At 72.4% G+C, this 108,960-nt stretch carries 111 protein-coding genes and 3 tRNA genes (2 of these 114 running past the window's edge); 35 read left to right on the forward strand and 79 right to left on the reverse strand.

What is annotated here, in order from left to right; all coding sequences use genetic code 11:
* Positions 1–177: the 5' portion of a GMC family oxidoreductase N-terminal domain-containing protein gene (locus AB0G11_RS25200; protein ID WP_219508323.1), read on the reverse strand. The gene continues 1,365 nt to the left of window position 1, outside the view; the window shows 177 of its 1,542 coding nt (coding positions 1–177); the start codon lies at positions 175–177; its stop codon lies beyond the left edge, outside the window.
* A 140-nt stretch (positions 178–317) separates the two neighbouring features.
* On the opposite strand from AB0G11_RS25200, the gene AB0G11_RS25205 reads away from it, so the two are divergent.
* Positions 318–1,853, forward strand: coding sequence for a long-chain fatty acid--CoA ligase (locus AB0G11_RS25205; RefSeq protein WP_219508322.1), 1,536 nt, complete (start codon positions 318–320; stop codon positions 1,851–1,853).
* A gap of 11 nt (positions 1,854–1,864) precedes the next feature.
* Here the strand turns inward: AB0G11_RS25205 and AB0G11_RS25210 are convergent, their stop codons facing one another.
* Positions 1,865–1,987, reverse strand: coding sequence for a hypothetical protein (locus AB0G11_RS25210; RefSeq protein ID WP_357588579.1), 123 nt, complete (start codon positions 1,985–1,987; stop codon positions 1,865–1,867).
* On the opposite strand from AB0G11_RS25210, the gene AB0G11_RS25215 reads away from it, so the two are divergent.
* Positions 1,980–3,281 (forward strand): PHB depolymerase family esterase, encoded by a 1,302-nt coding sequence (locus AB0G11_RS25215; protein WP_357588581.1) that lies wholly within the window; start codon positions 1,980–1,982, stop codon positions 3,279–3,281. The two genes, AB0G11_RS25210 and AB0G11_RS25215, sit on opposite strands and share 8 nt — an antisense overlap.
* A 26-nt stretch (positions 3,282–3,307) precedes the next feature.
* Positions 3,308–3,838 (forward strand): AAA family ATPase, encoded by a 531-nt coding sequence (locus AB0G11_RS25220; protein WP_357588583.1) that lies wholly within the window; start codon positions 3,308–3,310, stop codon positions 3,836–3,838.
* On the opposite strand, the gene AB0G11_RS25225 is transcribed toward AB0G11_RS25220, so the two are convergent.
* Positions 3,835–4,161: a helix-turn-helix domain-containing protein gene (locus AB0G11_RS25225; RefSeq protein WP_219508319.1), complete on the reverse strand. Its 327-nt coding sequence runs from the start codon at positions 4,159–4,161 to the stop codon at positions 3,835–3,837. The two genes, AB0G11_RS25220 and AB0G11_RS25225, sit on opposite strands and share 4 nt — an antisense overlap.
* Before the next feature lie 108 nt (positions 4,162–4,269).
* Between AB0G11_RS25225 and AB0G11_RS25230 the strand changes: the two genes are divergently transcribed.
* Complete coding sequence (locus tag AB0G11_RS25230; protein ID WP_219508318.1) at positions 4,270–5,133, forward strand: NAD(P)-binding domain-containing protein; 864 nt, start codon at positions 4,270–4,272, stop codon at positions 5,131–5,133.
* Between the two features lie 6 nt (positions 5,134–5,139).
* Here the strand turns inward: AB0G11_RS25230 and AB0G11_RS25235 are convergent, their stop codons facing one another.
* The gene (locus tag AB0G11_RS25235) at positions 5,140–6,270 is read right to left on the reverse strand and encodes an FAD-dependent oxidoreductase (RefSeq protein WP_219508317.1); all 1,131 of its coding nucleotides are present in this window, start codon (positions 6,268–6,270) and stop codon (positions 5,140–5,142) included.
* A gap of 157 nt (positions 6,271–6,427) precedes the next feature.
* On the opposite strand from AB0G11_RS25235, the gene AB0G11_RS25240 reads away from it, so the two are divergent.
* Positions 6,428–7,237, forward strand: coding sequence for an alpha/beta hydrolase (locus tag AB0G11_RS25240; protein WP_219508316.1), 810 nt, complete (start codon positions 6,428–6,430; stop codon positions 7,235–7,237).
* On the opposite strand, the gene AB0G11_RS25245 is transcribed toward AB0G11_RS25240, so the two are convergent.
* From AB0G11_RS25245 to AB0G11_RS25260, 4 genes are all read right to left on the reverse strand, one after another.
* The gene (locus AB0G11_RS25245) at positions 7,238–8,497 is read right to left on the reverse strand and encodes a cyclopropane-fatty-acyl-phospholipid synthase family protein (RefSeq protein ID WP_219508315.1); all 1,260 of its coding nucleotides are present in this window, start codon (positions 8,495–8,497) and stop codon (positions 7,238–7,240) included. It abuts the gene before it with no gap.
* A 6-nt stretch (positions 8,498–8,503) separates the two neighbouring features.
* A complete protein-coding gene (locus tag AB0G11_RS25250) occupies positions 8,504–9,862 on the reverse strand; it encodes an FAD-binding oxidoreductase (RefSeq protein WP_219508314.1) in 1,359 nt (452 codons plus the stop codon).
* A 124-nt stretch (positions 9,863–9,986) separates the two neighbouring features.
* On the reverse strand, positions 9,987–10,970 hold the full coding sequence (locus AB0G11_RS25255) for an NAD(P)-dependent oxidoreductase (RefSeq protein WP_357588585.1): 984 nt from the start codon (positions 10,968–10,970) through the stop codon (positions 9,987–9,989).
* Positions 10,967–12,499 carry a serine/threonine-protein kinase gene (locus AB0G11_RS25260; RefSeq protein ID WP_357588587.1) on the reverse strand — a complete coding sequence of 511 codons (1,533 nt, stop codon included), beginning with the start codon at positions 12,497–12,499 and terminating at the stop codon, positions 10,967–10,969. The genes AB0G11_RS25255 and AB0G11_RS25260 overlap by 4 nt, the downstream gene beginning before the upstream one ends.
* 123 nt (positions 12,500–12,622) lie before the next feature.
* Here AB0G11_RS25260 and AB0G11_RS25265 point away from each other — a divergent pair, with 123 nt between their 5' ends.
* On the forward strand, positions 12,623–13,744 hold the full coding sequence (locus AB0G11_RS25265; protein WP_357588589.1) for a CaiB/BaiF CoA-transferase family protein: 1,122 nt from the start codon (positions 12,623–12,625) through the stop codon (positions 13,742–13,744).
* Positions 13,745–13,750: 6 nt separating this feature from the next.
* Here AB0G11_RS25265 and AB0G11_RS25270 read toward each other — a convergent pair whose 3' ends face one another.
* Entirely contained in the window at positions 13,751–14,977 is a 1,227-nt protein-coding gene (locus tag AB0G11_RS25270) for an FAD-dependent monooxygenase (protein WP_357588591.1), read from the reverse strand.
* A 91-nt stretch (positions 14,978–15,068) separates the two neighbouring features.
* Between AB0G11_RS25270 and AB0G11_RS25275 the strand changes: the two genes are divergently transcribed.
* Positions 15,069–15,596 (forward strand): TetR/AcrR family transcriptional regulator, encoded by a 528-nt coding sequence (locus AB0G11_RS25275; protein ID WP_219508309.1) that lies wholly within the window; start codon positions 15,069–15,071, stop codon positions 15,594–15,596.
* Here the strand turns inward: AB0G11_RS25275 and AB0G11_RS25280 are convergent.
* The gene (locus tag AB0G11_RS25280; protein WP_219508308.1) at positions 15,593–16,045 is read right to left on the reverse strand and encodes an effector binding domain-containing protein; all 453 of its coding nucleotides are present in this window, start codon (positions 16,043–16,045) and stop codon (positions 15,593–15,595) included. The genes AB0G11_RS25275 and AB0G11_RS25280 overlap by 4 nt on opposite strands.
* Before the next feature lie 99 nt (positions 16,046–16,144).
* Between AB0G11_RS25280 and AB0G11_RS25285 the strand changes: the two genes are divergently transcribed.
* Positions 16,145–17,584 carry a GuaB1 family IMP dehydrogenase-related protein gene (locus AB0G11_RS25285; RefSeq protein WP_357588593.1) on the forward strand — a complete coding sequence of 480 codons (1,440 nt, stop codon included), beginning with the start codon at positions 16,145–16,147 and terminating at the stop codon, positions 17,582–17,584.
* A gap of 2 nt (positions 17,585–17,586) precedes the next feature.
* Here AB0G11_RS25285 and AB0G11_RS25290 read toward each other — a convergent pair whose 3' ends face one another.
* On the reverse strand, positions 17,587–18,279 hold the full coding sequence (locus AB0G11_RS25290) for an SDR family oxidoreductase (protein WP_357588595.1): 693 nt from the start codon (positions 18,277–18,279) through the stop codon (positions 17,587–17,589).
* Positions 18,280–18,346: 67 nt separating this feature from the next.
* On the opposite strand from AB0G11_RS25290, the gene AB0G11_RS25295 reads away from it, so the two are divergent.
* From AB0G11_RS25295 to AB0G11_RS25320, 6 genes are all read left to right on the forward strand, one after another.
* Positions 18,347–18,721, forward strand: a complete 375-nt coding sequence (locus AB0G11_RS25295; RefSeq protein ID WP_219508305.1) for an FKBP-type peptidyl-prolyl cis-trans isomerase — start codon at positions 18,347–18,349, stop codon at positions 18,719–18,721.
* 171 nt (positions 18,722–18,892) lie between these two features.
* A complete protein-coding gene (locus AB0G11_RS25300) occupies positions 18,893–20,419 on the forward strand; it encodes an ATP-dependent DNA ligase (RefSeq protein ID WP_357588596.1) in 1,527 nt (508 codons plus the stop codon).
* 268 nt (positions 20,420–20,687) lie between these two features.
* A complete protein-coding gene (locus AB0G11_RS25305) occupies positions 20,688–21,275 on the forward strand; it encodes a septal ring lytic transglycosylase RlpA family protein (protein ID WP_357588598.1) in 588 nt (195 codons plus the stop codon).
* 45 nt (positions 21,276–21,320) lie between these two features.
* Positions 21,321–21,884: a helix-turn-helix domain-containing protein gene (locus tag AB0G11_RS25310; RefSeq protein WP_357588600.1), complete on the forward strand. Its 564-nt coding sequence runs from the start codon at positions 21,321–21,323 to the stop codon at positions 21,882–21,884.
* Complete coding sequence (locus AB0G11_RS25315) at positions 21,881–23,098, forward strand: aminopeptidase (RefSeq protein ID WP_357588602.1); 1,218 nt, start codon at positions 21,881–21,883, stop codon at positions 23,096–23,098. Before AB0G11_RS25310 ends, AB0G11_RS25315 begins: the two co-directional genes overlap by 4 nt.
* A gap of 106 nt (positions 23,099–23,204) precedes the next feature.
* Positions 23,205–24,041 (forward strand): NAD(P)H-binding protein, encoded by an 837-nt coding sequence (locus AB0G11_RS25320; RefSeq protein ID WP_357588604.1) that lies wholly within the window; start codon positions 23,205–23,207, stop codon positions 24,039–24,041.
* A gap of 1,291 nt (positions 24,042–25,332) precedes the next feature.
* On the opposite strand, the gene AB0G11_RS25325 is transcribed toward AB0G11_RS25320, so the two are convergent.
* A complete protein-coding gene (locus AB0G11_RS25325; RefSeq protein WP_357588606.1) occupies positions 25,333–25,917 on the reverse strand; it encodes a DUF1707 and DUF4870 domain-containing protein in 585 nt (194 codons plus the stop codon).
* A 415-nt stretch (positions 25,918–26,332) separates the two neighbouring features.
* Between AB0G11_RS25325 and AB0G11_RS25330 the strand changes: the two genes are divergently transcribed.
* Positions 26,333–26,677: a hypothetical protein gene (locus AB0G11_RS25330; RefSeq protein ID WP_138713462.1), complete on the forward strand. Its 345-nt coding sequence runs from the start codon at positions 26,333–26,335 to the stop codon at positions 26,675–26,677.
* Positions 26,678–26,699: 22 nt separating this feature from the next.
* On the opposite strand, the gene AB0G11_RS25335 is transcribed toward AB0G11_RS25330, so the two are convergent.
* The 6 genes from AB0G11_RS25335 to AB0G11_RS25360 all read right to left on the reverse strand — a co-directional run bounded on the left by AB0G11_RS25335 (position 26,700) and on the right by AB0G11_RS25360 (position 32,691).
* Positions 26,700–27,761 carry a DUF4192 domain-containing protein gene (locus tag AB0G11_RS25335; RefSeq protein ID WP_357588607.1) on the reverse strand — a complete coding sequence of 354 codons (1,062 nt, stop codon included), beginning with the start codon at positions 27,759–27,761 and terminating at the stop codon, positions 26,700–26,702.
* Positions 27,762–27,922: 161 nt separating this feature from the next.
* A complete protein-coding gene (locus tag AB0G11_RS25340) occupies positions 27,923–28,684 on the reverse strand; it encodes an EI24 domain-containing protein (protein WP_246645588.1) in 762 nt (253 codons plus the stop codon).
* A gap of 10 nt (positions 28,685–28,694) precedes the next feature.
* A complete protein-coding gene (locus AB0G11_RS25345) occupies positions 28,695–29,276 on the reverse strand; it encodes a nucleoside triphosphate pyrophosphatase (RefSeq protein WP_219508297.1) in 582 nt (193 codons plus the stop codon).
* Between the two features lie 16 nt (positions 29,277–29,292).
* Entirely contained in the window at positions 29,293–29,832 is a 540-nt protein-coding gene (locus tag AB0G11_RS25350) for a DUF937 domain-containing protein (protein WP_219508296.1), read from the reverse strand.
* Positions 29,833–29,901: 69 nt separating this feature from the next.
* A complete protein-coding gene (gene ftsH / locus AB0G11_RS25355; RefSeq protein ID WP_308125898.1) occupies positions 29,902–31,812 on the reverse strand; it encodes an ATP-dependent zinc metalloprotease FtsH in 1,911 nt (636 codons plus the stop codon).
* 36 nt (positions 31,813–31,848) lie between these two features.
* Positions 31,849–32,691, reverse strand: a complete 843-nt coding sequence (locus AB0G11_RS25360; RefSeq protein ID WP_357588609.1) for a hypothetical protein — start codon at positions 32,689–32,691, stop codon at positions 31,849–31,851.
* A gap of 101 nt (positions 32,692–32,792) precedes the next feature.
* Between AB0G11_RS25360 and AB0G11_RS25365 the strand changes: the two genes are divergently transcribed.
* Entirely contained in the window at positions 32,793–33,761 is a 969-nt protein-coding gene (locus AB0G11_RS25365; protein WP_219508294.1) for a DUF3616 domain-containing protein, read from the forward strand.
* Here the strand turns inward: AB0G11_RS25365 and AB0G11_RS25370 are convergent.
* A complete protein-coding gene (locus tag AB0G11_RS25370) occupies positions 33,751–34,410 on the reverse strand; it encodes a peptidyl-tRNA hydrolase (protein WP_246645586.1) in 660 nt (219 codons plus the stop codon). The genes AB0G11_RS25365 and AB0G11_RS25370 overlap by 11 nt on opposite strands.
* On the reverse strand, positions 34,407–35,672 hold the full coding sequence (locus AB0G11_RS25375; RefSeq protein WP_219508293.1) for an MFS transporter: 1,266 nt from the start codon (positions 35,670–35,672) through the stop codon (positions 34,407–34,409). The genes AB0G11_RS25370 and AB0G11_RS25375 overlap by 4 nt, the downstream gene beginning before the upstream one ends.
* Before the next feature lie 71 nt (positions 35,673–35,743).
* On the opposite strand from AB0G11_RS25375, the gene AB0G11_RS25380 reads away from it, so the two are divergent.
* Together AB0G11_RS25380 and AB0G11_RS25385 are read left to right on the forward strand one after the other, a co-directional pair.
* Complete coding sequence (locus AB0G11_RS25380; protein WP_219508292.1) at positions 35,744–36,694, forward strand: helix-turn-helix domain-containing protein; 951 nt, start codon at positions 35,744–35,746, stop codon at positions 36,692–36,694.
* A 51-nt stretch (positions 36,695–36,745) separates the two neighbouring features.
* The gene (locus AB0G11_RS25385; RefSeq protein WP_357588611.1) at positions 36,746–37,564 is read left to right on the forward strand and encodes an SAM-dependent methyltransferase; all 819 of its coding nucleotides are present in this window, start codon (positions 36,746–36,748) and stop codon (positions 37,562–37,564) included.
* A gap of 3 nt (positions 37,565–37,567) precedes the next feature.
* Here the strand turns inward: AB0G11_RS25385 and AB0G11_RS25390 are convergent, their stop codons facing one another.
* On the reverse strand, positions 37,568–38,332 hold the full coding sequence (locus AB0G11_RS25390) for a class II aldolase/adducin family protein (RefSeq protein WP_219508290.1): 765 nt from the start codon (positions 38,330–38,332) through the stop codon (positions 37,568–37,570).
* Positions 38,333–38,471: 139 nt separating this feature from the next.
* Between AB0G11_RS25390 and AB0G11_RS25395 the strand changes: the two genes are divergently transcribed.
* Positions 38,472–39,884 carry a M1 family metallopeptidase gene (locus AB0G11_RS25395; protein WP_219508289.1) on the forward strand — a complete coding sequence of 471 codons (1,413 nt, stop codon included), beginning with the start codon at positions 38,472–38,474 and terminating at the stop codon, positions 39,882–39,884.
* Here AB0G11_RS25395 and AB0G11_RS25400 read toward each other — a convergent pair.
* Together AB0G11_RS25400 and AB0G11_RS25405 are read right to left on the reverse strand one after the other, a co-directional pair.
* The gene (locus tag AB0G11_RS25400; RefSeq protein ID WP_357588613.1) at positions 39,881–40,327 is read right to left on the reverse strand and encodes a hypothetical protein; all 447 of its coding nucleotides are present in this window, start codon (positions 40,325–40,327) and stop codon (positions 39,881–39,883) included. The genes AB0G11_RS25395 and AB0G11_RS25400 overlap by 4 nt on opposite strands.
* Before the next feature lie 70 nt (positions 40,328–40,397).
* Positions 40,398–41,477 (reverse strand): NAD(P)H-binding protein, encoded by a 1,080-nt coding sequence (locus tag AB0G11_RS25405; RefSeq protein ID WP_357588615.1) that lies wholly within the window; start codon positions 41,475–41,477, stop codon positions 40,398–40,400.
* A gap of 87 nt (positions 41,478–41,564) precedes the next feature.
* On the opposite strand from AB0G11_RS25405, the gene AB0G11_RS25410 reads away from it, so the two are divergent.
* Both AB0G11_RS25410 and AB0G11_RS25415 read left to right on the forward strand, forming a co-directional pair.
* Positions 41,565–42,377 carry an NAD(P)H-binding protein gene (locus AB0G11_RS25410; RefSeq protein WP_357588617.1) on the forward strand — a complete coding sequence of 271 codons (813 nt, stop codon included), beginning with the start codon at positions 41,565–41,567 and terminating at the stop codon, positions 42,375–42,377.
* Positions 42,378–42,387: 10 nt separating this feature from the next.
* Entirely contained in the window at positions 42,388–44,994 is a 2,607-nt protein-coding gene (locus AB0G11_RS25415; RefSeq protein WP_357588619.1) for an AAA family ATPase, read from the forward strand.
* 34 nt (positions 44,995–45,028) lie between these two features.
* Here AB0G11_RS25415 and AB0G11_RS25420 read toward each other — a convergent pair.
* Positions 45,029–45,101: transfer RNA gene (locus AB0G11_RS25420), tRNA-Ala, on the reverse strand.
* 94 nt (positions 45,102–45,195) lie between these two features.
* Positions 45,196–46,683: a von Willebrand factor type A domain-containing protein gene (locus AB0G11_RS25425; RefSeq protein ID WP_357588621.1), complete on the reverse strand. Its 1,488-nt coding sequence runs from the start codon at positions 46,681–46,683 to the stop codon at positions 45,196–45,198.
* A gap of 144 nt (positions 46,684–46,827) precedes the next feature.
* On the opposite strand from AB0G11_RS25425, the gene AB0G11_RS25430 reads away from it, so the two are divergent.
* Positions 46,828–48,609 carry an asparagine synthase-related protein gene (locus tag AB0G11_RS25430; RefSeq protein ID WP_357588623.1) on the forward strand — a complete coding sequence of 594 codons (1,782 nt, stop codon included), beginning with the start codon at positions 46,828–46,830 and terminating at the stop codon, positions 48,607–48,609.
* Here AB0G11_RS25430 and AB0G11_RS25435 read toward each other — a convergent pair whose 3' ends face one another.
* Both AB0G11_RS25435 and AB0G11_RS25440 read right to left on the reverse strand, forming a co-directional pair.
* On the reverse strand, positions 48,610–49,110 hold the full coding sequence (locus AB0G11_RS25435) for an isoprenylcysteine carboxylmethyltransferase family protein (protein WP_219506778.1): 501 nt from the start codon (positions 49,108–49,110) through the stop codon (positions 48,610–48,612). It lies immediately after the preceding gene.
* Positions 49,107–50,111, reverse strand: a complete 1,005-nt coding sequence (locus AB0G11_RS25440; RefSeq protein WP_357588625.1) for a 3-oxoacyl-[acyl-carrier-protein] synthase III C-terminal domain-containing protein — start codon at positions 50,109–50,111, stop codon at positions 49,107–49,109. Before AB0G11_RS25440 ends, AB0G11_RS25435 begins: the two co-directional genes overlap by 4 nt.
* A 58-nt stretch (positions 50,112–50,169) precedes the next feature.
* On the opposite strand from AB0G11_RS25440, the gene AB0G11_RS25445 reads away from it, so the two are divergent.
* The gene (locus tag AB0G11_RS25445; protein WP_357588627.1) at positions 50,170–51,174 is read left to right on the forward strand and encodes a helix-turn-helix domain-containing protein; all 1,005 of its coding nucleotides are present in this window, start codon (positions 50,170–50,172) and stop codon (positions 51,172–51,174) included.
* A gap of 36 nt (positions 51,175–51,210) precedes the next feature.
* Here the strand turns inward: AB0G11_RS25445 and AB0G11_RS25450 are convergent, their stop codons facing one another.
* The 5 genes from AB0G11_RS25450 to AB0G11_RS25470 all read right to left on the reverse strand — a co-directional run bounded on the left by AB0G11_RS25450 (position 51,211) and on the right by AB0G11_RS25470 (position 54,025).
* On the reverse strand, positions 51,211–51,534 hold the full coding sequence (locus AB0G11_RS25450; RefSeq protein WP_357588629.1) for a hypothetical protein: 324 nt from the start codon (positions 51,532–51,534) through the stop codon (positions 51,211–51,213).
* Positions 51,527–52,984, reverse strand: coding sequence for an ADP-ribosyltransferase (locus AB0G11_RS25455; RefSeq protein WP_357588631.1), 1,458 nt, complete (start codon positions 52,982–52,984; stop codon positions 51,527–51,529). Before AB0G11_RS25455 ends, AB0G11_RS25450 begins: the two co-directional genes overlap by 8 nt.
* 21 nt (positions 52,985–53,005) lie before the next feature.
* Positions 53,006–53,245, reverse strand: coding sequence for a hypothetical protein (locus tag AB0G11_RS25460; protein WP_357588632.1), 240 nt, complete (start codon positions 53,243–53,245; stop codon positions 53,006–53,008).
* Positions 53,246–53,404: 159 nt separating this feature from the next.
* On the reverse strand, positions 53,405–53,665 hold the full coding sequence (locus AB0G11_RS25465; RefSeq protein ID WP_246645164.1) for a hypothetical protein: 261 nt from the start codon (positions 53,663–53,665) through the stop codon (positions 53,405–53,407).
* 129 nt (positions 53,666–53,794) lie between these two features.
* Positions 53,795–54,025 (reverse strand): hypothetical protein, encoded by a 231-nt coding sequence (locus tag AB0G11_RS25470; RefSeq protein WP_246645165.1) that lies wholly within the window; start codon positions 54,023–54,025, stop codon positions 53,795–53,797.
* 373 nt (positions 54,026–54,398) lie between these two features.
* Here AB0G11_RS25470 and AB0G11_RS25475 point away from each other — a divergent pair, with 373 nt between their 5' ends.
* Positions 54,399–54,809, forward strand: a complete 411-nt coding sequence (locus tag AB0G11_RS25475) for a hemerythrin domain-containing protein (protein WP_357588634.1) — start codon at positions 54,399–54,401, stop codon at positions 54,807–54,809.
* A gap of 13 nt (positions 54,810–54,822) precedes the next feature.
* Here the strand turns inward: AB0G11_RS25475 and AB0G11_RS25480 are convergent, their stop codons facing one another.
* From AB0G11_RS25480 to AB0G11_RS25555, 16 genes are all read right to left on the reverse strand, one after another.
* Entirely contained in the window at positions 54,823–55,221 is a 399-nt protein-coding gene (locus tag AB0G11_RS25480; protein WP_219506791.1) for a DUF3224 domain-containing protein, read from the reverse strand.
* A 35-nt stretch (positions 55,222–55,256) separates the two neighbouring features.
* On the reverse strand, positions 55,257–56,039 hold the full coding sequence (locus AB0G11_RS25485) for an LLM class flavin-dependent oxidoreductase (protein WP_357588635.1): 783 nt from the start codon (positions 56,037–56,039) through the stop codon (positions 55,257–55,259).
* 117 nt (positions 56,040–56,156) lie between these two features.
* The gene (locus AB0G11_RS25490) at positions 56,157–57,356 is read right to left on the reverse strand and encodes an FAD-binding protein (protein WP_219506793.1); all 1,200 of its coding nucleotides are present in this window, start codon (positions 57,354–57,356) and stop codon (positions 56,157–56,159) included.
* 20 nt (positions 57,357–57,376) lie between these two features.
* On the reverse strand, positions 57,377–58,843 hold the full coding sequence (gene araA / locus AB0G11_RS25495; RefSeq protein ID WP_357588636.1) for an L-arabinose isomerase: 1,467 nt from the start codon (positions 58,841–58,843) through the stop codon (positions 57,377–57,379).
* Entirely contained in the window at positions 58,840–59,487 is a 648-nt protein-coding gene (locus AB0G11_RS25500; RefSeq protein ID WP_219506795.1) for an L-ribulose-5-phosphate 4-epimerase, read from the reverse strand. Before AB0G11_RS25500 ends, araA begins: the two co-directional genes overlap by 4 nt.
* A complete protein-coding gene (gene araB, locus AB0G11_RS25505) occupies positions 59,484–61,172 on the reverse strand; it encodes a ribulokinase (RefSeq protein WP_219506797.1) in 1,689 nt (562 codons plus the stop codon). Before araB ends, AB0G11_RS25500 begins: the two co-directional genes overlap by 4 nt.
* A gap of 33 nt (positions 61,173–61,205) precedes the next feature.
* Positions 61,206–62,201, reverse strand: a complete 996-nt coding sequence (locus tag AB0G11_RS25510) for a LacI family DNA-binding transcriptional regulator (RefSeq protein WP_219506894.1) — start codon at positions 62,199–62,201, stop codon at positions 61,206–61,208.
* Positions 62,202–62,276: 75 nt separating this feature from the next.
* On the reverse strand, positions 62,277–63,539 hold the full coding sequence (gene mmsB / locus AB0G11_RS25515; protein WP_357588638.1) for a multiple monosaccharide ABC transporter permease: 1,263 nt from the start codon (positions 63,537–63,539) through the stop codon (positions 62,277–62,279).
* Positions 63,540–63,544: 5 nt separating this feature from the next.
* On the reverse strand, positions 63,545–65,074 hold the full coding sequence (gene mmsA / locus AB0G11_RS25520; protein WP_219506799.1) for a multiple monosaccharide ABC transporter ATP-binding protein: 1,530 nt from the start codon (positions 65,072–65,074) through the stop codon (positions 63,545–63,547).
* Between the two features lie 57 nt (positions 65,075–65,131).
* Positions 65,132–66,250: a multiple monosaccharide ABC transporter substrate-binding protein gene (chvE, locus tag AB0G11_RS25525; RefSeq protein WP_246645166.1), complete on the reverse strand. Its 1,119-nt coding sequence runs from the start codon at positions 66,248–66,250 to the stop codon at positions 65,132–65,134.
* Positions 66,251–66,406: 156 nt separating this feature from the next.
* The gene (yjfF, locus tag AB0G11_RS25530) at positions 66,407–67,393 is read right to left on the reverse strand and encodes a galactofuranose ABC transporter, permease protein YjfF (RefSeq protein WP_357588639.1); all 987 of its coding nucleotides are present in this window, start codon (positions 67,391–67,393) and stop codon (positions 66,407–66,409) included.
* Complete coding sequence (locus AB0G11_RS25535; RefSeq protein ID WP_219506802.1) at positions 67,390–68,400, reverse strand: ABC transporter permease; 1,011 nt, start codon at positions 68,398–68,400, stop codon at positions 67,390–67,392. Before AB0G11_RS25535 ends, yjfF begins: the two co-directional genes overlap by 4 nt.
* 8 nt (positions 68,401–68,408) lie before the next feature.
* Positions 68,409–69,917 carry a sugar ABC transporter ATP-binding protein gene (locus AB0G11_RS25540; protein WP_219506803.1) on the reverse strand — a complete coding sequence of 503 codons (1,509 nt, stop codon included), beginning with the start codon at positions 69,915–69,917 and terminating at the stop codon, positions 68,409–68,411.
* A 50-nt stretch (positions 69,918–69,967) separates the two neighbouring features.
* Positions 69,968–70,948 carry an ABC transporter substrate-binding protein gene (locus tag AB0G11_RS25545; RefSeq protein ID WP_357588640.1) on the reverse strand — a complete coding sequence of 327 codons (981 nt, stop codon included), beginning with the start codon at positions 70,946–70,948 and terminating at the stop codon, positions 69,968–69,970.
* Between the two features lie 74 nt (positions 70,949–71,022).
* Entirely contained in the window at positions 71,023–72,000 is a 978-nt protein-coding gene (locus AB0G11_RS25550) for a LacI family DNA-binding transcriptional regulator (protein WP_219506896.1), read from the reverse strand.
* Positions 72,001–72,129: 129 nt separating this feature from the next.
* Positions 72,130–72,957 (reverse strand): SAM-dependent methyltransferase, encoded by an 828-nt coding sequence (locus AB0G11_RS25555; protein ID WP_357588642.1) that lies wholly within the window; start codon positions 72,955–72,957, stop codon positions 72,130–72,132.
* Between the two features lie 188 nt (positions 72,958–73,145).
* Between AB0G11_RS25555 and AB0G11_RS25560 the strand changes: the two genes are divergently transcribed.
* Entirely contained in the window at positions 73,146–73,355 is a 210-nt protein-coding gene (locus tag AB0G11_RS25560; protein ID WP_219506809.1) for a DUF4236 domain-containing protein, read from the forward strand.
* 55 nt (positions 73,356–73,410) lie between these two features.
* On the opposite strand, the gene AB0G11_RS25565 is transcribed toward AB0G11_RS25560, so the two are convergent.
* Positions 73,411–73,483, reverse strand: a tRNA-Ala gene (locus tag AB0G11_RS25565).
* 78 nt (positions 73,484–73,561) lie between these two features.
* Here AB0G11_RS25565 and sigJ point away from each other — a divergent pair.
* Positions 73,562–74,458 carry an RNA polymerase sigma factor SigJ gene (sigJ, locus tag AB0G11_RS25570; protein ID WP_357588643.1) on the forward strand — a complete coding sequence of 299 codons (897 nt, stop codon included), beginning with the start codon at positions 73,562–73,564 and terminating at the stop codon, positions 74,456–74,458.
* Here sigJ and AB0G11_RS25575 read toward each other — a convergent pair.
* From AB0G11_RS25575 to AB0G11_RS25610, 8 genes are all read right to left on the reverse strand, one after another.
* Positions 74,449–74,979: a Clp protease N-terminal domain-containing protein gene (locus AB0G11_RS25575; protein ID WP_357588644.1), complete on the reverse strand. Its 531-nt coding sequence runs from the start codon at positions 74,977–74,979 to the stop codon at positions 74,449–74,451. The genes sigJ and AB0G11_RS25575 overlap by 10 nt on opposite strands.
* Positions 74,980–74,983: 4 nt before the next feature.
* Entirely contained in the window at positions 74,984–75,199 is a 216-nt protein-coding gene (locus tag AB0G11_RS25580) for a helix-turn-helix domain-containing protein (RefSeq protein ID WP_219506817.1), read from the reverse strand.
* Positions 75,200–75,277: 78 nt separating this feature from the next.
* Positions 75,278–76,105 carry a metal-dependent hydrolase gene (locus AB0G11_RS25585; protein ID WP_357588646.1) on the reverse strand — a complete coding sequence of 276 codons (828 nt, stop codon included), beginning with the start codon at positions 76,103–76,105 and terminating at the stop codon, positions 75,278–75,280.
* Entirely contained in the window at positions 76,102–77,325 is a 1,224-nt protein-coding gene (locus AB0G11_RS25590; RefSeq protein ID WP_357588647.1) for an MFS transporter, read from the reverse strand. Before AB0G11_RS25590 ends, AB0G11_RS25585 begins: the two co-directional genes overlap by 4 nt.
* Before the next feature lie 175 nt (positions 77,326–77,500).
* Positions 77,501–78,112, reverse strand: a complete 612-nt coding sequence (locus tag AB0G11_RS25595; RefSeq protein WP_219506823.1) for an SRPBCC family protein — start codon at positions 78,110–78,112, stop codon at positions 77,501–77,503.
* Positions 78,113–78,143: 31 nt separating this feature from the next.
* Complete coding sequence (locus tag AB0G11_RS25600) at positions 78,144–78,524, reverse strand: hypothetical protein (RefSeq protein ID WP_219506825.1); 381 nt, start codon at positions 78,522–78,524, stop codon at positions 78,144–78,146.
* Entirely contained in the window at positions 78,521–78,883 is a 363-nt protein-coding gene (locus AB0G11_RS25605) for a hypothetical protein (RefSeq protein WP_357588649.1), read from the reverse strand. Before AB0G11_RS25605 ends, AB0G11_RS25600 begins: the two co-directional genes overlap by 4 nt.
* 11 nt (positions 78,884–78,894) lie before the next feature.
* The gene (locus AB0G11_RS25610) at positions 78,895–79,584 is read right to left on the reverse strand and encodes a TetR/AcrR family transcriptional regulator C-terminal domain-containing protein (protein ID WP_357588651.1); all 690 of its coding nucleotides are present in this window, start codon (positions 79,582–79,584) and stop codon (positions 78,895–78,897) included.
* A gap of 53 nt (positions 79,585–79,637) precedes the next feature.
* Here AB0G11_RS25610 and AB0G11_RS25615 point away from each other — a divergent pair, with 53 nt between their 5' ends.
* Both AB0G11_RS25615 and AB0G11_RS25620 read left to right on the forward strand, forming a co-directional pair.
* Positions 79,638–81,014, forward strand: a complete 1,377-nt coding sequence (locus tag AB0G11_RS25615; RefSeq protein ID WP_357588652.1) for a DHA2 family efflux MFS transporter permease subunit — start codon at positions 79,638–79,640, stop codon at positions 81,012–81,014.
* The gene (locus tag AB0G11_RS25620) at positions 80,984–81,478 is read left to right on the forward strand and encodes a DUF523 domain-containing protein (RefSeq protein WP_357588654.1); all 495 of its coding nucleotides are present in this window, start codon (positions 80,984–80,986) and stop codon (positions 81,476–81,478) included. Before AB0G11_RS25615 ends, AB0G11_RS25620 begins: the two co-directional genes overlap by 31 nt.
* On the opposite strand, the gene AB0G11_RS25625 is transcribed toward AB0G11_RS25620, so the two are convergent.
* Positions 81,454–81,834, reverse strand: a complete 381-nt coding sequence (locus AB0G11_RS25625) for a hypothetical protein (RefSeq protein ID WP_219506836.1) — start codon at positions 81,832–81,834, stop codon at positions 81,454–81,456. The two genes, AB0G11_RS25620 and AB0G11_RS25625, sit on opposite strands and share 25 nt — an antisense overlap.
* 193 nt (positions 81,835–82,027) lie before the next feature.
* Here AB0G11_RS25625 and AB0G11_RS25630 point away from each other — a divergent pair, with 193 nt between their 5' ends.
* Entirely contained in the window at positions 82,028–83,401 is a 1,374-nt protein-coding gene (locus tag AB0G11_RS25630; protein ID WP_219506838.1) for a hypothetical protein, read from the forward strand.
* A 38-nt stretch (positions 83,402–83,439) separates the two neighbouring features.
* On the opposite strand, the gene AB0G11_RS25635 is transcribed toward AB0G11_RS25630, so the two are convergent.
* On the reverse strand, positions 83,440–84,987 hold the full coding sequence (locus AB0G11_RS25635; protein ID WP_357588656.1) for a M28 family metallopeptidase: 1,548 nt from the start codon (positions 84,985–84,987) through the stop codon (positions 83,440–83,442).
* A gap of 211 nt (positions 84,988–85,198) precedes the next feature.
* On the opposite strand from AB0G11_RS25635, the gene nhaA reads away from it, so the two are divergent.
* The 3 genes from nhaA (at position 85,199) to AB0G11_RS25650 (ending at position 88,029) form a co-directional block, all read left to right on the forward strand.
* The gene (gene nhaA, locus AB0G11_RS25640; protein ID WP_357588658.1) at positions 85,199–86,995 is read left to right on the forward strand and encodes a Na+/H+ antiporter NhaA; all 1,797 of its coding nucleotides are present in this window, start codon (positions 85,199–85,201) and stop codon (positions 86,993–86,995) included.
* A 46-nt stretch (positions 86,996–87,041) separates the two neighbouring features.
* A complete protein-coding gene (locus AB0G11_RS25645; RefSeq protein WP_357588660.1) occupies positions 87,042–87,569 on the forward strand; it encodes a hypothetical protein in 528 nt (175 codons plus the stop codon).
* Positions 87,570–87,642: 73 nt separating this feature from the next.
* On the forward strand, positions 87,643–88,029 hold the full coding sequence (locus AB0G11_RS25650; protein WP_357588662.1) for a hypothetical protein: 387 nt from the start codon (positions 87,643–87,645) through the stop codon (positions 88,027–88,029).
* 7 nt (positions 88,030–88,036) lie between these two features.
* Here the strand turns inward: AB0G11_RS25650 and AB0G11_RS25655 are convergent, their stop codons facing one another.
* Positions 88,037–88,489: a hypothetical protein gene (locus AB0G11_RS25655; protein WP_219506846.1), complete on the reverse strand. Its 453-nt coding sequence runs from the start codon at positions 88,487–88,489 to the stop codon at positions 88,037–88,039.
* 45 nt (positions 88,490–88,534) lie between these two features.
* On the opposite strand from AB0G11_RS25655, the gene AB0G11_RS25660 reads away from it, so the two are divergent.
* On the forward strand, positions 88,535–89,509 hold the full coding sequence (locus AB0G11_RS25660; protein ID WP_357588664.1) for a YafY family protein: 975 nt from the start codon (positions 88,535–88,537) through the stop codon (positions 89,507–89,509).
* 70 nt (positions 89,510–89,579) lie between these two features.
* On the forward strand, positions 89,580–90,581 hold the full coding sequence (locus tag AB0G11_RS25665) for a DUF2207 domain-containing protein (protein WP_219506848.1): 1,002 nt from the start codon (positions 89,580–89,582) through the stop codon (positions 90,579–90,581).
* Here the strand turns inward: AB0G11_RS25665 and AB0G11_RS25670 are convergent, their stop codons facing one another.
* The 12 genes from AB0G11_RS25670 to nadD all read right to left on the reverse strand — a co-directional run bounded on the left by AB0G11_RS25670 (position 90,582) and on the right by nadD (position 100,887).
* Positions 90,582–91,553, reverse strand: a complete 972-nt coding sequence (locus tag AB0G11_RS25670; protein WP_308125819.1) for an ABC transporter ATP-binding protein — start codon at positions 91,551–91,553, stop codon at positions 90,582–90,584.
* Positions 91,550–92,554: an ABC transporter ATP-binding protein gene (locus AB0G11_RS25675; protein WP_357588666.1), complete on the reverse strand. Its 1,005-nt coding sequence runs from the start codon at positions 92,552–92,554 to the stop codon at positions 91,550–91,552. The genes AB0G11_RS25670 and AB0G11_RS25675 overlap by 4 nt, the downstream gene beginning before the upstream one ends.
* On the reverse strand, positions 92,551–93,402 hold the full coding sequence (locus tag AB0G11_RS25680; RefSeq protein WP_357588668.1) for an ABC transporter permease: 852 nt from the start codon (positions 93,400–93,402) through the stop codon (positions 92,551–92,553). The genes AB0G11_RS25675 and AB0G11_RS25680 overlap by 4 nt, the downstream gene beginning before the upstream one ends.
* On the reverse strand, positions 93,399–94,370 hold the full coding sequence (locus AB0G11_RS25685) for an ABC transporter permease (RefSeq protein ID WP_308125820.1): 972 nt from the start codon (positions 94,368–94,370) through the stop codon (positions 93,399–93,401). The genes AB0G11_RS25680 and AB0G11_RS25685 overlap by 4 nt, the downstream gene beginning before the upstream one ends.
* Positions 94,367–95,977, reverse strand: coding sequence for an ABC transporter substrate-binding protein (locus AB0G11_RS25690; RefSeq protein ID WP_357588670.1), 1,611 nt, complete (start codon positions 95,975–95,977; stop codon positions 94,367–94,369). Before AB0G11_RS25690 ends, AB0G11_RS25685 begins: the two co-directional genes overlap by 4 nt.
* Positions 95,974–96,681 (reverse strand): PIG-L family deacetylase, encoded by a 708-nt coding sequence (locus tag AB0G11_RS25695; RefSeq protein ID WP_219506852.1) that lies wholly within the window; start codon positions 96,679–96,681, stop codon positions 95,974–95,976. The genes AB0G11_RS25690 and AB0G11_RS25695 overlap by 4 nt, the downstream gene beginning before the upstream one ends.
* Entirely contained in the window at positions 96,678–97,604 is a 927-nt protein-coding gene (locus AB0G11_RS25700; RefSeq protein WP_357588671.1) for a GNAT family N-acetyltransferase, read from the reverse strand. The genes AB0G11_RS25695 and AB0G11_RS25700 overlap by 4 nt, the downstream gene beginning before the upstream one ends.
* 217 nt (positions 97,605–97,821) lie before the next feature.
* The gene (locus AB0G11_RS25705; RefSeq protein ID WP_357588673.1) at positions 97,822–98,733 is read right to left on the reverse strand and encodes an MBL fold metallo-hydrolase; all 912 of its coding nucleotides are present in this window, start codon (positions 98,731–98,733) and stop codon (positions 97,822–97,824) included.
* Positions 98,734–98,832: 99 nt separating this feature from the next.
* Positions 98,833–98,905: transfer RNA gene (locus AB0G11_RS25710), tRNA-Ala, on the reverse strand.
* A gap of 257 nt (positions 98,906–99,162) precedes the next feature.
* Positions 99,163–99,798, reverse strand: a complete 636-nt coding sequence (locus AB0G11_RS25715) for a histidine phosphatase family protein (protein ID WP_219506858.1) — start codon at positions 99,796–99,798, stop codon at positions 99,163–99,165.
* On the reverse strand, positions 99,795–100,190 hold the full coding sequence (gene rsfS, locus AB0G11_RS25720) for a ribosome silencing factor (RefSeq protein ID WP_219506860.1): 396 nt from the start codon (positions 100,188–100,190) through the stop codon (positions 99,795–99,797). The genes AB0G11_RS25715 and rsfS overlap by 4 nt, the downstream gene beginning before the upstream one ends.
* Positions 100,191–100,269: 79 nt before the next feature.
* Positions 100,270–100,887, reverse strand: a complete 618-nt coding sequence (gene nadD / locus AB0G11_RS25725; protein WP_357588675.1) for a nicotinate-nucleotide adenylyltransferase — start codon at positions 100,885–100,887, stop codon at positions 100,270–100,272.
* 95 nt (positions 100,888–100,982) lie between these two features.
* Between nadD and AB0G11_RS25730 the strand changes: the two genes are divergently transcribed.
* The gene (locus AB0G11_RS25730) at positions 100,983–102,005 is read left to right on the forward strand and encodes a M48 family metallopeptidase (protein WP_219506865.1); all 1,023 of its coding nucleotides are present in this window, start codon (positions 100,983–100,985) and stop codon (positions 102,003–102,005) included.
* A gap of 72 nt (positions 102,006–102,077) precedes the next feature.
* Here AB0G11_RS25730 and AB0G11_RS25735 read toward each other — a convergent pair whose 3' ends face one another.
* The 7 genes from AB0G11_RS25735 to rplU all read right to left on the reverse strand — a co-directional run.
* Positions 102,078–104,093 (reverse strand): protein kinase, encoded by a 2,016-nt coding sequence (locus AB0G11_RS25735; RefSeq protein WP_357588677.1) that lies wholly within the window; start codon positions 104,091–104,093, stop codon positions 102,078–102,080.
* Between the two features lie 91 nt (positions 104,094–104,184).
* On the reverse strand, positions 104,185–104,361 hold the full coding sequence (locus tag AB0G11_RS25740; RefSeq protein WP_357588679.1) for a hypothetical protein: 177 nt from the start codon (positions 104,359–104,361) through the stop codon (positions 104,185–104,187).
* A gap of 66 nt (positions 104,362–104,427) precedes the next feature.
* Positions 104,428–105,708, reverse strand: a complete 1,281-nt coding sequence (locus AB0G11_RS25745) for a glutamate-5-semialdehyde dehydrogenase (RefSeq protein ID WP_357588681.1) — start codon at positions 105,706–105,708, stop codon at positions 104,428–104,430.
* A gap of 21 nt (positions 105,709–105,729) precedes the next feature.
* A complete protein-coding gene (proB, locus tag AB0G11_RS25750) occupies positions 105,730–106,845 on the reverse strand; it encodes a glutamate 5-kinase (RefSeq protein ID WP_357588683.1) in 1,116 nt (371 codons plus the stop codon).
* Positions 106,846–107,053: 208 nt separating this feature from the next.
* Positions 107,054–108,406, reverse strand: coding sequence for a GTPase ObgE (gene obgE / locus AB0G11_RS25755; protein ID WP_357588685.1), 1,353 nt, complete (start codon positions 108,404–108,406; stop codon positions 107,054–107,056).
* A 101-nt stretch (positions 108,407–108,507) separates the two neighbouring features.
* Complete coding sequence (gene rpmA, locus AB0G11_RS25760) at positions 108,508–108,765, reverse strand: 50S ribosomal protein L27 (RefSeq protein ID WP_049575729.1); 258 nt, start codon at positions 108,763–108,765, stop codon at positions 108,508–108,510.
* A 15-nt stretch (positions 108,766–108,780) separates the two neighbouring features.
* Positions 108,781–108,960 carry the 3' portion of a 50S ribosomal protein L21 gene (gene rplU / locus AB0G11_RS25765; protein WP_049575732.1) on the reverse strand. 123 nt of this gene lie beyond the right edge of the window, so the window shows 180 of its 303 coding nt (coding positions 124–303); the start codon falls outside the window, past its right edge; the stop codon is at positions 108,781–108,783.

Consider the following 108,960-nt stretch of genomic DNA (forward strand, 5'->3'; position numbering starts at 1 on the left):
CCAGTCGTAGCCGGTCTTGAACAGCTTGGCGAAGCCCGCGGGCATGCGGATCTCCAGCTTGTCGTCGCGGCCTCCGGCCTCGATGAGGGCGACGGTCACCGCCGGGTCCGCCGACAGCCTGTTGGCCAGCACGCACCCTGCCGAACCGGCTCCGACGATCACGTAGTCGTACTCCATGGCCACTCCTCAGTGATGTGCTACTTGCTTACTCCAGGCGACGGGGCGCGTCCATACATACTTGTGACCTCTGTTACCTACCAGTCGGTATGGTCAGGCTGACAGGATGTGCCCAAGCACCTGGATGAGGGAGGAAAGGCATGCTCAACCTGTCGAGCGTCCTGGAGGACAGCGCGCGCAACACCCCGGATGCCACCGCGATCGTCTTCGGGGACATGCGACTGCCCTACTCCATGATCGACACGGTGGCCTGCCAGGTCGCGAACCTGCTCGTGTCGCGCGGCATCGGCAAGGGCGACAAGGTGGCGATCGCCTGTCCCAACCTGCCCTACTTCCCGTTCGTCTACTTCGGCATCCTCAAGGCCGGGGCGACGGTGGTGCCGCTCAACGTGCTGCTGCAGTCGCGGGAGATCGCCTACCACCTCGACGACAGCGACGCCAAGGCGCTGTTCTGCTTCGAGGGCACGCCGGAGCTGCCGCTGGGCGAGCGCGGCAAGGCGGGGTTCGAGGCGGCCGAGGGGTGCGAGCACTTCTTCGTGCTGCCCGCCACGGCGCTGGCCACGGAGTCGGAGTACGGCGAGTCGATCTGGGCGGCGCTGGGCGGGATGTCGGGCGAGTTCGAGACCGTGCAGACCGCGCCCGACGACACCGCGGTCATCCTCTACACCTCGGGCACCACGGGCCGCCCCAAGGGCGCCGAGCTCAGCCACCAGAACATGGTCATGAACGTCATGGTCAACGACAAGATGTTCCCGCGCACCGAGGGCGGCGACACCTATCTGGCGGTGCTGCCGCTGTTCCACTCCTTCGGGCAGACGGTCATCCTCAACACCGGTTTCATGCGCGGCGCGACGCTGGTGCTGATGCCGCGCTTCGAGCCGGGTGAGGCGCTGGCCATCATGCGCGCCGAGGGGGTCACGTTCTTCGCGGGCGTGCCGACCATGTACTGGGCCCTGCTCACCAAGATCCACGCCGACGGCGAGGAGGCCCCGTCCACGCTGCGGATCGCGGTGGCGGGCGGCTCGGCCTCGCCGGTCGAGGTGCTCAAGGACTTCGAGAAGACGTTCGGCATCCCGATCCTGGAGGGCTACGGCCTGTCGGAGACCTCGCCGGTGGCGAGCTTCAACCAGCTCGGCCGGCCCACCAAGCCGGGCACGATCGGCACCCCGATCTGGGGCGTGGAGATGCGGCTGGTCGACCCCGACTGGAAGACCGTCGAGGGCGAGGGCCCGGGCGAGATCGCGGTGCGCGGCCACAACGTCATGAAGGGCTACTACGGCCGCCCCGAGGCCACCGCCGAGGTGATGCGCGACGGCTGGTTCCGCACCGGCGACATCGCCACCCGGGACGCCGACGGCTACTACTCCATCATCGACCGGGCCAAGGACATGATCATCCGCGGCGGGTTCAACGTCTACCCGCGCGAGGTGGAGGAGGTCCTCATGGGCCACGAGGAGGTCTCGCTGGCCGCCGTCGTCGGCGTCCCGCACGACTCCCACGGTGAGGAGATCAAGGCGTACGTGATCCGCACCCCGGGATCGTCGCTGACCGAGGACGACCTGATCGCCTGGAGCCGCGAGGCCATGGCGGCCTACAAGTACCCGCGGGTGGTCGAGTTCCGTGACGCGCTCCCGATGACGGCGACGGGCAAGATCCTCAAGCGCGAGCTGCGCTGACGCCGAAACTTTCAGCCGCCGACGCCCTCCCAGCTGCGTGCCGGGAGGGCGTCGTCGTCAGGGCATTGCTCGATCGAAATTTTCTGTCCACACTCGAAATGTTTCAGTTCGAGGGAGAGGAACTCGATGAGCATCAGATCCCGGATCGCGGGAGCCGTGGCGGCGGCCGTGGCAATCGCCGCGGCGGCGCTGGCCCTGGCGCCGCCTGCCGCCTCGGCCCAGCTGACGGAGGTCACCGGCTTCGGCACGAACCCCACCGGCCTGCGCATGCACCTGTACGTGCCCGACGGCGTCGGCGCGCGCCCGGCGGTGCTGGTGGCCGTGCACTACTGCACCGGGTCGGGACCGGCGTTCTACTCCGGCACGGAGTTCGCCTCGCTGGCCGACCGGCACAAGTTCATCGTCATCTACCCGTCGGCCACCAGAAGCGGCTCCTGCTACGACGTCTCCTCGCCGCAGGCGCTGCGGCACGACGGCGGCAGCGACCCGGTCGGCATCGTGTCCATGGTCCGCTGGGTCGAGCAGCGCTACGGCGCCGACCCCGGCCGCACCTACGCGGTGGGCGCCTCGTCCGGCGGCATGATGACGAACGTGCTTCTCGGCGCCTACCCTGACGTGTTCGAGGCGGGCGCGTCGTACATGGGCGTGCCGTTCGGCTGCTTCGCCACCACCGACGGGTCGAGCTGGAACAGCGCGTGCGCCAACGGCCAGATCAGCCGGACGCCGCAGCAGTGGGGCGACCTGGTCCGCGCCGCCTACCCGGGCTACGGCGGCGCCCGGCCGCGCATGCAGATCTGGCACGGCACCGAGGACAGCACGCTGCGCTACCCGAACTTCCAGGAGCAGATCAAGCAGTGGACGAACGTCCACGGCCTGAGCCAGACGCCCGCCCGCACCGACCAGCCGCAGCCGTCCTGGACCAGGACCCGCTACGGCGGCACCGGCACGAACGTGGCCGTCGAGGCCGTCAGCCTCCAGGGCGTGGGCCACAGCCTGCCGGTCGGCGGGATGGCCGGGGCCACGATCGACTTCCTCGGCCTGTCGGAGCCCGGCCCGACGACCTCCCCGAGCATCACGCCCACGGCCACGACCACGGCGACGCCGCCGCCGGGCGGGTGCCGCGTCACGTACACGATGAGCACCTGGAACACCGGGTTCACGACCGCGGTCACCATCACGAACACCGGCTCCACCCCGGTGTCGGCCTGGTCGCTGGCCTTCACGCTGCCGCAGGGGCAGAGCGTCACGGGCGCGTGGAACGCCACGCTGTCGCCGTCGAGCGGCCAGGTGACGGCCAGGAACGTCGCCTACAACGGGGCGATCGCGCCGGGCGCGTCGGCGTCGTTCGGCTTCCAGGCGACCCACTCGGGCGACACCGCCGAGCCGGCCGCCTTCACCCTCAACGGCTCCCCCTGCGCGACGGCCTGACCACCGGGCGGTGGGATGGTTGTCCCATGTACGTCGTCTTCACCGGCGGGCCCGGGTCCGGCAAGAGCACGCTCGTCGAGGCTCTGCGCGGACGCGGGCTCGCCGCCATGCCGGAGGCGGGCCGGGCGATCATCCGGGAGCAGGCGGCCATCGGCGGCACCGCGCTGCCGTGGGCCGATCCCGGGCTGTTCGCCGAGCTGATGCTCTCCTTCGACCTGCGCTCCTACCGGGAGGCCCCGGAGGACGGCACGGTGCTGTTCGACCGGGGGGTGGTGGACGTGGCCGCCTACCTCACGCTGTCGGGCCTGCCGGTCCCGCCGCACGTGCGCGCCGCCGCCCGGGCCGTGCGCTACGGGCGGGTGTTCGCGGCGCCGCCGTGGCCGGAGATCTACGAGCGGGACGCCGAGCGCAAGCAGGATCTCGCCGAGGCCGAGCGCACCTACGAGGCCTGCGTGGCGGCGTACCAGGAGTACGGCTACGAGCTGGTCGTGCTGCCCCGGGCGAGCGTCGAGGAGCGGGCCGGGTTCGTGGCGCGCGAGCTCGGGACGGGCGGCTAGAAGAGGGCTTCGATGCGGTCGAGGTGCTCTTCTCCCCAGGTGCCGAGCGGGGCGAGGGCGGTGTTGAGCGACTGGCCGAACTCCGTCAGCGAGTACTCGACCTTCGGCGGCACCTGGTGGTAGACCTCGCGATGCACCAGGCCGTTCGCCTCCATCTCGCGCAGTTGCTGGATCAGCACGCGCTCGCTGATGCCGGGCACCGCGCGCCGCAGCTCGCCGAACCGCACCGGGCCCTCGCCCAGCGCGAACAGGATCAGGCCCTTCCACTTGCCGCCCATGACGGCGATGGCGGCGTCGAGCCCGCAGGTGAAGGTCCGTGTCATCAGCGCCTCACTTACCTCGATGTCAGTACCCGACAAATTAGTAGGTACTTGAGCAAATGTCAGCGGAGGGGCCAGCATGTGACCTGATCAACCGATGGGAGAACACCTATGACCGACGTGACCGTTCTCGGCCTGGGCTCGATGGGCGCGGCGCTGGCCGGGGCCTTCGTCGACGCCGGGCTCCGGACGACCGTGTGGAACCGCACCCCGGAGAAGGCCGCGCCCCTGGTCTCCCGGGGAGCCGAGCGGGCGGCGGACGTCGCCGGCGCGGTCGCGGCGAGCCCGCTCGTCGTCGCCTGCCTGACCACCTACGCCGCCACCCGGGAGGCGCTGGAGCCGGCCGCCGGAGCGCTGGCCGGGCGCACCCTGGTCACCCTGAACAGCGGGACGCCCGCCGCGGCCCGCGACCTGGCCGCCTGGGCCGCCGGGCACGGCGCCCGCTTCCTCGACGGCGCGGTGAAGAACGTGCCCTCCGCCGTGGGCGCGCCGGACACGCTGCTCTACTACAGCGGCGACCGGGCGGTGTTCGACGAGCACGAGAAGACGCTGCGCGTCCTCGGCGGCGACACCGTGCACCTGGGCGAGGAGCCGGATCTGGCGGCGCTGTACGAGAGCGCGGTCGGCGGCATCCTGCTGCCGGCGCTGCTGGGGTTCCTTCAGGGCGCGGCGCTGGTGACGGCCCGGGGCCTGGAGGCGCGCACGCTGGTGCCGTACTCCGTCAAATGGCTGGAGATGATCGGGTCCGTGCTGCCGGAGCTGGCCAGGGAGATCGACTCCGGAGACTACGGCGAGCCCGCCTCCGCCATCGGGCTCTTCCACGCGGGCCTGGACGAGGAGCGCTCGCTCGGCGACGAGGCGCGGGTGGACGTCTCCTGGCAGGCGCCGATGCACGACCTGATCGAGCGGGCCGTGGCGCAGGGGCGCGGCGACCAGAGCATCTCGGCGCTGATCGAGCTGCTCAGGGCGGCGTGAGCCCGGTCAGCGGCGGTCGAGGCCGGACAGCTGCCAGGCCAGGCGGCGGCGCACGGCCGGGAGGCGGCCAGCGGCCGTCAGGACGAGGTTGCGCAGCGGACGCCAGGCCGCGCGGGCGGTGGCCAGGCGGGTGAGGCGGCCCGCCAGCGCGACGACCTTCCCGGCGACGGGCCGCCGGGTGGCCGTGTGGGTGTCGAGCAGGGTGTCGGGCTCGCCGTCGAGGACGCGGGCGAGCAGCTCGGCGAGGGTGACGGCGTCCTCGATGCCGAGGTTCATGCCCTGGCCGCCGGCCGGGGAGTGCACGTGCGCGGCGTCCCCGGCGAGCAGGACGCGGCCTCGGCGGAAGGTGCCGGCGACGCGGTGGTGGACGCGGAAGCGCGAGCCCCACACGACCTCGTGCACGACGGCGGGCGACGCCTGCGGGCCCCGGGCGTCGAGCAGCGCCTGGACGAACGCGGTGTCCGGCTCGCGCGGGGCCTCGGCGACGGTGGCGACGACGCGGTGCAGGCCGCCGGGGAGCGGCGCGACCACGACGAGCCCGGCGGGTGAGAAGTAGAGGATGACCTCGTCGTGCGGCACGCCGCCGCTCAGCCGCACGTCGGCGAGGGTGAACGACTCGGCGTACGTGCCTCCGTCGAAGGGGATGCCGGTGGCCTCCCGTACCGTGCTGTGCATGCCGTCGGCGCCGATCAGGTAGGTGGCGCGCAGCCGCCGGCCGTCGTCGAGCGTGGCGGTGACGCCGCCCGCGTCCTGCTCCAGGGCGGTCAGCGTGACCGGGCGCAGGACCTTTCCGCCGAGCTCCTCCAGGCGGGCCAGCAGGAACGCCTCCGTGTCGGCCTGGGAGATCATCAGCGTGTACGGGTAGCGGGTGGGCAGGTCGCCGAACGGGACGGGCACGAGCAGCCGGTCGCGGTCGCGGATGGTGAAGCGGGGCGTGTGGACGCCGCGCCCGGCCAGGGCGGCGGCCACTCCGTACGGCTCCAGCAGTTCCAGGGTGCGGGCGTGGACGACGGCGGCGCGCGAGGTGTTGGCGCCTTCGGCCTGGGCGTCGAGGATGGTCACCGCGTGTCCGCGCTGGGTGAGCACGAGGGCGGCGGTGAGGCCGACGGGACCGGCTCCGACGATGAGGACGTCCATGGGTTCCTCCAATTGCCAACGCTTGTAGGCATCACGCTAGACAGCGCGGCCAACGAAGTCAACAATTGTTGGCCTACACTTGTTGGCATCACGGAGAAACGTCCCGGCTCCCACGGACGATCAGAACGGGAAACAGGTCAATCACGGGGAGACGACGATGGACAGCGGCAGGCTCGCGGTGCCCGGGGCGGAGCTGTACTACGAGGTGCGGGGAGCCGGACCGGTCCTGCTGCTGATCAACGGAGGCGACGGCGACGCCGGCCTGTACGCGCCGCTCGCCCAGCAGCTCGCCGACCTCTACACGGTGATCACCTACGACCCTCGCGGCAACTCCCGCAGCCGCCTGACCGGGCCGGCGGGCGAGCAGCGGCTGCCCGAGCACGCCCGCGACGCCCACCTGCTCGTGCGGGCCCTCACCGCCGAGCCCGCCTACGTTTTCGGCACCAGCTACGGCGGCATGGTCGGCATGCACCTGATCGCCCAGCGGCCCGAGCAGGTGCGGGCACTGGTGGCGCACGAGCCGCTGCTGACCGAACTGCTACCCGACGCCGCGCGCTGGCGGGCGCTCTTCGCGGAGGTGCGCGACACCCTCGACCGCGACGGCGCCGGGCCCGCGGTGCGGCGGCTGTCGGAGGCGCTGGGCGTGCCGGCCCCGCCCGACCCGGACCCGGCGCAGCCCGCGCCGGTCGCCGAGATGCTCGCCCGGGTGGCGGCCAACCTGGAGTTCTGCCTGCGCTACGAGCTGTGCTCGTTCACCGGCTACCTGCCGGACGAGGAGGCCCTGCGCCAGGGCCCGTTCACGCTGGGGAGCGGCGCCGAGACGCATCACACGCCCGGCCGCCGCACCGCCGAGATCCTGGCCGAGCGGCTCGGCATCGACATCGCCGAGTTTCCCGGCGGGCACGTGGGCTTCCTCACGCACCCGGCCGAGTTCGCCAAGACGCTGCACGAAGTGCTGGACCGCTGATCAGGGCCAGTCGCGGGCCGGGCGCAGCGGCATGCCGGAGCGACCGTCCTCGTCCAGCTTGACGCCCAGCACCTGGTGGAGCTGCACCTTGTTGCGCTCGAAGCCGACGATGCAGCCGGCCATGTACAGCGCCCACACGCGGGCGGTGCCCATGCCGACCTCCTCGACCGCGTCGGCCCAGTTGGCGTCGAGGTTGTCGCACCAGACGCGCAGGGTCTTGGCGTAGTGCTCGCGCAGGTTCTCCTCGTGGCGGATCTCGAAGCCGAGGTCCTCCATGTGGCGGATCAGCGTGCCCACCGACTCCAGCTCCCCGTCAGGGAAGACGTAGCGGTTGATGAAGCCGCCCTTGTTGAACGTCTTCTCGGTCCCCGTCGGCCGCGTGATGCAGTGGTTGAGCATCCGGCCGCCCGGCTTGAGCTTGCCGTTGAGGAACGTGAAGTAGGAGCGCAGGTTGGCCGCGCCGATGTGCTCCGTCAGGCCGATCGAGCTCACCGCGTCGAATCCCGACTCGGTGACGTCGCGGTAGTCCATGTAGCGGACCTCCGCCAGGTCCTGCAACCCGGCGTCGGCGATCGCCTTCTGGGCCCACTCGGCCTGCTGCTTGCTCAGCGTCACGCCGAGCGCCTTGACCCCGTAGTGCTCGGCCGCGTGCATGACCATGCCGCCCCAGCCGCACCCGACGTCGAGCAGCCGCATCCCGGGCTTGAGCCCGAGCTTCCTGGCCACCAGGTCGAACTTGGCGAACTGCGCCTCCTCCAGCGTGGAGTCCTCCTCGGGGAAGGCCGCGCACGTGTAGGCCATGCTCGGGCCGAGCACCCAGCGGTAGAAGCGGTTGGACACGTCGTAGTGGTGGTGGATCGCCTCGGCGTCACGCTGCTTGGCGTGCCGCGAGCCGAGCCGGGCCAGCGTGCTCTGCCGCATCTCCTGCGGAGGCGGCGGCACCCGCATGAGCAGCGGCTTGACGCCCAGCGACCGCACCGCGGCGAGCTTCTCCGCGGTCGTCAGGTCGTTGGTCGTGATGTTCCACATGCGGTCGAGCAGGGTGTAGAGGTCGCCGTGCACGTCGATGTGACCGGAGACATACGCCCTGGCCAGACCCAGCTCACCCGGAGCCTGGGCCAGATAGGCGACCGCGATCGGGGACTTGACCTCTATCGCGATGTCGGCGCCGTCAGGCCCCGCCTTGGTGCCGTCATACGCCATGAACGCGATGTTGGCGTCCGAGCCTACGATTTTCTCGAAGATGGACGCGAGAGCCATCTGCCATCACCTTCCCCGTACACACTTGTCGTACAGGTCGAGCAGGCGACCGCCCGGGTCGTATTCCCGCTTGACCGGCCAGTAACCGTCACCGTTGTACAGCTCCCAGAACTGATCACGGGCGTAGAAGGACGTCGAGTAGAGCGACTTGTGCCCGTCGAGCTCGTGCACCGCGTTCTCGATCAACCGGTTGTAGTAGCCGTCGAACTGTCCCCTGGGCAGCGGGACCATGCCCCAGAAGCCGAAGTTCACGTAGAGCTTGCCCGGCTCCAGCGGATAGAGGGGCCAGCGTGAACCGGCGCGCAGCGGGCACATCCACACCGGCGTCATGCCGACCTTGTCGTGGAAGAACTCCAGGAACGCCGCGCCGCGCTCGACCGGGACCTCCACGTCCTGGATGACCGGCTCGTGCACCGGCTGCCCGCGCCACCGGTCGATCCTGGCCGTCACCCCGTACTGGCGGTCGAGGGCGACGAGCTTGCGGTAGACGTCGGAGCGCATCCACCGGCGCGGCATCAGCGAGCGCACCACGGGCTGCTGCACGCCGAACGCGCGCGAGCACCAGAACCAGTCGGTGTCCCAGCGCCACAGGTAGTCGCGCACGGTCAGCCAGTCGCGGTTGCGCTTGCGGATCGACTGGTAGTAGATCCGCATGCCGGTGTAGTCGGAGACGTACGGGGCGCGGTCGGCGAAGCGGCCGACCGTGATGTACAGCTCCTGCGGGTCGAAGAAGACGCCGTCGACGAAGTCGACCCGTTCGCCGTCGTGGACCATGCTCTCGCTGATCTCCTGCATGGCGAGCATGCACTTGGCGGCGTCGGTGAACCTGATGTGCGTCAGGTGCACGTACGGCTCGACCTTGCGGAGCTTGATCCGGATGCGCAGCGCGTAGCCCAGCGTGCCGTAGGAGTTGGGGAACGCGCGGAACAGGTCGCGGTGCTCGTTGTCGTCACGCGCGACGATCACCCGGCCGTCGCCGGTGAGGATCTCCAGCTCCTCGACCGACTCGTGCGGCAGGCCGTCGCGGAAACTGGTGGACTCGATGCCGAGCCCGGTCACGGCGCCGCCGAGCGTGATGGTCTTCAGCTGCGGCACCACGTACGGCATCAGGCCGTGCGGGAGCGTGGCGTCGACCAGGTGCTCGTAGGTGGTCATGCCCTGGACCTCGGCGGTCATCGTCTCAGGGTCGACGCTGATGACCTCGTCGAGGTCGCGTGCCGACAGCTTGGCCGTCTTGCCCGCGTCGCGGAACCTGAACAGGTTGGACGTGGCCTTGGCCAGGCGCGGCGCGGCGTCGCCCGGAATCTCGGCATAGGACCGCCGGATGTCCTCTACTGCCCGCCGGTGTGTGGACATCGTCGTCATCACGCAAGCACCCCCCTTGAGCCCGGCAGAGATCGTCGACAAGACCGTATCTCTCCGGCACATCCCCGGAACAGACCGGGGTCGTTAAACGCACGAAAACTCTTCATCGTGTCAGCTCGAAACCCTACAAGACAGGCGAATCCGCGAATTTCCTCCGGATGATCGGAGAAACGCCGTTCACCACGTGGGCCACCGGCCGCCCGTCGAGCGCCGCGGCGAGGTTGTCCAGGGTGGCCGTGAGCAGCCTTCCGGTGGCCTCGGAGGTGACCCCGGCGACGTGCGGCGACAGCAGCACGCCCGGCAGCTCGCGCAGCGGGTCACCCGCGGGCAGCGGCTCGGTGTCGAAGACGTCGAGCGCCGCGCCGCCGAGCCGGCCCTCGCGCAGCGCGGCGACGAGCCCTTCCTGGTCGACCACCCCGCCCCTGGCCGCGTTGACCAGCAGCGCGCCCGGCCGCAGCCGCCGGGGGTCGACCAGGCCGCGCGTCTCCTCCGACAGCGCGATCACCACGACCACCACGTCGCTGGAGCCGAGCAGCGCGTCCAGGTCGCGGTAGCCGGGCTCGTCGCGGGGCGTGCGCGTCCAGTAGGACACCTCGCAGCCGAGCGCCCGGAACAGCCCGGCGCAGGCCACGCCGATCGGGCCGTAGCCGACGACGCCGACCTCGCGCCCGCGCAGCTCGGCCGGGCGCAGCGCCTGCTGCGGCCACTCGCCGGCGCGGACGGCGGCGTCGGCCTCGGCCAGCTTGCGCGACAGCGCGAGGGCGGCGGCCAGGCACCACTCGGCCACGGCGGTCGCGCTGACGCCCGCCGTGTTGGCCACCGGCACGCCGGCCGCCGCCAGCGCGGCGAGGTCGTGGCCGTCCACGCCCACGGACGGCTGCTGCAGGAACGCCAGCCGGGGCGCCGCCGCCACCGCCCGCGCGTCGAGCGTCAGCTCGCCCGTCCAGTCGCCGAGCACGATCTCCGCGCCTTCGAGCGCGGTCAGCAGCGCGTCACGGTCGCGGGCGGCGGGCGCGCGCACCGACACCCGCTCGCCCAGCGGGGCGAGCATCTTGCGCAGGAGTTCCTCGGGCAGGGGCGGGAGTGCCAGCAGGTTCCACGGCGTCATGCGCCTACGGTAAAGCTCCCGATCACCTGGCGCATCAGGCGGGTGTTGCGCCGCCACTGGGTCTCGTCGAACGTCCACGACAGGATGTAGGCGGTGTCGCCCACGGCCAGCGCGCGGCGCACCTCCCTGTAGCGGGTGCCCGGCGCCGCCCACGGCGCGCCCTCCCCCGCGGTCCAGGTGAACTCCCACTCCACGGCCTTGGTCCCGTGGTGCATGACGGTCCGGCGGCCCAGGTTCCGCACCTCGGCGCCGTTCTGCCGGAAGACCTCCTCGGCGTCGCGCAGGAGCTGGTGCGGGTCGAGCTTGGCGTAGACGGCCTCGACGCCCAGGTGGCCGGCCCGGTCGCGGCGGGTCCACTCGGTGAACGACTCGTTGAGCGCGCCCCGCCAGCCGATGGGCCGCCTGATCGTCCAGCCGTCGCGCGAGACGTAGGCGCGCACCGGCGGCCGCGTCCGGGTGGGCGTGGGCGTCGGGGTGGCGGATACGGTGGGCGTGGGCGCCTGCGTGGTGGCCGGCGGGCTCGGCATCGGGCTCGTCGCGGCCGCGTGCGCCACCTGCTTGCGCGCGACCTCGGGCGGCGCGGAGGCGCGCAGGTAGGTGATCGTGCCCGCCGCCACGACCACGACCGCCGCCGTGACGGCCGCGATGAGCGTACGGCCGGACCGGCCCGGCTTCTTGTCCGGGACGTGCTGGTCGGCGTGGGCGGGCCGGGTCGCGCCGATGGCGGCCAGCAGTTCGTCGGCCTGCTCGGCGGTCAGCCGCTCCTCCGGCTCCTTGCGCAGCAGCCCCTTGAGCACGGGGTGCATGGCGGGCGGGATCCTGCGGTAGTCCGGCTCCTCGTTGAGCAGCGCGTTGAGCGTGGCCATGGGCTCGCCCCGCTCGAACGGCGAGCGGCCGAGCATCGTGGCGTACAGGGTGGCGCCCAGCGACCACAGGTCGGAGGCGGGCCCGGCCTCGGCGGCGCGGACCCGTTCCGGGGCCAGGAAGCTGGGCGAGCCGGTCACCATGCCGGTGCTGGTCAGCGAGGAGTCGCCCTCGGCGGTGGCGATGCCGAAGTCGGTGAGCACCGCCCGGCCCTCGCCGGTCAGCAGGATGTTGGCGGGCTTGACGTCGCGGTGCAGGACGCCCAGCTCGTGCGCGGCGCGCAGCGCGGACAGCACCTGCCGTCCCACGTCGGCGGCCTCGCGCACGGGCAGCGCGCCGGAGGCGGCCACGACCTGCTCGACCGAGGGGGCGGGCACCAGCTCCATGATGATCCAGGGCCGGCCGTCCTCCTCCACCACGTCGTAGATCGCCACGACGGACGGATGGTTGAGCTTGGCCGCCGTGCGCGCCTCCCGCGCGGTGCGCACCAGCATGCGGTCCCGCTCGGCCTTGGGCAGGCCGTCGGGCAGCACGACCTCCTTGATCGCGCAGGGCCGGTTGAGCAGCGTGTCCCGGCCTTCCCAGACCACGCCCATGCCCCCGCGGCCGAGCTCGCGCAGTAACCGGTAGCGCTTGGCGATCAGCTCGCTGCTCTCCGAATCCATGTCCTACCCCTGTAGACCACCCGAATAGTGGGCAAGTTTCCCATACCTCACACGTCTCTGATGGCCTGTCCGGCGAGCGTCTTGCCACGACTCACCGAATGTTGTTCTACTAGGGGGATGCCGATGACCGAGGGACGCCAGGGCCCGCTGGCCGGAGTCCGGGTGCTGGAGCTGGCCGGGCTCGCGCCGGGGCCGTTCGCCGGGATGATGCTCGCCGACCACGGCGCCGAGGTGCTGCGCGTCGACCGGGTCGGCGCGGTCTCCGACCGGCCCAGGACCGACGTGATGGACCGCGGCAAGCGCACGATCGGGCTCGACCTCAAGTCGCCCGACGGCGTGGCCGCGTTCAAGGACCTGGCCCGCGCCGCCGACGTGGTCATCGAGGTGTTCCGGCCCGGCGTGGCCGAACGGCTCGGCATCGGCCCGGACGACCTCCACGCGGTCAACGAGCGCCTGATCTACGGCCGGATGACCGGCTGGGGCCAGGACGGCCCGCTGGCGCCCACCGCCGGGCACGACATCGACTACATCGCGATCTCCGGCGTGCTGTCCATGCTGGGCCGCGAGGGCGACAAGCCCACCCCGCCGATCAACATCCTGGGCGACTTCGCCGGCGGCGGACTCATGCTCGCCTACGGCGTGCTGCTGGCCCTGTTCGAACGCGAGCGCACCGGCCAGGGCAAGGTCATCGACGCCGCCATGGTCGACGGCGCCGCGATCCTGTTCGCGATGTTCTACCAGGGCGTGCGCGGCGGCTTCTGGGGGCCGCGCGGCACCAACCTGCTCGACACCGGCGCCCCCATGTACGACACGTACGAGACCGCCGACGGCCAGTACATGGCGGTGGGGGCGCTGGAGCCGCAGTTCTGGGACACGATGGTGCGGCTGATGGGCCTGACCGGCCTGCCCGACCGCGACGACCGGGCCCAGTGGCCTGCCCTGCGCGAGCGGCTGGCCGCCGAGTTCCGGACCCGGACCAGGGCCGAGTGGGAGGCCGTGTTCGACGGCTCCGACGCGTGCGTCTCGCCGGTGCTGTCGATGGCCGAGGCGCCCGATCACCCGCACAACGTGGCCAGGGGCGCCTTCGTCGAGTCCGGCGGTCTCAGCCAGCCCGCGCCCGCGCCGCGCCTGGTGGGCGCGCCCGCCCCCGACCTGTCGCCCGCGATGCGGCTCGCCGACCTGTCCGCGTGGGGGATCAACGCCGAGGCCGCGGCCAAGCTGCGCGCCCAGGGCGTGCTGGCCTGACCGCGCTCAGGGACGCGCCGCCGTACGGACCTCGTGGGCGGTGTAGTCCTTGAGCGCGATCTCGTCGTGCAGCCTGACCCCCCGGGCGCCCAGCTTCGACACCGCCCGGGTCACCCCGGCGGGCATCAGGCCGATCAGCCCGGCGGCGGCGCGCAGCGCCCACAGGCCCCCCGGGCTGCCCGGCACCAGCTTCCTGGCCGCCGACACGGCGAACGAGCGGCTGCGGCGCACGTACTCGCCGATCTCGGCCTCGTAGGCCGGGAGGGCCCGCGCGGGGTCCCCGCCGGCCGCGGCGAGCTCGCCCGCCAGCACGTACGCGCCCACCACGGCCAGGCTGGTGCTGCCGCCGACGGCCGGGCCCGGACAGTAGCCGGCGTCGCCGACCAGCGTGACGCGCCCGCGCGACCACGAGTCCAGACGGAGCTGGGTGATCGAGTCGAAGTAGAACGCCGGGGTGGTGTCGAGCTCCGCCAGCAGCCGGGGCACGTGCCAGCCGAAACCGGCGAAGTGCTCGCGCAGCAGGTCCTTCTGCCGCTCCACGTCGCGGTAGTGGTAGTCGATCGGCTCGGCGGGGCGGAACATGAACAGCGCCCGCGCGTCGGGCAGGCGGGCCGCGCCGTACAGCGCCGCCATCCTGCCGACGCCGCTCAGCCCCTCCACCGTGGCGTCCAGGCCGAGGAAGTTGGGGACGGAGACGACGGCCAGGTAGGCGCCGATCCAGGTGGAGAAGTCCGATTCGGGGCCGAAGACCAGGCGGCGCACGTTGGAGTGCAGCCCGTCGGCGCCCACCACCAGATCGAACCGCCGCGCCGGGCCGCGTTCGAACGTCACCTCGCCGTCGCCCGAGATCGCGGTGATGGAGTCACCGAAGACGTACTCGGCGTCGTCCCGGGTGGCGTCGAAGAAGATCTCGCTCAGGTCGTCGCGCATGATCTCGGCGTGCCGGTCGGAGACCCCGGCCATCATCCTGCGCAGCTCGACCACCACCGGGCGCTCGTGGCCCTCGGTGTACATGGTCAGCCGCTCCGTGCCGGTCTTCATCTCCTGGATCCGGTCCAGGACGCCCATCCGCCCGGCGATGTCCAGGGCGGGCCTGAACAGGTCGACCGCGTGGCCGCCCGTCTTGCGCAGCGCGGGGGCGCGCTCGACGACCGTGACCTCGAATCCGTATCGGGTGAGCCAGTAGGCCAGTGCGGGTCCGGCGACGCTGGCGCCGGAGATGAGTACGCGCATGGCAGCACCTCCTTACTTAACGGATGGTAAGTGGGTGCGCGGCGAAGGCGCAAGGGCTTACTTAACGGGAGGTAAGGATTACGCTTGGAGCATGGCCAGGCCCAGCGACACCAAGACCCGCATCCAGGCAGTGGCGCGCGAGCTGTTCGCGCTCCAGGGCATCCAGCAGACGAGCCTGCGCCAGATCTCCGACCGGCTCGGCATCACCAAGCCGGCCCTCTACTACCACTTCGCCTCACGCGACGACCTGGTCCGCAGCATCATCGAGCCGATGATCGACGACATCGACCGGTTCGTCACGGGCCGGGAGCGGGGCGACCCCAGGCGGCTGCTGGAGGACTACTTCGACCTCGTCTGGCGGCACCGCGAGGTCATCTCCATGATGCTGCGCGACCTCAACACGCTCTCCTACCTCGACATGGGCGAGCGCTTCATGGCCTGGCGGCGGCGGCTGGTCTTCCTGCTGCTGGGCGACGAGCTCACCGTGGCCCAGCAGGTCCGCGCCACCGTCGGGCTCGGCGGGATGTCCGACTGCGCCGTGGAGTACGCCCACCTGGCCCTCGACGAGGTCAAGCCCGTCGCCGTCGAGGCCGCCGCCGCCGCGCTCGGGCTGCCCTAGACGGCCACGTAGAGGTCGGCGCCGCCGGGGTGGTGCACCTCCAGGTCCGTGCCGAACGAACGGGCCGGCGTGCCGCCCGACTCGGTGTGCTTCCACACCCGCTGCCACGCCTCCACGATCGCCTGCGGCATCGGGCCGCGCGCCTCCACCAGCAGCGACTGCGCCGCCGGCACCCGCACCGCCACCATGCCCTCCGGCAGCCTCGGCACCGTGCGGACGCCGATGCCGACGATCTGCGTGTAGGCGCCGTGGTGGTCGCTCTCGTAGTCGGTCAGCACCGCGTACAGGTTCTCGTCCACCCGGCCCGGCACGTGCGCGAACGCGCCCGGCGCCCCCGCCCGCTGCCACAGCGCGGGCAGCTTGGCCCGCGCGGGATCCATCTCGTCGGCGTTCGTGGTCCGCACCGCGAACCCCACGACGAGCATCTCGTCCCGATTGGTGACGTCCACACGCCCCTCCATCCCCCAGAAGTGTCCGGGCCGATCATAAGCCCACCACAAAGGGGGAATTCCCTAGGTAGGACCCGTTACCTCATAAGATGGATGAACGTGAAATTTCTCAACGGCATGGAGCCGCAGTACGACCTGACCTACAGCGACGTCTTCATGGTGCCGTCGCGTTCCTCGGTCAACTCCCGTCTCGCGGTCGACCTGTCGACGCACGACGGAACCGGCACCACGATCCCGGTCGTCGTGGCCAACATGACCGCGGTCGCCGGCCGCCGCATGGCCGAGACCATCGCCCGCCGCGGCGGCATCGCCGTGATCCCGCAGGACATCCCCTTCGACGTGGTCGCCGACGTCGTCGACTGGGTCAAGAAGCGCGACCTCGTGCACGACACCCCCCTCACCCTCACCGCCCACGACACCGTCGGCGAGGCGCTGCAGCTGCTGCCCAAGCGGGCGCACAACGCGGTCATCGTCGTCGACTGGGAGAACCGGCCCGTCGGCGTCGTCACCGACGCCGACTGCCAGGGCGTGGACATGTACACGCAGCTCTCCCAGGTGATGTCCAGCGAGCTGCTCACGCTGCCCGCCGGGCTCGACCCGCGCACCGCCTTCGACCGGCTGCACGAGGGACGCCACCGGCTGGCCCCCATCGTCGACGACGAGGGCCGGCTCGTCGGCATCCTCACCCGCACCGGCGCGCTGCGCGCCACCCTCTACCAGCCCGCCGTGGACAGCCAGGGCAGGCTGCGGATCGCCGCCGCCGTCGGCGTCAACGGCGACGTCGCCGCCAAGGCCAAGGAGCTCCTCGACGCCGGGGTCGACTGCCTGGTCGTCGACACCGCCCACGGGCACCAGGAGAAGATGATCGCCGCGCTGCGCGCCGTGCGCGCGCTCGAACCCGGCGTGCCCGTCGCGGCCGGCAACGTGGTGACCGCCTCCGGGGTCCGCGACCTGGCCGACGCGGGCGCCGACATCGTCAAGGTCGGCGTCGGGCCGGGCGCCATGTGCACCACGCGCATGATGACCGGCGTCGGCCGGCCGCAGTTCTCCGCCGTCCTGGAGTGCTCGGCCGAGGCGCGCCGGCTCGGCCGGCACGTGTGGGCCGACGGCGGCGTCCGCCACCCCCGCGACGTGGCGCTCGCCCTGGCCGCCGGGGCCGCGAACGTCATGATCGGCTCCTGGTTCGCCGGGACGTACGAGTCGCCGGGCGACGCCCGCACCGACGCCGACGGCCGCCGCTACAAGGAGAACTTCGGCATGGCCTCCGCCCGCGCCGTCCGGCTGCGCACCGCCGAGGACAGCGCGTTCGACCGGGCCAGGAAGGCGCTGTTCGAGGAGGGCATCTCCACCTCCCGCATGTACCTCGACCCGCGCCGGCCCAGCGTGGAGGACCAGATCGACGCCATCGTGGCCGGGCTGCGCTCCTCGTGCACGTACGCCGGGGCGGGCACCCTGGAGGAGTTCCACGAGCAGGCCGTCGTCGGCATCCAGAGCTCCTCCGGCTACGCGGAGGGGATGCCGCTGCACCAGAGCTGGTGACGTCAGCCTCTGACGCGCAGGGTGACGCCGGAGACCCCGGCCGACAGCGGGCCCGCCAGGAAGATCGCCGGGCCCGCCGGGTCGGCCTCCGGCGTCTCCAGGACGAGCGCGTTCACGCGGACGCCGCGCGGGCGCAGCTCCGCCGCCAGCGACCCGGTCAGGCTCTCCACCAGGGCGCGCACCGGGCCGTCGCCTGACACGACGTTCACGATCGACGCGCCCGCGCCCATCAGCGGCAGCAGGCGCCGCACCATGCCGGTGACGCGGGTGAACCCCTCGTCGACCAGCCGGCGCCCGTCCCGTTCCGGCAGCTCCGCGAGCGGGACGGGCCTCGCCTCCGGCCCGGCGTTGACCAGCACGTCCACCCGGCCCCACCGCTCCTCCACGGCCCGCGCGAACACCCCGGCCGCCACCGGATCCCGTACGTCCACCGTCATCGCCGGCCCGCCCGCCGGCTTGGGCCTCACCCCGTCGTACGAGCCGCCGCGCCGGGAGCCGTCCGGCGGCGCGGGACGGCCGGCGTCCGGCGGGGTGGGGCGGGGGTCGTGCCGGGGGGTGGCGCGGTCGCAGGTCGCCACGTGGGCGCCGAGGGCGCGCAGGGTCTCGGCGATCGCCCGCCCGCTCCCGGAGGCGGCCCCGGTGACCACGGCGACGCGCCCGGACAGCATGATCGCATCGGGTGAAAGGGCGGGCATGGACGATGACGATATCCCGACGGCATAGAGTCGTCAGGTTCATTCACATCGTCAACAGGAGCACTTCGTGGCACTCGAGAAGCCGGAGATCGACTTCCCGGCGGGCAACCCGCCTGCCGACCTGGAGATCGAGGACATCACCGTGGGGGACGGCCCCGAGGCCAAGCCTGGTCAGAACGTCAGCGTCCACTACGTGGGCGTCGCCTTCTCCACCGGCGAGGAGTTCGACGCGTCGTGGAACCGCGGCCAGGCGTTCGAGTTCCCGCTCGGCGCGGGCCGCGTCATCGCGGGCTGGGACCAGGGCGTGGCGGGCATGAAGGTCGGCGGCCGGCGCAAGCTCGTCATCCCGCCGCACCTCGGCTACGGCGCCGCCGGCGCGGGCGCGCGGATCAAGGGCGGGGAGACCCTCATCTTCGTGGTCGACCTGCTCGGCGTTCGCTGACAGCACGCCGCACCGGCGCAGGGGCGGCCCCCGTCCGCTCCTGCGCCGCGGCACCTCCGGCAGCTCGCCGACCGTTCGCCGCGGCACGTCCGGCGGTCGCCGCAGGACATTCGGCGGTTTCGTGGGTGCCCGGCAGCGGAATTTGTCGGCTGGGTGAGGCACGATAGCGGTGTGCTTCTGATCGACGTGGTGCGAGTGTCGGAGGCCGTGACGCGCACGTCCGCGCGGCTCGGCAAGATCGGCCATCTGGCCGAGCTGCTCGGCCGGGTCGGCCCCGGCGAGGCGGAGATCGCCATCGCCTATCTGTCGGGCGAGCTGCCGCAGCGCCAGATCGGCGTGGGCTGGCGCACGCTCCAGGAGCTGCCCGGCCCCAAGCTGGCCGCCACCGCGACCCTCACCACCGTCGACGCCCTGCTCACGAGGATCAAGGCCGTCTCCGGCCAGGGCTCCCAGGCGGCCCGCAAGGCGCTGGTCGCCGAGCTGTTCGCCGGGCTGACGAGCCAGGAGCAGGCGTTCATGCTCAAGCTGCTCGGCGGCGAGCTGCGGCAGGGCGCGCTCGACGGCGTCATGATCGAGGCGGTCGCCAAGGCGTCCGGCGCGCCGTCGGCCGACGTCCGCCGGGCCCTGACGCTGCGCGGCTGGCTGCCCGCGGTCGGCGCGGCGGCGCTGGCGGGCGGCGTGGACAAGCTGCGCGCGTTCCGCCTGGAGGTGGGCCGGCCCGTCTCCCCGATGCTCGCGGGCAGCGCGCCCAACGTGGCCGCCGCCCTGGAGAAGGCCCGCACCCCGGCCGCGCTGGAGTGGAAGCTCGACGGCATCCGCGTGCAGGCGCACCGTTCGGGGGCCGAGGTCCGCGTGTTCACCCGCACCCTCGACGACATCACCGCGCAGGTGCCGGAGCTGGCCGAGGCGGTGCTGGCGCTGCCCGCCGACGACCTGGTGCTCGACGGCGAGGTGATCGCGTTGCGCCCCGACGGCCGGCCGCATCCGTTCCAGGTGACGGCCGCGCGCACCAGCAGCCGGACCAACGTGGCCGAGCTGCGCGAGAAGACGCCGCTGCACGTGTTCTTCTTCGACGCGCTGCGGGTGGACGGCGCCGACCTGCTCGACCTGCCCTATTCCGAGCGGCAGGAGATCCTGGCCCGCACCGTGCCGCCCGGCCTGCTCACGCCCCGCCTGGTCACCTCCGACGTGGGCGAGGCGGAGAAGTTCTTCACCGACGTGGTCAAGGCCGGGCACGAGGGCCTGGTGGTCAAGTCCCTGGCCTCCCCCTACGCCGCCGGCCGCCGGGGCGCGGGCTGGATCAAGGTCAAGCCCCGCCACACGCTCGACCTGGTGGTCCTGGCCGCCGAATGGGGTCACGGCCGCCGTGAGGGCAAGCTGTCCAACCTGCACCTGGGCGCCCGCGACCCGGAGACGGGCGGCTTCGTCATGCTCGGCAAGACGTTCAAGGGCCTGACCGACGAGCTGCTCGCCTGGCAGACCGAGCGCTTCCTGGAGCTGGCCGACGGTCCCGCCGACGGGTGGACGGTCACGCTGCGGCCGGAGCTGGTGGTGGAGATCGCCTTCGACGGCGTGCAGCGGTCGCCGCGCTATCCGGGCGGCATGGCGCTGCGGTTCGCCCGCGTGCTGCGTTACCGGCTCGACAAGCGGGCCGCCGACGCCGACACGGTGGAGACCGTCCGCTCTTTGATGATTTGATCCTTTTTGGGCGATTTATCCCCATTTGAGTGACTTACGTCACTTAACCAGGCATTAGGTTGCCTTTGCCTGTTGTTTGTCGCGTATGTTCGTGCACGTCGCGGGGCATCCCCCTCCCCGCCCGTGGATCGGCCGACGTGCGCCCCCATCTGCCCCGGTTCTGGCCTTTCCGTGCCCCTTCCCCTACCGAGGACCGTGGTTTACCTTGGGCCAGCACAACCTCCCCCAACCCCCTTCCAGCCGTACGTCCCCCGCCAGGCGCCGCTGGGTGGCCGTCGCGGCAGGGGCGGCCGTCATCGCCGTCGCCTCCACCACCGCCTGGGCCGCCGTCTCCCACGACGACTCGCACAAGCAGCCCACCGCCCTCTCCCCCGCCGACGCCCCCACCGGCCCCGCTACCGGCACCCCTTCCGGCACCCCGGCTCCGGCCGACGACGCCCCGGCTCTCGGCGCGGCCCCCGCCCCCACCACCACCTCCCCCTCCCCTTCGGCCTCCGCCTCCGCCTCCGCCAAACCCACCAGATCGGCGACGGCGGCGCGGAAGGCCGCTGCCAGGAAGCCCCGCGTGATCTCCTCGGGCTCCTGCGGCGCGTCGTTCTACCACGAGCCGCAGATGACGGCCAGCGGCGAGCGCTTCGACCCGTCGGCCATGACGGCCGCCCACAAGACCCTGAAGCTCGGCAGCAAGGTCCGCGTCACGAACCCGTCCACCGGCAAGTCGGTCACGGTGCGCATCAACGACCGCGGCCCGTACATCGGCGGGCGCTGCCTGGACCTGTCCCGGGCCGCCTTCGCCCGGATCGGCAACACGAACGCCGGCCACATGCGCGTCACGTACGAGGTCCTGGCCCGCTGACGCGAGATATTCCCAAGACTCATTGGGAAATGCCATAATCCCAACATGTCTTGGGAAACGGACCAGGGTCTCGTCCCGTTGCGGGCCCTGGCCAACCCGCTCCGGATCCGCATCGTGTCCCTGCTGACCGGCGCCTCGCTGTCGGCCGCCGAGGTCGCGGACGAGCTCGGCATCGCGCACGCCTCGGCCAGCTACCACCTGCGCCAGCTCGCCGACGCCGGGTTCCTGGAACGGGTGGACGAGCAGCAGCCCCGCGAGGGCAAGGGGCGCCCGCCCCGCCGCTACCGCTACGACCCCTCCAGCGCCGCCCGGCTCGACCGCGCCGACGGCCGCCGCCTGCTGCACGAGGCGCTGAGCGCCGACCTGTCGCGGCGGCTGGCCGAGGCCACCGAGCAGCGCCTGTCGATGGACGCCGAGGTGTGGCTCGACCGGGAGGTCTGGGAAGAGGTCGTGGGCCTGATCGACCAGGCCGTCGCCCTGGTCCACGGCAAGGCGGGCCCGCCCCGGTCCGGCGACCGGGTCAAGGTCAGCATGACCGCGCTGCTCCTCGAACTCCCGGGCACCCGCCCCGCCGCCGACGCCGGCCGTCCCCCCAGGAGCACGCCATGACCGTTCCCGCCGCCGAGCTGTCCCGTTACGCCGACGTGGTGCTCGACGTCGCCGCGCCGATCACGGCCGGCGACCTGGTGCTGATCAACGCCGAGATCGAGCACGCCCCGCTGGCCCGCGCCCTCACCGAGGCCGCCTACGCCCGGGGCGCCCGCTATGTCGACATCTGGTACTTCGACCCGTACGCCAAGCTCTCCCGCGTCCGTCACGCCGACGGCGGGACGCTGGGCGAGGTCCCGGCCTGGCTCGACGCCCGCAACGAGGAGCTGGCCCGGCAGTGCGGCGTCCTGCTCAACCTGCGCGGCGCCGCCGCCCCCGACCTGCTCGCCGGGCAGGACCAGGTCCGCGCCGGCCTGGACCGCATGCCGCACCTGATCTCCAGGCAGCGGCTGCAACTGGAGAACCTGGTCCGCTGGGTCATCGTGCCCTGCCCGACCGCCGAGTGGGCCCGCGCGATCTTCGGCGAGCCGGACGTGACCCGGCTGTGGGAGTGCCTGCGCCCCATCCTGCGCCTCGACCACCCGGACCCCGTCGCCGCCTGGAAGCAGCGGATCGCCGAACTGCTCGACCGGGCCGCCACGCTCACCTCCCTGCGCCTGGACGCCGTACGCTTCCAGGGCCCCGGCACCGACCTGACCGTCGGCCTGCTGCCCGGCGCGCACTGGACCGCCGCCCGGCTGGAATCGGTCCAGGGCCACGCGTTCCAGGCGAACCTGCCCACCGAGGAGGTGTTCACCACGCCCGACCACCGGCGCGTGGAAGGCACCGTCCGCTCGACCCGCCCGCTCTCGCTCGACGGCAGCGTCATCCGCGACCTGGAGCTGACCTTCGCCGGCGGCGTCGTGACCGAGGTGCGCGCCACCTCCGGCGCCGACGTCGTACGCACCCACCAGGCCACCGACCCGGGCGCCGCCAGGCTCGGCGAACTGGCGCTCGTCGACGGCTCCTCGCCGGTGGGGCAGTCCGGCGTCACGTACCTGGAGACGCTGCTGGACGAGAACGCCACCTGCCACCTGGCCTGGGGCGCTGGGCTGCCGCCCGGCGTGCCCGCCCACCTGCGCGACCTCGCCCCCGCCGAACGCGCGGCAGCCGGGATCAACGTCTCCGCCGTGCACGTCGACTTCATGGTCGGCGGCCCCGACGTCACCGTCACCGGCATCACCCACGACGGCGTCACCGTCGAGCTGCTGCGCGACGACGCCTGGCAGATCTGACCGCTCCGCCATAGCCACCGGCTATGGGAGCAGGTATTGGATCTCCGAGCCGGTCCCGTACCAGGATGTCCCCCGTGTCACGCAGTTCCCGGCAAGAGGAGACGTCATGATCCTGGTAACCGGCGCCACAGGCAACGTCGGCGGCGAGGTGGTGCGCGCGCTCGCCGCCGAAGGCGCCCCCGTACGCGCGGTCACCCGCTCCCACCGGGCCCCCGAGCCCGGCGTCGAATGGGTCACCGGCGACCTCACCGAGCCGGAGTCCCTGCGCCCCGCCCTCGACGGCGCCCACGCGCTCTTCCTGTTGCCCGGCTACCCCGGCGCGCCCGCCCTGCTGGCCGCCGCACGCCAGGCCGGCGTCCAGCGCGTGGTGCTGCTGTCAGGCGGCTCCGCCGCCCTCGGCGACCCGTCCAACGCCATCACCCGCTACATGGCCGAGTCCGAACGCGTCGTACGGGAGTCCGGGCTGGCCTGGACCTTCCTGCGGCCCAGCGCGTTCATGTCCAACGCCTTCCAGTGGCTGCCGCAGCTCGCCGCGGGCGACGTCGTACGGGTGCCGTTCGCGGGCGTCCGCCAGGCGGTCGTCGACCCGGCCGACATCGCCGCCGTGGCGGTGCGCGCCTTGCTGGACGACGGCCACGCCGAACGCGTCTACCAGCCGACCGGGCCAGAACCGCTGCTGCCCGCCGACCGGGTCCGCATCCTCGGCACCGTACTCGGCCGCGACCTCACCGCCCACGCCCTGCCCGACGACGAGGCCCGCGCCGAGATGCTGCGCACCACGCCGGAGGAGTACGTGGACGCCTTCTTCGACTTCTACGTCACCGGCACCCTGGACGAATCGACCGTCCACCCCGACGTCGAAACGGTAACCGGCCGCCCACCCCGCACCTTCCACCAGTGGGCCCAATCCCACGCCACGGCCTTCCTCCCCACCTCCCCCTGACCTCCCACCGTCCTTCCCGCCCTGCTGGCCCTTGCCCCCGCTGTCCCTCGCCTCCCCGTCCCTTACCCTCCCGGCCGTCCCCTGCCTCCCCGTCCCCTTGCCTTCCCGCTGTCCCTTGGCCTCCTCACCACCCCGCCCACCCCGGCACCCCCTGACCTCCCCGCCCCTAGACCACGGAGCCCGCTGCACCAGGGCAGCCCGTGCCCGCATTCAGGGGCACACTGCTGGCCCCGGCCGCGCCGGGCTACCCTCGGCCACCCCGCTGGCCCCACCGGCCCCGGTGACCCCGACACCCACCCGCCCCGCTGGCCCGACCATCCTGGTGCCCTGGCCGTCGTGGCCGTTGTGGCCGTCGTGGCCGTCCTGGGGCACGGAAGGCCCCAGCGCGGGCGCACCGCCCTCGCAAACGGGCGCACCACTGCCTCCGGACTTGCCCGCACCGCCCGTGGACCGCGCGTTCCGGGCGCGACCCACGGGACGAGGTCACGGCGGGACGCGAACGCAGCGCAGGAGGCGGAGGCGCGGAACGCCGCAGGGCGGGGAGCGCCGTGCTAGTGCAGCCGCGAGGACGAGGCAGCCGACGCGCGGGTGCGGGTGCGGGTGCGGGTGCGGGTGCGGGTGCGGGTGCGGGGAGTGTGCCGCGCGGCATGCGGGGTTCTGGCGCAGGCGCACGGGGTGCGGGCGCGAGCCCAGGCGGGCCCAGTACGGGGTGCGGGCGCAGGCGCGCGGAGCGTGGGGCGGGAACTTGGTACGCCAGTGCGGGCGCGCACGCACCTAAGGGCGCATGTGCGCGGCCGTGCTGCGCACCTAGCGCGGGTGCGCGTGCGCGGAGCGAGCCACAGGGGTGCGGGGTGGGAAGCGCGGGCGGGCGCTCGGCGGGCGGCGCTCGGGACAGGGGCGCGCGGGTGTGTAGGGCAGGTGCAGGTGCGCGCAGCGTGGGACGCCGGGCCCGCGCGGTGCCGCGGGCCCGGAAGCCGAGACGTCGTGAGCGGTGGTGCCGCGAAGGCGAGGCAGCGTGAGCCGTGGTGTGGCACGCCCGATGCTGGGACCGGGTACGGCTACGAGGTGCCAGAGGGAGGCGCTGCGGGCTGCGATATCGCGGACTGACCGGCGATCGCAGGGCCCAACCGCGAGCAGGCAGGCGACCGTAGTTCCCCAACCGCGAACTGCTCGCCCAGGATGCCACCAGCCGGGGCCGCTGTGGGCAGCGGGGGCGCGGGCTGGCAGCCGGGTGGCGGCGGTTGGGGGGTCGGTGGTGGGGCCAGGGGCCTCGGGGTGTCGGAGTGGCGGGCTACTTGATCAGGCGGAGGGTCAGGGGGTAGCGGAAGGTGCCTTCGGAGAGGGCGGAGACGCCGCCGACGATGGAGAGGATGACGGCGCCCACCCAGATGAAGGGCAGGAGCACGACGCCGATGACGGTGAAGGGCAGCAGGAACGTGGCGCCCGTGACCGTCAGGTGGAAGTTGAGCGCCTCCATGGCGTGGCGCCGGATGTACGGGGACGTCTTGCCGCCGGTGAGGAGCAGGACGAGCGGGCCCAGGATGGGGAAGCCGATGAGGGCGAGCAGGTGGGCGGCGGAGGCGCCGAGGCGCTCGTTGCTCTCCGGCGGGGCCTCCGGGCGGGCGGCGGGCATGCGCGGGGGCGCGGCCAGGCGGGGCACGGCGTTGGCGCCGTAGAGCTCCGTCATGATGGGCATCAGGTCGCCGTGCGTGCGTGCCGTCATCGCGCGCTCCAGCCGCTCGTCGAACTCGAGCTTGTCGAAGCGGCCCTCGCTGTAGGCGGCCTTGACGTGCTCGACGACGTGTTCGCGGTCCTCGTTGGTGACGCGCAGATGAGCCGGCGGCAGCTGCCCCGGGGGTGTCGGTACCCCAGCCATAACGCCCATGCCTCTCCTTCGGTAGCGCCGCCCCCTCGCCGGAACCTGCCGGCCGCAGCGCTGACGGTCTCCTCACATACTGCGTCACGGCGGCCGGTCGTGGCATCGGGTGATACCCCGAGGCATCCCCGAGATCGCAGCCCCGGGATTCAGGGTGATGGGTGACCGGATTCGTCCTGTGTGGGCGAATGGTCTTGGGGGTGGCGGTGTTCGGGGGTGATATTCGGGGTGGGCGCAAGAATCGGGGCTTCGGAAATCGTCATCCGGTGAGGGGATCGTGGCAGGCAATTTGGTTAATGCGGAAGGGCTGGATCGGGGCTTGAGCTGGGCGGATGGTGGGAATGGGCGCTTTTCGCGGGGGTGGGGCAACGCTTGGCATGCGCACTAGTACCACTTGACGGTATAAAAAGGATGCATGAGATGGCGAGACCGCTACGGCCTCCGGCGGCGGCGCGGCCCGAAGATCGCTAAGTTCGATCGTGAGGCGACCGACGCCGACATCGAAGCGCTGATCGCCTTCGCCCGGTCGCGGCGCGGCGTGGAGTTCTACGTCGAGCCCGAGACGTTCGCGACCGACACCACCGCCGTGGCCGTCGCCGACGACGGGGAGTGGACGCGGCGCCGGGTCGGCTCGCCCGCCGTGATCCACAAGGTGGCGCGTGACCTCGCTCTCCCGGTCTACGACGTGCAGCTGACCGGGTATCCGCCCCGGATGCGGGCCTACAACGAGCGGCGGCGGCGCGAGGAGGGCGGGCTCTGACCCGCAGCCACGCCGGAACGGCTCAGGCGCAGGCCTGGTCGCCGTCGTCGAGGGTGGCGAGCAGGGGGACGAGCCAGCCGATGTGCGGCTCGCCCATCGCCGTGTCGAGCTCCGTCGGCGTCGGGAGGCGGGCGTCGACCATGCCGGGTGAGAGCAGGTTCTGCAGGGCGTGCATGAGCAGGTTGGCCATCGAGTAGTGCGGGTCGGCCTTCAGGGCGCGTTCGAGGGCGATGGTGGCGGTGACGCTGTCGCCCGCCCGCCAGGCCGCCATCGCCAGCAGCGTGGCCGCCGGCGGCACGTAGCGGGGCTCCAGGCGGCGGGTGAGGTCCTTCCAGAGGGCGGCATGGGAGCCGTCCATCAGCGTCCACGCCTCGTCGCGCACCCGGATGACGGCCAGGTCGAGGCCGAGCCGGGAGGCGTCGGCGTCGCTGAGCCGGTCGCCGCGTGCGAGGGTGGCGTGGAGCCGGGCCAGGCCGCCGGTCACGAAGCGGCGGGCGTACGCGTCGGGGTCGGGATCTGCCGCGAGCCCGCTGGTCAGCTCGGCGACGGCGGCTGAGGTCGCCCGGCGCATCGCCAACCGGACGGGGCCCGTGACCGGGGCGAGGGTGCGTTCGAGGGTCTGGCGGTCGGGGAGGGCGACCAGGCCGCGCACGGTCGCCTCGGCGGCGACGCGGCTCGACGTCGGGTCGTAGGGGGTGCCTTCGGGCGGGCAGCAGCGGGTGCTGTCGCAGACGTAGGACCAGTAGCGACCGCCGTCGGCGCGCATGGCCTCGGCGACCTCCACGCCCGCCCTCGCCGCCACGGCCCTGGCCTCGTCGACGGCCGGAGTGACGCGCTCACCCGGGCCGTAGCCGACCACGACGACCTGGGCCAGCTTCTCGCGGGCGATCAGCGCCGCCAGGGGGTCGAGGGTGCCGGGCGGGAACGGCAGCCCCCAGCGGGCGGCGACCTTGGCCTGGCCCTGGGCGATGCCGAGCACGATGAGGCTGTCGGCAGGGTGGAAGCCGACCAGGTAGGGCACGGCGGCCAGGATGTCGGCGGGGCTGGTCAGGGTGAGGCAGGGCTCGGAGGTGTTCGTCGTCATGGCATGGAGGATGCCGGGGACGAGGGGTGCGGGAGGCGGGTGGAACGGGTTCTGTGGACGGGCGGCGCAGCGGGGGTGCGGCCTGTGGACAAGCGGCGTGGCGAGGGCACCCCGGTGAACAAACGGCAAGGGCGCCCTGCGGACAAGGTGCTACAGCTCGCTCACGGGTGGGCCGGGGGCGGGGTGGTAGGCGTGCCGGGGGCGAGGCGGTGCCTGACCAGCAGGGCCGCGCCCGCCACCGCCGCCGGCATCGCGATCACCGCCACGAACGGCACCAGGAACAGCACGAACACCACCACCCCGAACCCGAGCGACGCCGCCTTGCTGCCCCGCAGCAGCGCGAACCGCTGCTTCCTGACGAGCCCGCGCCGCTCCAGCGCCAGCGTGGTCAGCTCGACGGTGAGGAAGAACCCGGACACCGCCGCCCCCACCACCGGCACCACGGTCTGCCCGATCACCGGCACGAACCCGAGGAAGAACAGCGGGATCGTGAACAGCAGCACGTATCCCAGCGTGACGAGGCTGTCGCGGATGGAGCGCGGCAGCGTGCGCCACCAGGGCTGCTCCTCGGCGTCGGGCAGCGGGTCGGCGGCGGCCGACAGCTTCTCGTAGAACGGCTCCCCGATGGCCAGCGTCAGCGCGGTGAACGTGAGCACGGCCAGGGCGAGCCCGCCGAGGAAGAGCGCGACGGCGATCGCGGTGCGGAACGCCTCACGCCACGACCAGGTGTCGGCGAACGGCGTCAGGAACTCCGCCAGCGTGCCGGCGTTGGTGCCGAGAAGGTACAGCGCCGCCACGTAGACGGCGAACGCGATGAGCGCCGGGATGAGCCCGAACAGCCACCACCGCCCGTTTCTGGCGACCCAGCCCACGCCTTGCAGGAAGAAGCCGACGCCGGCGGCGAAGTCGCGCATTGATCGCATGTCGCAAACGCTAGCGCCAGAGCGGCGTGACCGCGTAGCCGAGCTCGTCGAGCAGGCGGCGCAGCAGCGGCAGCGACAGGCCGAGCACGTTGCCGTGGTCGCCTTCGATGCCGTCGACGAACCAGCCGCCGCGTCCTTCGATGCTGAACGCGCCGGCGAGGTTGAGCGGCTCGCCGGTCTCGGCGTAGGCGGCGATCTCCTCTTCGGTGGGCTGGCCGAAGTGGACGACGGTGGTGGCGGTCTCGGCGGCCTGGCGGCCGGCGGCGACGTCGATGACGCAGTGGCCGGTGACGAGCCTGCCGGTGCGCCCGCGCATGATCCGCCAGCGCTCGGCGACCTCCTCGGCGGAGGCGGGCTTGCCGTAGGGGCGGCCGTCGAGCTCCAGGATGGAGTCGCAGCCGATGACCAGCCCTTCGTCCAGCCGTTCGGCGACGGCGGTGGCCTTGGCCTTGGCCAGCACGAGGGCGAGGGCGGCGGGGGTGTGGGCGGTGAACGCCTCTTCGTCGACCCCGCTCACGATCACCTTGGGGTCGAGTCCGGCGCTGCGCAGCAGGGCCAGGCGGGCGGCAGAAGCTGAGGCCAGAACGATCACCGGGTCAGCCTACCGGTCACCATTCGGCGTGCGGCGACCGCGTGGGCGAGGACGGGGCGCCGAGGAGGTCGGCGAGCAGGGGTTCGAGGGCGGCGGGGACGGCGGCGCGCTCGCGGCGGAGTTCGGCGGTCATGTCCTGGGTGCTCATGCCGGCGCGTTCGGCGCGGTCGGCGAGCAGTGACATGACCATGGGGGCGAGCAGGAGCAGCACTTTGACCAGGGCGGCGGAGTCGAGGCCGGTCAGGTCGGCGAGCGCGTCGGCGGCGTGGTCGGCGCCCTGGCCGCCGAGGACGTGGGCGAGGATGTTCTGCCCGTCGCGGGCCAGGGTGGCGACGTCGCCGTTGAAGGGGTCGGCGTCGACGTGGTCGTCGAGCGCGCCGCGCAGCGCCTCGGCGCCGTCGGGGTGCTCGGAGCTGCGGACCATGCCGGCGACGACGACGCCGGTCGCCGCCCTGAGGACCTCGCGGACCGTGGCCGGGTCGGTGCCGAGCATCCCGGCGAGCTGCTCCAGGCCGGGATCGCCGAGCTCGGCGACGAGCTGGTCCGTCAGAGTCACGCCAAGTCCTCCCGATCGTCGTTCCGATGGTCGTTCCCCGGCGCGGGCCGAGCCTACGTCGGCCCCTCGCTAACTTTTGGCCAAACCGGCGGCTCCGTAGGCGGTGGCCTCGTCGAGGGTCTCGTGCTCCAGCAGGGCGGCGACGATGCCTTCGAGCTTGTCGCGGTTCTCGCGCAGGATGCGCACGGCGTCGGCGTAGCACTCGTCCACGATCCGCCGCGCCTCCTCGTCAACGATGGCGAGGGTGGCGGGCGAGGCCTGCGGCTGGCCGTCGCTGGGCAGGATGGTGAGCGGGCCGACCTTGGCCGACATGCCCCAGCGGCCGACCATGCCGCGGGCGATCATGGTGACCTGCTCCAGGTCGTTCTCGGCGCCGGTGGTGATGACGCCGTAGATGACGTCCTCGGCCGCCATGCCGCCGAGCGCGCCGGTGATGCGGCCGCGCAGGTACTTCTCGTCGTAGGCGTAGCGGTCGGTGTCGGGGGTGGACAGCGTGACGCCGAGCGCCCGGCCGCGCGGGATGATGGAGATCTTCCTGACCGGGTCGGCGCCGGGCTGGAGCATGCCGAGCAGGGCGTGTCCGGCCTCGTGGTAGGCGGTGCGGGTGCGCTCGTCCTCGGGCATGACGATGCTGCGGGCGGCGCCGAGCTGGAGCTTCTCCAGCGCGTCGGCGAAGTCGGCCATGCCGACCTTCTCCTTGCCGCGCTTGGCGGCCAGCAGGGCCGCCTCGTTGACGAGGTTGGCCAGGTCGGCGCCGGTCATGCCGGGCGTGGTCTTGGCGAGCTGGTCGAGGCTGACGGCGCCGTCGAGCGGCACTCCCCTGCTGTGGACGCCGAGGATGGCGGTGCGGCCGGCCTGGTCGGGCAGGCCGACCTGGACGGTGCGGTCGAAGCGGCCGGGCCGCAGCAGGGCCGGGTCGAGGACCTCGGGCCGGTTGGTGGCGCCGATGACGATGACGCCTTCGGCGCCGGAGAAGCCGTCCATCTCGGTGAGGATCTGGTTGAGCGTCTGCTCGCGCTCGTCGTGGCCGCCGATGCCGCCCGCGCCGCCGCGTGCCCGGCCGATGGCGTCGATCTCGTCGATGAACACGATCGACGGGGCGACCTTGCGCGCCTCCTCGAACAGGTCGCGGACCCGGGACGCGCCGACGCCGACGATCATCTCGATGAACTCGGACGCGCTGGCCGAGAAGTAGGGCACCTTGGCCTCGCCGGCGACGGCCCGCGCGAGCAGCGTCTTGCCGGTGCCGGGCGGGCCGGCGAGCAACACGCCCTTGGGCAGCTTGGCGCCGAGCCTGCGGTACTTGTCGGGGTCCTTGAGGTAGTCGACGATCTCGACGAGTTCGTTCTCCACCTCGTCGATGCCCGCCACGTCCTCGAACGTGACCCGCACCTGCCCCGCTTCGAGGGGTTTGGCCGCCTTCGACTTGCCGAGGCCGCCGAGTCCGCCGCCGCCCATCATGCTGGCGCCGCGGCGCATGATCCAGATCCACAGCCCGGCCAGCAGCAGCACGGGCAGCAGCGACAGCAGGAGGTTGAGGAAGAAGCCGCGGCCCGAGGTGAGCGGCTCGGCCTTGATCTCCACACCTGCCGCGTTGAGCTGCTGCGAGAGCTGGTCGGTGTTGGCGAAGGTGGGGATCTCGGTGCGGAAGTCCGTATAGGACTGGTTGCCGCTGCCGGGGTCCTTGGCCGCGCTCTTGAGATGGCCTTCGACCGACAGGCCGGTGGCGTAGATCTCCTTGACGTTCCCGCCGTTCACCTGCTTGGTGAACTCGGTGTAGGAGACGGTCTCGACCTGGTTGCTGTCGAAGAAGGACGAGACGAAGAAGAACGCCGCGTAGACGACCAGCAGGGTGACGGCGAACCGCCACCAGTTGATCTTCGGGCGGCCGCCTGGGGTGCCGGGCAGCCCTTCGGCCCGCCAGGGCGGCTTGACCTTGCCCTTCTTCGGCACCTGCGGCGATCCAGTCCGTTCTTCCACGGCGCCACTCCCCCAAATCGCCGCAATGATGATCAATTAGCCTAGGACACGCACCCCGGAGACCACGCGCGTGATGTCGCGCCACCTCTTGCGCTGCGAGTCAGGCACTGTCACAAACGCCAAACCCGGCTTGGCCATTCCGCTGTCGGCCACCACGACCGCCGCCCGCGAGCTGCGCTTGCCGTACGAGACCTGGTAGACGAGCATCCAGCCGCGCTTGACCGGCTGGGAGGCCAGCCAGCGGACCTTGGCGCCCTCGGGGTGGTGGTTGAGCGTCCAGCGGGCGGCCAGCAGCGCGGTGTCGCGGGGGGACTTCTGCGGCTTGATCGGCACCGGGCAGCTCACGAGCATGCCGCGCCTGCTGTCGCCGCGCAGCTTGGGCAGCACCTGCTTGCTGGTGAACGGCGCGGCTCCGTACGTCTTCCAGGGGCGGCCGAGGTCCGGCAGGGCGAGGCCGGCGCGCTTGTCCTTCAGCAGGCGCTTGGCGGGGGCGGGCAGCTTCAGCCGCCGGATCTTGGCAGGCAGTCTCGGCAGGCGGTCGTCGGCGTACAGGGCCTCCATCGCCGTGTAGCCGGGCGCGAGCGACGAGCCCGGCTTGGGGGTGGGGGTGGAGTCGACGGCGACGGGCGTCGGGGCCGGGTCGAGCGAGGCCGGCGGGGTGGACGCGGGTGGCGCGGACGAGGCGGGCACGGCCGATGGCGCGGCGATCGGCCGCTGCCCTGCCTCGTCCGGGTCGGAGGGGCGGACGAGCACCACGGTGACGGCGGCGACGGCCACGACCGCCACGACGGCGAGCCCGCGGTAGACCACCCCCATGCGCAGGTCCCCGATGCGGGAGCGCTTGGGCGGAGGGCTGCCAGGCCGGATCTTGGTCTTCACTCGGGCACCCTCTGTCCCGTCTTCCCCATCGAGCACGACGGGAGCGTACGGCATAACAGCCCTTTAAGTGGCGGAAGCTATCGAAGTGTCATCATGACTGCGTGGAACAGGTAGAGCTCCGCTTCGACCTCGCGTCCCGGACCGCCCGGACGCACACGAACCTGTCGGCGATCCGGCAGAGCCCGCACGGGCTGTGGGTGGCCGGCGACGAGACCGCCACGTTCGAGCACCTGTCGTGGACGGGCGAGCACTACGGCGACCAGCGCGGTCACCGGCTGGCCGACTACGTGGACCTGCCCGCCGGGCCGGACGACGAGGCCGACATCGAGGGCCTGGCCAGGTCCGACGGCTTCCTGTGGCTGACCGGCTCGCACGCGCTCAAGCGCAAGAAGGTCAAGTCCAAGGACCCCGGACGCGCCTCCGCCCGGCTGGCCACGGTGGTGCGGGAGGAGAACCGGTTCATCCTCGTCCGGCTGCCGCTGGACCCGCGGACCGGCGCGCCGCAGCCCGGCGCGATCATGTCGGGGCCGCGCGAGCTGACCGGACACCTGCGCGACGACCCGCACCTGGGGCCGTTCCTGGCGCTGCCGGGCAAGGACAACGGCTTCGACGTGGAGGGCATCGCGGTCACCGCCGGCCGCGTCTACCTGGGACTGCGCGGGCCGGTGCTGCGCGGCTGGGCGGTGGTGCTGGAGCTGCGGCCGCAGGAGGCGGGCCTGGGCCGGCTGAGCCTGGCCGAGCCGTGCCGCAAGCACTTCCTGGACCTGGGCGGGCTCGGCGTGCGCGACATGTGCCCGGACCGGGGCTCGCTCCTGCTGCTGGCCGGGCCGACGATGGACCTGGACGGGCCGGTGCGGGTGGTGCGCTGGCGGATCGGCGCCCGGCGCGAGCTCCTGGTCCCGGCGGACGAGCTGGAGACGGTCCTGGAGCTTCCGTACGGGGTCGGCTGCGACCATCCGGAGGGCCTGGCGCTGCTCGACGACGGGCGGCTGATGGTCGTCTACGACAGCCCGTCACCGGCGCGGATCACGCCCGCGGGCGGGGTGCTGGCGGACGTCTTCACGCTCTAGCCGAGTCGGCCCGCAGCCACGGGACGTCGGCGACGAACGTGCTGGAGCCGGGCTCGATCTCGGTGAACCCGGCGTCGCGCACCACGGGCAGCCCGGCGGCGGCCAGGGCGTCGAACGGCTCGCGGGCGGCGGCGCGCACCGACACGGTCAGGCCGCGCTCCCGCCAGGCCGCCCGCCCGGCGTCGTCGCTGGCCCACCAGGCGAGCTGGGCGGCGTGCCCGGCCTGCGCCATCGCCTTGCCCGCGGACATGGCCAGGCGCGCGTTCTCCCACAGGACCGGCGGCTCGGCCGGGCCGGGCTCGCGCGTGTCGGCGAGCTCGGTGCCGGACACCTGCAGCCGGGCCAGGTCGCGCGGCCAGTCGTCGAGCGGCACCGGCGGGTGCACGCGCACCTCGGCGCTGCGGTGCTCGATCGTGCGGCCGGGCAGCGCGAGCGCCCGGCGCCACTCGGCGCCCCTGGCCCGCCGCACCACCTTGCGGATCTTGCCGGTGGACTGCCAAGCATGCAGCTCGGCGGCCCACTCGCCGGGGTCGTCGAGCAGGCTCAGCACGGCCGTCGCCGCGGCCTCCAGGGCGTCGGTGCGCTCGGGGGGCGTGGCCCGTTCGATCCTGACCACGAGGGGCAGGACCATCAGCTCTGCGTCGTTCATCGCCCCTTACTATGCCTGATCGCCAGGGACATGCCGGTGGCCAGGAGGCAGAGGGCGCCGGAGGCGTACCAGGCGACGTCGTACGCGCCGAGCTGGTCGCGGGCGAGCCCGGCGCCGACGGCGGCGATGGCGGCGCCGACCTGGTGCGCGCCGAACACCCAGCCGAACACCACGGCCCCGTCGGACCCGTAGACGCTGCGGCACAGCGCGACCGTGGGCGGCACGGTCGCCACCCAGTCCAGCCCGTAGAACACGATGAAGATCAGCATGCTGGGCTCGGCGGTGGCGGCGAACAGGCTCGGCAGCACCATGAGCGACAGCCCGCGCAGCGCGTAGTAGACGCCGAGCAGGATGCGCGGGTCCACCTTGTCGCTGAGCCAGCCGGAGGCGACGGTGCCGACGATGTCGAAGATCCCGATCACGGCCAGCAGCCCGGCGGCCATCGGCTCGGGCATGCCGTGGTCGTGCGCCGCCGGGATGAAGTGGGTGCTGACGAGCCCGTTCGTGCTGGCGCCGCAGATCGCGAACCCGCCCGCGAGATACCAGAACGGACGCGTACGGGCCGCCGACCGCAGCACGGTGAGCGCGCGGACGGCGGCGTTCACGGTGGGGGCCGGGGTACGGGGCGCGTCCGGGTCGGCGCCGAGCGCGGTGGTGCCCACGTCCTCGGGCCGGTCGCGGAGCAGCCACCACACGAACGGCACCACGGCCAGGGCCGACCCGGCGACGGCCAGCGAGGCGGCCCGCCAGCCGGGCCCCTGGGCCAGGTGGGCGAGCACGGGCAGGAAGACGAGCTGCCCGGTGGCGCCCGCCGCGGTGAGCACGCCGGTGACGAGCCCGCGGTGCCGGACGAACCACCGGTCGGTCACCGTGGCCGCGAACACCAGCGCCATGGACCCGGTGCCGAGCCCGACGAGCACGCCCCACAGCAGCATCAGGTGCCAGGTCGCGGTCATCAGCACCGTGAGCCCGCTGCCCACGGCGACGAGCAGCAGCGCCAGCGAGACGACGCGGCGCATGCCGAAGCGGTCCATCAGCGCGGCGGCGAACGGCGCGGTCAGGCCGTAGAGCACCAGGTTGATCGAGACGGCCAGCGAGATCACGCCCCTGCCCCAGCCGAACTCCTCCTGGAGGGGCGTGATCAGGACGCCGGGGGTGGCGCGGAAGCCGGCGGCGCCGAGGATGGCGACGAACGCGACGGCCGCGACGAACCAGGCCCGGTGCACCCGGACGCGCCTGGTGGGGGTGGTGCTCACAGTCATGCGTCCATCCTTGGACAACTGCCGATATGGCCGCGAGTGGCCGGTTGGCCATGATGTGAAAGAATCCGGCCATGGCGCATCGGATCGCGGTCGTCGTGCTCGACCAGTTCGCCCCGCTCGACCTGGGCGTGCCGGGCCAGGTGTTCTGGACCGCGGAGTCGCCGGCCGGGGAGAAGCTGTACGAGGTGGTGACGTGCTCGCCGGGCCGGGCGCCGGTGCGCTGCTCGGCCGGCTACAGCGTGCTGCCCGATCACGACCTGGACGTGCTCGACACCGCCGGCACGGTCGTGGTCACGGGCGTGCACGGCGGCCAGGTGATGCGCGACGGCACGATCCCCGGCGAGCTTCGCGAGGCGCTGCGCGGGCGGCCCCGGGTGATGTCGATCTGCACCGGCGCGTATGTGCTGGCGGCGGCGGGGCTGCTCGACGGCCGCCGGGCCACCACCCACTGGCGCGACGCCGCCCGTTTCGCCGCCCTGTTCCCGAAGGTCAGGCTCGATCCCGACGTGCTGTTCATCGACGACGGCGACGTGCTCACCTCGGCCGGGGTCGCCGCCGGGCTCGACCTGTGCCTGCACGTGGTCAGGCGCGACCACGGCAGCGAGGTGGCCAACCGCGCGGCCAGGCGGTGCGTCATGCCGCCGTGGCGGGAGGGCGGCCAGGCCCAGTACATCGAGCGCCACCTGCCGCCCGCCTCCGGCAACGGCACCGCCGCCACCCGCGCGTGGATGCTGTCGCGGCTCGACGCGCCGCTCGACCTGGAGGCGCTGGCCGGGCACGCCGGGATGAGCGTGCGGACGTTCACCAGGCGCTTTCGCGAGGAGACGGCAATGAGCCCGGCCCGCTGGCTGACCAGGCAGCGCGTCGAGCACGCCCGCCACCTGCTGGAGACGACCGATCTGGGCGTGGAGGAGGTGGCGCGGCGGGCCGGGTTCGGCTCGGCGGTGTCGCTGCGCCAGCACCTGCACGCCGCCGTGGGGGTTTCGCCGCTGGCCTATCGGCACACGTTCCGGCGTGCCTAGAATCGCCTCCGGGAAGATCGTCTACGTGTCGTCCACGAGAGGGGTGGTCGCGTGAGCGGCCCCGAGCAGGCGCCCGCCGGGATCGACGTGCGGGTGCCGAGCGTCGCGCGCATGTACGACTACTACCTCGGCGGCAAGGACAACTTCGCCTCGGACCGGGAGGCGGCCGAGCGGATGATCGAGATCGGCCGCCAGATGGGCAATGACGCCCGCGAGATCGCCCGCGCCAACCGCGCCTTCCTGGGCCGGGCCGTCCGCGAGCTGACCGACGCCGGCGTCCGCCAGTTCGTCGACATCGGCGCGGGCCTGCCCACCCAGGACAACGTGCACCAGGTGGCCCGCCGGCACGCCGCCGGCTCGCGCGTCGTCTACGTCGACAACGATCCGATCGTCCAGGTCCACGCGCGGGCGCTGCTGGCCGGCGACGCGGGCGCCATCGCCGTGGAGGGCGATCTCAGGGACCCCGACGCGATCTTCGACGACCCGCGCGTCACCGGCCACCTCGACCTGACGCGCCCGTACGCGGTGCTGCTGGTGGCGGTGCTGCACTTCGTCACCGACGACGCCGAGGCGGCGCGCGTCACCGCGCGGATCCGCGAGCGGCTGCGGCCGGGCTGCCACCTGGTGCTGTCGCACATCTACGCGGGCGACGCCGACGACGGGGTGGCGCGCTCCGGCCAGCAGGTCTACGCGGCGACGGCGGCGGGCGGCATCGCGCGACGCGACCGCGACCAGATCGCCGGCTTCTTCGGCGACCTCGACCTGCTGGAGCCGGGCCTCGTCCCGGTCGCCGACTGGGACCCGCAGGCGCCGCCGGCCGCGCCCGACCTGAAGCGGCCGGGCATCCTGGCCGGCGTGGCCCGCGCCTAGCCGTCAGTCGAACAGGTCGGGCTGCTCGCGGACGATCTGGTCGTGCAGCGGCTGGAAGCTCACCCAGCCGGCCAGCTCGGTGCCGACCTGCGAATGGGTGAGCGCGGCGTTGGCCGGTTCGATGGGCACGACCTGCCCGGCGGCCTTGGCGACGAGCTGCACCTGGGCCGAGCGTTCCATCGTGACGAACCACCAGACGGCCGAGTCGACCGTCTCCCCGACCGTGAGCAGGCCGTGGTTGCGCAGCACGACGGCCTTGTTGCCGCCCAGCGCGGCGGCGATGCGCTTGCCCTCCTCCACCTCGGTCACCACGCCCGTGTAGTCGTCGAACAGCGCGTTGTCCCGGTAGAAGGCGCAGGCGTCCTGGGTGATCGGCTCGATGGTCTGGCCGAGCGCCGACAGGGCCCGCCCGTAGACCGAGTGGCTGTGCGCCGCCGCGACCACGTCGGGCCTGGCCTGGTGCACCTGGGAGTGGATGGCGAACGCCGCCCGGTTGACCGGCCGGTCACCCTCGACCACGTTGCCGTCGTGGTCGACGAGCAGCAGGTCGCTGACCGTGATGTGCTTGAACGACATGCCGAACGGGTTGACCCAGAAGTGGTCGGTCAGCTCCGGGTCGCGGGCGGTGATGTGCCCGGCGATCCCCTCCTCGAAGCCGAACTTGCCGAAGATGCGCAGCGCCGCCGCGAGCCGCTGCTTGCGATGCAGTCGCTCCTCCTCCAGGCTGTCGAAGGTCGGGGGCTGGCGGAAGACGAGGTTGTCCGGCATGGCTCTCCCTATGGCTCAGAACCCGATTCTGAGCGCAGGGTAACGCGGCTCCACCGTCCCACCCCATACCAAAAGGGTCTTGTACGTCATGTCCTGACGCGTCTCGACACGCGCTCCCAAGATCCCTAGGCTGACGCGGATGCGGAGATTATCCATATTCGTCCTGGCTGCGGCGCTGACCGCCACCAGCGGCGGCACCGCCTCGGCGGTCACCGCCTCCCCACCGGTGGACCTGACCCCCTACGCCAAGGGACGCTCGCAGCCGGTCGAGGATCCCGTCTACCCGGCCTACGGCAACCCGTCGATCGACGTGCTCCACTACGACCTCAAGCTGGGCTGGAAGCCGTCCGCCCACACCCTGACGGGCACCGCCACGCTCACCCTGCGGGCCGTGGAGCCGATCAGCGAGATCAGGCTCGACTTCGGCCACGCCCTCAAGATCGACAAGGTGACCGTGGACGGCAGGGCCGTCAAGCCGCAGCGGCGCAAGGACGACCTGACGATCCCGCTGCCCGCCCAGCTCGCCGCCGACCAGGGCGCCCGGGTCGTCGTCCGCTATCACGGCATGCCCGAGCCGCACGCCTCCGGGCAGCGGCGCTACGACCTCCGATACCTCGGCGCCCAGCCGCAGTTCGACGGGTCCATCTGGGCGCTGCAGGAGCCCTACGGCGCCTTCACCTGGTTCCCGGTGAACGACCACCCGTCGGACGAGGCGCTCTACGACGTCGCCATCACCGTACCCAAGGGCTGGGCGGGCGTCGCGCACGGCACGTACCGGGGCAGGAGCGAGAAGGGCGGCAAGGCCACCTACCTGTGGAGGTCGACCGACCCGGTCGCCAGCTACCTGACGCTCTTCACCGCCGACCGGTACCGGCTGCACCGGGACAAGGGGCCGCGCGGCCTCCCGATCACCTACTGGATCCGCCCCGGCGACGCCAGGACCGCCCTGCCGGTGGCCCGCCGGACGCCGGAGCTGATCCGCTGGATGGAGAAGAGGGTGGGCCCGTACCCCTTCCCCAGCGCCGGTCTGGTCTCCACCAGCGAGACCGGCATGGAGACCCAGCAGATGATCACCCTCGGCGGCGAGTACCTGAAGCCCTCCGTGGTGCTGCACGAGCTCGCCCACCAGTGGTTCGGCGACAGCGTCGGCCCGCGCACCTGGAAGGACGTGTGGCTGAACGAGGGCTTCGCCATGTACTTCGAGCTCCAGTGGCACGCCGACCACGAGCCGGGCACGATGGACGAGCTCATGGCCGACATGCGCGTGCACGAGAGGGACCTGCGCAAGAGGCAGGGTCCGCCCGGCGACTACCGGCGCGACTGGTTCGCGGGGAGCAACATCTACTACGGCCCCGCGCTGATGCTGCACGAGATCCGCGAGCGGATCGGCGACGAGCGGTTCTTCGCCATGACCCGCGCCTGGGCCCAGGAGCACCGCAACACCGGCCAGGACCGGGCGTCGTTCACCGCCTGGGTCAACCACCACACGGGCGAGGACTTCACCGCGCTGATCGACGACTGGCTCGACTCGAAGACCAGCCCCAAGGACTAGCCCCGCTCCCCCGCGAGCGCCGCCCGGCGACGCCGGGCCACCAGCGCCACCGTGGCCGCCACCGCCACCGTAACCGATCCCGCGATCAGCGGATTGACGAAGCCGGGCACCAGGTCGGGGCCGCACGTGGTGTCGCCCAGCGGCCACATGCTCAGCGCCCCGGACTCCGGGCCGCGATGGCCGTAGGCGTACAGGTCGGGCCTGGCCAGCCCGCACCGGTCGTCCGGGTCCGTCCACGCCCCGAACGTCGTCGTGCTCAGCCCGTAGCCGTAGGCGGCGAGGGCCGTGGCCGCCGCCACGGCGGGCGGCGCCCACGCCGGCCGCCGCCCGTGGCGCCACCAGGACAGGGCGGCGAGCGCGAGAACGGCGAGCACCGCCACCGGCCAGGCCAGCGCCAGCAGCAACAGGCCGATCAGCAGCACGAAGGTCAAGGTCTCCAGCAAGACGCCCCTTTTCTCCCGGCCTGCCTTCATAGCAGTCCTCGCGCCGGCCGGGCGAGCCGGGCCCCGGGGTTCACGGCGTGGAGAAGCGCTCCTCGGCGACGATCCGCCCGTCGCGCACGGTGTAGAGGCCGACGGCGGACTCGGCGGTGAACCGCACGGCGAACCGGTCGTCGCCCGCCCGCAGGTAGGGCCCCTCGACGGGCCCGCTCACCTGGCCGGACGTCATCAGGTGGCGGGTCACGGCGGCGCTCTCGCCCCGGTTGACCAGGCTGACGAAGGCCAGGCCGACACCCTCGGCCGTCGGCTCCACGAACGCCGGCAGGTGGTCGAGCACCCACTCCCGGTAGGGCGTAGCCGGCCGGCCGAGGATCTCCCGGACGGCCAGGACGACCGGCTCGGGCCGCGAGGCGACCTCCTTCATGGTCGCCATGACGGCGTCCACGTCCTCCGGCGGCACCCACGCCAGGAACCACTCCCTGGCCTCCTCGGGCGCGAGCTCCTCCACGCTCTTCACCGGCCTGCCGACCAGCTCGGCCACGACCTGGATCCGCTCGGCGCCGGTCATCAGCTCCTCGCCGGTCAGCATCGGCGTCGCCGTGTTGAGCAGGTCGTCGGTGAGCAGCGCCCGCACGCCCACCGCGGCGAGGTCACGGGGGTGGATCTGCGAGCGCGCCCAGCTCAGGAACGGCCCGCGCACCACGCCGTCGGCGGGCACCGGGGAGCCGAGGTCGTTGCTCATGTGGCCGCCGGACCTCAGGAACGTCCACTCCTCGGCGTGCTGCCTGATCAGTTGCTCGATCCGGCCGTGCGAGGCGTTGTCCGGGTCGTCGTTGGTCTCGGCGCCGCCCGCCGACAGGTAGACGATCCGGCGTGCCCGGGCCGCCAGCTTCGGGATCACCACACCGGGCGACCGCTCGGCGAACATCGTCGGCCACACCAGGAAGACCTTGCTCACGCCCTCCAGCGCCTCGTCGAGGGAGGCGGGATCGCTCAGGTCGCCCTTGACCGCCAGCACCCCTTCGGGGAACTCCGCCTTGGCGGGGTCCCTGGTCAACGCCTTGATCGTCACGCCGCCGCGCTCGTGCAACTGCCGCACCACGTGCCCGCCGGTGTGGCCGGTGGCGCCTGTCACCAGAATCGTCTCGTTCATGACGCCGACGCTACGGTCGCGCCGGGACCGTCAGCATCAGTCGATCGACTGATGCTGACCGGGCAGGGCCGCTCCTACCGTCGAGGGATGATTCTGGTGACAGGGGCGACAGGCCGCGTGGGCGGCGAGGTCGTCAGGCAGCTGACGGCGGCCGGGGTGCCGGGGGTGCGGGCGCTGGCCCGTGACGGAGGCCGGGCGCGGCTGCCCGTGCCGGTGGCCGAGGGCGATCTGGCCGTGCCGGGCTCGCTCGACGCGGTGCTGGAGGGCGTGAGCAAGGTCTTCCTCGTCTGGCCGACGCTCCGGGCCGACCACGCCGCGCCCGAGACGATCAAGACGCTGGCGGGCAGGCACGTCGTCTACTTCTCCTCCGCGGCGGCGGGCGCGGCCGACCCGATCAACGCCTCGCACGCCGAGATCGAGCGGCTGATCAGGGAGCATGCCTCGGCGTGGACGTTCCTGCGCATCACCGGGCTGGCGGCCAACGACCTCAAGTGGGCCGACGGCATCCGGCGCGACGGCGTGGTCCGCGAGCCGTCCGCCGGGTGGGCGCGGTCCCACATCCACGAGGCCGACGTGGCGGCCGCGGCCGTGCGCGTCCTCACGGGCGAGGGGCACGACGGGACGGCCCACGTGCTGACCGGGCCGCAGGCGCTGACCGCGCCCGAGCGGGTGGCCGTGCTGTCGGAGGTGCTGGGGCGCGAGCTGCGCTTCGAGCAGCCGTCCCCGGAGGAGGTCAGGGAGCAGTACGCGGCCGTCTTCGGAGCCGAGGTGGCCGAGGGGCTGGTCGCCAGGATGACGGGCCCGGCTCCTGAGCCCGAGCCGGTCACCGCGACCGTCGAGGAGCTCACCGGCCGCCCGGCCAGGACCTACCGCGCCTGGGCGGCCGATCACTGGCGGTAGCCTCTGAGGCATGCTGCGGGGGCGGACGGAGGAGAAGGCGGCGGTCGGCGCCCTGCTCGCCGCCGCCCGCGAGGGCACGAGCGGGGCGCTGGTCGTCCGCGGCGAGGCGGGCATCGGCAAGACGGCGCTGCTCGACCACACCGCCGGCCTGGCCCGAGCCCACGACATGCAGGTGCTCCGCGCGACCGGGATCGAGGCGGAGAGCGAGCTGCCGTACGCCGGGCTCAGCCTGCTCACCGGCGGCCTCCTCGACCGCCTCGACGCCCTCCCGCCCCGCCAGGCCGCCGCGCTCGCGGGCGCGCTCGGGCTGGCCGAGAGTGACGGTGACGGCGACACGTTCATGATCGGGCTGGCGGTGCTCGGCCTGCTGGCCGAGCGGGCGCCGCTGCTGTGCCTGGTCGACGACGCCCAGTGGCTCGACAGCGCCTCCGCCGCCGCCCTGCTGTTCGCCGCGCGCCGGCTGCGGGCCGAGGGCGTGGTGATGATGTTCGCCGTACGCGAGCCGCACGCTCCCGGCTTCCCCACGACGGGGCTGCCGGAGCTGCGCCTGGGCGGCCTGACGGGTGAGGCGGCGCGGGCGCTGGTCGGCGACCTGCCGCCGCACGTGCGCGAGGAGGTGCTGGCCGAGGCGGACGGCAACCCGCTGGCGCTGCGCGTGCTGGCCCGGGCCCGCCGGGGTCGTGACGCGGGCGGGATCACGCCGGGTCCCGGGCCCGTCCCCGTACAGGACAGGATCGTGCGGACGTTCGGCGACCGGATCGGCGAGCTGCCCGCGGCGACGCGGACGGTGCTGCTGGTGGCGGCGGCCGACGACACCGGCGAGCCGGCCGCCGTCCTGCGGGCCGCCGGGCGGCTGGGCGCGGGCCTGCCCGACCTCGACCCGGCGGAGGCGGCCGGGCTGCTGCGGATCGACGGCGACCGGCTCGTCTTCGGCCATCCGCTGATGAGGAGCGCCGCCTACCAGGGGGCGACGGCCAGCCGGCGGGCCGAGGCGCACCGCGCGCTGGCGGAGGTCCTGGACGGCGACCGGCGGGCCTGGCATCTCGCGGCGGCGGCGACGGGCCCCGACGAGCGGGTGGCCGCCGCTCTGGAGAGCACGGCGCTGCGGGCCGGGGAGCGGCGCGGCCACGCGGCCGTCGCCGCCGCCTACGAACGCGCCGCCGCCCTCACCCCCGACCCGGTCACGCGTGAGCGCAGGCTGCTGGCCGCGGCCCGCGCCGCCGCCGACGCGGGCCAGTTCGAGCGGGCCGACCGCCTGACCGGCCAGGTCGGCGCCTCGGCGGAGGCCGCCGCGCTCAAGGCGGTGATCGCCGACGGGCTGGGCCGGACGGAGGAGGCGCACGCCCTGCTGTTCGAGTCGGCCGGGCAGGTCACCCCGGCGGAGCTGCCCGCCCTGCTGCGCGGCGCCGCGCGGGCGGCCTGGCGGGCCAACGACTTCGCGGCGCTCGACCGGATCGCCGCCTGCGTGCCGCCTGACTCCGACGTGCACCGGCTGGCCACGGCGGCGCTGGCCACCAACCGGCTCGACGACGGCGGCATCGAGACGCTGAGGGAGCTGCTGGCCGGGCCGCCGCACGACGACCTCCAGGACCGGCTGCTGTTCGCCCGGCTGCACCTGGTCATCGGCGACATGGAGGGCGCGATGCGCCTGGCTTCCGCGCTGGAGCGGGAGTGCCGGGCGCGGGGGGCGCTCGGCGTGCTGCCCGCCGTGCAGGCCGTGCTGGCGCGGACCCTGCTGTTCACCGGCCGCCACGCCGACGCGCGTGCCACGCTGGCCGACGGGCTGCAGATCGCCGCCGACACCTGCCAGCGCATGCCGCGCATCGAGCTGTCGGTGACCCTGGCGGAGCTGGCCGCCGTCGAGGGCGACGAGGAGCGCTGCCGGGAGCTGGCGGCCGAGGCGATCGAGCGTGACCTCGCGCCGAGCGCGGTGCACGCGGTGGTCGCGCTGAGCCTGCTCGACCTGGGCCTGGGGCGGCACGAGGCGGCGCTGGACCGGATGGAGTCGGTGGTGTCCGGTTCGCGGCCGATGGGGGTGATGGGGCACCTGCCGATCCTGGTCGAGGCGGCGGTGCGGCTCGGGCGCAGGGGGCCCGCCGAGGCCGCGACCCGGCTGTTCGCGTCCTGGGCCGGCCGGGTCGCGCAGCCGTGGGCCGAGGCCGTGGCGCTGCGCTGCCGGGCGCTGATCGCCGACGACGCCGGCCTGTTCGAGCAGGCCGTACGGATGCGGACCTACCCGTTCGAGCAGGCACGGACCGCGCTGCTCTACGGCGAGCGGCTGCGGCGTGACCGGCGCACCGCCGACGCCCGCGCGCACCTGCGGGGCGCGGCCGAGACGTTCGAGCGGCTGGGCGCGCGTCCCTGGGCGGAGCGGGCGCGGGCCGAGCTGCGCGCCACCGGGGAGACCCGTGCGGCGCGCGACCACGCGGCGGGGCTGGCCGACCGGCTCACCCCGCAGGAGCTGCAGAGCGTGCGGCTGGCGGCGACCGGGCTGAGCAACAGGGAGATCGCCGAGCGGCTGTTCGTGAGCCCGCGCACCGTCGGGCACCATCTCTACAAGGCGTATCCCAAGCTGGGCGTCACGACCAGGGCGGAACTCGCCTCTCTGGGCCTGTGACGGACGGCGGCCCCGAGAGGGCCGCGATGAGGGGTGGAGCTATGGGGATTCGAACCCCAGACCTCCTCCATGCCATGGAGGCGCGCTACCAACTGCGCCATAGCCCCTTGCGATGCGTGCATCAGTCTAACGGACTCCAGCCACCCCTCTGTACGCCTTTATCCGGCGGCGCGCCCGGCCCGCGCGCCGCCGGACGGCGTTTCAGGAGGTCACGGCGCCCGCCTTGGCGATGAGATCGGCCAGCTCGCCCACCATCGGGTCCTCGGCCGCGCCCGCCAGCCGCCTGGCGTGCTCGCCGAGCGCGGGCAGGCCGAGCCCGAACGCCTCCCCGTCGCGCATGTGGAGGGCGAACGCGGCGGCCAGCACGTCGACCTGCAGCCGCAGCGGCGCGCCCTGCCACAGGGTCTCCGCCAGGTCGGCGACGGTCACCGCCCCGGTGGCCTCGCTGGGGGCGCGGGTGTCGGGGTCCTGCCAGCGCACGGTGGCGGTGGCGAGCTGGCCTTCGGCTCCGGCCTTGAGGCGTACGGAGTACAGCGCGGTGACCGCGTGGCCAGGGCCGATCTCGCCGCCGTCACGCGAGTCGTCACGGAACTCCTCGGTGGCCAGGGCGCGGTTCTCGTAGCCGAGCAGCCGGTAACTCTCCACCACCGACGGGTTGAAGACGACCTGCGCCTTGGCGTCGCGGGCGCGCAGCTCGATGCTGGCGGGCAGCTGGGCGGCGAAGATCTTGTCGGCCTCCTCCTGGGTGGAGACGTAGACGGCCGCGCCGTCGCCGTTGTCGGCGAGCTGCTCCATCAGCTCGTCGCCGTACTCGCGGCCGACGCCGACGGTCAGGAGCGTGATCCGCCGCCCGGCGTGCTCCTTGACCCGGTCGAGGATGGCCTGCCAGGCGGTGCTGCCCTGGTTGGCCAGGCCGTCGGAGAGCAGGATGACGCGGTTCGTGGCGGCGGGGCGGTGCGCGGCGGCGGCCTCCCGGTAGCCGAGGACGAGGCCCGCCTCCAGGTTGGTGCCGCCTTCGGTGGTGAGCTGGTCGACGGCCCGGTGCAGGTCGTCCCTGGCGGTGAGCGGGGTCATCGTGGCCAGCACCCTGGCCTGGTCGCTGAAGGCCACGACGGAGACCTGGTCACCGGGGGCGAGCTGGTCGAGCAGCGTGTGCAGGGCCTGCTTGACCAGGTCCAGGCGGCCGGTCTCGGCCATGGAGCCGGAGACGTCGATGACGAAGGTGAGGTTGGCGGGGCGCCGGGCCTCGGCGGAGGAGCGGCGGGTCTGCAGGCCGACGCGCAGGACGGCCTGCCCCGGCGTGTCGAGGCGGGCGCCGTCGGTGTGAACGGTGAAGCCGTCGTCCGGGGGTTCGGCGTAGTCCTGCTTGAAGGAGTTGACGAACTCCTCGGGCCGGATCCGGGCGGGCTCGGGCCAGCGGCCCTCCTGGAGGACGCGGCGCGTGTAGGCGTACGAGGCGGTGTCCACGTCCAGGGCGAACGTGGAGATCTGCGCCTGGGCCGTGTCCTGTTCCTCGTTCTTCCGGTCGTCCTGGTCCTGCCCGGTCCGGTCCTGCCCTGTCTGGTCCTCGGCCTGGGCCGTGGCCCGGGGGGCTTCCTGGGGGGCCGCTCGCTCGCCGGCGCTGGGCTGACCTCCGGGGCCGCCGCATGCGGCGAGCGCGAGCAGCCCGGCGATTCCGACAGTTGCCATTAACGGACGAAATTTCATCGCTTTTGCCACCTCCAGGCCGTATGACGGCTCCGATCCCCGGTGTGGCCGGGCCGGTGACGCAAGCGACGGCAAACCGCGATCCACACGTGATCGATTGTGGTGAACCGGTGATATCCGGTAGGCATGGTCGTCGTGCGCGTCTATTTGGGGCTGGCCGCGAAGGGCCACGAGATCCCCGCCCGTGTCCTGGACAAGGTCCGATCCGTTATCGAGACCGCCTTCCCGGTGCCTCCCGAGGTGATCCGGGGCGGCGAGTGGCACGGCCGGGGGGTGTCGCTGTTCGGCTGGTCGAACGAGCCCGACGACTCCCGGCAGCCCCCGCTGCTCACCGAGAGCGGCGGGCGGGTCCTCGGGCTGAACGGCCACCTGGCCGACCCGGCCGACGCCAACCGGCTGCTCGGCGACCCGTCGGCCGGCGACGTGGGCGGCTGCTTCTCCGCCTGGGTGGCGCGCGACGGCGAGCTGTCGGCCGCGACCGCGATCAACCGCGTCTGCCCGGTCTTCTACGCCGAGACGCCCGAGCTGCACGTGGTGGGCAGCCGGGCGCTGCTCGTGCACCTGGCGGCGCAGCAGGCCGACCGGATCGACCATGACGTGCTCGCCCTCCAGACGATGATCCGCCAGGGCTTCTTCCTGTCGGACGAGACGCCGTACCGGGGAGTGACGGCGCTGCGCCCGAGCTCGCGGATCGACGTGCGCGACGGGAAGCGGACGATCACCGAGACGCCGCTGCCGGAGGCGGCGGGCGCGCCGGACACGGCGCGGCGCAAGCGGGCGGCGATCGGCGAGCTGGCCGACGCGCTGCTGGCGACCGTCGCGCCGCTGCGCGACCTGGGCGAGCCGGTCAACCTGGCGCTGACCGGCGGGCGCGACACCCGCATCCTGGCCGCGCTGCTGCACGCCGCGCGGGTGCCGTTCCGGGTGACCACGAACGGGCTCGACACGCATCCGGACGTGATCCTGGCCCGGCAGATCGCCACCCAGCTCAAGGTCGAGCACACGGTGATCGCCCCGCAGCAGACCGCCGAGCGTGACGCCGTGCTGGTGGAGCACCCGCTGAGCCGGGCGTGGGAGACGCTGCGCACCTGCGAGGGCATGACGTCGGCGTACGAGACGATCGTGAGCTACCTCCCCTACTCCGGCAAGCCCACCATGTCCGGGCAGAGCGGTGAGACGCTGCGCGCGGGCAGCCTGAACCTGCTCCAGACCGACCTGAGCGACAAGGCCCTGCTGCGCCGGATCAACAACACGTTCTACAAGGACGAGAAGCTGTTCACCGCCGAGGCGAACGAGCACGCCCGCGCCCTCGCCAAGCCCTGGCAGGCGCGCAAGAACCGGCTGGAGGCGCTGGACCACATCTACATCTGGTACAAGGTCGGCCGCTGGCAGGCCAGCGCCCGCGCGGGGTCGCTGCGGCGGGGTGACCCGGTCCGGCCGTTCCTGGACAACCGGGTGGTACGGGCCGCGCTGGCGCTGGACCAGGGCTGGCGACTCTCGGAAGAGGTGATTTATTCGCTTATTTTGAGATTCGCCCCCGAGCTGAGGGATGTCCCCATCGAAGGGAAGCCGTGGCGGTTCGTCGAAGGGATGAAGCCGCCCCGCTGGTGGGAACGGACCCACGTACCGCCGCCCCACATGCCGACGACCAAGACCGGCGGCGGCTGGAGCTGGCGCACCAGCCCCGGCCCCGACCTCACCGACGTGCTGCGGCAGCAGGTGCTCGGCCACCTCGACGCGCTCACCCCCGTGGTGAACCCGGACGAGGTGCGCGCCCTGTTCGCCGACCCGGTGGTCAAGAAGCCCGCCACCGCCTGGCACCTCTACACGGTCAGCACCCTCCTGACCGGCACGTACCCCGGCAAGGAGCCCGAGGGCCTGGAACGGATCCCCGTCTCCAAGCCCTGATCAGGCCAGCGCCCGCTCCTCCACCCTGATCCGCACCGTGAGCAGGGCCGCGTTCGCCACGGTGAAGGCGAGCGCGGTCAGCCACGCGGTGTGCACCAGCGGCAGCGCGATCCCCTCCACGACCACCGCGACGTAGTTGGGATGGCGCAGCCACCGGTACGGCCCCGACGTGACGAGCGGCACGCCCGGCAGCACGACCACCCGCGTGTTCCAGCGCCTGCCCAGGCTGGCGATGCACCACCAGCGCAACGCCTGGGCGAGCAGCACGAGCGCGAGCATCGGCCAGCCCAGCGCCGGCAGGAACGGCCGCCCCAGCAGCCACACCTCCGCCGGCGCCGCCACCAGCAGGCCCACGTGCGCCGCGACGATCCACGGATAGTGCCGCCCGCCGTGCTCGACCCCGCCCCGCGAGCGCGCCCACGCCAGGTTGCGGCGGGCCACCACCAGCTCGGCCAGCCGTTCCACGACGACCAGCCCGATCAGGACCAGGTACGCGCTCACCAGTGCAGCAGGAGCAGCTCGGCGGAGAACCCCGGCCCCAGGGCGAGCAGCACGGCCGGCTCCCCCGTGCGGCCGCGCGTCTCCTGCAGCACGTGCAGCACCGACACCGACGACAGGTTGCCGTGCTCGCGCAGCGACCGCCAGGTCACCTCCAGCGCCTCCGGCGGCAGCGCCAGGTTCGCCACGATCTTGTCGATCACCTTGGGGCCGCCCGGATGGCAGATCCAGGTGCCCACCTGGTCGGGCGTCAGCCCGTAATCCGCGAGGAACGCCCTGATGTCCCCCGCCAGCACCGACTCCACGAACTCGGGCAGCCCGGCGTCCAGCACGATGCGGAAGCCGTGACCGCCCACCTCCCAGCCCATCAGGTGCTCGGTGTCCGGATAGAGCTTGCTGCGCGTCGCCACGACCTCCCTGCCCTCGCCGTGCCCCGTCGCGACCACCGCCCCCGCCCCGTCCCCGAACAGCCCGCTCGCGACCAGGTTCGCGATCGAGGTGTCGTCCCGCTGGATCGTCAGCGAGCACAGCTCCACGCACACCAGCAACGCCGTCTGCTCCGGCCAGCCACGCAGATAGTCGTGCAACCGCGACAGCCCGGACGCCCCCGCCGCGCAGCCCAGCCCGAACACCGGCACCCGCTTCACATCCGCGCGCAACCCCGCCCGCTTGGCCAGCCGCGCGTCCAGCGACGGCGTCGCCAGCCCCGTCGTGGAGCAGAACACCAGATGGTCGACCTTCTCCGGCGGCAGCCCCGCCCTCTCCAGCGCCCCCGCGATCGCCCGCTCCCCCAGGTCCAGGGCGATCTCGACGTACATCTCGTTGGCCCGCTCGAACGAGTCGAGTTTCGGATAGTCCTCGAGCGGCAGCGCCAGGTTCCTCCCGGTGACGCCGGTGGCGCTGTGGAAGCGCTTGAGCAGCTCCCCGTCCGCCGCCGTGAGCTGGGAGAACGCCTCGGTGATCTCCTCCTGCTCGTAGCGGTGGTCCGGCAGAACGGTCTGCACGCCCTGTATGTACATGACCAGTTCTCTGCCGCTGAGAGGCGCGGGCTAACATCCGGACATGCCCCCGCCCGCTCCGCCTCCCACGGTCGCCGTCCTCGCCTTCGACCGGATGTCGCCGTTCGAGCTCGGCTGCGTGGTGGAGATCTTCGGCCTGCCCCGGCCCGAGCTCGGCGTCCCCTGGTACGACCTCAAGGTCTGCGCCGAGACCGCCGGGCCGCTGCGCGCCGTCGGCGGCTTCACCCTCCACGCCGAACACGGCCTCGACACGCTCGCCTCGGCCGGCACCGTCATCGTGCCCGGCGTCGCCGACGTCCGCGGCCCCGTCTCCGCGCCCCTCGTCGCCGCCCTGCGCCAGGCCCACGAGCGCGGCGCGCGCATGGTGTCGATCTGCTCCGGCGCGTTCGCCCTCGCCGCCGCCGGCCTCCTCGACGGACGCGAGGCCACCACCCACTGGAAGTACGCGCCCCTCCTCCGCGAACGCTTCCCCACCGTCCAGGTCAACCCCTCGGTCCTGTACGTGGACGGCGGCGACGTGCTGACCAGCGCCGGCAGCGCCGCCGGCCTCGACCTGCTCCTCCACCTCATCCGCGCCGACCACGGCCCCGGCGTCGCCAACGCCGTCGCCCGCCGCCTCGTCATCCCCCCACACCGGGAAGGCGGCCAGGCCCAGTACGTGGAGGCGGCGGTGACGCCGGTCGGCGGCGACGACGCCGTGTCCCGCGCCATGTCCTGGGCCCTCGCCCACCTGGCCCACCCCATCACCGTCGCCGACCTGGCCAGAGCGGCAAGCCTCTCGGAACGCTCCTTCATCCGGCACTTCAAGCGTCAGACCGGCACCAGCCCGCTCCGCTGGGTCATCGCCCAGCGCATCGCCGCCAGCCTCCCCCTCCTGGAGTCCACGGCCGCCCCGGTCGAGGAGGTCGGCGCCGCCGTAGGCTTCGAAAGCCCGGTCACCTTCCGCCACCACTTCACCCGGGCCATGCACACCACCCCCTCCGCCTACCGCCGCACCTTCACCACCCCCCGCACCGGCACCCCCGAGGAGGCTCCGCGCTCACGGTGACGAGGGCGGTGACATGGGCCAGAGAGGAACGTCACATCAGGGCTCCACGCGCAGCTCGAAGTCGGGCGCGTACAGGGCAGGATCGAACAGTTCACCGGGATGGACCCCCGCCTTGTAGGCCTCGGCAAGTATCCGGCGAATCCGGCCCCCAGCCCGTGCCATGTCGCGGGTGGCGTCCTCCACGCGGGTGAATCCCGCGGCCTGGCGGCCGTCGGTCCATACGTGCCCGAGCAGGACCCCGCTCCGATCGTGCACCGCCGCCTGCCGAACCGGGCCCGTGGCCTTGAAGTCGTAGGAGTCGTTCTCGGAGGCGAACGCGGGAATGACATCGTGGAAACGAGGATTCGGATTCTCAGTCATCGGGAGGTCCCTTCCATCCGACGTCGGCGTCCATGGACGGCGTGGCCTCCCAGTCGGGCGGCTTGGTCCAGCCGTCCGGCACCACGTCCGCCTCCATGTACCACTGACCGTCCTTACGGTACACAGCGCGCACGACGTACGAGGTGTCGCGGCGGAGGAGGATTTCACGTTCGTTGCGCAGCTTGGTGACGGGGAACAAGTTGATCGCAGCGTGTCCCTTGGGGACCCGGAACATCATGCGGAGATCCCCGTCGAACCCGGCTCGCCGCCCCACGCTCGTGCTCAGATATCCCGCTTCGGTGATCACGCGGCCTTCCAGGGCTTCCATCTCGCGGGGCGACCTGATGTCGACGTTCAACGCCTCCAGGTATTTGGAGCCCACGCCTCTGTGCAGGACCACGTCGGACGGAAGACGGGACACGGCGATCGCCCGGTCGATGGCGGCGATCTCGTCGGCGACGACCGGAGACCAGACGGCGTCGGGATCAGCGGCCCTGGCGCGCAGAGCCTCGTTGATCCTCCGATGGCCGATGCCGCCGTAGAACTCCAGCGCCCGCAGCTGCTCAGGGGTCACATCCGGTAGGGGCATGTTGTCGCGAGCCCAGGCGCGTCCCTCGGCGTTGGTGGCGTGTCGTAGAGCGTGGTCCAGCGGGTTCGCACCCGTGACCGTCGGTGTGCCTTTCGAGGCGTCCGGCGGGGTGTCCTCGCCGGAGAGGCGATCCCCGGTGTGCGGGGTCGAGGGCTTGGGCTTGGTCACACTCTTGGCCGCCTTGCCCAGGAGTCCTACGGCCCGGGTGGTGCCTGAGACCGCGGTGCTGGCGCCGCCCGATCCCAGGGCGGCCAGGATGTCCGGGACAAGACGGCCGAAGGCTCGTTCGGGGTTGGACGCCCAGGTGTCCCAGTCCACCGCCGCCTTGGCGAACCCGATCGGATCCTGGACGCCGGACACCACCGCCTGCGCGACGTCGTTGATGTCGCGTTCCCACCCCATGCGGTCGAAGATCACCCGGTTGGGGGTGAGCTTGAGCACCGTTTCGCCCGCTCCGGCCACACCCTCCACGGCGCCCTTGACCACTTCGATCATCGAGTCGCCGGAGTTCAGCTCGGGGTCGAAGGTGGCCTGAAGCTGCTGACCCAGGCGGTCCCAGAAGCCGCCGGTCACCGGAAGCACCGCGCCGGGGGCGAGCAACGACTCGTCGACCATGACCGGTTTGCCGCCGCCGAACAGATCCGGCCTGTCGAGCTCGATCCGCTCCAGGAGCAGTAATCGCCGGTTGATCTCCGGCCCCTGCTGTCCGGCCCACGCCGCCACCTGGCGGATCGTGTTGGCCGCCATCGGCGAAAGCCAGGCGCCACGCAGCAGTTCCCACAGTTCGTCGCCGATGGACGCGAGTGACGCCTCCGCCGACTGCATGGACGCCTTCAGCGCTCGGACTCCCTCAGGGACCATGCCTTCGAGTTCGCCCATGGCTCAGCCGGTGCGGTCCGCGGGGGTGCGGGCGAGCAGAGCTCGGAGTTCGTCCACCGCCTCGGTGCAGGCCCGGAGCAGGACCTGCCGCCGGGCGGTCAGGTCCTCGCCGAATCGGCGCGCGGCCGGCCCCGTCCATACGTTCTGCGCCATCAGCGTCACCGCCCGGTCGAGGCTGGTCCTGGCCTCGTCGGTCAGCTGCTCCGCTCGGCGTAACGCCTGTTCCACTTGCTCCCGGGTCATGCGCGACTCCCTCGGGCGCGGGTGTTGAGCGCGAGATCAAGGTCTATCGCCATTGGACTTCGCTGCCGTAGCCGGAGCAACCGAATTGCCGGGATTGGTCTGATGACGCCGCAGGCTTGATGACCTCTCCGGAGAGGTGCGGAGCCTTTCCGCTGGAGGTCAGCCGTGGGTGTGGCGCCAGAGGATGATGGTCTCTTGTGAACGGGCGGCCATGAGGGGGTCCGTGGGGTCGGAGGCGCGGGGGTGCACGGGGCGGGTGTCGAGGCGGTCCTTGATGCGCAGCCCCGCCGCCGAGACCGCCGCCCCGAGGTCGCCGGGCTCTCGGAGGCCGAGGCGTTCGGCGAGGTCGGACAGCACCAGCCGGCCTTCGCCGCCCGGCTCCAGGTGGTCGCCGAGGCCGTCGAGGAAGCCGGTGAGCATGCGGCCGCCCGGGTCGTGGACGGCATGGTCGAGCGCCGCGACGGGCCAGGAGGGCCGCCAGCACTCCGGTGCCGGTGCCGATGTCGAAGGCGGCGCGTCCGGACGGCAGGGGCGCCTCGGCGACCAGGTTCACGTACTCGCCGCGTACCGGGGAGAAGACACCGTGGAGGGGTGGATGCGGTCGCCGAGGGCGGGGACGTCGACGCCCTTGCGGAGCCATTCGTGGGCGCCGAGGAGTTCGCGGTGCGGGGTGACGGCGGGGCCGGTCGCGGGTCCGTACACCTGCTCGCAGGCCTCGCGGACGTCGGGGGCGCGGCGCAGCGGGATGGTGTGGCCGGCGTCGAGCGGGACGAGGAGCATGCCGAGGGTGCGCCCGCTGTGACCGGGCTGAGCGGTAGCGGTGGAAGCCGGCTCCGGCGGGGGCGGGTGCGCAGCGGCGGCCGAGCGCGCCGAGGAGCTGGCGGGCGTTGTGGAAGTCGCCCCGCCAGAGCAGGGCGGTGCCTTCGCAGGCCAGCCGGTAGGCGGTGGCGGCGTTCGTCCGGTCGCAGGCCGGCGCCATGCGGGCGGGTGGTCGCGCTCCGGCGGCCGATCGCCAGGCCGCTTCGCATTGTCGTCCTGCTTCTGTCCACCGAATCATCAGGTCTCGGCCGTTTCACGCCGGAGGGGGCGTGGCGAGCGGTTCTCCCGGATGCTATTTTCTATACGCGTATAAAAAATAGACGGAAGGGGCAGCATGACGGAGCGACTGGTCGCGCTGGGTGATGAGCTGGTGAAGCTGCACGACGGGTTCCGGCGGCAGCTCACCGCCCTGCGCCAAGGGACTCAGGGGGCGCCGGAGCTGCGGGAGCACTGCCTGGCGTTCTGCGACGCGCTTCACGCGCACCACGAGGGCGAGGACTCGGTGCTGTTCCCGCACCTGGACGGCGAGCACCCCGAGCTGGCGGAGGTGCTGGCGCGGCTGCGGGCGGAACATCACGTGGTGGCCGGGCTGCTCGCCCGCGTCCGCGCCCTCAGCGGCGCCGGTGACGGCGTCCGGGAGGAGCTGGACCGGCTGGCCACCGAGCTGGAGGCGCACCTCGACTACGAGGAGGAGCAGCTCGTCCCCCTGCTCAATCGCCTGACCACGGTCCCCGAAGGGCTCTGACGGCGGGGGCGGCTCAGCCTGCCAGCGTGTAGTCGAAGGTGTAGGAGTGGGCGCCGTCGGGCGCGATGCCGATCGTCATCTCGCCGCGCAGCCCGGCCAGCTCGCCGGTGCCGGAGTCGGGGACGACGCTGACCCGCAGCGACTGGGCGCCCCGGTCGTCGGCGGCGCTGTGCTGGACGACGAAGGAGCCCTTGCGGCCGTGCAGGACTCCGTCGACGCGTTCGACGGCCACGTACGCCTTCGACTCCGCCACCGGCGTGGACACCACCGTGAGGTGGACGACGCTGGTGGCGGTCAGGTCGCCGTGGAAGGTCTTGCTCATCGAGACGCGCCCGAGCGAGACGCCGTCGCGGTCGTCGAAGGGCGGCTCGGCGTTCCAGCCGGCGGTGTCGAAGGGTCCTTGTGCGATCATGCGCCCAGCATGCCGGTCATACCTGTCAGGTCCGGTCAGGTACCGGCGAGGCGTTCCACGACGGGCGCGAAGGCGTCGATGCGGTCGGCCGGGACGGTCACGTACGACACGCCGAGCTTGTCCCTTCGCCTGGTCAGCGTCTCGACGATCTGGCCGGGGCCGCCGGGCAGCGCGCCGACGGCGTCGTCGCCGGGCGGGCCGAACCGGGCGGTCAGCCAGGCGGGCAGCTCCTCGCCGACGGCGGCGACGTTGACGTTCAGCTCCAGGTCGTCGAAGCGGTCGCCGGCCAGCTCGTACAGCTCGTCGAGGCGGGCGGCGAGCTGCGCCTCGGTGCCGTTGGGCGGCAGCGCGACCGCGACCGTGGCCGCCCGCGCCGCGGCGATGCGCAGCAGCCGGGAGCCGGCGGCGGCGATGAGGACCGGCACGTCCTCGACGGCGTCGGCGGTGGCGGCGACCTGCTCGATCCGCTGCCCGGGGGTGCCGAAGGAGAGGCCGAGCCGGGCGGCGTCGGCCTCGGCGTGCGCCCGGCCGGCGCCCAGGCCGAGCTCGAAGCGGCCGCCGCTGAGCTCGCGCAGCGTGGCCGCCTCCCAGGCGACGGCCTGCGGGTGGCGCAGCGGGGCGCAGAGCACGTACGTGCCGACGCGCAGCGTGGTGGTGGCGGTCGCCGCGGCGGCGCAGGCGGCGAACGGCGCCAGCGTGCCGAGCGTGTCGGGGACCAGCAGCGTCGAGTAGCCGAGGCTTTCGGCGCGCCGGGCGAGGCCGGCCCAGTCGGGCGAGCGGCCGGCGACGACGCCGAACCGGAAGGCATGGGGGATCATGCCCTATACGATCGCCCGCCGGCCGCCCCGGCGCATCGTCCGCCGGACCGGTCCCGCCGTACGCCGCCGGACGCAAGCCCGGCCGCGCACGCTACTCCCCCGGCAGTAGCCGGGACGTTACTCCCCCAGCAGCCGGCGGGTGAAGTCGTTGGCGAAGCGGCCGTGCGGGTCGTAGCGGCGCACCAGCTCGCCGAACCGCTCGGGACACGCCGGCAGGCGGGTGAACAGCTTGCCCCAGTGGGGCCGCGGGTCGAACGGCGCCAGCACGTCCTCCACCAGCTCGATCACGGGCAGCACGGCGGCGGGGTCCTTGACCCAGGTGAAGTGCACGGCGACGCTGTCGCGCCCGTAGGAGGGGCTGAGCCAGAGGTCGTCGGCGGCGACCGTGCGCACCTCGGCGATCTGGAGCACCGGCCGGATCCGCCCGCCCACGGCGCGCAGCTCGCGCAGCGCGTCGGCGGCGTGCTCGCGCGGCATCAGCCATTCCGACTGCAGCTCGTCGCCCGCGCTGCTCGGCGGCGCGTCGGCCCGGAAGTGCGGCAGCCGCTCGTGCCACGGCCCGGGGACGCCGAGCTGCCCGGTGCAGCTCCCGGGCGGCATGCCGGGCACCGGGTGGCGGGGCCCGCCGGCGGCGGTGGTGCCGAACCAGTCGCCGCTGAGTTCGGCGTCACGCTTGACCCACGCGCGGGTGTCGCGCCAGTCGGTGAACAGGCTGACGCTGTAGCCGTCGGCCATGAGCTCGCCGAGCGGCGCGTCGGCGGGCACGCCTTCGCGTACGTACTGCCGCAGCTCGAAGGCGGGCACCAGGTCGAGGGTGAGCGCGGTGACGACGCCGAGCGCGCCGAGGGCCACGACCGCGCCGGGGAAGCCGTCGTCGCCGCGCCGCAGCGTGACGAGCGATCCGTCGGCCGTGACCAGCTCCAGCTCCGACACGGCCGCCGACAGGCTCGCGTTGGCGACGCCGGAGCCGTGGGTGCCGGTGGCGACCGAGCCGGCGACGGAGATGTGCGGCAGCGAGGCCAGGTTGGCCAGCGCCAGCCCGCGCGCGTGCAGCTCGGGCGCGAGCGCGGCGTAGGTGGTGCTCGCCCCGGTCCGCACCCGGCGCGCGGCCTCGTCGATCTCCACCAGGTACGGCATCCGGTCGAGGGACACCAGCTCGCCGGGGGTGTCGGCGACGTCGTTGAACGAGTGGCCGCTGCCCAGCGCCCGCACCCGGGGCGCGCCGGTGACGGCACGCCGGAGCTCGTCGAGGGAGGTGGGACGGTGCAGATGGCTTGCCCGGAACGTGGTGTTTCCAGCCCAGTTCGTCAGCGTCACGGCCCCACCTTCCCACACGGTCAGAACCCCTGGGCCAGGCGGTAGTAGGCCTGGTTCCAGCGCAGTTCCTTGGTGAACCGCTCGGTCGTGGTCTCCGCGTCGATGATCACGAGTTCGACGCCCAGCATCTCGGCCAGGTCGGTCAGCTCCTCGCGGCCGACGGCCGTGGACAGGACCGTGTGGTGCGGCGCCCCGGCGGTGAGCCACGACTCGGTGGAGGTGCGCAGGTTGGGGCGCGGGCGCCACACGGCGCGGGCCACCGGCAGCTTGGGCAGCGGCTGGGGCGGCGTCACCACGTCGATCTCGTTGGCGACCAGGCGGAACCGGTCGCCCATGTCGGCCAGGCCGACGACGATGCCGGGGCCGGGCTCGGCGTCGAACACGAGCCTGACCGGGTCCTCCCGGCCGCCGATGCCGAGCGGGTGGATCTCGCACGACGGGGTGCCGGCCGCGATCGACGGGCACACCTCCAGCATGTGCGCGCCCAGGATGAGCTCGCCGCCGGGCGTCAGGTCGTAGGTGTAGTCCTCCATGAAGGACGTGCCGCCGGGCCGCTCCTTGTCAGACATCGCCTTGAGCGTGCGCAGGAGCACCGAGGTCTTCCAGTCGCCCTCGCCGCCGAAGCCGTAGCCGTCGGCCATGAGCCGCTGCACGGCCAGGCCGGGGAGCTGGCGCAGGCCGCCGAGGTCCTCGAAGTTCGTGGTGAACGCCCGGAACCCGCCGTCCTCCAGGAAGCGGCGCAGGCCCAGCTCGATCCTGGCCGCGTAGCGCAGCGACTCGTTGCGCTCGCCGAGCAGCTCGGGGGCCACGGTGTACAGCTCGGCGTACTCCTTGACCAGCGCCGACACGTCCGCGTCGGAGGCGGAGTCCACGGCTTCGACCAGGTCGTTGACGCCGTAGGTGTTGACGGAGACGCCGAAGCGGAGCTGTGCCTCGACCTTGTCCCCCTCGGTGACGGCCACGTCGCGCATGTTGTCGCCGAACCGGGCCAGCCGCAGCGTGCGCACCTCGGCCACGCCCTTGGCGGCGCGCTCCCAGGCCAGGATGCGCTCGCCCACGGCCGGGTCGCTGACGTGCCCGGCGACGGTCTTGCGGGGCACGCCGAGCCGCGTCTGGATGTGGCCGAACTCGCGGTCGCCGTGCGCGGCCTGGTTGAGGTTCATGAAGTCCATGTCGATGGAGCTCCACGGCAGCTCCACGTTGGCCTGCGTGTGCAGGTGGAGCAGCGGCTTGCGCAGCGCGTCGAGCCCGGCGATCCACATCTTGGCCGGGGAGAAGGTGTGCATCCAGGCGATGACGCCGGCGCAGGAGTCGTCGGCGTTGGCCTCCAGCATGACGCGCCGGATGGCGGCCGCGTCGGTGAGCACGGGCTTCCACTCGACGGCCACCGGCAGGGCCTCGGCGATGCGCCGCGACTGCTCGGCGACCTGCCGCAGCGTGTCCTCGCCGTACAGCCCCTGGCTGCCGGTCAGAAACCAGATGTTCAACGCGGGCTCCTCTGTCCGTAGACGTTCTGATAGCGGTCGTACAGGCGGTCGACGTCGTCGCGGGCGATCGGCAGCGGCTCGCCGAGCTGGCGGGCGACGTGCACGGTACGGGCCACGTCCTCGCACATCACGGCGGCCTTGACGGCGGCCTCGGGCGTCTTGCCGATGGTGAACACGCCGTGGTTGCGCATGAGCACGGCGGGCGAGCGGTGGCCCTTGAGCGTCTCGACGATGCCCTGGCCGATGGAGTCGTCGCCGATCAGCGCGAACGGCCCGACGGGGATCTCGCCGCCGAACTCGTCGGCCATCGCGGTCAGCACGCACGGGATGGCCTCGCCGCGCGCCGCCCACGCCGAGGCGTAGGTGGAGTGGGTGTGCACCACGCCGCCGACCTCGGGCAGGTTGCGGTAGACGTAGGCGTGCGCGGCGGTGTCGCTGGACGGCGCGTGCGCGCCCTCGACGAGGTTGCCGTCGAGGTCGCAGACCACCATGTTCTCCGGCGACAGCTCGTCGTAGGAGACGCCGGAGGGCTTGATGACGAACAGGTCCTCGCCGGGGACGCGGCCGGAGACGTTGCCCGCCGTCCAGGCCACCAGGTTGTAGCGGACCAGCTCGGCGTGCAGGTCGCTGACGGTCTTCCTCATGCTCTGGCCTCGTTCCTGATCGCGCGCAGCCGGTGCAGCGCCTTTCCGTCGCCGAAGTGCTCGTGCAGGTCCCGGTACTCGGCGTAGAGCCGGTCGTAGGCGTCGGCCCTGGCCTCGTCCGGCACGTACGCGGCCTCGGTGCGCTTGCCCATGGCCGCGGCGGCGGCCTGGATGTCGTCGTAGGCGCCCGCCGCGACGGCGGCGTGGATGGCCGAGCCGAGGGCGGGGCCCTGGTCGGAGCCGATCACCGACAGCGGGCGGCGCAGCACGTCGGCGTAGACCTGCATGAGGAAGGGGTTCTTCAGCAGGCCGCCGGCGACGACGAACTCCTCGACGGGGACGCCGGACTTCTCGAACGTCTCCACGATGGTCCGCGCGCCGTAGGCGGTGGCCTCGATGAGGGCCCGGTAGACGTCCTCGGGCCTGGTGGCGAGGGTCTGGCCGAGGACGACGCCGGACAGGTTGTGGTCCACCAGGACGGACCGGTTGCCGCCGAACCAGTCGAGGGCGACCAGGCCGTGCTGGCCGACGGCCTGCTCGGCGGCCAGCGCGGTCAGGTGGGCGTGCACGCTGACGCCCTGCTCGGCGGCCCGCCGGGTGTAGGCGGCGGGCACGAACGCGTCGACGAACCAGGCGAAGATGTCGCCCACGGCCGACTGCCCGGCCTCGTAGCCCCACAGGCCGGGCACGATGCCGTCGCGGACGACGCCGCACATGCCGGGCACCTCGGCGAGCCGGTCGCTGGGCATGATGTGGCAGGTGGAGGTGCCCATGATGGCGACCATCCGGCCTGGGGCGACGGCGTCCGCGGCGGCGGCGGTGACGTGCGCGTCCACGTTGCCGACGGCGACGGCGACGCCTTCGGGCAGCCCGGTCCAGGCGGCGGCGCGCGCGGACAGGGTGCCGGCGGGCGCGCCGAGCGCGGCCAGCCGGACGCCCTTGCCGGCGTCCTCGCCGACCTGGCCGGTGGCGAGCTTGCCGGTGAAGCCGGCGAACGCGGGGTTCAGCTCGGCGAGGAAGTCCTCGGACGGGTAGCCGCCGTCCTGGAAGATCCCCTTGTAGCCGGCGGTGCAGATGTTGCGGCTCTCGACGCCGGTGAGCTGCCAGACGATCCAGTCGGCGGCCTCGATCCACCGCTCGGCGCGCTCGTACGTGCCGGGGTCCTCCTCCAGGACCTGGAGGGCCTTGGCGAACTCCCACTCGGAGGAGATCTTGCCGCCGTAGCGGGGCAGCCAGCTCTCGCCGCGCCGGGCGGCCAGCGCGTTGATGCGGTCGGCGTGCGGCTGGGCGGCGTGGTGCTTCCACAGCTTGGGCCAGGCGTGCGGCAGCTCGGGGGTCTCGAAGCAGAGCGGCGTGCCGTCGGCCGTGGCGGGCAGCACGGTGCAGGCGGTGAAGTCGGTGCCGATGCCGATCACGTCGGCGGGTGACACCCCGGCCGCCGCGACGGCCGAGGGGACGGCGACGCGCAGCACGTCGATCCAGTCCTGCGGCGACTGCAGCGCCCAGTCGGGCCCGAGCCGGACGTCCGAGCCGGGCAGCTCGCGCTCGATGACGCCGTGGGCGTACTCGTGGACGGCGCTGCCCAGCTCGGCGCCGTCGGACACGCGGACCACCACGGCGCGTCCGGAGAGCGTGCCGAAGTCCACGCCGACCACGAACTTGTTAGCGTTCACATGTGACTCCATGGGGGTTCGATGGGGACGGCCGCCACGTGGTTCCTACCCTGCGGCGGCGGCCGGCGGTGCGGTGCTGGACCTGACGACGAAGCCGGGCGGCACGACCAGCCTCTCGTACGGGCCGGGCCCGGCGTCGAGCTGCCGCAGCAGCATCTCGATGCAGTGGCGGCCCACGACGTCGAAGTCCTGCCTGACGGTGGTGAGCGGCGGCGAGAAGAACGCCGACTCGGGGATGTCGTCGAAGCCCACGACGCTGATCCGGCCGGGCACCTTCACTCCTTCCTCGGAGAGCGCGCGCAGCACGCCGAGCGCCATCTGGTCGTTGGCGGCGAAGACGGCCGTGACCCCGGCCGTCGCGGCCAGCCGCCGGCCAGCCTCGTAGCCGGCGCGCGGGCTCCAGTCGCCGGTCAGCGGCTCCGGCACCGGCCGCCCCGCCTCCTCCAGCGCCTCGCGCCAGCCCCGCAGCCGCCCCTCGGTCTCCAGCCAGCCGGCCGGGCCGCTGACGTGCCAGACCGTCTCGTGGCCCAGGTCGAGCAGGTGGCGGGTGGCCATCCCGGCGCCCTCCGCCTGGTCGATGCGGACCACCGGGATGTCGGCCCGGTGGGTGGCCTCGACCGCGACGGCCGGCGTGCCGATCGGCAGGCTCTCCAGCGCCTGGCTGGCCGAGTGCTGCGGCGCGACCACCACGATCCCGTCGACGCCCTGGTCGGTCAGGTAGGCGATGGCGTCGCGCACGCTGTCGGCGTCGATCGACTTCAGGCTGACGATGCTGACGAAGTAGCCCGCCGTCCTGGCCGCCTGCTCGATGCCGTAGATCGTGCTGGCCGGCCCGTACAGGGTGGTGTCGAAGCTGATCACGCCGAGCGTGCGCGAGCGCCGGGTGACCAGCGCGCGGGCGGTCAGGTTGCGCCGGTAGCCGAGCCGGGTGATGGCCGCCTCGACGCGGGCGCGGGTGTCGGCCCTGACGTTCGGATGGTCGTTGAGCACGCGGGAGACCGTCTGGTGCGACACGCCCGCCTCCCTGGCCACGTCGGCCATGACAGGCAGGCGTCGCCTGGGGATCGCTCCCACGCTCTCTCCTTCCGTCGGCTAGCAGATCGTAGTGCGCGGCCGTCAGCCCGCGGCGCCGGCCCTGCGCTTGGTCCACACGTCGAAGGCGACGGCGGCCAGCAGGACGGCGCCCTTGACGAGCATGACCCGCTCGCTCGGGGAGCCGATCAGGGACATGCCGTTGTTGATCACGGCCATGATGAGGCCGCCGGTGATCGCGCCGACGACCTTGCCCACGCCGCCCTGCACGGCCGCGCCGCCGATGAAGGCCGCCGCGATCGCGTCGAGCTCGAAGCTGTTGCCCGCCGTCGGGCCCGCCTGGTTGAGGCGCCCGGCGAAGATGATGCCGGCGATCGCCGAGAGCACGCCCATGTTGACGAAGATCCAGAAGACGACCTTCTTGACCTTGACGCCGGACATGACCGCCGCCTGGAGGTTGCCGCCGATCGCGTAGATCTGCCGGCCGAAGACCGTGCGGTTGGCCATCAACGAGTACGCCAGCACCAGGATCGCCAGCAGCACCAGCACCCAGGGCAGGTTGTGGAAGCGGGCGAGCTGCACGACCAGGAAGAGGATGACGGCGGCGCCCGCGGCCATCTTGAGCGCGAACAGCGCCATCGGCTCGACGCTCTGGCCGTAGCCGGCCCGGGCGGCGCGCGAGCGCCACTGGGCGGTGACCATGCCGGCGATGGCGACGACGCCGATGAGCAGGCTGAACAGGTCGGCGCCGCCGAGCGCGCCGAGGCCCACGTTGCCCAGGTAGCCGCTGGTGAAGCCGTTGGCCAGGGTGCGGACCTGGTCGGGGAACGGGCCGATGCCGCGGTTGCCGAGCACGGTCAGCGTCAGCGCCCTGAACAGCAGCATGCCCGCCAGCGTCACGATGAACGCCGGGATGCCGAAGTAGGCGATCCAGTAGCCCTGCCAGGCGCCGATGAGCCCGCCGGCCAGCACGGTGAGCGCCAGCGCGAGCGGCCACGGCAGGCCCATGTTGACCATGAGCACCGCGGCCAGCGCCCCGGTCACCGCGACCACCGAGCCCACCGACAGGTCGATGTGCCCGGCGATGATGACCAGGATCATGCCGATCGCCAGGATCAGCACGTAGGAGTTCTGGACGATGATGTTGGAGATGTTCTGCGGCGTGAGCAGGGCCCCGTCGGTGAGCACCGAGAACAACACGACGATGAGCGCGAAGGCGATGTAGATGCCGCTGGCCCGCAGGTTGAGCGACAGGCCGCCGAGTGACACCCGGCCGGGCCGCCGCGGCTCCCCTCCCCCGCCGCCCTGAGTGCCGGCCTGGACGCCGGCGGGCGTGATGCTGCTCATTGGAGCTACTCCTGTCCCTTGGTCATGAGATGCATGAGGCGTTCCTGCGTCGCTTCCCGGCGCGGCACCTCACCGGTGATGCGGCCCTCGGAGAGGGTGTAGATGCGGTCGCACAGCCCGAGCAGCTCGGGCAGTTCCGACGAGATCACCAGCACGGCCCGGCCCTCGTCGGCGAGCCTGTTGATGATCGTGTAGATCTCGTACTTGGCGCCGACGTCGATGCCCCGGGTGGGCTCGTCGAGGATGAGCACGTCGGGCTCGGTCAGGATCCACTTGGACAGCACGACCTTCTGCTGGTTGCCGCCGCTCAGCTTGCCGACGACGCTCGACACGCTCGGCGCCTTGATGTTCATGCTCTTGTGGAAGCGCTGGGCGACCGCGTACTCCTCGTGCTCGTCGACCCAGCCCCGGCGCGACAGCCCGGACAGCGCGGCGGCCGAGACGTTGCGCTTGATGTCCTCGATGAGGTTGAGGCCGTAGCGCTTGCGGTCCTCGGTGGCGTACGCGATGCCGTGCCGGATGGCGTCCTGCACGGTGCGGATCTCGATCGGCTTTCCGTCCTTGAAGACCCTGCCGGAGATGTTCACCCCGTATGTCCTGCCGAACAGGCTCATCGCCAGCTCGGTGCGGCCCGCGCCCATGAGCCCGGCCAGGCCGACGATCTCGCCGCGGCGCAGCGTGAGCGCCGCCCCGTCGACGACCTTGCGGCCCGGCTGGCTGGGGCTGTGCACGGTCCAGTCCTCGATGCGCAGCACCTCCGCGCCGATGGTCGGCTCGTGCGGCGGGTAGCGGTTGTCGAGGGCGCGGCCGACCATGCCGGAGATGATCCGGTCCTCGGTCACCGCGTCGGTGGCCATGTCGAGGGTCTCGATCGTGCGGCCGTCGCGGATGATCGTGACGGAGTCGGCGATCGCGGTGACCTCGTTGAGCTTGTGCGAGATGATCACGCAGGTGATGCCCTCGTCACGCAGGCCGCGCAGCAGGTCGAGCAGGTGGGCCGAGTCGTCGTCGTTGAGCGCGGCGGTCGGCTCGTCGAGGATGAGCAGCTTCACCTCCTTCGACAGCGCCTTGGCGATCTCGACGAGCTGCTGCTTGCCGACGCCGATGTCGGAGACGACGGTCGTCGGGTTCTCGCGCAGGCCGACGCGCGCCATGAGCTGGGCGGCCTCGTAGTTGGTGCGGTTCCAGTCGATGAAGCCGCGCCTGGCCCGCTCGTTGCCAAGGAAGATGTTCTCGGCGATCGAGAGCTGCGGGCTGAGCGCGAGCTCCTGGTGGATGATGACGATGCCGGCGCGCTCGCTGTCGCGGATGCCGCCGAACTCGCCCCGCTCGCCGTCGAAGTGGATCTCACCCTCGTACGTGCCGTGCGGATAGACGCCGGACAGCACCTTCATCAGCGTCGACTTCCCGGCGCCGTTCTCGCCGCAGATGGCGTGGATCTCGCCCCGTCGCACCGACAGGGTGACGTCCTGCAGCGCCTTCACGCCGGGGAACGTCTTGGTGATCCCGCTCATCCGCAAGATGTGGTCGGTCATGTCTCAAGCCCCTCGCCCGGGAGGGCCCCGGGGGCGTGCCGCCCCCGGAGCGCGCTCCTACTTGAGCTGGTCCTCGGTGTAGTAGTCGCCGCCGATGATGACGTCCTTGTAGTTGCTCTCGTCCACGATCACCGGGTCGAGCAGGTACGAGGGGACGACCTTGGTGCCGTTGTCGTAGTCCTTGGTGTTGTTCACCTCGGGCTTGCCGCCCTTGAGCACGGCGTCGGCCATCTTGACCGTGACCTCCGCGAGCTTGCGGGTGTCCTTGAAGATGGTGGAGTACTGCTCGCCGGCGACGATCGACTTGACCGAGGCGAGCTCGGCGTCCTGGCCGGTCACGACCGGGTAGGGCTGGCCGCTGGTGCCGTAGCCGCTGCTCTTGAGCGCCGACAGGATGCCGATGGACAGGCCGTCGTAGGGCGACAGGACCCCGTCGACCTCGGCGCCGCCGGTGTAGGTCTTGGTGAGGATGTCCTCCATGCGCTTCTGCGCGGTGGCCGGGTCCCAGCGGAGGATGGCGGCGGTCTTGAAGTCGGTCTGGCCGCTCTTGACCTTCAGCGTGCCGTCGTCGATCTTCGGCTGGAGCACCGACATGGCGCCGTTCCAGAAGAACGTGGCGTTGTTGTCGTCGGGCGAACCGCCGAACAGCTCGACGTTGAACGGGCCCTTCTCGCCCTTGTCGACGCCGAGGCCCTGCAGCAGCGAGGTCGCCTGCTGGACGCCGACCTTGAAGTTGTCGAAGGTGGCGTAGTAGTCGACGTTGGGGCTGTTGCGGATGAGCCGGTCGTAGGCGATGACCGGGATCTTGTTGTCGGCCGCCTGCTGGAGCTGGGAGGTCAGCGCGGTGCCGTCGATCGAGGCGACGATCAGGAGCTTGGCGCCCTTGGTGATCTGGTTCTCGATCTGGTTGGCCTGGGTGGGGATGTCGTTCTCGGCGTACTGCAGGTCGACCTTGTAGCCGAGGGCTTCGAGCTGCTTCTTGACGTTGTCGCCGTCGTGGATCCACCGCTCGGACGACTTGGTCGGCATGGTGACGCCGACGAGGGCGCCGGCGTTGCCGCCCGCGGCGGCCTCGGACGCCTCGGCGTCGATGGTCTTCTGGGCGGAGCCGCAGGCCGTCATGGTCGCGGCGAGCGCGATGGCGGACACCACGCCCCCGATTCGTCCCAACCTCATCCTTGACTCTCCTCGTATGGGGGTTGCGGTGCTAAACCGTGATAAACCGGAACAAAGTTCGCATTACGTCTGGGCTGATTGTTATCGCTAACAACGCTGGTGTCAATGGACGACGGTAACCTCCCGGAAACGGTCCGGTAACCACAGGTGGCCAGGTCAGGGGCGTCTCCGGGCCGAGAACAGCCGCTGCAGCAGGATGAAGGCGAACAGCAGGAGGCCGATGAAGATCTTCGTCCACCACGAGCTGAGCGTCCCCTCGAAGCTGAGGATCGTCTGGATCAGCCCCAGCACGAGCACGCCCAGCACGGTGCCGAACAGGAACCCGGTGCCCCCGGTCAGCAGCGTGCCGCCGATGACGACCGCCGCGATGGCGTCCAGCTCCATGCCCACCGCGTGCAGGCCGTACCCGGAGAGCATGTAGAACGACAGCAGGACCCCGCCGAGCGCCGAGCAGAAGCCGGAGATCGTGTAGACGGCGACCTTCGTCCGGCCCACCGGCAGCCCCATGAGCAGCGCCGACTGCTCGCTGCCCCCGGTGGCGTAGACGGCCCGGCCCAGCCGCGTGTAGTGCAGCACGTACGCCGCCGCCAGCACCACCACGGCCGCGATCACCACGCTCGGCGAGATCCACAGATCGGCGAACAGGTCGATCCTGGTCTGCGCGAACGCCGTGAACGTGGTGTCCTCGATCGGGATCGACTCCGTGCCGATCGTGTAGCACAGCCCCCTGGCCAGGAACATCCCGGCCAGCGTGACGATGAACGGCTGGATGTCGAAGGCGTGCACCAGCCAGCCCATGAGCAGGCCCAGGCCCGACCCCACGAGCAGCACCAGCGGCACCACCACGTACGGCGGCCAGCCCGGCCCGGCCATCAGGCTCGCCGAGATCATCGTCGACAGCGCCACCACCGAGCCCACCGACAGGTCGATGCCGCCCGTCAGGATCACGAACGTCATCCCGACGGCCACGACCAGCAGGAACGCGTTGTCGATGAAGACGTTGAGCACCACCTGCCCGCTGGCGAACCCCTCGTAGCGGATCCCGCCCACCACGAACATGGCCACGAACAGGCACCCCGTCACCAGGACCGGGACATACCTGGCGGGGACGGCCCGCCCGCCGCCCAGGGAGAGCGTCGTCATGCCGTCACCCGCACCTTCTCCTCGGCCGGACGGGCGGAGGACGGCCGCCGCCGGCGGTGGAACACCTTCTCGCGGAACGCCGGCGACTGCACGAGGCAGACCGCCGCCACCACGAGCGCCTTGAACAGCAGCGTGGTCTCGGGCGGCACGCCGACGGAGTAGATCGTCGTGGTCAGCGTCTGGATGATGAGCGCGCCGAGCACGGTCCCGCCGAGTGAGAACCGGCCGCCGGCCAGCGACGTGCCGCCGATGACCACGGCCAGGATGGCGTCCAGCTCGATCCAGAGCCCGGCGTTGTTGCCGTCGGCGCTCGACACGTTCGAGCTGATCATGAGCCCGGCGACACCCGCGCACAGGGCCGCGAACGCGTACACCATGACGATGATCCCGCGCGCGCGGATGCCGGCCAGGCGGCTGGCCTCGGCGTTGCCGCCGACCGACTCGATGAGCAGGCCCAGCGCCAGCCGCCGCGTCAGGAACGCGGTGATCGCCAGCACCGCCAGCACCACGAGGACGCCGAACGGCACGGTCAGCCAGTAGCCGCCGCCGATCAGCTTGTAGGCCGGGTCGTTGACGGTGATGATCTGCCCGTCGGTGATGAGCTGGGCCAGGCCGCGCCCGGCGACCATGAGGATCAGCGTCGCGATGATCGGCTGGATGCCGATCCCGGCCACCAGGAACCCGTTCCAGGCGCCCAGCAGCGTGCTCAGCCCGAGCGCCAGCACGATCGCGGTGAACACGCCCTGGTCCTGGCTGAGCTGCAGGCACGCCAGCGCGCCGGAGATCGCCACCACCGAGCCCACCGACAGGTCGATGCCGCCGGTCGCGATGACGAGCGTCATGCCGAGCGAGACCAGGATGAGCGGCGCGCCGAAGCGCAGGATGTCGATCAGGCTCCCGTACAGGTGCCCCTCACGCACCTCCACCGACAGGAAGCCGGGGATGAAGGCCACGTTGACCAGCAACAGCGCGGCCAGGATCAGGAGCGGCCAGATCAGCCGCCGCATCGCCGCCATCACGTACGGCCTCCGCTCGCGATCGTCTCCATCAGCACGTCCGTGGTGAGCTCGGGCCCGTTGGGCAGCTCGGCGACCAGCCGCCGGTCGCGCAGCACGGCGACCTTGTGGCTGAGCCGCAGCACCTCCTCCAGCTCGGCGGAGATGAACAGCACCGCCATGCCGCCGCCGGACAGCTCGGCGACCAGGCGCTGGATCTCGGTCTTGGCGCCCACGTCGATGCCGCGGGTGGGCTCGTCAAGGATGAGCAGCCGCGGCTCCAGGATCAGCCAGCGGGCCAGCAGCACCTTCTGCTGGTTGCCGCCGCTCAGGTCGCGCACCAGGTGCTCGGGGTTGGGCGGGCTGATGCGCAGCGCCTTGACGTAGCGCTCGACCAGCTCGTCCTGCTGCTCGCGCGGCACCGGCCTGGTCCAGCCCCGCGTCGCCTGGAGCGCGAGGATGATGTTCTCGCGGACGGTCAGGTCCGGGATGAGGCCGTCGGCCTTGCGGTTCTCCGAGCAGAACGCGATCCCGTGGCCCATCGCGGCGCGCGGGGTGCGCAGCGACGCGGGCGCGCCGCCGACCGCCACCCGGCCGCCGCCCGCGTGGTCGGCGCCGAACAGCAGCCGGGCCACCTCCGTGCGGCCCGAGCCGAGCAGCCCGGCGAGCCCGACGACCTCGCCCTCGTGGATCGTGAGCGTGAACGGCTCGATCGCCCCGGCGCGGCCCAGCTCGCGGGCCTCCACCAGGGGCCGGTCGAAGGCCGCGGCCTCGCCGTGCAGCCGGTCGAGCGCGGCCAGCTCCTGGCCGATCATCTTGGCGACGAGGTCGACCTGGCTGAGCTCGCGCGTCGGGTACTCGCCGACGAGCCGGCCGTTGCGCAGGATCGTCATCCGGTCGGAGATCTCGTACACCTGGTCCAGGAAGTGCGACACGAACAGGATCGCGATGCCGTCGTCCTTGAGCCTGCGCATCACCCGGAAGAGCTGGCCCACCTCGTCGGCGTCCAGGCTGGAGGTGGGCTCGTCCAGGATGAGCACCCGGGCCTCGACGTCGAGGGCGCGGGCGATCGCCACCATCTGCTGGATCGCCAGCGAGTAGGCCGACAGCGGCGCCGACACGTCCAGGTCCAGCTCCAGCCTGGCGAGCAGCTCGCGGGCACGGGCCCGCATCCGCTTCCAGTCGATGCGGCCCCACCTGCGGGGCTCGCGGCCGATGAGGATGTTCTCCGCGACCGACAGGTTGGTGCAGAGGTTGACCTCCTGGTAGACGGTGCTGATGCCGGCCTGGCGGGCCTCCAGCGGGCTGCCGAACGCGACAGACCGGCCGGCCAGCTCGATCGCGCCCTCGTCGGCCTGGTGGACGCCGGTCAGCACCTTGATCAGGGTGGACTTCCCGGCGCCGTTCTCGCCCATGAGCGCGTGCACCTCGCCGGGCAGCAGCCTCAGGTCCACGCCGTCCAGCGCGCGCACGCCAGGGAACTGTTTGCCGATCCCGCTCATCCGCAGGACCGGCGCGGGTGTGGCCATCGCCATCCCCTTCCGGTGGCGGGGCCGGGCCGCGGCCCGGCCCCTTGGGATCAGTACTGGCGGCTGGGCAGGGCCTGCTTGGCCTGCTCCTGGGTGAACGTGGTCTCCTCGGTCACCACGCGGGGCGGCACCTGCTCGCCTGCGACGACCTTCTTGGCCAGGTCCATGAGCTGCGGGCCGAGCAGCGGGGAGCACTCGACGATGTAGTTGATCTTCCCGTCGGCCAGGGCCTGCATGCCGTCCTTGACGGCGTCCACCGTGATGATCTTGATGTCGGTGCCGGGCGTCTTGCCCGCGCCCTCGATGGCCTCGATCGCGCCCAGACCCATGTCGTCGTTGTGCGCGTACAGCACGTCGATGTCCGGGTTGGACTTCAGGAACGCCTCCATGACCTCCTTGCCCTTGGCCCGGGTGAAGTCGCCGGTCTGCGAGGCGATGATCTTGAACTTGGGGTCGGCCCCGATGACCTCGGCGAAACCGGCCTTGCGGTCGTTGGCCGGGGCCGAGCCGGTGGTGCCCTGCAGCTCGACGATGTTGACCGGGCCGGACTCGTCCTTGTACTCCTCCACCAGCCACTGGCCGGCCTTCTTGCCCTCCTCGACGAAGTCGGAGCCGAGGAAGGTCTTGTAGAGCGAGGTGTCCTTGGAGTCGACGGCGCGGTCGGTCAGGATGACCGGGATCTTGGCGTTCTGCGCCTCCTTGAGCACGGTGTCCCAGCCCGACTCCACCACCGGCGAGAACGCGATCACGTCCACCTTCTGCTGGATGAACGAGCGGAGCGCCTTGATCTGGTTCTCCTGCTTCTGCTGGGCGTCGGAGAACTTCAGCTCGATGCCGGCGCTCTTGGCCGACTCCTGCACGGACTTGGTGTTCGCGGTGCGCCAGCCGCTCTCGGCGCCGACCTGGGAGAAGCCCATGGTGATCGAGTCGCCCGCGCCGCCCGCCGGGTCACTGCCGGTCGAGCCGCTGTTCGAACCGCATCCGGCCAGGGCGACGACGGCCGCCACCAGCACAGAGATCTTCTTCAACACGTGGGGGGTGTCCTTTCTGAAATTTGTGAGCGTTAACATTTTGGACGGCGTTCACCATCCGGCCGCTCCGCCCGTCAGCGCGGAGCGGTGCTCGCGCGCCGGACGAAGGCCGGGGGCACGACGAGCCGCTCATGCTCGCCGCCGCCCTCGATCTGGCGCAGCAGCATGCCGATGCTGTGCCTGCCGACCGCGCCGAAGTCCTGCCTGACAGTGGTGAGCGGCGGTGAGAAGAACTCCGACTCGGGGATGTCGTCGAAGCCGACGACGCTCACCTGACCGGGCACTCTCACCCCCTGCTCGGTGAAGGCGCGCAGCACGCCGAGCGCCATCTGGTCGTTGGCGACGAAGACCGCGCTCACGTCGCGCATGGCCGCCAGGCGGCGACCGGCCTCGTAACCGGAACGCGGGCTCCAGTCACCGGCCAGCGGCTCCGGCGTCTCCCGGCCGGCCGCCTCCAGCGCGGCCCGCCACCCGGCGACCCGGCCCTCGGCCTCCAGCCAGTCGGACGGCCCGCTGACGTGCCAGACCGTCTCGTGTCCCAGCGAGAGCAGGTGCTCGGTGGCGAGCCTGCCCCCTTCGACCTGGTCCACGCAGACCACCGGCACGTCGCCGGCCTCGCCGCCCTCGACCGCGACGGCCGGGATGTCGAGCGGCAGGTCGGCCAGCGCCTGGGCGGCCGACCGCTGCGGGGCGACCACCACGATCCCGTCGACGCCCTGGTCAGCCAGGTAGTCGAGGGCGTCGCGGACGCCGCTCCTGTCGATGGACTTGAGGCTGACGATGCTGACGAAGTAGCCGGCCGCGCGGGCCGCCTGCTCGATGCCGTAGACCGTGCTGGCGGGGCCGTACAGGGTGGTGTCGAAGCTGACCACGCCGAGCGTGCGCGAGTGCCTGGTGACCAGCGCGCGGGCGACGAGGTTGCGGCGGTAGCCCAGCTTGTCGATCGCCTCCAGAACCCTGGTGCGGGTCTCGCCGCGCACGTTGGGATGCTCGTTCAGCACGCGGGAGACCGTCTGGTGGGACACTCCCGCCTCCCTGGCCACGTCGGCCATGACAGGCGGGCGGCGCCCCTGGATGGATGCCACAGCCGTGCTCCTTTCCGGGCTTGGGAAGACTGTGAACGTTAACAACCAGTCTCGTCAAGCGTCGTTTCGATTACGGCCGCGTCACCGGCGGCGCGGTCAGGGTTTGCGGGCCACACCGCCCGCGATGCAGACGCCGCCCAGCGTGAGGGGAAGCTCGACCGGCTGCTCCGGCCGCCACAGCGGCACGTGCACCACGCCGGGCTCGACCGGCTCCAGCCCGTCGAAGAAGCGCACGATCTCCTTCAGGTCACGGGCCCGCCCGGTGCCCAGCATCGCCAGCAGGACGCCCTCCAGCGCCCGCACCTCCGGCGCGCACGAGCAGAAGTGCGTGAGCTGCATGAAGCTGCCCGGCGCCAGCTTCGCCTTGTACGTGCCGACCAGCTCCTCCGGGCCCTCCTCGTCGCCCAGATGGTGCACGACGGCCACCAGCAGCAGGCCGATCGGCCGGGAGAAGTCCAGGAAGCCGGCCACCTTCGGATGCTCGAAGATCGCCTCCGGCTCGCGCAGGTCGGCGGTGATGACCCGGGTGTTGTCGTTGGTCTGCAGGATCGCGCGGGCATGGGCGAGCACGATCGGGTCGTTGTCGACGTAGACGACCTTGGCGCGCGGGTTGATCCGCTGGGCGACCGAGTGGGTGTTGTCCATCGTCGGCAGCCCGGAGCCGAGGTCGAGGAACTGGTCGATGCCCTGCTCGGTCATGTAGCGCACGCCGCGGAAAAGCATCGCGCGATTCTGCCGCGCGCCTTCGCCGCCGTCGGGGAAATGCTTCATACCCTCCAGCGCTATCGCGCGGTCGACCGCGAAATTGTCCTTGCCGCCCAGGAAAGCGTCATAGACGCGGGCGATGCTGGGTTTGCTCGCGTCGATCTCCGGCGGCAGGTAATCCGGGTCCTGATGCGTCCAGCTGGGGGTTCCCTCGCCCATGAGCCACCTCGTCGATCGGCGTCGAATGCGTTCGGAGCATAGCGAGCGCGACATTCTTCCGCAGATCAGAATGAAACTTTCATTGGGCAATCAGCCCATTCGACGACATTCGTGCAATAGGGCAGGGAACCTCGCGCGGACGCCGATCGTTTCACCAGGAGAACGACGCGTACTCCGGAGGAGGGGCAGTGGGCTGGCACTACAGAAAGTCGATCAAGGTGGGCCCGTTCCGGGTCAACCTCTCACGGCACGGCGTCGGCCACAGCTTCGGCAACCGCCGCTTCCACGTGTCGACGACGCCCGACGGCCGCCGCCACGTCACCGTGCGCCTGCCCGGCGGCTTCCACGTGAGCAAGTCCTTCGGCAAGCGGCGCCACCACCGGCACTACCGCTACTGACGGGCAGCACGGCGAAGGCCCCGGGGACGTCCCCGGGGCCTTCGCCGATCGTGGGTGGAGCTATGGGGATTCGAACCCCAGACCTCCTCCATGCCATGGAGGCGCGCTACCAACTGCGCCATAGCCCCTTGCGATGCGACGCCAGTGTATCGGAATCTCGGCACCCCCGTGTCACGCCCGGATGGCCGTGCTACGTCTATGGGTTCATGTCTACCTTCGAAGAACATCGCCGCCTGCTGATCGGGGTGGCCTACCGGATCGTGGGCAGCATGGCCGACGCCGAGGACGTCGTGCAGGAGGCGTGGCTGCGCTGGTCCGGGGTGGACGAGAACGAGATCGCCGACCCGAAGGCGTTCCTGGTGCGGGTGACGTCGAGGCTGGCGCTGGACCGGCTGCGGTGGGCGCGCTCGCGGCGGGAGTCGTACGTGGGTCCGTGGCTGCCGGAGCCGGTGGGCACGACGCCGGACGTGGCCGAGCACGCCGAGCTGGCCGACAGCGTGGAGCTGGCGCTGCTGGTGGTGCTGGAGACGCTGTCGCCGCTGGAGCGGGCCGTGTTCGTGCTCAGGGAGGCGTTCGACCTGCCGTTCGGGGAGATCGCGGAGGTGATCGGGCGGGGCGAGGCGGCCACCCGGCAGCTCGCCAGGCGGGCGCGCGAGCACGTGCGGGAGAAGCGGCCGCGCTACGAGGCGGACCGGGCGGCCCGGCGGCGCATCACCGAGCGCTTCATCGGCGCCTCGGCGAACGGCGACCTCGGCGCCCTGATCGAGCTGCTGGCCGACGAGGTCACGCTGATCAGCGACAGCGGCGGCAAGGCCAGGGCGCCGCTGCGGGTGATGACGGGCGCGGACCCGATCTCCCGCTGGCTGGTGTCGATCGGCTCGGAGGAGGGGATCGCCCGGTTCCTGGCGTCGGTGGGGACCCCGCCGGACGCGGAGCTGTCGTTCGAGGTCGCGGAGGTGAACGGCGGCCCGGCGGCGGTGATCCGGGCGGCGGGACGCGTGGTGACCGTGGCGTCCCTCGTCGTCGTGGACGGGCGGATCGCGACGATCTACCTGATCGCCAACCCGGACAAGCTGACCCGCCTGGCCGCCGATCAGGCGTGAACGGCCCGCGGGATGCCGGCCTCGTCGACGAGCCGGGGCAGGTCGACGCCGGTCGCGTGGAGGATGCGGCCGGCCCCGTTGGCGCCGTCGGCGAGCAGGCCCCACAGCAGGCGCTCTCCGGTGACGGGGCCGGGCTTCCACTGGGCCACCTCGACGGCCTTGCGGGCGTGCATGGCCAGCGGGATCGCGCCGAGCGGCCCGTACAGCACGACGCGCAGCGGGCGCAGCGGCGTGCGGCGCAGCCGCCACAGGTCGGGCCGGTCGGCCCCGGCACGGGTGCGGCGGTGCACCTCGGCGAGGTCGATGCCGAGCGTGGCCAGCAGCGCGCGGGCGTCGCCGGTGTCGACGTGCTCGCGCACCGCCTCGGGGGTGGCGGTGAAGGCGTCGAGCGTGAAGGGCCGGATCTCGGCCAGCGCGAGCAGGAGCAGGTCGGTGTCGAGGACGGGACGGCCGGCGTCGAGGGCGAGCGTGCCGGCCCTGATCATCGTGCGGCGGGCGCCGTCGGTGAATCTCGTCAGCATCGTGCTACCTCCCGATCCGGCGGGCGTGCTTGCGGTGGGCGGACTGCCGTTTGACGCCGAGCGCGTCGGCCACCTGCTCCCAGGACCAGCCCTGGGCGCGGGCGTTGGAGACGTGCATGGCCTCCAGCTCCTCCAGCAGGACCCGGAGCGCGGCGACGGCGGCCAGGCCGGTGCCCGGATCGCGATCGGCCGCCGCTTCGGCGAGTTCGGTGACGCTCATGCTGTCAGCATGCGCTGACAAGCACCCGCTTGTCAACACGTGCTGACACGCTTACGGCTGTCAGCGCGTGCTGACGGTTCACGGCGTCACGGTCGTGCGCATGGTGAGCGCCTGCTCCTCCAGGGCCAGCTCCACCGTGACCTCGCCCAGCTCGGCGGCCGAGCCGACGTGCGTGCCGCCGCACGGGATCGACGCCTCGCCCTCGGGCAGCGCGCAGGACCAGGTGCGGCGGGCGGTGAGCTCCGGCCCCGGCACGTCCAGCCGCACCGGCGCGCCGGACGCCACCCAGCCCTTGAGCCGCTCGTTCACCTCGGCCGCGACCTGGGCCGGGTCCAGCCCCTCGGCGGTGAACCCCTTCTTGCGCAGCGACTTGCCCAGCCGGTAGACGTCCACGCTCCCGTACGGGACGATCCGCGAGGAGGTGATCGCGCTCTGGTCGAAGTCGGGGTGGCCGAGCCCGTCGGCGGCGGTCTCCTTGCGCCAGCGCCCGGCCAGCGCGGCGTTGAGCGCGAGCGCGGCCAGGTGGCAGGCGGTGTGCCCGGCCGAAAGCGCGGCCCGGTGACCGGCGTCGACCACCAGGTCGACCTCGGCGCCGACCGGCAGCGGCTCGTCGGTCACGTGCACGACCAGCCACCGCCAGCCGTCGGAGCCGCGCCGCACCGGGATGCCGGAGCCGAGCGCGATCTCGCCGCCGGAGCCGGGCAGCGCCCCGGTCACGCAGTCCACGACGGTCAGCCCGCCGATGGTCCCCCGGTCGGCGGGCTGGTCGGGCCAGGTGTGGTCGAGCGGGTGGAAGGGCGTCTCGGCGGTGACGAGGCCGTGCCGCTCCCCCACCGGCACGGCCCCGACGATCGTGGAACGGCCGTTGACATGACCGTGCGGGAAGGTGACGACTGTCGAGTTCACCCCGTCATCCTGGCAGAGCGCTCGTCCTCCAGGTATCGGTTGCGCCCCGCGTACAGGCCGCTCACGAGCTGGACGACGATCACGACCAGCATCATCGTGTACGGCAGCGCCCAGCCGCCGCCGGCCTCGCGCAGCACCCCGACGAGGAGCGGACCGGCGCCGGAGATGAGATAGCCGACGCTCTGCCCGAACGCCGACAGCGCGCCGGTGGCCTCGGGCGTGCGGGTGCGCAGTGCCAGCATGGTCAGCGCGAGCGGGAACGAGCCCATGCCGATCGCCACGAACACCACCCAGACCGGCGCGGTCGAGGCGGGCGCGAACCACAGCCCGAAGAAGCCGATGACGTAGGCGACGACCAGGCCGACCACGATGGGCCGCTGGTCGCGGAAGCGCGAGGCGACGACCGGGATCAGGATGGAGACGGGGATGTTCAGCGCGGTGAACACGCCGAGGACCATCCCGGCCTGCGCAGTGGTGTAGCCGGAGTCGGTGAGGATCGTGGCCAGCCAGCCGAACATGATGTAGGCGATCATCGACTGGGTGCCGAAGTAGACGGCGACCGTCCAGGCCAGCTTGCTCCTGGCCAGGCTGCGCATGCCGGCGCCGGCGCGGGCCTTGGCGCGCTCCGGCTCGCTGCGCAGCAGCGCCAGCCACGGCACGGCGGCGATCGCGGCGAACGCGGCCCACACGCCGAGCGCGACGTGCCAGTCGCCGGAGGCGCGCTCGATCGGCACGGTGGCCGCCGCGGCGAGCATGGTGCCGGTGGCCAGGGCGGTGGTGTAGACGGTCGTCATGACGCCGGTGCGGGCCGGGAAGTGGCGCTTGATCAGCGACGGGATGAGCACGTTGCCGACCGCGCCGCCCGAGAGCGCGACCGCGCTGCTGAGCAGGAAGACCGGCGCGGAGTCGACGAGCGCCCGGACGAGCATGCCGGCGCCGAGCGTGACGAGCGCGAGCAGCAGCAGGCGGTGCTGCCCGACGCGGTGGGCCAGCGTGGGCGTGATCGCGCCGACGGTGGCGAAGGCCAGCACGGGCAGCGTGGTGAGCAGGCCGGTCCCGACGCTGGTCATGCCGAGTCCGGCGGCGAGCTGGTCGAGCAGGGGGCCGACGCTGGTCACGGCGGTGCGCAGGTTGAGGGCCGCGAGGACGATTCCCAGCACGAGGAGCCAGGCGAGGGAGTTGGTTCTTCCTCGGGACTCGGGGGCGGCGAGCACAGTCATGCCGGGTCTGGTCCTCCACTCATCTAATCATGGGATGAATCACCATCTTAACAGGACCAAAACGCGCATCTATTCCGCAACCTGACAAACTCCCCGCTCAACCGGGGCGCGGACATGGCAAAGCCCCCGGCTGAGCCGGGGGCTTTCGGTTGCCTGCGGGACCGTTCCTGAGCGCCTACAGGACCGGGCGCGGTCCCTGCGGGGGGTCGTCGTGGGTGCCGCCCAGCGGGCCGGGCGGGGGCAGCGGAGGACCGTCGGAGTACGGGTCGCCGCCGCCTACGGTGCCGGGCGGCATCGGCCGGTCGCTCCCGCCGAGGCTGGAGCCGGTCTGGTGCGGGCCGGGCACGTCGCCGCGCCAGGCGCCGGTCTCGCCGCCGCGCGACTCGATGAACGTCTTGAACCGCTCCATGTCGCCGCGGACGCGGAGCTTGACGATCTGCAGCCAGTCACCGGCGGTCTCCACGAACCCCTGCGGGTCGTACTCCATCTGGAGCTTGACCCGGGTCGTGTCGGCGTCGAGCCGGTGGAAGGTGACCACGCCGGACTGGCTCGGCTTGTCGATCGACCGCCAGGCGATGCGCTCGTCCGGGTGCTGCTCCGTGATCTCGGCCTCGAACTCGCGCTTGACGCCCGCGATCTCGGTGATCCAGTGCGTGCGCGTGTCGGTGAGCTGTTTGATGGACTCGACGCCCTCCATGAACTCGGGGAAGCTCTCGAACTGGGTCCACTGGTCGTACGCGACCCTGACGGGAACATTGACGTCTACGGAGTGTTCGATCGTACTCATGGGTGACGTTGCTGCCCGCGCAGACGGCTCGCTAACGCCTGCGCAGCAGCCAGTAGAGGCCCACCAGCGGCAACACCAGCGGAATGTACAGATAGCCGCGGCCGTAACCGGACCACACGGTGGCGTCGGGGAAGGCGGCCGGGTCAAGCAGGCTCGCGGTGCCGATGACGAGGACCCCGGCCAGCTCGATGCCGAGCGCGGCCAGCGCGAGCCGCCGGGCGCCGCGCACGAGGGCGACGGTGAGCAGCACGTAGACGAGCGCGGCGAACGCCGACAGCGAGTAGGCCAGCGGCGCCTCGCCGAACCGGGTGGCGATCTGCACGCCGGCCCGCGCGCCGGCGGCCAGCGCGAACAGCCCGTACAGGGCGATCAGCGCACGGCCGGGACCGGCGCCGATGGGGGCGTGGCTCATGCGACGCCCTGCCAGATCTGCAGCACCCGCCCGGTCATCACCGCGATCGCGAACCCGGCCACGACCAGGATCGCCGGGCCCCACCGGCTGCGCTCGGCCAGGGCGAGGAACACCCCGGCGGGCGGGATGAGCACCATGCCGCCGAGGTAGCCGAAGAGCGTGACGGTGTCGTCCGGCCCGGCGCCGCCGGCCACCGCCGCGATCACGATGCCGAGCTGCACGAGCACGGCCACTTCGAGGACGGCGAAGCCGCCCAGCAGGACCATGCCCATGGGCCGGTCGCGGATGGCGGTGATCAGGCTCGCCAGCGCGAGCAGCAGCGAGCCGGCGATGACGATCGTGGCGACGGTGGTGTTCATCGGGGGCAAGGCTATCGCCCGGGCAGGTCGCCCTCGATTCCGTCCAGGACCCAGCGCAGGCCGCGCTCGAAGGTGTCGTCGGCGCCCCGCACGCCCTGCTCGATCATGGGGGCGAGCCGGGGGAACTCGCCCGTGGCGACGAGGTCGCGGATGTAGGGCTCGGCGAGCGCGGCGCGCTCGGCGTCGTTGACGCCGTCGGCGCGGGGCCGGGCGCGCTCGGCGGCCTCGCGGACGACGAAGCCGGTCACGTAGTCGACGACCGCCGCCATCGCGCGCCAGGTCTGGAGCCGGTCCAGGCCGAGCCCGTCGAACGCGGACAGCCTGCGCTCGACGTGGCGCAGCCCGTTGGGGCCGACGGCGACGGGCTGGGAGATCAGCTCGACCCGCCAGGGGTGGCGGCGCACCAGGTCGCGCTCGGCCCTGGCGAGCTGGACCAGCGCCTCGCGCCAGTCGGCGGGCAGCGGCTCGCCGGTGTCGAGCTCGGCGCTGATCTCGTCGAGCATGAGCGCGAGCAGGTCCTCCTTGCGCTCGATGTAGGTGTAGAGGCTCATCGCGCGGGCGCCGAGCTCGGCGGCGACGCGGCGGATGGAGACCGCGGCCAGCCCTTCGGCGTCGGCGACGGCCACGGCTGCGGCGACGATCGCCTCCCGGGTCAGCGCGGGGCGCCGCTGCGGCGCGGGGCGTGACCAGACGGAACTCACACCGCCATCCTAAGCCAGCCGCTACAGTGTACGAGAATGATACGCTGTACGGCATGCGAGACAACGTACGAACCACCGGGCCGGTCGTGCTGCTCGGCGTGGTCATGACGATGCTCGACACGACGATCGTCAACGTGGCGCTCGGCCCCCTGGCGGGCGGGTTCGGCGCGAGCCTGGCCGACACGCAGTGGGTGGCGACCGGCTACCTGCTCGCCCTGGTGATGACCGTGCCCCTCTCGGGCTGGGCGGTCGGCCGGTTCGGCGCCCGGAAGGTGTGGCTGGTCTCCCTGCTGCTGTTCGGCGCCGGGTCGGCCCTGTGCGCCGCCGCCTGGTCGGTGGGCTCGCTGGTGGCCTTCCGCGCAGTCCAGGGGCTCGGCGGCGGGCTGCTGCTCCCCGTCGGGCAGGCGATGCTCGCACGGGCGGCGGGCCCGGAGCGGATGGGCCGGGCGATGGCGCTGATCTCCGTCCCGGCGATGCTGGCGCCCGTGGCGGGGCCGGTCCTCGGCGGCGTGCTCCTCGACGGGCCGGGCTGGCGCTGGCTGTTCCTGGTCAACCTGCCCGTCTGCGCCGCCGCGCTGGTCGCGGCGGCGCTGCTGCTGCCGCGCGACGAGTCCGCCGGGGCGGCCGGGCTGGACGTCGCCGGGCTGGCCCTGCTGTCCCCCGGGCTGGCCGCGCTGGTGTTCGGCCTGTCGGAGGTCGGCGACGGCGCCTCGCCCGCGCATCCGGCACTGTGGATCGGCGCGGCCCTGCTGGCGGCCTTCGTCGCACGCGGCCTGCGGACCCCGGCGGCGTCCGTGGCACGGGGGCCGCGGACGCCGCCGGCGCTCGTGGACCTGCGGCTGTTCGGCGACCGCGCGTTCGCGGCGGCGGTGGCGGCGCTGGCCTGCTACTCGGCGGCGGCGTTCGGCGTGACCGTGCTCATCCCACTGCACAGCCAGCTCGCCCAGGGCGGCAGCGCGCTGGAGGCCGGCCTGCTGCTGGCCCCCCTGGGCGTCGGCGCGGCGCTCACCATGCCCCTCGCGGGCAGGCTCACCGACAGCCGGGGCCCGCGCGGCGTCGCGACCGCCGGGGTGGCGCTGGTGGTGGCGGGCATCGCCGGCTACGCAGCGTGGGGCGGGGTGCTGCCGGTGCTCGTGCTGGGGCTCGGGCACGGGCTGGTGTCGCCGTCGCTGATGGCCGCCGCGTTCCGCACCCTGGACCGGGCCGCGCTCCCGGCCGCGACCATGCTCAGCACCATCGCCGTACGGGTCGCGTCCCCGGTGGGCGTCGCGCTGGCGGCCGTGCTGCTCCAGGTGTTCACCCGGGCGGGCGCGGACCGGCCGTACGCGTGGGTCTTCGGCTGCGTGCTGGCGCTGGCCGCCGTCCCGCTCGCCCCGATCGCGCTCATAGGATCGAAGGCGTGGAAAGCATCCTGGTCAGCGCGTGCCTGATGGGCCGTCGGGTGCGCTACGACGGCGGCGCCAAGACCAGCTCCGACGAGCGGCTGGCCGCCTGGTGGCGGGAGGGCCGGCTGGTGCCGTTCTGCCCGGAGGTCGAGGGCGGGCTGGCGATCCCGCGCCCGGCCGCCGAGATCGAGGGCGGCGCGGGCGGCGCGGCGGTGCTGGCCGGGACGGCCCGGGTGCTGGCGGCCGACGGCTCCGACGTCACCGCCGAGTTCGTGGCCGGCGCGCGGGCCGCGCTGGCCGCCGCCCGTGACGCCGCGGCGCGGCTGGCCGTGCTCAAGGAGGGCAGCCCGTCGTGCGGCGCGCTGGCGATCTACGACGGCACGTTCGCCGGCCGCCGGGTCGCCGGTCAGGGCGTGACGACGGCGCTGCTGGAGGAGCACGGCATCCGGGTCTTCACCGAGGAGCAGGTCGCCGAGGCCGCCGCCTACCTGCGCACTCTGGAGACGTAGAAGGCGCCGCCCAGCCCGATCCCGAGCAGCACGGCGACCGAGCGGTGATACCAGTCGAGCAGCGGGTCGGGGTCGGTCGCGCCGAACGCGACGGCCAGGATGCCCAGCAGCACCCCCGACAGCGCGGCGGCGTGCGCGTAGACGATCCCGTCCCACGCCCACGGCCGCCGGGCCAGCGCGCCGTAGCCTGCCACGGCGAGCGCGCACGCGCAGGCCGTCTCCACGATCGCGGCCGGGACGATCACCGGCTGGCTCAGCGGCACCACCGCGATCCCGGCGTGCAGCAGCGCCGCCACGGCGAAGACCACCCCGTACACCAGGCATGCGGCGCCCAGCGCCGTCCGCAACACGTCCATGCCCCCACGCTGCCACCCGCGCGGGGGCGGCGAATCCTCCCTGAGGGTGGCCGCCGGATACGACCGCCGGGGTAGCCCGGGGATCGGGAAATCAGAAAGTCCCCTTCGCGGAAACCTTCTGCCTCTCCCGGGAGTCCTTAGAGGCAGGGGCCCGGGCACGAACACGATTCGCCAACGGGGAGAGGACTCGGCCATGCCAGTCGACCTGACCAACGAACAGCCCTTGGCCTGGGATTCGGCCACGCTCGACGCCGACACCAGGGCGATGCTGGACAATCTCCAGCCGAACATCCTGCGCGCGCACGTCCGCGAGCACCTGACGGTGCTGTTCGTCCGCTTCAACGACGTCGCGGAGGGCAGGCGTTACCTGAGGAAGATCGCGGTGACCAGCATGAAGTCGGCCCGCGAGCACCTGAAGGAGGTGCGCGACCACGCCCGCGACGGGCGGCACGGCACCCCGTACGTGGGCGTCGGCCTGAGCAAGGCCGGCTACCGCGACCTCGGCCACTCGGTCGAGGACATGCGCAGGTTCGGCGACGTGGTGTTCCGCGACGGGATGAAGCGGCGCGTCGCCGAGGTGAACGACCCGCCGGTGGAGGAGTGGGAGAACTGCTACCAGCGGGAGATCCACGCCGTCATCCTCATCGGCGACGCCGAGCCGGAGCCGGTGGCGGCGCTGCGCGAGCGGTTCCTGCGCGACCTGCCCGAGAGCGCCCGGCTGCTGGGCGAGGAGAGCGGCCAGGGCATGCGCAACCCGGCGGGCGACGGCATCGAGCACTTCGGCTACGTCGACGGCCGCAGCCAGCCGCTGTTCCTCAAGGACGAGGTGGACAAGGAGCCCGGGAAGCACTGGAACCCGGCGTTCCCGCTGAGCGGCGTCCTGGTGCCGGACCCGCTGGCGCCGGACCCGGAGCGCCACTTCGGCAGCTACTTCGTCTTCCGCAAGCTGGAGCAGAACGTCCGCGCGTTCAAGGAGATCGAGCAGGAGCTGGCCGACAGCCTGGGCCTGACGGGCGCCGACCGCGACCGGGCGGGCGCGATGCTCGTCGGCCGGTTCAAGGACGGCACCCCGCTCACGCTCAAGCCGAAGGCGGGCGGCGGCCCGGTGGTCAACGACTTCACCTTCGACACCGACCCGGACGGCACGAAGTGCCCGTTCAGCGGGCACATCAGGAAGACGAACCCGCGCTCGTTCGGCCGTGAGGTGCTCATGGCCAGGCGGGGCCAGACCTACGGGGAGCGCGCCGACGACCCGTGGGACGACGCGCCCCCGCACACGCGCCCGAGCGGCGAGGTGGGCCTGCTGTTCATGGCCTTCAACAGCAGCCTGCTCGACCAGTTCGAGTTCACCCAGCAGAGCTGGGCCGACAACCCGGACTTCGAGCGCCCGGCCACCGGCCACGACCCGGTGATCGGCCAGGGGGCGCGTGACGTCAAGGTCACCTTCCCGAAGGTGTGGGGCGAGCCGGAGCAGTCGCCGCCGCACCGGCAGGTGCCCCAGACGGTCACGATGAAGGGCGGCGAGTACTTCTTCATGCCGTCGCTGGCCTACCTGCGCGGGCTGTGACCTGGAGGGGAGCGGCCCGCGCCGCTCCCCTCACCCGGTCAGCGGGTGGCCTGCACCTGCGCGGTCACGGCGGCGGCACCCGCCTTGGCCGCTGTCGTGCGCGCGCCGCCCGCTCCCGGCAGGCTCCGGTCGTAGGCGTAGGTGACGGCCGAGTGCACGATCGCGCCGGTGTTCACCAGCAGCGCCTTGGTGCTGACGTTGGCGATCGTGTCGCACGCCTTGTGATAGCACGGGTCGTACGGCTCGCCGGCGGTGCCGCCGAACAGCGCCTGCTCCTCCGGCGTCTTGACGCCCTCGGCGCCGGTGAACAGGCCGCCCGCCGGGATGCCCGCCGCGATGAACGGCCCGTAGTCGGAGCGGCCGTCGAAGTCGGTGCCGACGTGGCCCAGGCGCAGCGTGTCGAAGTAGCGCGCGAACGTCTGCTCGATCTCGGCGGATCCGGGCGGCCCGGCCGGCGCGCCCGTCGCGTCGGAGTCGTCACCGTCGTAGATCTTGTACGCGAAGTTCGGCGAGCCGATCATGTCGAAGTTCAGGTACAGCTTGATCCTGGCCAGCTCGTCGGGCGTCAGGTTCGCCACGTAGTGCTCCGAGCCGAGCAGGTTCAGCTCCTCGGCGCCCCACCAGGCGAAACGCATCTTGTTGACCGTCGGCAGCCGCGACATGAGCAGGGCGGTCTCCAGGATGCCCGCGCTGCCGGTGCCGTTGTCGTTGATGCCGGGGCCGGGCACCACGCTGTCGAGGTGGGCGCCGAGCATGACGACGTTGTCCGGGTTGCCGCCGCGCGACTCGGCGATCACGTTGTGGGTGACGCGGATCTCGCTCTCGGTGTCGGTCGCCACGCGCATCACGGTGCCCGCGGTGGCGGCCAGCTCCTGGCCGACGGCGAAGCTCGTACCGACGACCGGGATCGTCACGGGCACGCCCAGCGTGCCCTGGAGGGTGTCGGTGCGGCCGGGCTGGCCCTCGTTGAAGATGATCACGGCGACGGCGCCTGCCGCCTGGGCGTTCTCCGCCTTGACCCGGAAGTCGCAGGAGCCGCGCTGGACGAGCGCGATGTTGCCCGGCGTGAACCCGGCGAAGTCGGCGGCCTCGCAGCCGGAGGTGGAGCCGGGGGTGGGCGGCGGCGGGAGCTGCAGGTCGACGTTCTGGAGGGTGGCGGTGACGTCGCCGGAGCCCGAGTAGGTCATGGTCGCGAACTCGCCGACCGAGCTGCCGTCCGGCGGCGTCGGGGTGAACGTGCGCGGGTTCGGCGAGACGCGCTGCATGGCCGCCGTGGCGTTCTCCTGGAAGAACGGGAACTCGAACGGCTGCAGCGTCACCCGGTAACCGGCACGGCGCAGCTGCCCGGCCACGTAGTCGCGGGAGGCGTCGTAGCCGGGGGTGCCGGAGGCCCGGGTGCCGCCGTTGGCGTCGGCGATCCGCTGGAACGCCTCCAGGTGCCGGGTGACGAGTTGCGCCTTGACGGACCTGGCGAGCGACGAGGGGCTCGGGTCCGCCTGGGCCGGGGTGACCAGCGCGAGCGGAAGGGTGAGGGCCACGGCCAGGGTGCCGGCTCGGGCCACTCCCTTGGGGAGGTGGAAGCGCATATGGCTCCTCCGCGAAGAGGGTGAGTGTTTCGGTGTCCCCCGATTTCTTGCACGCTGTTGGAACGTAACGAGCCCGCCGCCTCCTGAAAAGACCCATAAATGGGGGTCATTTCACTGGTTTGCTGCTCTCCAGGTCTTTACCTTTTCGGCTCGCATCGCCTCACCCAACCCGGAAGGCCCGCCGGGGATCATGGCCTCAGGGGGTCGGGGCATGCTGCGGGCGTTTCTGAAGACCGAGGCGGGCAGCACCAGCGTGCTGCTCGCGGCCACGGTGCTGGCCCTGCTGTGGGCGAACTCGCCCTGGGGCGACACCTACGAGGCGTTCTGGCACACCCCGATGGGCCTGTCCTTCGGCGACGCCACGTTCTCCCTCGACCTGCGCCACTGGGTGAACGACGGGCTCATGACGATCTTCTTCTTCGTCATCGGCCTGGAGATCTCGTACGAGGCGCGGCTGGGCCAGCTCGCCGACCGGCGGCTGATCGCCGTGCCCGCGATCGCCGCGTTCGGCGGCATGATCGTGCCCGCGGCCGTCTACCTCGTCTTCAACGCGGGCGGGCCCGGCGCCGCCGGGTGGGGCGTGCCGATCGCCACCGACACCGCGTTCGTGCTCGGGCTGCTCGCCGTCGTGGGGGCCCGGTGCCCGTACCCGTTGCGGGCCTTCCTGCTCACGCTGGCCATCGTGGACGACATCCTGGCCATCATGATCATCGCGATCTTCTACACCGCGACGCTGGTGGTCCCCGCGCTGGTCACCGCGATCCTGCTGCTGGCCGCGATCGTGACCCTGCGCTGGCTGCGCATCTGGCGGGCGCCCGCCTACATCCTGCTCGGCTTCGCGCTGTGGGTGGCCACGCTGGAGAGCGGCGTGCATCCCACCCTGGTCGGCATCGCGCTCGGCGTCCTCGTGTTCGTGTACGCGCCCAGCGACCACAAGCTGCTGCGCGCCGGGGAGGCCGTGCAGGAGTTCACCACCTCCCCCAGCCCGCGCGCGGCCGAGCGGGCCACCCGGCTGGTGCGCCGGGCGGTCTCGGTCAACGAACGCCTCCAGCTCCGCCTGCACCCGTGGAGCAGCTACGTCATCGTGCCGATCTTCGCCCTGGCCAACGCCGGGGTCCGGCTCGACGGCGACACGCTGCGGGCCGCCGCGACCTCGCCCATCGCGCTCGGCGTCGCGCTCGGCCTGCTCCTCGGCAAGATCACCGGCATCACCCTCGGCACCTGGCTGCCGCTGCGGCTCAACTGGGGCGTGCTGCCGGGCAACCTGGTGTGGGGCCAGATCCTCGGCGGGGCGGCGGTGTCGGGCATCGGGTTCACCGTCGCCCTGTTCATCGTCGACCTGGCCTTCGAGGACCCGCTCGTGCACAGCGAGGCGAAGATCGGCATCCTGGCCGGATCGCTGCTGTCGGCGCTGCTCGGCTGGGTGATCTTCAAGCTGGCCTGGGACCGGGGCGGCGTGTGCGCCCCGCCGCAGACGGAGCCGGAGGAAGAGCTGCCGGTGCTGCTCGGCGAGCCCGTCGGGCCGGACGATCACGTGCTCGGCCCCCCGGACGCGCCGGTGACGATCGTCGAATACGGCGACTTCGAATGCCCCTACTGCGGCCGCCTCCACCCGGTGCTCCAGGAACTGCGCCGCCGCCATCCCGACCTGCGGATCGTCTTCCGGCACTACCCGCTGCGCACCGTGCACCCGCGCGCCGTGGCCGCCGCGCTGGCCTCGGAGGGCGCGGCCCTCGGCGGCCGGTTCTGGGAGATGCACGACCTGCTGTTCCGCAACCAGCGCCACCTCACCGACCAGGACCTCGCCCGCTACGCCGCCGGGCTCGGCGTCGAACCGTGGCCCGACGTGCCCGCCCAGACCGCCCGCGTCGCCCGCGACGAGGCGTCCGGCCACGCCAGCGGCGTCCGCGGCACGCCCACCCTGTTCGTCAACGGCCTGCGCCATCAGGGTGACTTCGACCTGGAGTCCCTGAGTGAGGCGGTGGATCTCGCGCGTCCCACCCCGTAACGTCTCTACGCGGACATCCCCTCAACGGGCTGGAGACCTGAACCGCATGTTCAACATCGGAAACTACGTCGGGATCGGCACCACCGCCCTGATCAGCGTGCTGCTGCTGGCGGGCACCGTGCTGCTGGGCATGAACCGGCGCAACCACGGCCGCGGGGCGACCCTCGGCATGTTCGGCTGCCTCGCGCTGTTCCTCGACTCGCTGGTGCGGCTCGCGCAGTTGCTGATGATCGGCGTCCTGTTGGAGTCGTTCGGCCCGGGCGGCATCGACGTCGTCTTCCTGCTGGTGAACCTGGTCTCCTTCGTGCTCATGGTGACGGGCGTCTCGTTGCTGATCGCCGGCGTGATCGCCCGCCGCACCCCGCCCCAGCAGCCCGGCCCCCAGGCCCCGCAGCAGCCCCAGCCCTGGCAGCAGCAGGGCCCGCAGCAGGGCTGGCAGCAGCAAGGACCGCAGGGCCCGTACGGCCAGCCGCAGGGGCCGCAGCCCGGTTGGCAGCAGCAGCCGCCGAGCGGGCCGCAGGGGCCGCAGGGGCCGCAGCCGGGGTGGCAGCCGCCTGCCGACGGGCCCGCCTGAGCCGTCCTCGGGCAGCCACAGGAGATGTGACAATGGTGGGAAAATCCGGCTCCGCGCGCGCGTCGAGGGAACCATGAATCCAGAGCAGCCCGGCCAGCCCGACCCCGACGTGACGATCCGGCGCCGCTGGCCCCAGCAGCCGACCGGGCCGCACCCCGCGCCCCCCTCCGGCCCGTACCCCGCACCCCTGGCCGGGCCCCCACCGAGGCCGAACCCCGGTCCGCACCCCGGTCCGCAGCCGTACGGGGGCGGGCCCGTGCCCCCGCACCGGCAGGACGACCCGCCGGGCTCGTTCACCCGCCGCCTGCCCTACACCCCGGACATGCTCCCCGACGTGCCCGTGTACGAGGCCAAGGCGGCCAAGTCCGGGTGGTGGTGGATGATCCTGGTGTGCGGGGTCGCCCTGCTGGCGGCGGCGCTCACCGCCGGCTTCCTGTTCTGGGTGAACGGCGGCGCGTAGCCCCGGGTCACGCCCGGACGCTGTCCATCGTCCAGTTCGTCTCCCAGGTCCGCTCCCCGTCGACGGAGAACGCCTGCTCCCACCGGCAGGCGTCCGGCCCCTGGAGCGTCCAGAGGAACCGGCACCGCACCGGCGTCCCCTCGTGCTGGTCGTCGGCGTAGAACAGGCCCTGGTCGCCGTCGAAGCCGCCGACCATGGGCGGCAGGTCGAGCACGCCCCGGGAGCTGTTGGCCCAGTAGATCGACCACTGCCGCGTCTCGGGGTTGTACAGCCGCAGGGTCAGCCCGTTGAAGCCCTTGGTGGGGAAGGTGATCTCGTCGAAGCTGGCGGCGCCGCCGAAGTGCCGGGTGGCGGTGATCCGGCCGGGGAACTCGTCCCAGGTGTCGCTGCCGGTGAGCGGCTTGACCAGGCGCCTGTTGTGGACGTTCCAGGTGCCTTCGAGGAAGTCGAAATCGTTCATGCCCGGCACCGTACGGCCGGGTCACTGACAGGTAGTGTCAGCGATGTGCGTGCTTCCCGCCTGATGTCGATCCTCCTGCTCCTGCAGACGCGCGGCCGGATGACCGCCGGGGAGCTGGCCGACCGGCTGGAGGTGTCGGTGCGCACGATCTACCGCGACGTGGAGTCGCTGCACGCGGCCGGCATCCCGCTCTACGGCGACGCCGGGCCGAGGGGCGGCTACCGGCTGCTCGACGGCTACCGGACCAAGCTGACCGGGCTGACGACGGAGGAGGCCGAGTCGCTGCCGCTGGCCGGGCTGCCCGGTCCGGCCGCCGAGCTGGGGCTGGGCGCGGTGGTGACGGCGGCGCAGCTCAAGCTGATGGCGGCGCTGCCCGTGGAGCTGCGTGACCGGGCCGGGCGCATCAGGGAGCGCTTCCACCTCGACGCCCCGGGCTGGTACCGCGACCGGGAGCCGGTGACCCACCTGCCCGCCGTGGCGGAGGCGGTGTGGAACGAGCGCCCGGTCCGGGTCCGCTACCGCCGCTGGCGCGCCCCGCAGGAGGTGGAGCGGCGGCTGGAGCCGTACGGCCTGGTCGTCAAGGCCGGGAGCTGGTATCTGGTGGCCCGCTGCGACGAGCAGGTGCGCACCTACCGGGTGTCGCAGATCCTCGACCTGCATCCGCTGCCGGGCCGGTTCGCCAGGCCGGCGGGGTTCGACCTGGCGGCGCACTGGCAGGCGTACCTGGTGGAGTTCGAGGCTCGGCTACGGCGCGGCGAGGCGGTGCTGCGGCTGTCGCCGGGCGGGCTCGAACGGCTGCCGGGCCTGATGACGCCCGGCGTGGCGGCGGCGGCGCGGGAGAGCGCCGAGCCGGAGGCGGACGGCTGGACCCGGGTGAGGGTGCCGATCGAGTCGGTCGAGCACGCGACGGGCGAGTTCCTCAGGCTGGGCGCGGACGCCGAGGTGATCAGCCCGCCCGAGCTGCGCGAACGGCTGCTCGCCGTCGCCGAGCGGATGGTCGGCCTCTACCGCGCCGGTTAAGCGAGCTGCAAGCGCCTCCGGACAGAATGCCGCAAAAGGATCAACCAGCGCTTCGGGGGCGACATTGCGCATGCTGCTGATGGTGCTGGCCGCCGGGCTGCTGCCGCAGCCGGTCGCCGGGCCGCACGTCACGCAGCCCAGAGCGGAGATCACGGCCACGGTCCGCGCCGACGGCACGGTGGCCGTGGTCGAGGAGCACACGCTGACGTACCGGAGCCCGGGCAAGGGCGCGTACGTGGACATCCCGCGCGCTCCCGGCGTCGTGGTGGAGGACGTGTCGGTACGCGAGTCCGCGGCCTACGAGCAGGTGGCCCCGGCGGAGCCGGACTCCTCGGGACGCGCCGGGACCTACAGCGAGCGGGCGTGCGGGACCGACGGGCCGCACCGCGTGGTGTGGCACCTGGCCGCCACGCCCGGCAGCACCCGGACGTTCCGGCTCGGCTACACGCTGAAGAACGCGGTCACCGTGTTCGGCGGGCACGCCTTCCTGCACCTGCCGGTGCGCGGCGCCCACTGGCGGGGCGGCGTGGACCTGCTGGAGGTCACGGTCCGCCTGCCCGGACCGCCCGGGAGCGGCGGGCACCAGGCGTTCGGGCAGCCCGCGAGCAGGCTGGCCGCCGGGCCCGCCGGGCAGGTGACCAGGGCGAGCGCGCGGGCCGTGCCCGGCGCCCAGGCGCTCGCGCTCGACCTGGCCTTCCCGCCCGCCCGGCTCGACCTGCCGAGCACCGGCGGCAAGGTGCTGCGCGGCGAGGGCGACGGCTCGGCCACGCTGGCGGAGCTGCGCGCCGGGCGTCAGCCGGTGACCTCGGCGGGCGGCGCCGCCTGCGGCCCGGTCGGCACGGAGACCTACGACGGCACCTGGTGGGTGTTCGCCGGGATGGCGGTGCTGGTGACCGGCGTCCTGGTGATCGTCGAACGCCGCGCCCGCCGCCCGCTCAGCCGCCGGTCCGGTCCCGCGCGCGGCCGTGCCGGCCGTTCCTACAGCGACCACGGCTATCACGCGGGCCAGCCCGGCGGGACGCCGAGCCACAGCCCCGGTGAGGGCGGCGGCGGGGGCGGCGGCTCGTTCTGATCAGTCCCCGGCGGCCTCCCAGCAGTGCGTCCAGCGGCCGTCGCCCAGCTCGGTGCGCCCCGGCACCGTGGTCGAGCAGACTGGCAGCGCCACCGGGCAGCGAGGGTGGAAGCGGCACCCGCCGGGCGGGTCGGCGAGGCTGGGCGGCTCGCCGTGCCGCTGCCGCTCGCGCGGCGTCACCCGGTCCGGGTCCGGCGCCGACTCCAGCAGCAGCCGCGTGTACGGGTGCCGCGCCGCCTGGGTGAGCGCCTCGGCGGGCCCGCTCTCCACCAGCCGGCCCGCGTACATGACCGTGATGTCCTCGGCGAAGTAACGCGCGCTGGCGATGTCGTGCGTGATGTAGAGCAGTGCCAGCCCGCTCTCGTCGGCCAGCTTCTCCAGCAGCCGCAGCACGCCGAGCCGGATCGACACGTCGAGCATGGACACGGGCTCGTCCGCGATCAGCGCCACGGGCCGCACCGCCAGCGCGCGGGCGATCGCGACGCGCTGCCGCTGCCCGCCGGACAGCTCGTGCGGCAGCTTGTCCATGAACTGGTCGACGGGCGTCAGGCTGACGCGTTCGAGCAGCTCGGCGACCAGTTCCCGCTCGTGCGCGTCGGACTTGGCGTGGCCGTGCACGCGCAGCGGCCTGGCCAGGTGGTAGCGGACCCGGTGGAAGGGGTTCAGCGAGGCGAACGGGTCCTGGAAGATGAGCTGCACCTGCCGCCGGTAGGAGCGGAACGCCGCTCCCCGGTGCGCCCGCACGACCTCGCCGCGCAGCAGCACGTCGCCGGAGGTGGCCGGGTAGACCTGGGCGAGCAGCCGGGCGACCGTGCTCTTGCCGCAGCCGCTCTCGCCGACCAGCGCGCTCACCCGCCCGGCCCGCAGCGCCAGTGACACGTCCTCCACGGCCCGCACCGGCGGCCGCCGCCCCCACCGGCCGCGCGCGGCGGTGAAGTGCTTGGTGAGGTTGCGCCCTTCCAGGACGATCACGACGCCTCCCGTGCGGCAGTGTCAGCTCCGGCGCCCTCGTTGAGGCGGCAGGCCACCTCGCCGCCCGGCACCGGCAGCAGCGCCGGGCGCTCGTCGGCGCAGCCGTCGAAGGCGTGGCGGCAGCGCGGGTGGAAGGCGCACCCGGGCGGCGGCGAGCGAAGGTCGGGCGGGGTACCGGGAATGCCGAGCAACTCCTCGCGCGGCCCGCGCAGCCGGGGGAAGGACCGCAGCAGCCCGTCGGTGTACGGATGGCGGGGCTCGGTGCGCAGCGCCCTGGCGGTGCCGACCTCGACGACGCGGCCGGCGTACATGACGGCGATGCGGTCGGAGATCTCCATCAGCAGCGACAGGTCGTGGGTGATGAACACGACGGCGAACCCGTACTCCTCGCGCAGCGCGCCGATCTCGTGCAGGATGTCGCGCTGGACGACCACGTCGAGCGCGGTCGTCGGCTCGTCCATGATGATGATCTCGGGGTTGAGCGCGAGCGCGATGGCGATCGCGGCCCGCTGGCGCATGCCGCCGGACAGCTCGTGCGGGTAGCCGCGCAGCCGGTCGGCGTTGATGCCGACGCGCTGGAGCAGCTCGGCGGCCCGGGCGGCGCGGGCCTTGCGCGACAGGTCCGGCGCGTGGATGCGCAGCACGTCGTCGATCTGGGAGCCGATCGTGGCGACCGGGTTGAGGGAGTTCATGGCGCTCTGGAAGACGACGGCGAGCTCCTTCCAGCGGAAGGCGCGCAACTGTTTCGGCCCGAGCGCGAGCACGTCGGCCTCGGTGCCGTCGCGCCGCCGGTAGAGCACCGAGCCGGAGGTGATCGCGGCGGGCGGGCGCAGCAGCCGGGCGACGGCGTTGGCCAGCGTGGACTTGCCGCTGCCGCTCTCCCCCGCGAGCCCGAGGATCTCGCCGCGCCGCAGGTCGAGCGTCACGTCGGCGACCGCGTGCACGGCGCCCGTGGCCGACTGGTAGTCGACGCCGAGGCCGCGTACTTCCAGGACGTTCACGCCTTCACCTTCCCTTCACGCCCGGGCCTGCGGCGCGCGGGCTTTATGGTGCGCAGGCGCGGGTTGGCGATCTCGTCGATGCCGAAGTTGACCAGCGCCAGCCCGGTGCCGATGAGCGCGATGCACAGCCCCGGCGGGATGAACCACCACCACGCGCCGATGAGCAGCGCCTGGCCGTTCTGCGCGAAGTAGAGCATGCTGCCCCAGCTCACCGTGGACAGGTCGGCCAGGCCGAGGAACGACAGCCCGGCCTCGGCCAGGATCGCCGCGACGACCGTGGCCAGGAAGCTGGTGGCGATCACCGGGAGCAGCACGGGCAGGATCTCGAAGAACACCACCCGGAACGCCCCCTCGCCGCCGGCCCTGGCCGCCTCCACGAAGTCGCGGCGGCGTACCGACAGGGTCTGGGCGCGCAGCACGCGCGCCCCCCACGCCCAGCCGGTGACGGCGATCACCACGGCGACGGAGGCGACGCCGCGCTGCGGCAGGTAGCCCGCCAGCACGATGATCAGCGGCAGCGCGGGCAGCACCAGGAAGATGTTGGTGAGCACGGACAGCACCTCGTCGACCGCGCCGCCGAAGTAGCCGCCGACGAGCCCGACGGCGACGGCGAGCACGGTGGCGATCACCGCCGAGAGCACGCCGACGCCGAGCGACACGCGGGCCCCGTAGACGAGCTGGACGAGCACGTCCTGCCCGGTCTGGGTGGTGCCGAGCCAGTGCGCCGCCGACGGCCCCTGGAGGCCGGCGTCGCTGGTGGCGGCCGGGTCGGCGTCGATGAGCAGCGGCCCGAGGATCGCGGCCAGCGCGAAGAAGGCGAGGATGCCCGCCCCGATCTTGATCTTCATTGCCTGGTCCTGGGGTCGAGGATCACGTACGCCAGATCGGCCAGGAAGTTGGCGACCAGCACGGCCAGCGAGATCACCAGGAAGATGCCCTGCATGAGCGGGAAGTCCTCGTTCTCCACGCCCTTGAGCAGCATCGACCCGATGCCCGGATAGGAGAAGACGATCTCGGTCAGCACCGAGCCGCCCACCACGAAGCCGAGCGACAGCGCGAAGCTGGTGATGTTGGGCAGGATCGCGTTGCGAGCCGCGTACGCCCACATGACCCGGCGCGACGTCAGCCCCTTGGCCTCGGCCATCACCACGTAGTCCTCGCCCAGCGTGGTCACCATGACGTTGCGCATGCCGAGGATGCGGTCGGCCATCGAGGCGAGCACGATCGTGATCGCGGGCAGCGCCGCGTGGTAGACGACGCTGCCGGCGAACTCCCCGGTCAGCCCCGGCACCACGTCCAGCGCGTACGCCCGGCTGACGGGGAACCACTCCAGCGTCACCCCGAAGACGAACACCAGCGCCAGCGCGACCCAGAAGTACGGCACCGCGTGCATGAACGTGGCCGCAGGCAGCACCCCGTCGAGCCAGGTGCCGCGCCGCCACGCCATGAGCACGCCGAGCGCGGTGCCGACCACGTAGCTGATCAGCGTGGCGACGCCGACCACCCCGATCGTCCACGGCAGGCTGTCGGCGATCACCGTGGACACCTCGGTGGGGAAGAACGTGATCGACCGGCCGAGCTCGCCCCGCGACAGGTTGCCCAGGTAGTCCACGTACTGCTGCCACAGGTTGGCGTCGCTGATGCCGAACGCGCGCTTCATCGCGTCGATCGCGGCCGGGTCCACGTTCCCCTTCAGCCGCGCCACGAGCAGGTCGACCGGGTCGCCCGGCATGAGGCGCGGGATGAGGAAGTTGAGCGTGACGGCGGCCCAGGCCGTGAGCAGGTAGAACCCGAGCCGCCTGGCGAGAAACCTCACGTGCCCGCCGGCTTCAGCCGCAGCAGCACCACGGCCGCGTCGGGTGAGGTGTAGGGCGACGGCATCGCGTACGGGTCCTGCTCGGTCGGCCAGCCGACGTACTTGTCGGTGCGGTACTGGGCCCAGCTCGGGCTGTAGAACAGCGGCAGCGTCGGCAGCTTCTCCACCATGATCCGGCCGAGCGCCTGGGTGGCCTTGTGGTGCTCGGCCTCGTCCTCGGTGGCGGCGTAGGCGTCGATCAGCCGGTCGGTCTCGGCGTCCTTCCACCGCTGGTAGTTGCCGGTGGCCGACTTGCCGACGGGCGTGGCCAGCTTGCCGTAGAGCATCGAGCGCATCTGGAAGTACGGCTCGGCCCCGGCCGGGGTGGCGCGGATCGACAGGTCGAAGGTGCCCTTGCCGACCTTCGACACCCAGTCCTGGAAGGCCACGCCCCGGGTCTCGACGGTGATGCCGACCTTGGCCAGGTCCTCGCGGATGAGCTGGGCGGCGTTGACCCAGTCGGTGAACGGTGACGGCACCAGCAGCTCGAACTTCAGCTCGCCCGGGTCGAAGCCCTTCAGCAGCTCCTTGGCCTCGGCCAGGTCGACGGTGAACGCGGCGTCCTTGTGCTCGGGCGGCAGGTACGCCTCGCCGCCGGGCATCGGGATGCCGGTCGGGTGCGCGACCTTGGTGTAGCCGCGCTCGGCCACCCGGACGATCTTCTCCCGGTCGATGGCCAGGCTGATGGCCTTGCGCACCTCGGGCTTGGACAGCACCGGGTGGGTCAGGTTGGGCAGCAGCGCGACGACGCCCTCGGCGGGGAAGAAGTACTTGTTCGTCTCCGGCTTGCCCTGCACGTAGATCTTCTCGATGTCGGGCACGAACGCGCCCGCCCAGTCGACCTCGCCCTGCCGCAGCGCCGTCTGCACGCCGTTGGCCGTGTAGGCGGGGAACTTCAGCACCGGCACCTCGGGCTTGCCGGGCTGCCAGTAGCCCGGGTTCTTCGCCATCTCGTACAGCTGGGCGTTGAACGACGACAGCGTGTACGGGCCGGTCCCGACGGGCTTGGGGTTGGTGAACGTGACCGGGTTCTGCTTCTCGAACACGTGCTTGGGCACGATGGGCGTGTTCCCGGCGATGTTGAACAGCTTGGCGTAGGAGGTGCCGGCGAAGTCGACGCGGACCTTGTCCGGCGCCAGCACCTCGGCGCCCTCCAGCTCCAGCGCGCTCTTGTTCAGCTCGGGGTGCTTCCTGATGATCTCGAACGTGTAGGCGACGTCCTCGGCGGTGAACGGCTTGCCGTCGCTCCACTTGACGCCCTGCCGCAGAGTGAACGTGAGCGACTTGCCGTCCTCGGACCACTCGTGCTTGAGCGCCAGCCAGGGGGTGACCTCGCCGGGTTTGAGCCGGTTGAAGAACTCCAGCGTCTCGTAGATCATCCCGCTGGTGCCGAAGTTGACGCCTTCGAGGTGGAACGGGTTGAAGTTCTCCTGGAACGTCCCCGAGTCGATGGCGTGGATGATCAGCGGGGGCGCGCTCGCCGTCCGCCCGGCCCCGGCGCCACCGCCGCCGGAGCATCCCGCCACCGCCAGGACCAGGGCCGCCACGGCCGCCAGGCTGCGTTTCATTGCGACGCCTTTCCGAAGTAGCTCGTCCGCAGGTTCCGCGACCCCTTCGGCGCGGCGAACGCCTGCGCCCGCCGGAACCCCGCCGGGGCGCCCCGCACGACCGTCAGCGCCCGGTAGTAGTCCACGTACGGGAATCCGTACGTCTCGCCCCTGGCGTAGGCGTAGCCGGTGATGGCCTGCGACCAGATCTCGTACGCCTCGTCGCTCAGCTCGACGAACACGTCCGGGGTGAAGCCGTCGGCGTCCTCCCAGTTGTCGGCGTAGTAGAGCTCGCCGGCCCAGTAGGCGGGCAGGTCGCGCGCCAGGGTCTTCAGGCCGCCGTAGAAGCGGGCGTCCTGGACGATGCGGTGGGTGCGGGCGTGGTCCTTGTGGATGGACTCGCCCCAGTGGGTGAGGATCACGTCCGGGCGCAGCTCCCTGATCAGGTCGCCGACGCGCATCTTGACGTCGTCGTCCTCGGGCAGCAGGCCGTCCTCGTAGTCGAGGAAGCGCACGCCCGCGCCGATCCGCCCGGCGAACGTCTCGGCCTCCTCGCGCTTCTGCTCGGCGTAGTCGGCGACGCTCATGCGCGGGTGGCCGCGCTCGCCGAGCGTCAGGTGCAGCAGCGTGGCGCGGTCGCCGCGCAGGACGTGCTGGGCGAGCACCGCGCCCGCCGTCAGGTCGAGGTCACCCGCGTGGGCGCCGATGGCCAGGACGTGGGTCATGCCGGCCGCCTCATCACGTGGAACCGCCTGGTGATCTCGTAGCCCGCCTTGGTGTAGAGGTGACCGGCCGGGCTGGTCTCGCCGGTCCACAGGAACCACGACGAGTGCAGCCCTTCGGCGCGCATCCTGGTCATGGTGAGATGGAGGAGGATCTTGCCAAGGCCGGTGCCGCGCTGCGCCGGGTCGACCCCGAACGGGCCGAACCTCTCGGGGATGCCCCGGTAGGCCCCGTACAGCGCGAACCCGACGACGCCGCCCTTTCTCGCGATGACCATGCGGTCGGGGTTCGCGTGGCGCCTGATCGCCTCGCCCCAGTCCGGGTTGAACTCCTCGGCCGCGAACCTGATCAGCTCCGGCAGCTCCCCGTCCACCGGGGACCGGAACGCGTACCCCTCGGCCTCACGGGCGGCCCGCAGCTCGCCCGCCTCGTCCGGCGCCACGTAGCCGACGAGCGTCCGGTCCATCGCGACCGGCGAGTACAGCGTCTCGAACCCCAGCGCGCCCAGCAGCCGGAACCCGTCGGGGTAGAGCTCCGGGTCGGCGCCCGGAAGCACGTAGCCGGGCGTGTAGGAGGCGAAGTCCACCGTCCTGCCGTCGAGGAAGCCCAGCGCCTCCTCCATCAGCCTCCGGCCCAGCCCCCGGCCCCGGTGCTCGGGCGCGACGAAGAAGAACGGGATCCATCCCATGCCGGGCTCCAGGTCCGTGCCCGGCGCGAGCGGCGTCCGCCTGCGCACCCCGTACGCGCAGCCGACGACGCGGCCGTCCGCCACGGCCACCCGCAGGCCGCCGGGGTCGAAGTTCGGGTCGAGCAGCACGCAGTCGCGCAGCCACCCGGCGGTCGTGGGGTCGCCTGGCATGCTCCGGTTCCAGGCGTCGACGAGGGAGCCCTCGTCCCCCGCGGCGAACGCTCGGACAGTGACCATCGGCCGGTCCTTTCACCTGGGCTTCGCGGCCAGCTTTCCGAGTGTTAACCCCCGTGGTCAATGATTTTCGGGCAGAAATTTTCCTGCTTTATGACCCTATTGAAACTTTCCTTCGTGTCCGGTAAGTATGGAATGTTGCGCATTCCGGCCCCCGCCGAATCCCCCCGCGCACGGAGTCCGGACCGGCGCGTACGGGCTCCGCGGCCATGATCCCGGGTCAGACCGACGTCGGCAGCGGCCCCCCGTGGTAGGCCACGGCGTCGCCGAGGGCGGCGAGCAGGTCCATCTCCGCGCCCTCGGCGTCCGCGTACGCCCGGTGCAGGTTGAGCACCAGCCGCTCCGCGTCCGCCCACCCCGCGAACTCGCCCAGGTCGGCCTCCCGGGCGGCGGCCAGCGGCGTGAGCCCCCGGGCCCGCCCCGCCCGCGCGACGTCCAGCACGAACCGGTAGTAGCGCTCGTGCGCCGCCAGCACCCCGGGCAGCCCGGCCGCGTCGGTCAGCGGCCCGTGCCCCGGCACGACCCGCTCGGCGCCGAACGCCGCCAGCCAGTCGAGCGACCGGAGCGCCCCCTCCAGCGACCCCATGAACACCAGCGGCGTCAGCCCGTGGAAGAGCAGGTCCCCGCTGAACAGCACCCGCTCCTCCGGCAGCCACGCCACCACGTCCCCGGGCGTGTGCGCGGCGTAACCGGGATGCCGGAACTCCACCCGCCGCGCGCCCGTGTAGACGGCCACCTCGTCGCGGAACACCACGGAGGGCGGCCGGCGCGTCACGTTCCCCCAGTCGGGCACCGGCTCCCACACGGGCGGGCAGCCGTCGATGATCGGATCGACGAGCAGCGCCGCCCGCATCGCCTCATGCCCGAAGATCACGGTCTCGGCGGGCAGCACGCTGTTGCCGTACGCGTGGTCGCCGTGCTGGTGGGTGTTGACCGCGACCCGCACCGGCGCGCCGCCGGTCGCCTCGGCCAGCGCGCCGAGGAAGCGCCGGGTGCGCCGCTCGGTCGCGCAGGTGTCGACGACCACGAGGCCGTCGTCGCCGGCCACGGCCCCGGCGTTGTTGAGCCACCAGGTGCCGTCCGGCTGCACCCACGCGTGGACGCCGGGCCCGATCTCGTGCAGCGACCCCATGTCCGCCTCTCCCTCCGCCTCCGCTTCGGGTCATCCGGGATACGGAAAAGCCCGCCACCGTGATGACCACGATGACGGGCTGGGAAACGTGCTGAGGGGTGGAGCTATGGGGATTCGAACCCCAGACCTCCTCCATGCCATGGAGGCGCGCTACCAACTGCGCCATAGCCCCTGGTCACCGCGCGGAGTGTGCTCTTTGCGGCGCTCGGAGAGCATATAGCCATCCGCGAGATTCGCATAATCGCGGCTGCCCACGCTGCCCGCGCTGCCCGGGGGCACGCACTGCCCGGGGCGCGCGCTGTCAGGAGGCACGCACTGCCCGGGGCGCGCGCTGTCAGGAGGCACGCACTGTCCGGAGGCACGCACTGCCCGATGCGCCGTCTGGGGGCACGCCGAAGACCGCCGGCGCCGTCACGCCGGCGGACCGCGTCAGCGCCGGCCCTCCGCGTCGGGACTGTCGTCGCTGCTGATCGGCTCGGGCAGCGTGCCCGCGTTGTGCTCGAGCAGCCGCCAGCCCCGGCGGCCCTCCTCCAGCACCGACCACGAGCAGTTGCCGAGCCCGCCGATGGCCGACCACAGCTCCTGCGGCAGCCCCAGCAGCTCGCAGATGCCCAGCCGCAGCGCCGCGCCGTGCGAGGCGACGACGAGCAGGCCGTCGTCGTCGAGCTTGGCGGCCCAGCGGCGCATCGCGGCGCCCACCCGGGCGGCGACGTCCGGCACGGCCTCGCCGTCGGGCGCCTCCCAGTTGACGTACTCCTGGGGCCAGCGGGCGGCGATCTCCTCGCGGGTCAGGCCCTCCCACTGACCGCCGCCGCGCTCGCGGAAGTCCTTGTCGACGCCGACCTCCAGGCCGACGATCCGGCCCAGGGCGAGGGCCGTCTCGTTGGCCCGCTGAAGGTCGGAGGAGACGATGAGGGTGGGCCGGAGCGAGGCGAGCAGCGAGGCCGCCCGGGCCGCCTGGGCGATCCCGGTCTCGTCGAGCGGGATGTCGGAGTGGCCCTGGAAGCGGTGCTCGACGTTCCACAGGGTCTGCCCGTGCCTGAGGCAGACGATGCGCTTGCTCAAGTGCGCGCCCTCTGGATGTTGGCCTGCATCACGCTCTCCGGCAGGCCGATGGCCGGGCAGTCCTTCCACAGCCGCTCCAGGGCGTAGAAGGTGCGGTCCTCCTCGTGCTGGACGTGCACGACGATGTCGATGTAGTCGAGGAGCACCCAGCGGCCTTCGCGCTCGCCCTCGCGGCGGACGGGCTTGGCGTCGGCCTCGGTGCGCAGCTTGTCTTCGATCTCGTCGACGATGGCGCGGACCTGGCGATCGTTCGTGGCGGAGCAGAGCAGGAAGGCGTCGGTGATGACGAGCTGCTCGCTGACGTCGTAGGCGAGGATGTCGTCGGCCAGCTTGTCGGCGGCCGCCTCGGCGGCGATCTGCACGAGCTGGACGGCTCTGTCGGATGCTGTCACGATGCGGGTCGGTCCTCCTGTGTCGGCAACATGCCCTTATGTTGAGGGTACCCTTTTCAGCCGCCCCGCCTCACGCGCGTCAGCCGTGGGCGTGATAGAGCCCGCGTTTGTTGATGTACTGCACGATGCCGTCCGGCACGAGATACCAGATGGGCTCGCCCTTCTCGACCCGCTGCCGGCACTCCGACGACGAGATCGCCAGGGCCGGGATCTCCAGCAGCGTCACGCGCCCCTCGGGCAGCCCGGGGTCGTGCAGCGTGTGCCCGGGCCGGGTGCAGCCGACGAAGTGCGCCAGGTCGAACAGCTCCTCGGCGTCCTGCCAGCCGAGGATGGCGCCGAGGGCGTCGGCCCCGGTGATGAAGTACAGCTCCACCCCGGACCCGTAGACCCGGGAGATGTCCCGCAAGGTGTCGATGGTGAACGTCGGTCCCGGCCGGTCCACGTCCACCCGGCTGACGGAGAAGCGCGGGTTCGACGCCGTCGCGATGACCGTCATCAGATAGCGGTCCTCGGGCGCGGACACTTCCCGCTCCGACTTCTGGTACGGCCTGCCCGTGGGCACGAACACGACCTCGTCGAGATTGAAATGGTGAGCGACCTCGCTGGCCGCGACCAGGTGACCGTGGTGAATGGGATCGAACGTACCGCCCATAACACCCACGCGTCGCTTCCCCTGGACACCAGGCGCGTTCATCATGAAACGGACCTTACGCGGACTCTCTCCCCAACATGCGGGCACCCCCCTCGATGATGACCGCGCATCACACCGGTTGCGGACGTAGCATGCCGGGCATGACGACCACCCCGGACCGCAGCCGCGTCCAACTGCCCGGCATCTCTTCCCGTGCCTACGAACACCCCGCAGACCGGTCGGCTCTGGTCGCTCTGCGCAAGTTGAGCGGGTTCGACACGGTGCTCAAGCAGATGTCCGGCCTCGTAAGCGAGCGGCGTCTCCGCCTGATGTATCTCGCCTCCGCCGTGCGCGTGAGCGAGACCCAGTTCCGCTCCCTCTACGACATGGGCCGCGACGCCGCCTACACGCTCGACCTGCACCGCATCCCGGAGATCTACGTCCAGCAGGATCCGCAGGTCCAGGCCAAGGCCATCGGCTTCGACGACCCGTTCATCGTCGTGACCACCGGCCTGCTCAACCTCATGAACGAGGAGGAGCAGCGCTTCGTCATCGGCCACGAGACCTCCCACATCCTGTCGGGCCACGCGGTCTACCGCACCATGCTCGACATCCTCACCCGCCTCGCCGCCCGTGTCGCCTGGATCCCGCTCGGCTACATCGGCCTGCGCGCGATCGTGGCCGGCCTGGAGGAGTGGTACCGCAAGTCCGAGCTCTCCTCCGACCGCGGCGGCCTGCTCACCAGCCAGAACCCCGAGGCCGCCAAGCGCGCGCTGATGAAGCTCGCCGGCGGCGACTACACGCACGAGATGAACATCGAGGCGTTCCTGGAGCAGTACGCCGAGTACGACACCGCCGGCGACCTGCGCGACGGCTTCCTCAAGGTGCTCAACCTGCTCGGCACCACCCACCCGTTCGCCGTGGTGCGCGTGGCCGAGCTCGACAAGTGGCAGCGCAGCGGCGAGTACGACCGCATCATCGGCGGCGACTACCCGCGCCGCGAGGACGACCCCAACGCGCGCGTCACCGAGGAGATGAAGGCCGCCGCCGAGTCCTACCGCCGCTCCTGGTCGGAGTCCCAGGACCCGTTCATCGGCGTCCTGCGCGACGTGGCCGAGGGCGCCGTCAACGCCGGCGAGCGCATCTTCAACCGCTTCGCGCGCCGCGACGGCGGCCAGGGCTGACCCGCCGCCTGGCTCACCGTCCGTCACGCACGAACACCTGCGTTCTCACCGCGCGGTCTTTCAGCGGCGGTCTCACAGCAGCAGGGCGATCGCGCGCACGGCAGCCGCGCACAGGGCGACGAAACCGCCCAGCACGGCCAGTGCGCGCAGCCCTTCCCTCCGCAGCTCAGGCAGCCGGGCGCCGATCCGCTCGATCTCCCGCCCGGTGATGCCACCGCACAACATCCCAAACACCACACCCGCCGCGGTCACCGGCGCGGGCTGCTGCCACCAGGTGGAGTCGATCTCGCCGCCCCCGGTGATCCACAGCGCACCGCCCGCCGCCACGGCCGCGGGCACCCCGGGCCAGACCGCCGCCGTCGTCGCCGCCCCCGTCAGCGCGAACGGGAACAGCAGCACCCGCAGCGTCACCCGCACCCGCCGTGAGGCGCGTTTCCTGACCATCCAGTGGCTCATCCAGCACGTCCTGATCAGCACCACGAACACGGCGGTGATGCCGACGCAGGCGATCGGCCACATCACCGACGCCACCACGCACGGCACGGCCAGCACCGCGAGCAGCAGCAGCGCGGTGTTGCCCGCCGGCAGTGTGGTGGCCGCCGTCTCGGACCTGAGCCGCCCACCGCCCGCCTGCGCCCTGCCGCGCGAGCGCGCCGCCTTCACGCCGTCGCCGGCCCGGCTCCGGACCGCTGCCACCTTCCCGTCGTCGGCCCGGCTCCGCACCACGGCGCTCTTCCCGTCGCCGCCCCGGCTCCGCACCGCCGCCGCAGGCCCCTCCGCACCCCGCCCCCGAGGAACGGCCGCCTCCCCGGCCCGCCCCCGGGGAACCGCCGCGTCACCCGCCCTGTTGCGAGGAACGGCCGCGTCACCCGCCCTGTTGCGGGGAACGGGCGTGTCCCCGGCCCGGCCGCGCGGCGCGGGCACCTCCCCGCCCCTGCGCGTCCCCGTGCCCTCCTGGGCCCGGCTCCGCGGCACCGGCGTGTCACCGGTGCCGCCGCGGGGCGCGGCGGCGTCTCCCGACCGGCCACGAGGGCCGTCCCCGGAGGCGCTGCGGGGGATGGGAGTGTCGCCCGCGCGGTTGCGGGGCGCGGGCGTCTTGCCCTCCAGCCCCGGACGGCCGCGCCCGCCCTTCCCGTCCACGCCCGTACGCCGGGGCGCGGGCACCTTGCCCTCCGTCCGCGCCGCGGCGGCCTCGTCGTTCGTCCGCCCCCGCGACGACCCGTCCTCACCCGTACGGGCGCGGGCGGCGGCCCCCTTGGCCTCGTCCCCGGCGGCCCGGACGTCAGGATCGGCCCCGGTGGCCTTGGCCAGCCGCGCCAGCCGGTCTGCCAGCAGCGCCGCCGTGGGCCGCTTGCCGGGCTCCCGGTTGAGCGCGGCCCGCACCAGCGGCAGCAGCGCCACGGGCACGCCCTTGAGGTCGGCCTGCCCGTTGAGGACCGCGTACATCTGCGCCTCGGCCGTCCCCCGCCCGAACGTCGGCCGCCCGGTCGCCGCGAACGCCACCGTCGCCGCCCAGGCGTGCACGTCGGCGGGCGAGTCGACCTGCTCGTCGGCGAAGATCTCCGGCGCGGTGTAGCCGGGCGTGCCGAGGAACGTGCCGGTCATCGTGAGCCGGGTCGCGTCGAGCACCTGCGCGATGCCGAAGTCGATGAGCACCGGCCCGTCGGCGCCCATGATGATGTTGCCGGGCTTGAGGTCGCGGTGGACCACCCCGGCCGCGTGGATGATGGCCAGCGCCGCCGCGATGCCCTGCGCGAGCTGCATGAGCCGGGGCAGGTCCAGCGGCCCTTCCTGGCGCACCAGGTCGAGCAGCGTCGAGCCGTCGATGTGCTCCATGACCAGGTAGGGCCTGGCACACGCGAGATCGGCGTCGAGGACGGTGGCCACGTACGGGCTCTCGACGCGGCGCAGCGCGCGCACCTCGCGTTCGAGCCTGACACGGGAGGAGTCGTCCTGGTTGAGGTCGTGCAGCACCTTCAGCGCGACGCGCTCGCCGCGGCGTGCGCTGGCGAGGTAGACCTCGCCCATGCCGCCCCGGCCAAGCCGCTCGAGGAGGGTGTATGGCCCGACCTTGCCGAGCTTGCTCACCGTCCCTCCCCGCTCGGCGCGCCCATAAGGGATACAACCCTAGCGCCGAGGCCAGGAGGAAGGGCCGCGGCGCGCCGGAGCACGCGCAGGTTTATCGCGACGATTGCTCGGACAGCAGGCTGTCGAGGCCGGCCGTGGGCTGCTGCGCGGGCGGGACGCGGCGCGTGCGCCGCCAGCGGACGTGCCCGTGCCTCTCCAGCCAGAGCATCAGCCGGTCGGCGCCGAACAGCACGGCCACGGCGGAGCCCAGGGCGATGACGATCTCCATGGGCCCCAGTCAACGCGGCGCGCGCGGAGCGTCAGCGGCCGACACACCGCCCGCTACCGGATCCGGTCAGCATCCTGGCCCGGGGATTACCGTGCCCTCGGCGGTGCGCAGGTGGCCCTCGCCGGTGTAGACCCACTTGGTGGAGGTGAGCTCGGGCAGCCCCATCGGGCCGCGCGCGTGCAGCTTCTGGGTGGAGATGCCGATCTCCGCGCCGAACCCGAACTCGCCGCCGTCGGTGAACCGGGTGGAGGCGTTGACGGCGACGGCGGCCGAGTCGACCAGCGACACGAACCGGCGGGCGGCGCCCTGCGAGCGGGTCACGATGGCGTCGGTGTGGCCGGAGCCGTAGCGCCTGATGTGGGCCACGGCCTCCTCCAGCGAGCCGACGACGGCGGCGGCGATGTCGAGCGAGAGGTATTCGGCGCGGTAGTCGTCCTCGGTCGCGGGCACCACCTCGCCATAACCGGCGATCCGGTCGTCGCCGTGCACGGTCACGCCGGCGTCCGCGAGCGCGGCCAGCGCCTTGGGCACGAACGCGTCGGCCACGTCGGCGTGCACCAGGAACGTCTCGGCGGCGTTGCACACCGAGGGCCGCTGCGCCTTGGCGTTGACCAGGATCTGCACGGCCAGGTCGACGTCGGCCTCGGCGTCGACGTACACGTGGCAGTTGCCGACGCCGGTCTCGATCACCGGCACCGTCGACTCCTCGACCACCGAGTTGATCAGCGACGCGCCGCCGCGCGGGATGAGCACGTCCACCAGCCCGCGGGCGCGCATCAGCTCCTTGACCGAGTCGCGCGTCTGCCCCGGCACGAGCTGGACCGCGCCCGCCGGGACGTCGGTGCCGGCCAGCGCCTCCTGCATGACCTCGACCAGCGCCGTGTTGGAGGAGTAGGCGCTGGAGGACCCGCGCAGCAGCACCGCGTTGCCGCTCTTGAGGCAGAGCGCGGCGGCGTCGACGGTGACGTTGGGGCGGCCCTCGTAGATGATGCCGATGACGCCGAGCGGCACGCGGAGCTGGCGCAGCTCCAGCCCGTTGGGCAGGGTCGAGCCGCGGACGACCTCGCCCACCGGGTCGGGCAGGTCGGCCACCTGGCGCACCGCCTCGGCGATCGCGCCGATGCGGGCCTCGTCGAGCCGCAGCCGGTCGATCATGGCCTCGGAGATGCCCTGCTCCCTGGCCCGCTCGACGTCGGCGGCGTTGGCCTCGACGAGCTCGGCGGCGTGCGCGACCAGGGCGTCGGCGACGGCACGCAGCGCCCGGTCCTTCGGCGCCCGCGGCAGCGGGGCCAGCTCGGCGGCGGCCTCACGTGCCGCGCGGGCGACCTTCAGGAACTCTTCGGACATCGCGTGCTCCTCATCAGGGCGTCAGCTGTGGGTCTCCAGTATGACGATGTCGTCGCGGTGGATCAGCTCGCGTTCATATTCCGGACCGAGCTCGCTGGCCAGGTCACGGGTGGAGCGGCCGAGCAGCCCGGGGATCTCGCCGGCGTCGAAGTTGACCAGCCCGCGCGCCACCACCCGGCCGCGCGGCGCGCACAGGTCGACGGGGTCGCCGGCGGCGAACTCGCCCTCGACCGAGGTGACCCCGGCCGGCAGCAGCGACTTGCGCCGCGACACGACCGCCTCGACGGCGCCGTCGTCGAGGTGCAGCCGCCCGCGCCCGGTGGTGGCGTGCGCCAGCCACAGCAGCCGGGTGCCGGGGTGGCGGCCGCCGGGGTGGAAGTAGGTGCCGACGTCGGCCCCGGCCAGCGCGTGGGCGGCGTGGGCGGCGGCGGTGAGCACCACGGGCACGCCCGCGCCGGTGGCGATCCTGGCCGCCTGCACCTTGGTGACCATGCCGCCGGTGCCGACCGAGCCGCCCTTGCCCAGCTCGACGCCCGCCAGGTCCTCGGGGCCGTGGATCTCCGCCAGCCTCCGCGACCCGCTGCGGCTGGGCGGCCCGTCGTACAGCGCGTCGACGTCGGAGAGCAGGACGAGCGCGTCGGCGCGCGTGAGATGGGTGACGAGCGCAGCCAGCCGGTCGTTGTCGCCGAACCGGATCTCGTCGGTGGCGACGGTGTCGTTCTCGTTGACGATCGGCACGATGCCGAGCTCCAGCAGCCGGTCGAGCGTGCGCCGGGCGTTGGCGTGGTGGGCGCGGCGCATCATGTCGTCGGCGGTCAGCAGCACCTGGCCGACGCGCAGGCCGTAGCGGGCGAAGGAGGAGGTGTAGCGGGCGACCAGCACGCCCTGGCCGACGGAGGCGGCGGCCTGCTGGGTGGCGAGGTCACGCGGTCGCGCGGCCAGCCCGAGGGGGCCGAGCCCGGCGGCGATGGCGCCGGAGGAGACGAGCACGATCTGCGTCCCGGTGCCGCGCCTGGCGGCCAGCACGTCGACGAGCGCGTCGACCCGGTCCACGTCGATCATGCCCTGGGAGGTGGTGAGCGACGACGAGCCGACCTTGACGACGACCCGCGACGCGGAGCTGATCCGTTCCCGCACGCTCAAACCCTATCCGAGCCCGCCCCTCCCCCATCCCGGGCACAGCGCGGGGACAGCGCGGGCACTGGGCGGGGACGGGCGCGCGGGGACGGGCGCACGGCCCGTACGGAGACGCCCCCTCGGAAGGGACAGCACCTCTCCCGAAGGGACCATGCTCCTCACGAGGGGGCGTCCTCTCAGAGGGTAGCGGCTCGCCCCCGGAAGATCCTCACCCCAGCCGGCTGTCGGTGCCGCGCGGCCCCTGCCGGACGGCCTCGGCGTTGAGCGTCGGCTGCCAGTCGAAGACGTAGCCGTTCTCCATCGACCCGATGACGACCTCGGCCCCGGCGGTGGCGCCGGCCTTGACCAGCTCCTCCTCCACGCCGAGCCGCTCCAGCCGGTCGGCGAGGTAGCCGACGGCCTCGTCGTTGGTGAAGTCGGTCTGCCGGATCCACCGCTCGGGCTTCTCGCCGGTGACCTGGAACATGTTCTCGTTGACCCGGCGCACCTTGAACCCGGTGTCGCCGAGCTGCTTGGGCCTGATGACCAGCCGCGTCGGCTCCTCGACCGGCTTGTTCGCCCGGGCCGCGGCCACCCACTCGCCCATCGCGAACGTGAGCTCGCGCAGCCCGTCGTGCGTGGCGGCGGACACGGTGAACACGCGCAGCCCCCGCTCCTCGAAGTCGGGGCGCACCAGCTCGGCCAGCTCGCGGGCGTCGGGCACGTCGGCCTTGTTGAGCACGACCATGCGCGGCCGGCCCTCCAGCTTCCCGTACGCGTGCAGCTCGGCCTCGATGACCTCGTAGTCGGTGACCGGGTCGCGGCCGGGCTCCATCGTGGCGCAGTCGATGACGTGCACGAGCATGTCGCAGCGTTCGACGTGGCGCAGGAACTCGTGGCCGAGGCCCTTGCCCTCGGAGGCGCCGGGGATCAGGCCGGGCACGTCCGCGACGGTGAACACGGTCTCCCCCGCGGTCACCACGCCCAGGTTGGGGATCAGCGTGGTGAACGGGTAGTCGGCGATCTTCGGCTTGGCCGCGCTGAGCGCCGCGATCAGCGACGACTTGCCGGCGCTGGGGAAGCCGACGAGCGCCACGTCGGCGACGCTCTTCAGCTCCAGCATCACGTCGAGCGCGTCGCCCGGCTCGCCGAGCAGCGCGAACCCGGGCGCCTTGCGCTTGGTGCTGGCCAGCGCCGCGTTGCCGAGGCCGCCGTGGCCGCCCTGCGCGATCACGTAGCGGGTGCCGGTGCCGACGAGGTCGATGAGCACCTCGCCGGTCGAGGCGTCCTTGACCACGGTGCCGTTGGGCACGGGCAGGATCACGTCGGCGCCGTTGGCCCCGTCGCGGTTGGAGCCCTGCCCCTGCTTGCCGCTGTCGGCCTTGCGGTGTGGGCGGCGGTGGTAGTCGAGCAGCGTGGCGGTGCTGGGATCCACTTCCAGGATCACGTCGCCGCCGCGCCCGCCGTTGCCCCCGTCGGGGCCGCCCAGCGGCTTGAACTTCTCCCGGTGGATGGAGGCGCAGCCGTTTCCTCCGTCACCGGCCCTGACGTGCAGAACCACCTGGTCCACGAAGTCCGGCATTCAGCTTCTCCTCCATCAGCCCTCACGGGCGTCTCACAACAGCAAGAAGGGGCGGACCGGAAGACGATCCACCCCTTCGTACAACCCGTGGCGCTGGAGATTTACTCCGCGACCGGGACGATGCTCACCGCGCGGCGACCGCGCTTGGTGCCGAACTGCACGTGGCCCGCGGCCAGCGCGAACAGCGTGTCATCGCCACCGCGGCCGACGTTGTCGCCGGGGTGGAAGTGGGTGCCACGCTGACGGACGATGATCTCGCCCGCGTTGACCAGCTGGCCGCCGAAGCGCTTGACGCCCAGGCGCTGAGCGTTGGAGTCGCGGCCGTTCCGGGTGGACGACGCGCCCTTCTTGTGTGCCATCTCTCAAACTCCCGATCAGGCCTGGTCGATACCGGTGATCTTCACCTGGGTGTACCGCTGGCGGTGACCCTGGCGCTTCTTGTAACCGGTCTTGTTCTTGTACTTGAGGATGCGGATCTTGGGGCCCTTGGTCTCACCGAGAATCTCGGCGCTGACCGTGAACTTGCCCGCCTCCGTGGTCACATCGCCGTCGTT

The organism is Nonomuraea sp. NPDC023979 (assembly GCF_040639085.1).
In the GTDB taxonomy this organism is placed as follows: Bacteria; Actinomycetota; Actinomycetes; order Streptosporangiales; family Streptosporangiaceae; genus Nonomuraea; species Nonomuraea ceibae.

What these genes read in the sequence shown, in the direction of transcription:
- AB0G11_RS25665 (WP_219506848.1), top strand. Translation starts at nt 89,580, where the DNA reads ATGCTGCTGATGGTGCTGGCCGCCGGGCTGCTGCCGCAGCCGGTCGCC.
- AB0G11_RS25645 (WP_357588660.1), top strand. Translation starts at nt 87,042, where the DNA reads ATGTTCAACATCGGAAACTACGTCGGGATCGGCACCACCGCCCTGATC.
- AB0G11_RS25595 (WP_219506823.1), bottom strand. Translation starts at nt 78,112, where the DNA reads ATGAGTACGATCGAACACTCCGTAGACGTCAATGTTCCCGTCAGGGTC.
- AB0G11_RS25485 (WP_357588635.1), bottom strand. Translation starts at nt 56,039, where the DNA reads ATGATCCCCCATGCCTTCCGGTTCGGCGTCGTCGCCGGCCGCTCGCCC.
- AB0G11_RS25390 (WP_219508290.1), bottom strand. Translation starts at nt 38,332, where the DNA reads ATGCCGGACAACCTCGTCTTCCGCCAGCCCCCGACCTTCGACAGCCTG.
- AB0G11_RS25600 (WP_219506825.1), bottom strand. Translation starts at nt 78,524, where the DNA reads ATGAGCCACGCCCCCATCGGCGCCGGTCCCGGCCGTGCGCTGATCGCC.
- AB0G11_RS25245 (WP_219508315.1), bottom strand. Translation starts at nt 8,497, where the DNA reads ATGGCTCTCGCGTCCATCTTCGAGAAAATCGTAGGCTCGGACGCCAAC.
- AB0G11_RS25655 (WP_219506846.1), bottom strand. Translation starts at nt 88,489, where the DNA reads ATGAACGATTTCGACTTCCTCGAAGGCACCTGGAACGTCCACAACAGG.
- AB0G11_RS25470 (WP_246645165.1), bottom strand. Translation starts at nt 54,025, where the DNA reads ATGCTCCTCGTCCCGCTCGACGCCGGCCACACCATCCCGCTGCGCCGC.
- AB0G11_RS25480 (WP_219506791.1), bottom strand. Translation starts at nt 55,221, where the DNA reads ATGATCGCACAAGGACCCTTCGACACCGCCGGCTGGAACGCCGAGCCG.
- AB0G11_RS25405 (WP_357588615.1), bottom strand. Translation starts at nt 41,477, where the DNA reads ATGAACGAGACGATTCTGGTGACAGGCGCCACCGGCCACACCGGCGGG.
- AB0G11_RS25380 (WP_219508292.1), top strand. Translation starts at nt 35,744, where the DNA reads ATGGCGCATCGGATCGCGGTCGTCGTGCTCGACCAGTTCGCCCCGCTC.
- AB0G11_RS25315 (WP_357588602.1), top strand. Translation starts at nt 21,881, where the DNA reads ATGACCGTTCCCGCCGCCGAGCTGTCCCGTTACGCCGACGTGGTGCTC.
- sigJ (WP_357588643.1), top strand. Translation starts at nt 73,562, where the DNA reads ATGTCTACCTTCGAAGAACATCGCCGCCTGCTGATCGGGGTGGCCTAC.
- AB0G11_RS25535 (WP_219506802.1), bottom strand. Translation starts at nt 68,400, where the DNA reads ATGCGGCGGCTGATCTGGCCGCTCCTGATCCTGGCCGCGCTGTTGCTG.
- AB0G11_RS25410 (WP_357588617.1), top strand. Translation starts at nt 41,565, where the DNA reads ATGATTCTGGTGACAGGGGCGACAGGCCGCGTGGGCGGCGAGGTCGTC.
- obgE (WP_357588685.1), bottom strand. Translation starts at nt 108,406, where the DNA reads ATGCCGGACTTCGTGGACCAGGTGGTTCTGCACGTCAGGGCCGGTGAC.
- mmsB (WP_357588638.1), bottom strand. Translation starts at nt 63,539, where the DNA reads ATGAGCAGCATCACGCCCGCCGGCGTCCAGGCCGGCACTCAGGGCGGC.
- AB0G11_RS25255 (WP_357588585.1), bottom strand. Translation starts at nt 10,970, where the DNA reads ATGACGCCGTGGAACCTGCTGGCACTCCCGCCCCTGCCCGAGGAACTC.
- AB0G11_RS25625 (WP_219506836.1), bottom strand. Translation starts at nt 81,834, where the DNA reads ATGGACGTGTTGCGGACGGCGCTGGGCGCCGCATGCCTGGTGTACGGG.
- AB0G11_RS25745 (WP_357588681.1), bottom strand. Translation starts at nt 105,708, where the DNA reads ATGTCCGAAGAGTTCCTGAAGGTCGCCCGCGCGGCACGTGAGGCCGCC.
- AB0G11_RS25290 (WP_357588595.1), bottom strand. Translation starts at nt 18,279, where the DNA reads ATGCCCGCCCTTTCACCCGATGCGATCATGCTGTCCGGGCGCGTCGCC.
- AB0G11_RS25700 (WP_357588671.1), bottom strand. Translation starts at nt 97,604, where the DNA reads ATGGTCACTGTCCGAGCGTTCGCCGCGGGGGACGAGGGCTCCCTCGTC.
- mmsA (WP_219506799.1), bottom strand. Translation starts at nt 65,074, where the DNA reads ATGACCGACCACATCTTGCGGATGAGCGGGATCACCAAGACGTTCCCC.
- AB0G11_RS25250 (WP_219508314.1), bottom strand. Translation starts at nt 9,862, where the DNA reads ATGACGACGATGTCCACACACCGGCGGGCAGTAGAGGACATCCGGCGG.
- AB0G11_RS25510 (WP_219506894.1), bottom strand. Translation starts at nt 62,201, where the DNA reads ATGGCCGACGTGGCCAGGGAGGCGGGCGTGTCGCACCAGACGGTCTCC.
- AB0G11_RS25465 (WP_246645164.1), bottom strand. Translation starts at nt 53,665, where the DNA reads ATGCTCACCGGCTTCCTCGACGGCCTCGGCGACCACCTGGAGCCGGGC.
- nadD (WP_357588675.1), bottom strand. Translation starts at nt 100,887, where the DNA reads ATGATGAACGCGCCTGGTGTCCAGGGGAAGCGACGCGTGGGTGTTATG.
- AB0G11_RS25325 (WP_357588606.1), bottom strand. Translation starts at nt 25,917, where the DNA reads ATGGCTGGGGTACCGACACCCCCGGGGCAGCTGCCGCCGGCTCATCTG.
- AB0G11_RS25680 (WP_357588668.1), bottom strand. Translation starts at nt 93,402, where the DNA reads ATGAAGATCAAGATCGGGGCGGGCATCCTCGCCTTCTTCGCGCTGGCC.
- AB0G11_RS25430 (WP_357588623.1), top strand. Translation starts at nt 46,828, where the DNA reads ATGGTCGTCGTGCGCGTCTATTTGGGGCTGGCCGCGAAGGGCCACGAG.
- AB0G11_RS25635 (WP_357588656.1), bottom strand. Translation starts at nt 84,987, where the DNA reads ATGCGCTTCCACCTCCCCAAGGGAGTGGCCCGAGCCGGCACCCTGGCC.
- AB0G11_RS25690 (WP_357588670.1), bottom strand. Translation starts at nt 95,977, where the DNA reads ATGAAACGCAGCCTGGCGGCCGTGGCGGCCCTGGTCCTGGCGGTGGCG.
- AB0G11_RS25225 (WP_219508319.1), bottom strand. Translation starts at nt 4,161, where the DNA reads ATGACACGGACCTTCACCTGCGGGCTCGACGCCGCCATCGCCGTCATG.
- AB0G11_RS25630 (WP_219506838.1), top strand. Translation starts at nt 82,028, where the DNA reads ATGCCAGTCGACCTGACCAACGAACAGCCCTTGGCCTGGGATTCGGCC.
- AB0G11_RS25555 (WP_357588642.1), bottom strand. Translation starts at nt 72,957, where the DNA reads ATGGGCGAGGGAACCCCCAGCTGGACGCATCAGGACCCGGATTACCTG.
- AB0G11_RS25215 (WP_357588581.1), top strand. Translation starts at nt 1,980, where the DNA reads ATGAGCATCAGATCCCGGATCGCGGGAGCCGTGGCGGCGGCCGTGGCA.
- AB0G11_RS25265 (WP_357588589.1), top strand. Translation starts at nt 12,623, where the DNA reads ATGACCGAGGGACGCCAGGGCCCGCTGGCCGGAGTCCGGGTGCTGGAG.
- AB0G11_RS25540 (WP_219506803.1), bottom strand. Translation starts at nt 69,917, where the DNA reads ATGGCCACACCCGCGCCGGTCCTGCGGATGAGCGGGATCGGCAAACAG.
- AB0G11_RS25220 (WP_357588583.1), top strand. Translation starts at nt 3,308, where the DNA reads ATGTACGTCGTCTTCACCGGCGGGCCCGGGTCCGGCAAGAGCACGCTC.
- AB0G11_RS25590 (WP_357588647.1), bottom strand. Translation starts at nt 77,325, where the DNA reads ATGACTGTGCTCGCCGCCCCCGAGTCCCGAGGAAGAACCAACTCCCTC.
- AB0G11_RS25475 (WP_357588634.1), top strand. Translation starts at nt 54,399, where the DNA reads ATGACGGAGCGACTGGTCGCGCTGGGTGATGAGCTGGTGAAGCTGCAC.
- AB0G11_RS25395 (WP_219508289.1), top strand. Translation starts at nt 38,472, where the DNA reads ATGCGGAGATTATCCATATTCGTCCTGGCTGCGGCGCTGACCGCCACC.
- AB0G11_RS25425 (WP_357588621.1), bottom strand. Translation starts at nt 46,683, where the DNA reads ATGGCAACTGTCGGAATCGCCGGGCTGCTCGCGCTCGCCGCATGCGGC.
- AB0G11_RS25450 (WP_357588629.1), bottom strand. Translation starts at nt 51,534, where the DNA reads ATGACTGAGAATCCGAATCCTCGTTTCCACGATGTCATTCCCGCGTTC.
- AB0G11_RS25270 (WP_357588591.1), bottom strand. Translation starts at nt 14,977, where the DNA reads ATGCGCGTACTCATCTCCGGCGCCAGCGTCGCCGGACCCGCACTGGCC.
- AB0G11_RS25605 (WP_357588649.1), bottom strand. Translation starts at nt 78,883, where the DNA reads ATGAACACCACCGTCGCCACGATCGTCATCGCCGGCTCGCTGCTGCTC.
- AB0G11_RS25330 (WP_138713462.1), top strand. Translation starts at nt 26,333, where the DNA reads ATGAGATGGCGAGACCGCTACGGCCTCCGGCGGCGGCGCGGCCCGAAG.
- AB0G11_RS25375 (WP_219508293.1), bottom strand. Translation starts at nt 35,672, where the DNA reads ATGACTGTGAGCACCACCCCCACCAGGCGCGTCCGGGTGCACCGGGCC.
- AB0G11_RS25575 (WP_357588644.1), bottom strand. Translation starts at nt 74,979, where the DNA reads ATGCTGACGAGATTCACCGACGGCGCCCGCCGCACGATGATCAGGGCC.
- AB0G11_RS25210 (WP_357588579.1), bottom strand. Translation starts at nt 1,987, where the DNA reads ATGCTCATCGAGTTCCTCTCCCTCGAACTGAAACATTTCGAGTGTGGA.
- AB0G11_RS25370 (WP_246645586.1), bottom strand. Translation starts at nt 34,410, where the DNA reads ATGAACGACGCAGAGCTGATGGTCCTGCCCCTCGTGGTCAGGATCGAA.
- AB0G11_RS25205 (WP_219508322.1), top strand. Translation starts at nt 318, where the DNA reads ATGCTCAACCTGTCGAGCGTCCTGGAGGACAGCGCGCGCAACACCCCG.
- araB (WP_219506797.1), bottom strand. Translation starts at nt 61,172, where the DNA reads ATGGAGTCACATGTGAACGCTAACAAGTTCGTGGTCGGCGTGGACTTC.
- AB0G11_RS25310 (WP_357588600.1), top strand. Translation starts at nt 21,321, where the DNA reads ATGTCTTGGGAAACGGACCAGGGTCTCGTCCCGTTGCGGGCCCTGGCC.
- AB0G11_RS25500 (WP_219506795.1), bottom strand. Translation starts at nt 59,487, where the DNA reads ATGAGGAAGACCGTCAGCGACCTGCACGCCGAGCTGGTCCGCTACAAC.
- AB0G11_RS25445 (WP_357588627.1), top strand. Translation starts at nt 50,170, where the DNA reads ATGCCCCCGCCCGCTCCGCCTCCCACGGTCGCCGTCCTCGCCTTCGAC.
- AB0G11_RS25650 (WP_357588662.1), top strand. Translation starts at nt 87,643, where the DNA reads ATGAATCCAGAGCAGCCCGGCCAGCCCGACCCCGACGTGACGATCCGG.
- AB0G11_RS25235 (WP_219508317.1), bottom strand. Translation starts at nt 6,270, where the DNA reads ATGGACGTCCTCATCGTCGGAGCCGGTCCCGTCGGCCTCACCGCCGCC.
- AB0G11_RS25740 (WP_357588679.1), bottom strand. Translation starts at nt 104,361, where the DNA reads ATGGAGATCGTCATCGCCCTGGGCTCCGCCGTGGCCGTGCTGTTCGGC.
- AB0G11_RS25705 (WP_357588673.1), bottom strand. Translation starts at nt 98,733, where the DNA reads ATGGGGTCGCTGCACGAGATCGGGCCCGGCGTCCACGCGTGGGTGCAG.
- AB0G11_RS25230 (WP_219508318.1), top strand. Translation starts at nt 4,270, where the DNA reads ATGACCGACGTGACCGTTCTCGGCCTGGGCTCGATGGGCGCGGCGCTG.
- chvE (WP_246645166.1), bottom strand. Translation starts at nt 66,250, where the DNA reads ATGAGGTTGGGACGAATCGGGGGCGTGGTGTCCGCCATCGCGCTCGCC.
- AB0G11_RS25550 (WP_219506896.1), bottom strand. Translation starts at nt 72,000, where the DNA reads ATGGCCGACGTGGCCAGGGAGGCGGGAGTGTCCCACCAGACGGTCTCC.
- AB0G11_RS25455 (WP_357588631.1), bottom strand. Translation starts at nt 52,984, where the DNA reads ATGGTCCCTGAGGGAGTCCGAGCGCTGAAGGCGTCCATGCAGTCGGCG.
- AB0G11_RS25320 (WP_357588604.1), top strand. Translation starts at nt 23,205, where the DNA reads ATGATCCTGGTAACCGGCGCCACAGGCAACGTCGGCGGCGAGGTGGTG.
- AB0G11_RS25415 (WP_357588619.1), top strand. Translation starts at nt 42,388, where the DNA reads ATGCTGCGGGGGCGGACGGAGGAGAAGGCGGCGGTCGGCGCCCTGCTC.
- nhaA (WP_357588658.1), top strand. Translation starts at nt 85,199, where the DNA reads ATGCTGCGGGCGTTTCTGAAGACCGAGGCGGGCAGCACCAGCGTGCTG.
- AB0G11_RS25240 (WP_219508316.1), top strand. Translation starts at nt 6,428, where the DNA reads ATGGACAGCGGCAGGCTCGCGGTGCCCGGGGCGGAGCTGTACTACGAG.
- AB0G11_RS25335 (WP_357588607.1), bottom strand. Translation starts at nt 27,761, where the DNA reads ATGACGACGAACACCTCCGAGCCCTGCCTCACCCTGACCAGCCCCGCC.
- AB0G11_RS25730 (WP_219506865.1), top strand. Translation starts at nt 100,983, where the DNA reads ATGACGACCACCCCGGACCGCAGCCGCGTCCAACTGCCCGGCATCTCT.
- AB0G11_RS25615 (WP_357588652.1), top strand. Translation starts at nt 79,638, where the DNA reads ATGCGAGACAACGTACGAACCACCGGGCCGGTCGTGCTGCTCGGCGTG.
- yjfF (WP_357588639.1), bottom strand. Translation starts at nt 67,393, where the DNA reads ATGACGACGCTCTCCCTGGGCGGCGGGCGGGCCGTCCCCGCCAGGTAT.
- AB0G11_RS25340 (WP_246645588.1), bottom strand. Translation starts at nt 28,684, where the DNA reads ATGCGATCAATGCGCGACTTCGCCGCCGGCGTCGGCTTCTTCCTGCAA.
- AB0G11_RS25695 (WP_219506852.1), bottom strand. Translation starts at nt 96,681, where the DNA reads ATGACCCACGTCCTGGCCATCGGCGCCCACGCGGGTGACCTCGACCTG.
- rpmA (WP_049575729.1), bottom strand. Translation starts at nt 108,765, where the DNA reads ATGGCACACAAGAAGGGCGCGTCGTCCACCCGGAACGGCCGCGACTCC.
- AB0G11_RS25275 (WP_219508309.1), top strand. Translation starts at nt 15,069, where the DNA reads ATGGCCAGGCCCAGCGACACCAAGACCCGCATCCAGGCAGTGGCGCGC.
- AB0G11_RS25260 (WP_357588587.1), bottom strand. Translation starts at nt 12,499, where the DNA reads ATGGATTCGGAGAGCAGCGAGCTGATCGCCAAGCGCTACCGGTTACTG.
- AB0G11_RS25460 (WP_357588632.1), bottom strand. Translation starts at nt 53,245, where the DNA reads ATGACCCGGGAGCAAGTGGAACAGGCGTTACGCCGAGCGGAGCAGCTG.
- AB0G11_RS25580 (WP_219506817.1), bottom strand. Translation starts at nt 75,199, where the DNA reads ATGAGCGTCACCGAACTCGCCGAAGCGGCGGCCGATCGCGATCCGGGC.